This is a genomic window from Candidatus Babeliales bacterium (assembly GCA_019749895.1).
In the GTDB taxonomy this organism is placed as follows: Bacteria; Babelota; Babeliae; order Babelales; family RVW-14; genus AaIE-18.
The window spans coordinates 115,343-206,987 of sequence record JAIEPG010000008.1 but is presented as its reverse complement, the minus strand read 5'-3'; the positions used below and the strand labels follow the sequence as shown (position 1 = coordinate 206,987).

Sequence of the window (91,645 nt, the reverse complement as noted above, 5' to 3'; positions counted from 1 at the left end):
TGATGAATAACTTGCAGACTGTTTTTTGCACCGTCTGTACCCATAAAAAAATCTTTAAGTGTTTTGTTGAGCGAAACTGAGCCTTGCGAGCCGCCCAAAATTAATAACGTTTTGCGGTGCGCATCAAAGCCAAGATTTTGTAGCAACATATTTTTATCAAATAAACTGTCATCGCGGTCTGCTGGCGTGTAGCGCAGTGGATAGCTGTGCATCTGGCACTTTTTTGCCGGCAGGCTGGGGTGTGCGCTGGCAAAAGGCAGGGCGATGGTGGTTGCAAAGGGCGCTAAAAATTTTACCGCCAAGCCAGGTTCGGCGTTCAGCTCGTAAAGTTCGATTGGTCGGCATTGCAGCCAGGCGGCCAAACAAACGGGCAGCGAAACGAGGCCGCCGGTTGAGATAACTTTTTCTGGTTTGAGTTTGTATAAAAACATAAAGCTTTTAATAAAACTAGCGCATAACTGCCCAACTAACATTGGAATTTTAAAAAGCTGGGTCATGCCAGAGCCCGAGCGTTTGCCCAGCGATAATGAAATGGTTGAAAAGTTTTGGTGCGGCATTTCGCTGAGTGCGTCGTTAAACCATTGGCGCTGTTGCGTGACGTTGGTCAACAAAACAACAGAGCCCTGCGGGCATTGCTCAAGCCAGCGCTTGCCCAGAACTAAACAGGGAATAACGTGGCCACCCGAGCCCCCGCCAACAACACAGAGTGTTTTTTTATTTGATGTCATACTTTGCTTGTTTTAAATGTTGTTCAATAATACTGTCGTTTGGTGCCAACTCAAGCGCTCGTTTAAATACTCCCATGGCTTCTTGGTTTTTGCCAAGTTTTAACAACACATAACCTTTGGTATCTAAATAGTCGTGCCGGTCTGGTGTTTTTGCCAGCGCTTTGTTGGCAAATTTTAACGCTTGCTCAAGCTTCTCATTTTGTTCTGCATAAATGTATGCTAAAAGGTTGTAGGCTGAAGGATAAACCGGTTCGTGGTTAATTGCCTGTAAAAGTCTTTCGCGTGCTTTGGTAGCGTTTTTGTTTATAAAATGAACATGGCCAATTTGAAAGAGCACTTGCGATTTAAATTGATTGTGTTGTGCGAGTTTGTAAACACGTTCGTAGGCTTGTAGTGCTTGTTCATGTTGTTCAGCTTCAAGGTGCAAATCAGCCAGTGCTGCATTTAAGCGCAGGTTGTCGGTGTGCATGCGCACCAGGTCTTGTAGTGCATCAACCAGCAGGGAGGTAGGTACATTTGTTTTGCGCAATAACAAGAATGTATGCAAGGTAACTTGGCTCATTGGGTCTTTGGCAACCAAGCCTGCCATAAATGAAACAGCGTCATGTGGTCGTTGGTCGGCCAGTAAAATTTCTACTTTGAGCAGCTGCGCTTGTTTAAAGCCTTCTTCTTGAGTGAGCGCTTGGTTGATGGCGGTTACGGCACGGTCATATTTTTTTGCTCTAAAATGTAAGAGCGCCAGATCAAAAAAGTATTTTGGACTGTTATCTTTCATGCGGCTCATGTACTCAGCTGCTTCGTCAAATTTTTCTTCAGTAAAAAGTAGTTGAACCAGCTGTTTTTCTACTTGTTCGTCGCCACCTGTTAAATCGAGAAAGTGTTTATAGCCCTTGATTGCTTCTTTGGTGTTGCCAAGCTGTTCCATCAGCATAGCTTTTACCAGCCAGCCGCGGTCAAATTGTGGGAACATTTTTATGCTGGCTTCAATAGTTCTGAGTGCATCGGGATATTTTTTTTGATCCAAATAAATTTTTGATTGCAAAAAAAGAAAGAGAAAGTGTTTTGGTGCGAGTGCTTGGTTTTTTATGCACTTCTCAAGAAAAGCCAGTGCTTTGGTTGTATTATTTTTTTTAATGTACGACATCGCGGTAAAGTAAGCAATTTGTGGGTTGTCGGGAAATTTTTTGAGTAGTTCTTGAAAGAGCTCTTCTGCTTTATCTTCTTGGCCGGTAAAGGCGTAGGTTTGTGCCAAAATTAAGGCGTGCTCATGCTGGTTTTTAAAAAGTTCTTTAAACTCTTTTCCTTTCTTTTCATACAGCTGCTTAATCACATCAAACTGGCTAGTGTCGGCTAGCAGTTGAATAAATGGATCGTACACAAACGGCGAATGTTTCTTTGCTAAAATTGAGCGAAAGCTTTGTAGTGCGCGCTGCGCATTGCCTTTGCCGTACTGGTAATTTGCTGCCAAAAATTGTGTGTACTGGTCTGCCTTGGTGCTTGACGTGTCGTGCGTTAATTCAATGCTTGCATGAGTGGTTGTGCATTGTACGAGCAGTAGGCACATTATCTTTGTAATTTTGAAGAGCCCGCATAGCCCGTTCGTCCTGAGCTTGTCGAAGGATAGGGCGAAGCGGGGTATTGTTATTTGCCACTCAGTGCCCGACCCTTCGACAGGCTCAGGGCGAACGGGCACAAAAAAATAGCCAATGTAAGAACGAATACATACTTTTTTAATTATCAAGTTGGCGTCTCGAATGATTTGAATGGCATTCTTAAAGCCTATCATACCTAACTCCTTTTTGTTTTTTTGCAATGAACAAGAAATTTTTGTAGCGATGCGCGCAGCTCAGTATCTTCAACTTTTTCAAGATGCGCATGCTCATCGTTATTCAAAGCGTAGCGCTTTGGATCGAGTTCTTGCAAGGAGTCAGTCTCCTGATCGGATTTTTTTGTTGGGATAGGTTTTTTGCTCTTCAAAATACGAAAACGAATTTCTTTAACCCGCTCTTGTTGCAAGACGGTGTTTATCTTTCGCTTGAGCATGGGCGCAAGCATCATAAGTTCTTGGGCCCACGCGGGGTGGGTAACGCCAAGATAAATGCAGTCGTTGGTTACGCATTCAAGACTAACGTTTTCTTTCATGGGGCCAATAATGCGCTCCCATTCTTGAAAAAGCGTTATCTTCCAGCGGTGCTCTTGATTGATACAATCAACGACCAATTTTTTTATTGCTATTGCCACAAGATCCTCACTATAATTCTTTTGTTTGTGGATAAAGGTATACAAAATATTTACAAGAAATAGAAGCTTTCTGATAAAATAATGGTCTGTTTGTTTAAAGTATTATTTTTTTTCAAAGGATAGTTCGATGTTGATACTTCGCGCCATAGTTTTTGCTTTGATTTTTACTCACGTTTCGCCCGCACTTTTTGCAACGCTTACGCTTGAGCGTGCTTTGTCATATTGCTCGCAAGCTGTTGGTGGTTTGCCGCTGGGTGGGCGTGACAAGTTTGCGCAAGAAGTTTTTACGCGTGAGCGATTAACTTCTTTGAATGAGCTGCTTGCAAAAGATGGTGAAATGCGCAGGATGCGTGCGCTTGATAATGAAAGAATAAGCGAAGCTGCAGAGTATTGTATTTGCGTGGTACTTGGCGTTCGTGAGTTGAGCGCTGCGCAAAAAGAGATGTTTAACGACATTGTTAAAGCGTGCCACGCAAAAATAGATAAGCGCGTTGCTGATGAAGCGAAGTCATCCCCAAAAAGAAGCAAGAAAATATCTAAAAAAACGTCTAAAAAAAGTTCTAAGAAATCACCTGACCGTGTTCAACATAATCAGCGGCTTAAAACAAAAGCGATTGAAGAATTGGCGGTTCGCATTATCAGTACTTTTTTGGTGCGGCATTGGAATTTAAAAAGTTTTGGTTCTGTTGCAAGCAGCTCAACAGGAAGCTTGCCTGATGATAACGAATGTTATAGTTATGTAAGTGACGATGATTCAGATTACTAGTATTTTTTACTTTTAAAAGGAGAGAGTAATGAAGATGATTAAGTATATGTTTTTTGCAGCATGCGTGGGAGTGGTTCATTTCTCTTGTGTGGAAGCAAAAATTGATAGAAAGATGGTTGCTGGTTTTTTGAGTGGCATAGAGGGGGGTTGTCTTCTTGATGGCAGGTTTGCAAGCGAGATTTTTAATGAAGAAAATCTTCTTTTTCTGAATAATGAAATTGAAACACATTTTTGTGTTGGTGCGATGCGGCTTAGACGCGAGCGAAGCAAGGCTTGGATAGAAAAACTACTTAAAACATTTATTGAAAAGGTTTTAGGCGTTCGTGCATTGAATGAGGCTCAACAGGCTCTTTTTGATACATCGTGTCGTTATGTTGGGCTTAGGAATGAAAAGACTTCAAAAGATCAGGATGAGGCTAATATCGTTAAAATCATTCAAGGCTTCTTTATAAATCACTGGCGTAGCCAGGGACAGCTTGAGAGCAGGTACTATGCAGACATTTTTGATGCTGTTTCTGAACATAAAAGTTGGCTAATTGTAAAAAACGCGATCACCCTTTTTCCTGTAGAGCTTGATAGAGTACTTGATGCTCTTGTAAAAAAATACCCAAGTGCTAGAGTTTATGCGGGGCAGGTTAGGTCTTTTATCGAAAGTTTTATGATGGACATTACGGCTGACAGTCGCTGGCCGCACCCTGATTGTTCGTACCAAGATTGTGAAGATGCTTTGGGGAACGTTCTTGATGTGCTTTCTGGTAAGCATGGTGCTGCTGTCTATGCATTTTCTTCTGTGCTTGCTTGTTTGACCAAGAAGCTTGTTGAAAATGGTTGTATCGAAGACTCTTGTGGTGTTTTAGCTGATGATTAATTAAAAAAAGGAATACTCGTGCAAAATTCGTGGCTTGTTTTACTTCCGCCGGTTATGGTGGTCTTTTTGGCAGCAACAACCCGTCGTGTGATACTTTCTTTGTTGAGTGGTATTTTTACGGCCTTGTTACTTTTAAATGATTTTTCCATAACTAAAGCGGTGCCACAATTGTTTGTACGTGTGTGGCAGCGGACCGAGCTGGGGACCATTACCTCCTGGCAATCGTTTTGGTCAACCTGGTATTTGTTTATTTGCCTGTTTTTATTAATTTTGGGCATCTTAATTGTGGTTATTAACGCTTCAGGCGGGGCTTATGCCTACGCTGACTTTGTGAGTAAGCGGTTAAAAGACCCCAAGCATGCTGAAGGCTCTTCACTGCTGCTTTCGCTCTTTTTCTTTGTTGATGACTATTTTAGCTGTTTAACGGTTGGGTCGGTGATGCAGGCCATTACCGACCGCTTTAAAATTCCGCGCGTTAAGCTGGCCGTGCTGGTTAACTCAATGGCTGTGCCGTTGGTGGTGATTGTGCCGGTTTCTAGCTGGGTAGCGCAAATTACTATGCAGTTGCGCCAGTCTGGCGTGGCACCTGCAACCGGTGCTGGTGTGCTGGTGTTGGGCGATCCATTTTTTATTTATGCGCACGTGATTCCGTTTATTTTTTACTCATTTATTTTGGTTGCGTCTGTTGTCTTTCTGGTCAGCTGTCGCAAGTCGTTTGGCTTGGTCCGTGCGCATGAAAAGATTGCGCTTGAAAGTGGCAACTTGTTTGGCGGCAAAATGCCGGTTACGCGTCGTACCCGAAACCTTGATCATGAATCAATGAAAAAAAGTTCAGTGCTCGACTTTGTCTTGCCAATTGGCGTGCTGTTTGTTTCGGTATTTGTGGGCATTTTGTATTTTGGTAATTATGTAGGAATGCGCGGTAGCAACTCGTTACTGCAGGCTCTGCAGCACACGCAAATTGCGCCAGCGTTGTTTGTGGGCGCGGTGGTGGCACTGGCTACCAGCTTGGTGCTTTACCTTGCTCGTGGTAAGTTTTATTTGAGTGAGTTGCCGGGCTTATTTGTTGACGGCATTAAGCTGATGGGCCCAACCGTTTTTGTATTGATTTTAATTTGGACGTTGAGCAACTTGATGACCAACGATTTGGCTACCGGCCAATACTTGGCACATGTGCTTATTGGGCATATCAAAGTGAGTTTCTTGCCCGTGATGTTTTTTATTACTGCTGCGTTAACCGCCTCAACCATGGGCTCTGCGTGGGGCAGCATTGGTATTTTGGTGCCAATTGCTATTCCCATGATGACCAATCTTTTGGCCGCTTCCGGGCCGGTTGATGTCGCTGCGTTGCCAATTTTGTATCCGCTGATTGGCGCTATTATTTCTGGCGCTGTCGTGGGCAACCACATTTCCCCGATTTCTGACACCATGCTCATGTCGTCGTCAAGCGCGGGCGCGTATCATCTTGATGTGGTGCGTGCGCAGTTTGAGCTTACCTTCCCAACCATTGTTTCAACGGCTCTGGCATTTTTAATTGCTGGGTTGATGGTGCAAAGCCATTCATGGCTTGTTGGGGCTGCCGTGTCGCTTGGTGTTGGCTTGATAAGCAACGTGCTGTTGCTTACGTTGTTAAGCAAGAAGCGGTAGGTTTTTACGGTTTTGTACGCTTAACGATCCGTTCAAGAACTGGATAGTAGTGCACAATTTTGCCGCTGAGAATTTCGGCAACTTCTTCTTTGTAAAGATGGGAAGTATTGTTGCGGTAATCAACCATTTCCATGAGAAGATTGGCTTCTTTTTCAGAAATAAGATTTATTTGGCAGCTTGAACGAATTACCGGTTTGGGTGCATAGATATCAGGAATGCTAGCGAATTTGTATTCACTATAATCTTTTAAATACTTCCAAAGACTTTCGATTGTGTACTCAAAGCGTTGAATGGTAGAATCACGCAATCCCAGTTCAATATTGTGGGCCATTTCTGGGTCGTATTTTTGTGTGGCAGTTTCTTTGATTTTTGCCAAAATATCGATTGCTGTTTCTAACGTTGTAAGAGCGTTGCAAAGATTTTTGTATTTTACTGCTATTTTTGCCATAAAATTCTATCGTTCATAATTTCATTTTTTAGATCTGGAGAGGCGTCTTGCAGATCTACGAGATCAACAAAAACAGGAACGTTTGAATCTTCAATGTCTGATGCTATTTTAAATAACATAGAAATATCGATCTTTTTTTCACAATCGATTGCCAAATCGATATCGGCACCTTCTCGATGGGTATTGCGTGCTCGAGAGCCGAAAAGATATACCGAGCATCCCGGAATATGTTTGTTTATAATCTCAAGTAATTTTTCTTGATAGGTCTCGGTTGCTGGCGCCATGCCCAATCTCCATGTTCAATAACTCTTATTTGTTAATAAGCTAACAGCAAAAATGTTTTTGGGCAAATTCTTGATTTTTTCTCTCTTCTCAAGACTATCTTGGTAACAGTGTTATTATTACCATTAATTGGGAGGGTTGTGCGATGCTTACTTTTTTTTTAACAACGCTTTTGTTGCTAGGAGACATAATGCCGCTACATGCCGAAAATAAAAATACTGAAACTGCCACTTTTGCCGGTGGCTGCTTTTGGTGCATGGTGCCACCATTTAAAAAACTAGGGAATCTTGCTATTGTTGCTGGATACATGGACGGTACCGGCGACAACCCAACCTACGAAGATTATGCCCAAAAAGGCTACGTTGAGGTGGTGCAAATTACTTTTGATCCAACAGAAATTTCGTATCAACAGTTGCTTGATACCTACTGGCAACAGATAGATCCAACTGATTCTGGTGGTCAATTTGGCGACCGTGGCCCGCATTATCACACCGTTATTTTTTATCATTCTGATGAGCAAAAGAAGCTGGCTCAGGCGTCAAAAAAAGCCCTGCAAGAATCTGGTCGGTTTGAGAAACCAATTGCTACTGAAATAAAAGAAGCTACGCAGTTTTTTGTGGCAGAAAAATATCATCAAAATTATTATGAAAAAAACCCAGAACATTACAAAGCGTATCGTGCAGCTTCGGGCCGTGATCAATTTTTGAAAAAGGTATGGTCGCAGGATAGTAAGCCGGCTGAAACAAAAAACAAAGAGCCAGAAAACAACAAATATCAAAAGCCATCTGACGAAGAACTGCGCAAAAAGCTGTCATCTGAACAGTATAATGTTACGCAAATGTGTTCAACTGAAACGCCTTTTAAAAACGAATATTTCAATAATAAGCGTGCCGGCATTTATGTTGACCGAGTTTCAGGTGAGCCGCTGTTTAGTTCGCATGACAAATACGATTCCGGCACTGGCTGGCCAAGTTTTGTAAAGCCACTAGAGTCTGAAAATATTGTTACTAAGCAAGAAAGTGGTTGGTTGAGCCGTTGGTTTGGTGGTAGGACTGAAGTGCGCAGTAAGCATGGCGATTCTCACCTTGGGCATGTTTTTAACGATGGTCCAGCGCCAACAGGCTTGCGCTATTGCCTAAACTCGGCAGCGCTTAGGTTTATTCCGGTCGAAGATTTAGAACGAGAAGGTTATGGGCAGTATAAGAAATTGTTTGAGTAAATAAAAAGAGCCCACAACGTTTAACGCTGTGGGCTCTTTTTATTTAAATCTTAGATTAGTTTTTTATTGGCTGTCGCTTTGTTCTGCACGAGCACGTTCCATTTTTTCTTCAAGTTCTTTAAGAAGAACCGGATATTTTTCATGCAGCTCAGCAAGTAAGGGCAAACGACAGGTGAGGATATCGGGATGTTCTGTCAAAGAACCGTGTAGAGAGCAAGAATCTTGGTTATGGACAATGGGAACATGAGCATTGAAAAAATAAGATATGGGATCTTTTCTCATGTTTTTATCTAACAAGAGCAATAGGGGGTTATTTTCGATGCTTTCAAGTAATAAATAAGCATGGATATCTGCGTTAAACTCAATATTGAATGCTCGTAAAGTTTTATAATCATGAGGAGGTATGGTGTTTGTCTTTATAAACCCTAAGAGGTCAGGATTATTACTGTATTGCTGGTGGTGACCAAGCTCATGAGCAATGGCGAAAGGTACGCAAAGAAGGCTGCCTCTGTGAGTAAAAAAAGTTATGTCCATTCTTATAAAAGATCTGTTAGGGGTTGCTTGGTACTCAAAAACGAAACCTACGAGAGGATCTGCCACCGTGAGGGGGGTCTTGGTTGTGATCATTTGGTGAAGTTGCTGGAGGAATGGATAGCTTATAACTTCGTAGAGGACGCTATAACCATTTAAAGGAACCTCATAATCGTAGGTATGGTAATTTTTTGTTATGGGGGATTCATCTAGCAAAGCGTCAGTTTTGAATGAGCGAGTTTTTGAAGGATAGCCTCTAAGATTTATTGATTCGCAGATTTCTAATTCACTTATTTTGTCAATTAAACAACACTCAATGCGTGTGTTGTCGTGGATAGTACAACATTGCTGTAGATCGCCAGGTCTTTGGTGGCAGACGTCAAACCTGTGTTTCCGGCCATATCGTGCCAGTCCCGCAATTTCTTTGCCGGCTTCAGAAAGTTCTGGTATTTCATCTTTTTGATCGTCAAAAGGGCAGTTATTTTGTGGCAAAAAAGGTGCGGTGATGCACATGATGACAAGAGCCCACTGACCAAACGTTTTAGGTGCTAGTGTTGCCGAGGAAGTTGGATAATATTCAGATGAAGTTGGATGGTATTCAGGAAGAGCTTTTTCACATTCGCTGAGCTCTTTCTTAAAGCTTTCAATGTCTACAGGTTTTCCTGTCTCAAAGTAGTGTTTTGCGTACTTCTTTTTTACGAGAGCTTGTCGATTTTTTATTGTATTTGATTGTCGTGCTTCATGAGCTTCAAGAGCATACGTGGTGATTTTATTGCCAAGCCATTTGAAAAAAGGTGTTTCAGCCAAATAGTCGGCCAAGCGTGTAGGCAAGCCGCTATCGTGATATTCGATTGCTGGCTCGACAGGGACGGACGAGGCGACACCGGAATAAGAGCTGCTGGATGAGCTACTTGACGAGCAGCTACTTGAAGCAGCAGCATAAACGTTTGCGTGTCCTGCGGCAAGGCACAGGAAAAGTGAAAATGCGATTGATTGCTTAAAAAGTTTCATAACCTAACCTCTCATTTTTTCATCAGTTGCTCGAACTTGAGCTTGCGGCTCCAGAGCTTGCGCTTGCTTCTTGCTTAGAGAGAGCTGCTGCCATTTTTTCTTTGAGTTCTTGTACGAGAAAAGGATACTTTTCGTGCAGCTCTGCGAAAAGAGCCATACGGCAGGTTATGCTGTCTGGGTGAAGCAAAAATGATTCTGATACGTCGGGGCATTGGGCCAGACCAATCATCAGATAGCCCTTCTTGTCGAGAAATTCAGGATAAAATCGCGCATCGTAAAATAAAAGAAGGTTCCTGCTTATTTTGTTTGGCTCAACCAGTAAATAGGAATGAAGATCTGCGTTAAATTCATTATTAAATGCTCTGAGGTCGTGACTGGTAAATTTTGTGGATGTTGTTCTCATTTTTAAAAAATATTCAGCAAGTGGTTGATTGTTGGTCCGTTGCTGATGATGTCCAAGTTCATGAGCCATAGTGAGTGGGAGCATAAGAAAGCCAGCTTTTTTTTCAAAGTAATCTCTACTTAATTCGACCACTTTTCCAGGGTAATAAGCCGCTTCATCACATCCAGATCTTATTAGACTAAGCTCAGCAGTTTCTGTTGTGGTCAGCGCGCTGAGCATATCTTGAAACAGTCGATATTCGGTGAAGTAAAATTCGCCATGATAACCATTAGCTTCTTTCTCATCTTTATCATAAGGTGGTGTTATCGGTGAAAAATCTTCTAGGCCTTCAATATCAAGAACGTGGATTTTTTTGGGATAACCGCGAAGGCGAAGGTCCTGGCAAATTTCAATGGCATCTTTGCTGCTTATTAAACAACATTCAATACGTGTATTGTCGTGGATAGTACAGCATTGCCGTAGATCGCCAGGTCTTTCATGGCAGACGTCAAACCTGTGTTTCCGGCCATATCGTGCCAGTCCCGCAATTTCTTTGCCGGCTTCAGAAAGTTCTGGTATTTCATCTTTTTGATCGTCAAAAGGGCAGTTATTTTGTGGCAAAAAAGGTGCGGTGATGCACATGATGACAAGAGCCCACTGACCAAACGTTTTAGGTGCTAGTGTTGCCGAGGAAGTTGGATAATATTCAGATGAAGTTGGATGGTATTCAGGAAGAGCTTTTTCACATTCGCCAAGCTCTTTCCTAAAGCTTTCAATGTCTCCAGGTTTTCCTGTTTTAATATATTGTTTTGCATACTGCTTTCTTACGAGAGCTCGTCGATATTTTTTGGCATTTTCTTTTCGAGCTTCATGTGCTTCAAGAGCATACGTGGTGATTTTATTGCCAAGCCATTTGAAAAAAGGTGTTTCAGCTAGGTAGTCGGCTAAGCGGGTAGGTAAGCCGCTGTCGTGATATTTAATCGCTGGCTCAACAAGCACTGACGAGGCTGCAGCATAAACGTTTGCGTGTCCTGCGCTTAAGCACAGGAAGAGTGAAAATACTATTGATTGTTTAAAAAGCTTCATATCATAACCTTTCATTTTGTCGTTAGTTGCTCGAACTTGAGTTTGCAGGGTTTGCGCTTGTTGCTTGTGCTGCACGGGCTTTTTCTTCGAGTGATTTTACGAGAGGATGATAATGTTCGTCTAATTCCGCCAAAACCGAAAGTCGGCAGTACAGGCTGGGATGTTTGGTTAGGGAGGTAGTTGGTTTGCAACGAGCGTCTGAATATGGATAGATGGTTGCTTCATATTTAAAATGGGCAGCTAGCAATCCTACGCCTGGGGTTGAGCCATCCATGACAAGGTATCCAAGAATGTCTGCATTGTCTTCTCGATTGAATCGTCTTACTAGTTCTGAAGAGATGATAACATTGGCCTCTGATAGTGCTTTTGGGATACGGTAGAATAAATCATAATTATTGCCGAATTGTTGATGGTGTCCGACCTCATGTGCCAAAAGGTGACTTAATTCGGTAGGGGAGCATAAGTAATAGTACCAGCTGACGTGTACCGTGTTCGGGTCGGTTGCATACAGGCTTGCAGAGGTGTTGTAGTAATATGCTTCATATTCTGCAGGGGGGCGGGCAAGGTAAAGTGTTGGGGATATGGGGGATTTTGTCGTGTATTTGGTGATAATCTTTTTAAGAGAACGGTGAATAGGGTGGGTGCCGTTACGGACAGCATCGTAGGCGGAACGAGAATGTATAATATCAAAAAGGCCGGATTGACCATAAAGTTCTTCCATGGTGTGGGTCTTGGTTGGGTAGCCCCTGAGATGTATAGATTCACATATTTCTTGGTTGCCTGCCTGCATTATGAAACAACATTCAATGTGTGTGTTGTCATGAACGGTGCAACATTGTTGGCCTGATAGTCTTTCAAGACAGACGTCAAATTTTTCAATACGATGTTTAGCAAGAGAAGTAAGAGTTTCTTCAAGGGTTAAAGGACCTGCGGCTTGGAGTTGCTCGGTTATTGTAATTTGCGGCAAAAACGGGGCTGTGATGCACATGATGACAAGTGCCCATTGACCGAACGTTTTAGGTGCTAGTGTTGCCGATGAAGTTGGATAATATTCAGATGAAGTTGGATGGTATTCAGGAAGAGTTGTTTTGCATTCGCCAAGCTCTTTCTCAAGGCTTTCAACGTCTACAGGTTTTCCTGTCTCAAAGTAGTGTTTTGCGTACTTCTTTTTTACGAGAGCTTGTCGATGTTTTATTGTATTTGATTGTTGTGCTTCATGAGCTTCAAGAGCATACGTGGTGATTTTATTTCCCAGCCATTTGAAAAAAGAAGTTTCAGCCAAATAGTCGGCCAAGCGAGTTGGCAGGCCGCTATCGTGATATTCGATTGCAGGCTCAACAGGCACTGACGAAGCAGCCGCATAAACGTTTTCATGTCCTGCGCTTAAGCACAGGAAAAGTGAAAATGCGATTGATTGCTTAAAAAGTTTCATAACCTAACCTCTCATTTTTTCATCAGTTGCTCGAACTTGAGCTTGCGGCCCCAGAGCTTGCGCTTGCTTTTTGCTCAGTGAAAGCTGCTGCCATTTTTTCTTTCAGTTCTTTTACAAGAACAGGATATTTTTCATGAAGCTCAACAAGTAGGGGCAAACGGCAGGTTGAGAGATCTGGGTGGTCAGTAAATTGCACATCAAAAAAGAACCGAGTCATATCACATGTGTCAAAATTAAGGACTCCAGTGGTGGAAAAGAAGAAGTTCCATGGTATAGCATTTTCATGTGCCATCCCAAGTAAAGCGTGGTTTTCAATTTCTTCTGTCATCAAATACGAATAAATATCTGCATTAAATTCATCGTTAAATAATCGAATTGTTTGGACATTGGAGGGGCTTCCTTTTCCAAATAAAACATCAATGGCTGAGGGCAATTCATAGAGGCGTTTCTTGAAAGACGGGTTGTTGGTTGCTTGGTGATGGTGTCCCAGCTCGTGAGCCATTAAACTTGGTAGCATGAGTTGCTGTCCTTTGGTTCTAAAGGCGCGATGATCAATTTTAACGGCGTTGCCGTTATTTTGGCTATAATGTGAACCGATGTAGTTCCATCCTGTCTTAAGTAAAAGTTCAAGCGTAACAGGAGCCTCTGTTGTTAACGTTTTTGTCAAATTATTGAAAAGCTCATTGTTACTAATTCTGTAGTAATCTTTTTGATATTCTTCGTAAGCTGGCAGCTCCGTAGGAGTTGTGTTTGTTACCCCTTTCATGTCAAAAATATGAATGTCTGATGGATAACCACGCAACGTAATGTTGCTGCACACCTCTATATCACTTTTTTCATCAATCAAGCAGCAGGTGATGAGAGCATTATGATGAACGGTACAGCATTGTTTTAAGTCGCAGCTTTGTTCGTGGCAGACGTCAAACCTGTGTATTCGACCACTTTGTGCTAGGGCTGCTAGTTCTTTGCCGGCTTCAGAAAGTTCTGGTATTGCATTGTCATGATCATCAAAGGGGCCGTTATTTTGTGGCAAAAATGGTGCAGTGATGCACATGATGACAAGAGCCCACTGACCGAACGTTTTAGGTGCCAGTGTTGCCGAGGAAGTTGGATAATATTCAGATGAAGTTGGGTGAAATTCAGGAAGAGCTTTTTCACATTCGCGAAGCTCTTTCTCAAGGCTTTCTTTGTCTACAGGCTTACCTTCTTTTATGAGCTGCCTTTTTATTGCGTTGATTTTTTGTGCTTCATGTGCTTCAAGCGTGATTTTGCCAAGCCAGGTAAAAAAACGCGTTTCAGCCAGGTAGTCGGCAAGATGCTTTGGCCAGGTGTTGTGCTCGGAAGGTGAAGCGGAGTCGCTTGAATTATCCCTGCTTGAAGCAGCGGCGCTGGACGATGATGCCTCAGAAGAAGCTGCGTGGCTTGAGCTGCTGGCAGCCGCGTAAACATTTGCATGTCCTGCGCTCAGGCACAGGAAAAGTGAAAGTGCGATTGATTGCTTAAAAAGTTTCATATTTTAACCTCTCATTTTGTCGTTAGTTGCTCGAACTTGAGCTTGCAGGGCTTGCGCTTGCGGCTTGTGCAGCACGAGCACGCTCCATTTGTTCTTCAAGTTCTTTAACAAGTACTGGATATTTTTCATGCAGCTCTGCCAACAGTGGTATGCGGCAGGTAAGTTCGTCTGGGTGTTCTGTTAAAGAATGTGGCAGTGAGCAGTGGTCGGTGTTGTCAATGATACCGAGTTTTAGGCTTTTTGCGTAGAGAACAAGAAATTGTAACGGATGGGCTTTGAGGAGAAAAAAATCTATCAAAGCCGCATTCTCTGTTAACAAGTAAGAATGGATATCTGCATTAAATTCTATATTAAATGCCCTAACGCTTTTTTCGCTTATGTGGTATGGAAAAATAATAGAACTGACAGTCGTTGTTATGCCTTGCGATAAAAAATAGTCTTTGTTACGAAGAACAAGATCAATTCTTTTACTAAAAGAAAGAGATACAATGTTTGTAGCTCGCATTAAGACAGGGTTATTGCCATGTTGTTGATGGTGTCCAAGTTCGTGAGCCAGGACATTGGGTATCAAAGTGCTTTCTAGATTGTTTAAGAACATTTCTTGAGTGAACATCACCATTTTAAACTGTGGAAAGTATGCTGCTGACGATCCTTCCACACCATTAAGCCCGTAGCTGGTTGTTATTATAAGCCCAGGCGTTATCGAGGTGTTTGTTGTTAATTTTTCTGCAAAATGATTGAATAGTGGATAATCAATAACAAGGCTAGAATGTTCTAAATCTGCGGGGTCAAAAGGTGGCAGTGCAGGTGTTGGCTTTTCATATTCAAATCTGTGAATTTTTGATGGATGTCCAACAAGATAGATTGTTTTGCAAATTTCTAATCCGCTTCTTGTGTCAATTAAACAGCATTCAATACGCGTGTTGTCGTGAATTGTGCAACATTGTCTCAGGTCGTTAGGTCTTTCGTGGCAAACATCAAATCTTTCTAAGCGGTCATCTTTGGCAAGTTCAACAAGTTGTTCGTGCAGTTCCATTCCGTACTCCTCTTGCGATGGGTAGCTGGTGGTATTTGGTACAACTTGTGCAAAAAGTTGCATTGCGCACAGTAAAAAATTTTGCCACGGGGCGAGTGGTTCTTCAAGATTGCTACGTCCTTCAAAGGTTATGAATTTCCCGGGTTCACCAAAGTCGGGTATTTTGTCAGCAGGAAATGCGGATACTATTGATTTGATTATGGCATCCTTGAGATCCTTGAGGTTGCGGTGTGATTTTTTATTTTCTATAACTTTGGTAATTAATTGAGATAATTCTGAATCTTCCAATGTTATGAGTTGTGCCTTGATGTTGTTAGTCGTAGTAGTTTTTTCTTTGTAGTATTTGAAAAAAGAGTAAAAAATATGGGCAGTGGCAAAAATAATCATCGTCAAAGAAAGATATTTTATCGGCTCCATTGGCGACGCTGCCGCGGCTCCCATACTAGTTGCTGCCCAGAATAATGCGGTACGTCCTAAGGAGTTTTTGTTTTGTTCAAAACAATCATGGGCGTATTTGGCTAATTCTTTTGGGTCTTGGGTGTCGAGTTTTGGATCTATTGATGAAAAAGCTTTTTTAATTTTCTTGTCTTTCCAGTTCTGTTGAAGCCCTTTTTTAGTATTTTCTTTTCGAGCATCAAATGCTTCTTGGGCCAATCGAGTAATATAATTTCCCAGCCATTGAAAAAAACGTGTTTCTGCCAAATAGTCAGCCACGCGAGTTGGCAGGCCACTGTCGTGGAATTCAACAATTGGTTCCGTTTGCTGGCTTGAAGAAGCTGGCCACGCCTCGCTTGAAGAAGCTGCCGCGCTGGATGGAGCTTGACGTGAAGAGCTTGCTCCACTCGAAGAGGCTGCTCCGTACATGCCTTGCTGAAAGCTTAAACTGACAGCAAGTACAAAAACTAAATATTTTTTAAAATTCTTCATAATGATAACCTCCGGAATATAACCTCGCAATGAAATAATCTCTCAAAAGCCCAAAATGGGGCCATTCTTATCCATTTCTTAAAGTTTAATAAATTTAAGAAATATTGTCAAATTGGCAAATAAATACCAGGAAAACATGAAAAAGGCCCATAAACATTAAATTTATGGGCCTTTAGCTTAATTATCAGATAATGGGATAGGCTTACTTGCGCTTACGCTCACCAGCCTTCAAATAACGCTTTCTCAAGCGAATTGATTGCGGTGTTACTTCAATAAGCTCATCGTCGTTAATCCAGTCCAACGCTGTTTCAAGCGTTACAACCTTTGGTGGAGCAAGCTTAACCGCGTCATCAGTACCTGAAGCACGCATGTTGGTAAGCTTTTTACCTTTGGTTGGGTTAACTTCAAGATCGTTATCGCGGCTGTGTTCACCAACAATCATGCCTTCATAGCATTCTTGTGTAGGTTTAACAAACAAGATACCGCGTGGTTGTAAGCCGTCGAGCGCGTAGGCGGTAATTTTACCAGCTTCCATAGAAACCATGGCGCCTTTTGAGCGACGATCAAGATCGCCAGCATAAGGCCCGTAGCTGTGGAAACGATGGCTCATAAGACCGGTACCGCGTGTGTCGGTAACAAATTCACTACGGAAACCAATCAAGGTTCTAGCAGGAATTTTGAACTCAAGTTTAACTTTGTTGGTGCCGTAATGGGTCATGTTTTCCAAGAGTCCTTTACGTTTACCAAGGTTTTCCATGAGTACGCCTTGATGATCTTCTTCAATGTCTAACGTCAACAACTCAAACGGTTCATGACGTGCACCATCGATAGTCTTATAAATAACTTCTGGTGCTGAAACTTGCAGTTCAAAACCTTCGCGACGCATTTCTTCAATCAAAATACCAAGATGCAACTGACCACGGCCAGAAACCTTGAAGGTATCGCCGCTTGAAGTTTGTTCAATACGCAACGCAAGGTTGGTTTTAATTTCTTTTTCTAAACGATCCCAAATTTGGCGAGAAGTAAGCAATGAGCCTTCTCTGCCCGCAAATGGTGAGTCGTTAACCGAAATGTAAATAGAAAGCGTAGGTTCATCGATATCAACATATGGCAATGGTGCAGGGTTGGTTACATCGCACAGTGTTGAACCGATGGTAATTTCTTCTGCAAAACCGGTAACCGCAACAATATCGCCAAAGCGAGCGCTTTCTGTTTCTTTACGTACCAAGCCTTCGAACAGATAAATTTTTGTTACTTTCATTGGCGTGCTAACTTTGTCGCCTTTGCAGATAACAATTTGTTGTCCAAGTGCAAGGTTGCCACTGAAAATACGGCCAATACCAATTCTGCCCATATAATCTGAATGGTCCAAGTTGGTAATGAGTAATTGTAGTGTTTCTGCTTTTGCTACTGGTGCCGGAATGTTTTCGATGATTGCATCGAACAACGGTTGCATGGTGCCGCTTGTTACATTTGGCGTGGTTGACATGAAGCCGTTACGGGATGATCCGTAGATAATTGGGAATATCAATTGGTCTTCATGTGTTACCAAATCTAAAAACAGATCGTGAATAAGTGCTTCTGTTCTTTCGATGTCGGCATCTTTACGATCGATTTTGTTAATAACAACAATGGGCTTTAAATTAAGTTGTAGCGCCTTTTGCAATACAAAACGAGTACCTGGAAGAGGACCTTCTGCAGCATCAACGAGCAGCAAAAAGCCCTCGACCATTTGTAATGTTCGTTCTACTTCACCACCAAAATCCATGTGACCTGGTGTATCAACAATGTTGATTTTGCAGTTTGGAAGTTGGATAGAAGTGTTTTTAGCAAGAATGGTAATCCCACGCTCACGCTCAATATCACCGGAGTCCATGACGCGCTCAGCATGTTCAACAGCTGTGCCAGACTGAGTAAGCATTTGGTCGACCAAGGTAGTTTTACCATGATCCACGTGGGCTATGATAGCAATATTTCTAATATCGGTACGAGTTTGCTGAGTATTCATGGATATCCATTTTCATTTGTTAAATGTGGTGAATTGCACAGAACGGTAACAACGCCATGCTACGAGCAGTTTTAATTGAGCTTGAAAGCTTGCGTTGATGGAAGAAACAGTTGCCAGAAACACGTGAAGGGAGAATTTTGTGACGTTCAGTCAAAAATACTCTCAAGAGTCCGGTGTTCTTAAAATCGAGCAAACGTTCTTGCTCTGGTTTTGAGCAGAAACGGCAATGTTTTGAGGTGGAATATGATTGCTTACGTGACTTTTTTTTAACAAGACGTGAGCTAATACGAAGACTAAATCTTTTTGACATAATGAAATTCCTTAAATCTGGTTACTTACTTTGATGGTCTCATATCGACATTAAAGTCGTCGGCGCCGAATTCATCGCTGTTTGCTTCTACGCTGTCCAGCAAGTTTTCGATTTTGTTTTCTTTGAGGAAAGAATCGAGGTTGCCAGTTTTTGCAGCATCGAGTGAATCTGGACGATGGTATTCTGTTGGCGCGTCAGCATCGAGACGTACGCTTACGTGTCTGATGACCGTTTCGCTGTACTTGATTTGCAAGAGATTTTTGATGTCAGTAATGGTTTGGAAAATATGAGCTTTTGGAGCTTCATAGCGTGCCAAAACATAAACGCCATAGCTATGGCTCTTGATTGGATAAGCAAGCTGAAACTTGCCCCATTTGTCAAAGTTGGTCAATTGACCAGCGGACTTAGTCACGATTTTTTCAATGTTACTTTCAATGGTTGAAAGTTCGTCATCGGTAATCTCAGTTGGCGCGAGCATGAGTGTTTCGTAACGAATCATCATAATAAAGGTTCTCCCGAAAAGTGGTTGGTTAAACAATAAAACGTTCAACATGGGGGAGATAGCAATGCATAACGCGCATTGCTAACGGTACCCAAGAATTTCAATAGAAAGTATATTCTAACAAAAGAAAGGCCTTTCTTCAAGGCCCAAAAGATATTTTACAGCGCTTGATAGCGATAAATTACCTTGCCGATAATACGGAAGGAGTCTTTACCGCGAACAAGGGCAATAGGAGCTTTTTTATGGTTGACTGATTCAAAAACCACAAATTCTTCCATGTAATTAACTTGTGCAATTTCACGAACTGGGTTTTCGTCGCCATATTCAACCGCTACTAAGTCGCCTGAATTGGTCCATTGGCCTGGTGAAATCACTAAGAAATCGCCCTTTGAAAAACGTGGTGCAAGGCTGTTGTCTTTGATATGAAGACAAAACATTGAATCATCGTTATTGCCCAAAACCGGTACAAATTGGTCATTATAACCGGTAGCGTGTTGCGTAATTTGATTGTTGTACGCTGATGGTTGTGCAGGTATTTGCCCAACAACAGGAACAATTTGAATATTCAGATCGATTTTTTCTGCGCTGCTTGGCAGTTGTACATCGGCATTTACTTCATTGGTACGATCTTTTTTATAATCAAAAAGATCCGTTGGAAGCAACTCAAATGCTGCAGCCAGCTTTTTAAGCGCGTCTTCGTTCCAACGACGTGTTCCATTTTTAATGTGGGTCAGATAACTTTCTGACATTCCTGTTTTTTCAGCAAGAACTTTGGTCGTCCAACGACGTTCTCTAAGTAGTTCTTTAACGCGTAGTCTTGTAGATAACATGATAGTTCCCCCTACAATTGTAATACTAAAGTCCCTAAATTTAATTGCTATTAGATACAAATGTCCTAATCTTTGTAACTTGGATGTCTTATAATTCTACCAAAAGCTTTCAAATAGTCAAACGGGGTATATATGCGGTTTTTTTGTCCAAAAGAGCCGCTTTATGCTTTAAAAACAGGTTTTTTATGAGGTTTGGTTGTAAGGCTTTCCGGACTAATGGACATTAGATTGAAAAGTATTTTCAGTACAGAGCTTTCTTTTGTCAAAAACTTGCTAAACAATAAAAAAGGGGAGGTTTTTTAGCCTCCCCCTCAAATTTGGGCTTTTTTGATAAAAGTGCTGGTTTATTAGTTTATTGCGTAAAAAGGTGGTTTTTCTGGGTCTTGATCAAAGGTTAGAATGCCATCTTTTTCGAACGTAAAGTTCTCAAAGCCATTAATCCCTAGTGCTTGTAATTCAAAAGGGATTTGCGGTAGCCAGCGGCCAATAATGCTGCTGCGCATTTCCATATGGTTTGGGCTTGTAGTTTGGTATCCCAAGAGCCAGTTCATAAAGTCCATAAGCAAGGTAAGCCACCAGTCGTTGTCTTGCTCATTTTCTGGAATTAAAAATTCAAGGTTAACGGCGCGGTTTGGGTTTATGTCTATTTTTTGCCCGCCGAGCAGTTCTTGCAGGGGGTCGCCAGCTGACCAGCCATTAATAACGTAATGTACGGTGTCCATGTCCATAGGAAACTCTATTTCTTCAGTTGGTGTTACCAGTGTGTAAACAATATCGATATAATAATCATGAGTGGCTGGTTGGTTGTCGTGAATATCTGAGGTAGTTTGTATTTCTGTGATGATGTTAATAATTTCAGTTGTTGCTGCATCTTGGTTTGCTATCTCGTTTGTTTCTGGGATTTGAACTTCTTCAATTACTTGAGTTTCTGTTGGTGCTGTTTCTTGAACTACTTCTTGCGCTATTTGAGTTTGGACCAGAGAAATTTCTTCTTCAATTGATGCTTGTTGGGCAGGGAGTGCTTCTGCAAGTTCTTGCTCGATACTTTGTATCTCTTCGTTAACGGTGCTTATAGTTTCTTGTGTTGTTGGTGCTTCTGGTTCAACGGGTGCTACTGCTGCTTCAAGAATTTGTAACTCTTGTGCGATTGCTACTTCTTCTATGCCTGGCACTTCTTGCTCGAGTGTTTCTGTTTGTGTGATTGCTTGGATTGTTGGCGTAGCGAGCTCTTGAGTAATTTCTGGTGCTGGTTGTTCAACTGGCTCTGTTTCAAGCTCTGGTTCGCGTGTGGCTGTTGGTAACAGGTGCAAGCTTTTTAATAAGCTTGCTGTTTGTTCTATTTGTTGGTGTGCAATATAAAATGCTTGCCTAAAGTTTTTTATGTTGTTGTTAAATTTGTTGAATGCGTCTGTTATATCTCGAGAGTCGATTTCTCGCTTGCATTCTGTTGTTTCAATAGACGTTTTTGATTCGTTCAATAGTTGGCTTGCAATTGCAGCAACGTGTCCGCCGTAGCTGTGGGCAATGATAGAAATTTTATCATAGCCACTTGCTTTGAGCATGATAACCAATGTTGCAAGTTCTTTTGCCGCATTGATTTTTTCTATATCAAACAATCCACCAAATGGTTGTTCCCAGTAGTAGGGATAGATATCTGCATTACCGTTTGTTGCCTGTTCAACATTGCTATAAAACGTTGAACCGGGCAGCATCCAGGTATTTGAGGCGGCAAAAGCGCCGTGCGTGAGTACTATTGCATTTTTAGCGCACAGGCTGCTTGCAGCTGAAAAAGCAATAAGACTAAAAAGTAAAAGCTTTTTCATAAAAATCTCCTTTAAGCAACGGCCATGGCAATTTGAATAGCTATCTTGGCAGCATCTACTACTGCCGTCTGAACTTGGTCATCTCCGGCGGCGGCACAAAAGCACGCGCCAAAACGTTTTCCCCAACCTGGGCGTTGATCTTTTGGTAGTGCTTCCATGGTAGCATGTTGGTTTTTTACAATTGTGGCAATGCTATTGAGTCCTTGGACCATATCAGATTTGGCATTTGGGTTGTCTGCTAATGCTTGGGTTCCTGCTGATTGTATTTTTCCCATATCGATAGCGCGACTGCGAGCGCTTGGTGTTACTTGTCTGTATTGGTGGTTAAAGTCAGTATCATCATGATCTTCATGATGAACAATTTTAATGTTTTTTGCGCCATTTTTTGCGTATTCTTCACACAATCCTTGAACACTTGCCAAAGAAGTGTCATGTTTTCCTTGTGCTACTTCATGAACAACTAAATTAGGATTTTGACGTTCTTGTATGCGTAGTTGATGCAAAACTGCTAGAGAGTCTACTTCGCCATCACCTGTTTCTACTGATGGATCGTGAACAAAAATAACAACCCCTTTTCCTGCGCTGTCTGGTTGTGGCACAAGAGCTGAGCCTGCTGCAGAATAAACATGCGCACATGTTGCGCCTACCAAAAGTGCAGACGCGACAATAACTTTTATCTTCTTCATAAAATCCCCTTCTCCCCCCGGTCCCACCCGGAAAAAATAAATTCATAAAAGACATTCTACATTGTTTAATTATAGAGAAAGGGAATTTCCGAATACAAGGAAATTTCAAAATTGGTTATTTTTGATTGAGCGTTCGCAGCATTCTGAGATAATCTTTGGCGCTTTCCCAAACCATGCAGGAAAGAAAATTAATCATAGGCTCTTGGTTGTCTCTGTTGCCGGCTTTAACGCTCGTTAAATAATCAGCCCGAACAACTGGAGGAATAATGGTTATTGGGTAGCCGGCTTGTACCAACAAAAGATTGGCAAGCAGGCGAGCGGTGCGTCCGTTGCCATCAACAAAAGGATGGATGGTAACCAACTGGTTGTGCACTATTGCAGCATATTCAATTGGATGTTTGAGTTTCAATGTTTCTTGCTGATTTACCAAATTGTGCACAAGCGAGGCAATTTTTTGGGGTGCGGGAAATTCAAAATCTGAGCCGGTAACCAAAACAGGAACAAAGCGGTAGACGCCGGCTTGTGAGCTGTCGATTTTTTCAAAAAAAAGCTTATGCAAGGTGGTAATGTTTTCTTCGCTAAAACCGTGCTGGTTTACCAACGTTAGCAAGTGGTCGTATGCTTGTGCGTGTCCTACCGCTTCATAATGCTCGCGCAGTGTTTTACCGCCAATGGTAATACCATCTTCCAAAATAATTTTTGTTTCTGTTTCGGTCAATGAATTGCCTTCAAGAGCGTTGCTGGTGTAGGTAAGGCTGATTCTGAAATATTCTTTGAGCTGGTTGCGCTGAAAGTCGTTAAGGGGCGGGTAGCCAGCGATCTCTTTTTGCAGATCGTTTGCTACTCCAATTTTGTTTGAATACATAACGGTTCTTAGAACATTTTAAGAATCAAAGAAATAAGAATCCACAATGATTCGCATGCAAAAACGCCAGCGCAAAATGGCATATAGCGTTGTTTATTTTTAACAAATTTGGTACACAGGCCGCCAAGAATAAGCCCGAAAGAAATATGGTTTGGCATAATTATGCCGCCCAACGTCATGGTTGGGTTGACGCGGATTTGTCTCAAGAAAAGCCCGTACAAAAAGCCCATGCCTACAACATACGGATTAAAGTTGAGTGTTTGAATGAGTAGTGCTTTGGTTCTGCCGCGGTGAGCAAAGAGATCTTGTGAGCCAATGCCCAGCTTGGTAAACAATAGATATAAAATGGCGCCAACTGAAAGTGCCGTGACCAGTAGGCCTAACCATTGTGCGCCATGGAGCCGGCGCTGGTTGCTGCCAGCAAGTTGTCCCGATTTATAGTCAAACAGATAATCTGAAGCCGTTGCCGCGCAAATTGAAAAGAACATACAAATGACCGTAATTTGGATTGGGTTTGGTTTGAACAGCAGGAGCATGGGAATTAAAACAAATGTTGCAAAACGACCAAATTGAATCAGCCCAATCTCCCCGCCAATAAAACAAATCTCGTACGTTGCAATAACTGTTGAAAGTAAAAAAACTGCTTGTGAGAGCACACTAAAGTCTAGGTACCATAAGAGTGCTACCGAGCCGGTCAGAGCTGCTACCGTTTCGAGCTGGAACAAATTGATTTTTTTAAAAACCGGGTCATTGGCTATGTTTGGTTGGCGGCTTACTAAGCCAAGAGCTTTTTTAAGGCTGGTAAATGCCAGGCTTGCAACGTGAGCAATATTTGAAGCGTAAAGCTTAAAGCGGTTTACAATGATTGCGGGGTTTTTGGCCAGGCCGGCAAAAAAGTCAGTCAAGACCAGGCCGGAACAGAAAGCGGTAGTAAAGGTTATAAACTCAAAGGGCGTAAATAGATTTACTGAAAAATAGTTGGCATGGTTGTTGAGTGGATGCAAAACGTAGTAGCGTGAAATAATGCCTACCAAAAGCGGCACAGCTACGCCAAGGCCGGCCGTAAAACCAATTGACCACAAGGTTGGCCAAACTGACAAGGCAAAGACATTGCCAAAAACTGACGGAAAGAATTCTATAGTTTTGGGTATAAATCCCTTGAGCGCAAAGATACCATCTCGGGCTATACAAAGCAGGGTGGTGCCGGCAACGCCCCAACCAAGGCTTTTTGCTTGGCTTGCGTTGCTGTCTGAATCTACCACGCTGCAGGTAAGCTGGCTGACAGGAAATGAAAGTTTTTCTTGGGTGATCATGGGCTTTATAAAAAAACGGCCTAACATAATGCCAAAGCTGCCGGCTGCCAAGCAGCACAGGGCAATGAACAGGCAAAACTGCAGTGGGCTTGCAAGCCACGCGTTTAAAATGTGCTCATCCAAAAAATAAAGCATAGGCAGGGTAAAGCCAATCCCTGTGGCAATGGTACCACCAACTGCACCTACGGCTTGAGTAAAAATCAGTTCTTGTTTAACCTTGTCTGGACTTAGAGAGCCGGGACGCAGTTTAAAGAGTATTCTACCCACCAAAACCAGGGTAGGCGCCATCCACGGGCCAACCATGGTGGCGATTGATATGTACGACAAGGTTGCCGCACTAATGAGGGTAAAAAAAATACCTAAAATTAAGCTAAAAATGTTCATAGTGCCTACAATGTACTCAAGGTTAGGGTGCTCTGTCAATAACAGCTCTGGGTCAACCTTTTAAAAAGGCTGGCTGTAAAATTAGTTTGAAATGCTTAAAAAGTGCCTTAAAACCAACGTTTTTTACAAATTGAATTGTTGCTTTTCTTGTTGAAATGATTTACAATTAGAAATTGAAGGGGTATGTCTATGCGAGGGGCATACCTAGAATTTACCATAAACCTCGTCAAAAAGGGCCTTTGTAGGATATGAAGCATGAAGTATTTAACTAAAAAATATATCTTATACCTTGTTTTTACCGGCTTTGCGGCAGTAATTGCCGTCAGGGCGGGCTATCGCCTACTCAAGGAAGATGGCGAATCTGTTCGCACGCCCCTGCCATATCATCTTGAAAAAATGCGTATTCGTGAACTTACCGAAGGGGTTGATCCATTGGTTGGCGGCAAAGTTAGTACTTTTGATTTTGGTGAGCTCATCAGATTGATTGATCATTGTTCTGCGGTTAAGCGTGATTTTGTGGCTCGTTTTGATTATATGAGTCCAAAAAAATTGGATGTTGAGTATGTCTCTGGTTTGTTGCAAAGCTTGCTTTTTGAGCGGGTAAAGCTTCGAGATTATATTTGGGAAATTAAGGGTGGGTCGCGCGCGGCTATGCCCGTTAAAAAATATCGTGCGTTGATGTATTACATGGAAGTTCTTGATTTTAATATTGCTGATATGAAAGAACTTTTACGTGGGCATAGGCTTGCCAGTGAACAGTAACTAAGCATTAAAAAAGGGGCGGTACCAACAAGTACCGCCCCTTTTTAGACTAGATCAGTTTTGGCATGAGGACGTGACTTAGAACTTCTTTTACGTCATCGACCAGGAATATATTCATACCTTCTGCTATCTTTTTTAACGTTACCAAATCTTTTTGATTAAGCTTTGGTAAAATTACGTTGCACAGCCCATGTTGTTTTGCCGCCAAGATTTTTTCTTTAAGTCCACCAATTGGCAGTACCTTACCTTGCAAGTTTAGCTCACCAGTCATAGCAAAATCGCCGTTAATCTCGCGTCCTGTTAAAACAGAAAGCACGGAAGATAACAATGATATACCTGCTGAAGGGCCGTCTTTTGGAATAGCGCCAGCTGGCAAGTGGATGTGCAAGTCATAGCCGGTAAACATTTTGTCTTCAATGCCAAAATCTTGTGCGTGTGATTTTGCGTATGTCAAAGCTGCTTGAGCCGATTCTTTCATAACATCACCCAGTTGTCCGGTGAGCAAGAGCTTGCCGCTGCCGGGCATTAAAGCTGCTTCAACTTGCAAAATTTCGCCGCCAAATGGTGTCCATGCAAGGCCGTTGGTAACACCAATTTTGTGCGATCGAATTAATTGTTCCGGTTGAATCTTTTCAGGTCCAAGATATTTGGCAATGTTTTCTTTGGTAAATACTAATTTCTTATTTTTTTCAACCAAGTGGCGTGCATATTTTGAGCAGAGTTTTTGAATGTAACGGTCTAAATCCCGTACGCCAGATTCTTGTGTGTAATGTCGAATTACGTAATCAATCATTTCCGTGCTTAATACAAAGCCCTTTTCTTCAAGGCCTGAGTTTTTGATTGCTTTTTGAACAAGATGTTTTTCTGCAATCTCGCATTTTTCATCGTTGGTGTAGCCTGAAAGCTGAATAATTTCCATGCGGTCGCGCAGTGGGCCTGGGATGGCGCTTAAATCATTGGCAGTGGTAACAAACATGCATTGTGACAGATCAAAATGTACGCCAAGGTAGTTGTCATAAAATGTTTTGTTTTGTTCTGGGTCCAATACTTCAAGCAAAGCAGCTGATGGATCGCCACGATTGGACATCCCAATTTTGTCAATTTCGTCGATAATAATGAGCGGATTCATACTTTCTGCTTTTTTTATTGCTTGAACAAAGCGACCAGGCAGTGCCCCAACATAGGTTCTGCGGTGTCCACGAATTTCTGATTCGTCGTAAACGCCACCAAGTGAAATGCGGTAGTACGTGCGGCCTAAGCAATTTGCAATTGCTTTGCCCAGCGATGTTTTACCAACGCCTGGAGGTCCTGCAAAACAAATGATAGGAACGTTACAATCTTTTTTAAGCGATTTGATGGAAAGAAAGTCTAAAATACGATCTTTAATTTCATCAAGGCCGTAGTGATATTGATCTAAAACGTCTTGGGCGTGATTAATATCTAAATTATCGGTGGTGTAGGTGCCCCATGGCATAGACAATACCCATTCAAGATGTGTTCTAATAACCGTTGCCTCCATGGACTCTGGAGCAGTTTTTGTTAAGCGGTTAAATTGCTTAATGCATTCAATACGAGCTTCTTCGGTCAGTGGTAGCTCGTGAATTTTTCGTTGCAAATCTGAAAGATCCGTTTCGCTTTCTTCGCCAAGTTCTTTTTGAATGGCTTTCATTTGTTCACGCAAGTAATATTCTTTTTGTGACCGATTTATAGATTCTTGCGTTTGATGATAAATTTTTTCTTTCACGCCATTCAGCTCGTATTCTTTGGTAAGATAGTCGTGAATGCCGCTCAGCAGTTGATTGAGTGTTTTTTTCTCAAGTAACGCTTGAGCTTCTTGTACGGTCAAGTTGAGATGTGAAAGAATAAAGTCAGCGATGCGCATTGGATCTTGTATTTGTGAAAGAATAACTTGAAAGTCTGGACCAAATACGCGTCCGGATGATGCAATTTTTTCAACCAAAACAAGCAGTTGTCTGATTTGTTGGTCTGACAGCTCCACATCAAACTCTGCTTCATGAGGGTTTATTGTTTGTATGCGGGCTTCAAGGGTTTCGTTGGTTGACAAAATTTCTTCAACATGAGCTTTAACCAGCCCTTGCGTCAAAATTTTAATGCCCCCTTCTGGCAATTGCATAACGCGCATAATATTGCCAACGGTTCCAACTTTATAAAGATCACTGATGCTGATTGGATTTTGATAATCGTTAGGTTGTTGATGTGCTGCCAAAAGTAATATTTTGCGCGAACCTTCCATTGCCTCTTCAATTCCTGCGATAATTTTTTCGTCCAGAATGAGCAATGGCACAACCATCTGTGGAAAAACGACTACATCTACGGTCGGAATTACCGGCAATATAAGCGGAATTTCGTCCAATAAATAATCGTTGATATGTTCTTTCATGTCCTTCCTCCCCAAAATCTGAATAGTCTAAGCGAGCTGCGCTACAAAAATGCGTAGAGGCATTCTTGTAGGAGAAACAGGCATGTCCTGTGCCTGTTCACATACCAAGAATAAAAGATTTTCTTTCAGCAAAACAAGAGTCTTGGTAATATGACAAACAAGCCTGTGGTTTACGACTCAGTTTGTTTTTTGAAAAAAATAATTATGTGTCTCTCTTTGAGACACTTGAGCTCCTTTTTAACGTGAAGGTTGGTTGGATGGCCATCTTAAGAATGCAGGATATCAAAAAAGATTTTTGGCAGGGTGATAAGGTTTTGCACGTTTTGCGTGGCGTTTCGTATCAATTTGAGCAAGGCAAGACCTATGCGTTGGTTGGCGCTTCGGGTAGTGGCAAATCTACCTTACTGCATATCTTGGGGGGCTTAGATATTCCTGATCAAGGGAATATATTTTTTGAAGGTCAAGATATTTTTAAGCTTGCTGACAAAGATCAATTTCATAATCAGCATCTTGGCTTTGTTTTTCAATTTCATTATTTAATCAAAGAGCTGACCGTTTTAGAAAATATTATGCTGATGGGTATGATCAAGGGTAGCAGTCAGCAAGAGTGCCAAAGTCGTGCGCATGAGTTACTTGAAGCGGTTGATTTGATCGACAAAATAACGAGCTATCCTGAGCAACTTTCTGGTGGGCAGCAACAGCGTGTGGCTGTAGCACGTGCACTGTTTAATAAGCCAGCATTTTTACTGGCCGACGAACCAACGGGTAATTTGGATGCTCAAAGTGCTCAACGTTTGGTTGAATTGTTGCTTGATGCTGTGCGTAGCTGGGGCATGGGTTTGGTTTTGTGCTCGCATGACCAGGCGGTCTATGAAAAAATGGAAACCGTTTTGTTTATGCACGATGGTGTTTTAACTCAACAATAAAAAAGGTAGACAGTGAATCTTCATCTCAATAAGCGTGCGATTGTGAATAAAACGGTACAAGTTGGCGTTGCGACATTAATTAGTCGCTTCTTGGCAATTTTTCGCGAGTTTTTACAAGTGAGTTTTCTGGGCATTGGCGGTATTTCAGATGCGTTTATCACCGCGTTTAGAATTCCCAATTTTTTTAGGCATATGTTTGCTGAAGGTGCTCTGAATGCTTCGTTTGTGCCAATCTTTGTGCGTGTGGTAAAAGAGAAGCGTGAGCATGCCGATGGTCTCATGAGTTTATGCTTTCTTTTTTTACAGGGTATTTTACTAGTTTTTTATCTGTTTATCTTTTTTAAGACTGATGCGGTGATGGCGGTAATTGCGCCGGGCTTTTCTTCGTTTCAAGTTGCTTATGCCGTTAAGTTTTTGCGCATTATGTTTCCCTTCATTTTTTTAGTTTCGGCCAGTGCCTTATTTGGTGGCGCGCTTAATGCGGTTAATCATTTTGCGGTGCCGGCTTTTGGTCCTGCGCTCTGGAATGTGTTTTATGTTATTACACTTGGCTTGTGCTTGTTATACCAACTCAGCCCATTGTATTTGTGTGCGGGTGTTATTATTGCCGGTGTTTTGCAACTGGCCATGACAGCTGTTGCCTACTTCATGCATAACTTTAAGTTTGGCACAATAACGGCTGATTCTTGGTATCATTTTAAACAAATTATTCTCAAATTTATTCCGTACTTGATGGGTGTGAGCATTGTAGAAATTAACTTGTTTGTTGGTGGCAGCATCGCTTCGTTTTTACCAACCGGTTCTGTTTCGCTCTTGTACTATGGCAGTCGATTCATGAATATCCCGTTGGGTGTTTTTGCGGTTGCTCTTTCAAATATCTTATTGCCCCATTTTTCACGTGTCGTCCTTTTTGCGCCCAAACGCATGAGTTTTTATTTACTTGAAGTTCTTAAGTTTGTTTCGTGGGTTATTGTCCCGGTAACACTCTTTTTTGCATTTGTTTCATACAACTTGTTTGACACGCTCTTTTTGCTCCGTAAAAGTGCCGATCCTGCACAGCTTGAGATTGCGGCTCAAATTTTAGTTATTTATCTTGGCGGGCTTTTGTTTTTTTGTATTAATAAAATACTCATGAGTATGCTGTATTCGCTCAAAGATACGCGCTCAACCATGGTAGTTACCGGCCTTGGTGCTGGTGTTAACGTGGTGGGCGATTTGATTGGTATGTACTTTTTTGGTGTTCACGGCATTGCAGCAGCGGCTTCGGTTGCTGGTTTGGTTATGACCGTTGGCTGTATTTATTTGTTGGTTACCAAGCATAATATTAAGTTTTATGCAGCTTCTTACGGTACATTTTTAATCTCATTGTGTGGACAAGTTGGGTGTGCAACTGGCTTGTTTCTGATTGGCTTTCATGGTGCTTTAACACTGGCTGGCGCTGTAGGTATTACCTTTTTTGCTTCGCGCGTTGGCTTTTGGTTGTTATCACTTTCTTTGGCTGGATTACTGTTTTTGTTCATGATGGCCACCAAGCGTTTGTTTGGTTTGAAACTTTATTTTCTTGGCAAGTAAACACACGAGCTATTCATTGCTTTTTTTTGATCTCAAAGATAAGCTTCTGAAGTGAGTTTTAAGGAATTAGAGTAACTTCTTGGGAGAGGAGACTTTTTGTGAAAACTAAACGTTTACTGAGTGTTTTTATTACCTTTTCGTTAGGTAGTGTTTCGGTATTTTCTTCGGTTCATGATAGTAATATTGAGCGTTCATCAATTGCCAAATTTTTTTCTGCAACGCCAACGCGCTCGGTTTCGGGTGTTCAAGACGATGACATGAGTAAGCCCATTACTTTTGCCAAAACATCTGGCGATGGTTTTGGGACGTTCTTTTTGGGAACTGACCAGGCAGGCAAAGAAGATAGTGCCATAATTAGCACCAGTGTGGTAAAAAATACCGATGGAACTTCAAAAATTGTTGTTACGCCGTTGGCCGGCCTTGTTTATGATGCTACCGGTAAAACGGTAGACAGCCCTTTTAAAGATCAAGTAATTGCACAAATGAAGTTGGTGGGCCCTTCAAATAATCAAATGTTGGCCGTGGTTAATGATGATGATGCTAATCCAAATGTTTATGTGATGGTAAGCCCGCGCGATGGTTTGCGCGTGGTAAGTAATGCTACCCCAACCGTTGTGCCAATCAAAGATACCAACTTAGAAAATATTGATAAAACGCCCTTGGCAGTTGAAGGTACCGATGCGTTGGGCCTTTCAGACCGTTATTTCTTTGCTGCGGTAAAAGCAAAAACTGCAGGGAAGGACCCTGGTATTGCGTTGTTTCAGGTTAAAGATAGTGTGCTGACGCAAGTTGATCCGCAAAAAGACACGGTAATTAAAGCGCAAGCAATTGTGCTAGCTCCGGAAAGTGATATGGTTGATGGCAACGGTATTAACAAAGTTGCAGGCCTGTCATTTTATGCTGATGCTAATGCTGCAAATAAAATGGCTAACGCAACCGAACCAACAAAGTATGATCTTCATTGGGACCAACAATTGCAACGTTTGTATGTTGCGGTTGATAAATCTAAACGCAATGCTACTGATAAAGACGGCGGTATCGTTGGTATTTTGGTTGGTGGTTTTGACGACAATAATAAAGCTTTTGTAAAACCATTGGTACCAAATCCACGCTCCGGCATGTTTACTGATGACCAACAAATTGTTGGCTTTCATCGTTCAGATGCTCAAGCTGACGATTATGCGGTGAGCGTTCCGCGCGTACGCACCATGCACACCAGCACTGGTAAAGATTATGTAATTATTAATGGCGGTGTTGCGTTAGATGGTGATACTGACAATCTTAAAACGTTAGTGCACGCGCTTCCGGTGTTGCCAGCTACTCATGATTACGCTGGTCAGTTGGCACGAGTAAACGGTGCCAATGCCTACACGCGCGCAGGGCTAGATATGGCCGAAACAACGGTAGAAGCGTTACAAACAAATCAAGGTGATGATGCGGCAACGGTTGGCCAAGACCTAACAAAAATTGGCGGTGCTGATACTGACGTTGCGATCAACGAGATGATCGTTGTTGGTGACAGCGTTTTTGTTGCGGTTGGCGGCGGTGACCGTCCAAACCAAAAAGAAAATGGTATTTTCCAAAGTACCGCGTTGTTTGATAGGGATGGTAATATCAGAAAATGGACTGAGTGGCAGCGCGTTGCAGGAACCACGGATGCGGCTTTTGGTTTTGATATCAACAGCACAAACGGTAACTTTCAATATTTAACGTCTTCCGATGGCGATCCGACAAAACCGCTGACAACAATCAAAGGAACTGCCTGGGGTACCAGTGCGCAAGTGACCGATGGCACAAGTCGCGAGTTGACCGACATTTTGCAAAAAAACTTTCCAGATGGTGTGTACAGTGTTGTTAACTTTGACGAGCATACGCCAGGCTTTCTTGATGGTGAGTTTTCTATGATGGTTGCGGTTGGTGTTGACAAAGTGGCGCTGATTGAAACGGGAAAAACTGATGGGGGCGCGTTTACGCCGACCGATAAATTTGTTGAAGGTACCAATGTTTTTGTTTTTAATGATCAAGCGCTTAAAGACATAGCACCAATTGTTACTGCTGATTTATTGCGCAGTACTGACAAAGAAGCGGGCTATTTGTACGTTGGTGGTTATCACGGTGTTGCTCGTTTGCAAGATGGTGGTGGCAATGGCTTTGATAGTGATGCCGGGCTTAAAGAGCTTGCAGCTGGCGCATTTCCTGGCATGGGCTTTTCATTTAAAGAGCTTGGTGATTTTGAAAATGTAGTTAAAGTTGCGTGTGATGGTGATGATCATGTTGATGTGCTCAGTCTTGAAGTGTTAAATGCGCTTTTGGATCAAGATTTAATGGGTGCCAATGCTATTGCGCAACCATTTGGTACCGATTTGGTGGTAACGCCTGACTTGCGTATTTTTGCAACAACGCAAGGGCTTTTCAAGACCGATGACGGTATGACTATTACGCAAATTCCTGAAGTTACAACCCTGCCAATTGGTCTTGCGTATATTTCTGAAACAAAAGGAGCTCCTTCAACAAAAGGCAACTTGTATGTCTTGGCTGTTGATCGTGATGATGACAGCGGCGTGCTTCACTTGTTTAATGTTGATGGCACTGATGTGACGTTAATAAAAAATACGGCGGTTGACCTGCGTGCTTTTAGAGAAAGCTTTACAACTGAGGGCGCCTTTTTCTTTAATCAACAACAGCGCGATGTAAACCAATCTGATTTACTACGCTTTGGCACGCGCGACCAAGCAAGTGCGTCGCTGACCAGTGCGCTTGGTATTGATACAAAAACCAATACCTACATTGGCAAACCGGTGCGTGACACAGCAACGGGCGGTTTTGTGGTACCTGGTCAATTTGGTGTGCGTGTTAACGAATAATTGATAATCAAAAAGAGGATTATTGCACATGAAAAGAAGAATATATGCTCTCGGGCTTTTCATCGCGGTGTTAAGCGTGCATAAAGTACAGGCCTTTGCGCCGGTAAACTTTTTCCGGTCGTACGATTATGCACTGCGCTTTCCCTACATAAAAAATAGAACTGCCAGTTTTGGTGTTTTTAATGCCGAATATGGCGCACGTTGCACTGGTTTGAACAACGACGATGATCGCCGCAATGTTTTAGCAATTCACAACGATACAGAGTCGGCAATTAGTATGACCCGCAACCCCACCTCTTCGGTTGAAATGGCCATGGGGGCGCCGTTGAAGGGTTTGTACGATACCTTTGACGATGTTGATTTGCAAGGGCACCAACAATTGCGTGGTAAATTTAGTGGGCTTGATTTTACGTTGTTTGCAAGTTATGTGCTACCGCTCAAAGCTGAAGATGGAATGTTGGCAATTAGCGCGCACCTTCCCATTGTGTGGCGTGAAATTAGAGCAAAAAAAACGCTTATTACTGATTTGACACAAGTTGGTCCACTAACGCCACAAGGCGCTAATATCAAAACTTATTTGACTGATGATTTAGTTAAAAATGTTAAAGAGTTTGGTGGCTTGAATCTTGCCACCTGGGACAAAAGTGGGATTGGCGATTTGGATATTTTGCTTGAATGGAGCAATCGCTACAAACAAGATAAAGAATATCTAAAATTGGTTATGTTGTATGCCAAACTTGGCTTGAGCTTTCCTACCGCGCGTGAGCGTGACCAAGACCAAGCATTTAGCATGCCGCTTGGCAATGACGGCGCCTGGGGTATTCCGCTGGGTATTGCTATGGAACTTGGTTTTGTGCACAACGTGCGTGTTGGTATTGATGTCGATTTTTTACTGTTGTTTGATACAAAAAAAGAATATCGCATGAAAACTGATAAAAATCAGACTGACTTTTTGCTGCTCAACAAGGGTTTAGCAACTAAAGAATATGGGTTTACTTGGCAGTTTCATTTGTTTATTCAAGGCTTGCGCATTTGGGAAGGTTTGTCGGTCAAAGGTGCTTACCAATTTGTAAAGCATGATGATGATCGTTTAATTCCGCATAACAATGTCTTTGATTTTTCAGTAGTTAACACTGCTAACAATTTGAAAGAATGGAACGTGCATAATCTTATTTTTACGGCTAATTATGATTTCTTTCATGATTGCAAAGATTGTGCAGTCAATTCTCAATTAAGTTTTTTCTATAAACTACCGGTTGATGGAAAAAATATTATCGACAACCATTCGGTTGGCGGCCAATTTTCTCTGCTATTTTAAACGCGAGCCCAGCAAGTGCTGGGCTCTTTTATTTCTTCTTCACTTCTCCACAATCTTTGGGTTAGACTGGTTTGCGTAACGTTTGTGACTTGAAAGGGAGATCATGAAGAAGTATAGTCTGTTAGTGTTTTTTCTTATCAGCTTTCCAGCTGTTCAGGCATTTGCGCCAGTCAATTTTTTGTCGCCCTACGATCCGCTGTGGCAGCCGTACCATACGCATGTGTGTGGTTTTGATTTCAGCCTTGGTATTGAATCTGGCAGCAAAGGCTCGAGTAGTGATATTAAAGGTAATCGGCAAACATTGCTTGGTGTGTACAACCCAACCCAGTCAATTATTCCTATGCTTGAAAACCCGCAGGGCAGTGTTGCTTCTGCAGGAGCTTCTGCAATTTTGATGGGTTTTATGACCGCTGGTGGTCCGTTTACCGACGACGGTACGCGTGGCAATGTACGCATGTTTGCAACGTTTAAAGAAACCAATATTAATTTAACGGGTGGTTATACGTTTAATATTTCCGGTCTTCCTGGCTATTTTACTATCAATCTTTATCTGCCAATCAAAGATATGCGAGTAAGCGATTTTATGTTTCAAGATCTTACGCAATCTAATTTTATGTCAGAGCTTGCTATGCAAGCGTTTATTCGTGATCTTGCAAACCAAGCGCAGCAACTGGGCGGTTTGAGCCTTGATAATTGGCACGAGTCGGGCCTTGGCGATGTTGTGTTGTTGTTGGAATGGTCAAAAAAAATAATGCCTTCGTATGGCAAATTAAAAGTTATCACACCATACCTGCGGTTTGGAGTGAGCATGCCAACCGGTGAGTCTGTTGATATTAACAAGATGTTGAGCATGCCGCTTGGTAATGGCGGGCAGGTGGGCTTGCCACTTGCTGCCGGTTTTGATTTTGAGTTTGCTGGGCACTTGCGTGCTGGTGTGTATGCAGAAGTTATGTACTTTTTTGATCACACGCACGAACGACGTTTAAAAACAGCCATAACGCAAACAGAGCCCTTGTTGCTCAATGTTGGCAATGCCACCAAAAATTTTGGTTCAACCTGGATCTTTGAAGCGTATGCCGAAGCATTTAAAATTTGGCGAGGCTTTTCTGTAAAGCTTGCCTGGCAGTATGTTCATCATGATGATGATAAATTATTTACCAAAGACCCAGCGTTTTCTAACGATATTATCAATACTGCTAATAGCTTAAAAGACTGGACCATGCATAATCTGATGTTGCAAGGTACGTACGATTTTTCAAAAGAATTTGATCAAACATGGCTAACGCCTTACATCGGAATTTTTTATAAATTTGGTGTTGGCGGTCAAGGAATTATCGACAACAATACTGTTGGAGGTATGTTGGGCGTGGGCTTTTAGCATCTTCTTCACAATTGAGAATCACCCTGGTTAAACTTTGGTTCATGATCTGAATAAAAGCTTGGAGAAAGGATGAGGAAAATGAAGAATCGTAAGCTATTGCTGAGTCTTTTGCCATGGTCACTCGTGTTGGTTCTATGCTTTTCCGCTCAAGCTCATACTAAAAAAATTACACTTCCTGAAGTAATTTTACACAATGCATTTGTGGAGCAAGAGCAGGAAGTGCCCAGCGCCGTTTTTGGCAACGTTCAGCTGCCGGTTTTGGCGCCGCGTCCAAAAGCAACCATGCCCGAAGTTGTTGTGGCAGATATCGTGGCTGAGCAAGAACAAGAAGTTCCCAGCGCAGTGTTTAGTGATATTCAGTTGCCAGTAGCGGTAGCTAAACCTAAGCCTGCGGCTTTGCAGCTTGTTGACCAGGTTTTTAGTGAGCAAGAGCAAGAAGTTCCTGGTGCCGTTTTTGATAGCGTTCAGTTGCCAGCACCAACGCCACGCCCAAAGCCTGCCATGCCAGAAGTTGTTGTGCTAGATTCATATGTTGAGCAAGAGCAAGAAATGCCTAGTGCGGTGTTTGACAGTGTTCAACTTCCCGTGCCGGTACCTAAACCAAAACCAATTGCGAACAACAAAATAAGTAAGCCCGCTGTAGTGGTTCAAGCATCGGCAGAGCAAGAACAAGAAATGCCTGGAGCGGTTTTTGACAGTGTGCAGTTGCCCACACCGGTGCCTGTACCGGTTGCCAAACCAAAACCGGCGGTTAACAAAATTAGTGCACCAACAGTTGTTGTGCCAGCAGAGCAAGAACAAGAGTTGCCTAGTTCGGTAGTAACCAGTTTGCAATTGCCAAAACCTGAGCCAGTAGCACCGCCAAAACCACCAAGTCATAAACCGTCAGCAACGCAAGCCCCAAAGCCTGTTGCCAAGCCGGTGGTAAAACCAGGTGCAAAGCCAAGCGTTAAACCAGCAAAGCCTGTTGTTTATAAGCCGCTGCCGTCGTTTACCGTTGGGGCCAATGAATTTGAAGAAGCATCGCATGTTGTGGTGAGCGATTTAGCAAGCTCTCATGAAAAGCCGGCGGTAACTGGTGTTGCTTCTGCGGTTGACTATGAAGTTGCTATGCCAGAAGTTGTAGTTAATGATTTGTCGGTTGATTATGAAGGCAATGTTGTTGGCGGTCAGGCAAGCGTTGGCGACCAAGCATTTGAGTTTTCAATTATCGATAATCAAGTTGCTATTCCTGAAGCTATTTTTTACGATTTCTTTGATGTCAGCAGACCTACTGATCAGCAACAAATAAGTAAACCAAAACCTAAACAACAACGACCAAAACCTAAACCTGCACAATCGGTTGTTGTTGCCAAACCAACTGTTGAAAGTGCACAAACAATTACCATTAATCGTGATCAGTTGCGTGAAGAAATTCGTGTGGTGCTGCAAGAGTTTTTACAACAAGCATTGGCAAGTTTGGGTGAGCAAACCAGCGATGGAACGCGCTTAGTTCTTAAACCAGTGCTCATGCAGCAAACTGCTGTAGCACAAGAGCGTGCGACTGAAATGGTTACGCCGCAAGATTTTGATTATGAGTCAACGTATTTTGAGCAAGCGCCAACAGAGCGTGCTGCCTCAACGCCAATGGCAATAGCTGCCGTTGATGTTGGACCAACTGTTTTTGGCGGAACTGATCGCTTCTTTTTAGGTTTTGCAAGCGACGAGAGTACGCTGGTGCGTGCATCGCTTGGTACCTCGACAGAGGGCCAAAAGATTGTGCAAACAACACCAATGGTTTCAGAGGCTGGTGGATTTTTGTTTAATGGCTCTGCTTTTGATGTTGCAACTAATCCGTTAAAAGATGCGGGTACCGCGCACTTGGCACTTGCAGGCAGTGATAAAAAATTAGTGGTGGTGCCGATTGGTGATCCTGCAATTTTTGATCCAATGGCGGGGTTGGATGCTCTTGCTGTTGCAAAAAATCAGCATGGTGCTTCAGTTTATTTGTTGCCAGTTGACGATGGCTCACGGGTGATTACGCATAGTGATCTTACCGGTGGCGACGCTGAGTTTATCAAAGACGCCGCTGGTGTTTCAATTAACCAACAAATTGTTGCACTTGCCGCTTCACAGCCAGATCAGCTTGATAAAGCATTAATTTTTGCAGCAGTTGCTGATGGGGCTTTAACTGCAGAGCTTAAAGATGCAAGTACTGCTATTCTTGTGAATATGGATTCGCTAAAAACGTGGGCATCAGATACCGTTGTTGATACTGGTATGACTAAGTTAATTTACGATGGTGCCACAGACGTTTCTGTTATTGATGGTGTCAATCGTGGCATTGCTGTGCTCAAATTTGCGCGGGATGGTGCAGGCAATGCGCTTGAAGCGCTACAAGTTGTTACGCACGATGCTACCAAGCTGAGCAGTGCGCGCAAGCTGCGTGTTGATGCTGAAAGTGATGGCTCAATTCGCAAAATTGGTGTCACTGAAAAACCTGCGCAAACGCTTGCGTTTTATGCGCCGGGCGATCAAGAGCCAATAACGCGTGCGCTCATTGGCGCTGATGTTGATATGTTTTGGGATGAGCCGTTGCAGCGTTTGTATGTTGGCTTGTCTGATGTAACGCGCGGGCACGAGATTGGCGCAGTAACAGACAAATCTGGCGGTGTGTGCTCGGTGATGGTTGGTCAGGTTGATGACGCCAATCAAAAAATTACGCTCTATCCTGTTATTAAAAACCCAAGTGCATATCTTTTTGCTGATGATCGTGACCCCGATCATGCTCCAGGCACTCCGGCGGATACGGGCAACTTTAACAAATATATACTCGGTTTTTACGAAAAAAATACTAAAGCTGAGGATTTGTTTGCCAGTGCGCGTGCGGTGCGTACCATGCACACAAGTACGGGCAAAAGTTATTTAATTGTGAATGGCGGTGTTGGTTCGCGTACTAATAATCCGCGTAACGTGAGTACGCAGGTTTATGCGGTGCCGTTGGCCGACGACGGTTGGGTTGGAGCTTTTGATAAAACCAGTAGTGCTGTTAAACCAATTGACTTTGCGCCAACGTTTGAAATGGTTCGAACGAATGTTGAAGTTGCAGTTGCAGAAGTTGATGGGTTGGTTTCTGGCAATCGCAAAACAGCAACAACAGCAATAAAAAATCAAAATCCACCAGACACTGCCAACGCAATTGCTTCGACAGTTTTGGAAGAAGTTTATAAGTTCGATAAACGTGTTACTGCAGCAAATGCTGTGCAAGTACGTGTGGCCGATCTTGGTATTACCAATCCGGTTACTGTTGCTGCAAACAAGGTTGTTGGAACAAGTGCGGGTGGCATAGCTGGGGCAATTCTTGCAGATAGAATTCGCGATGTTTCGGCAAAAACAACTCTTAATGCAGCGGCGAAAAAAGCTAAAAAAGGGACGGCGCATACAAAAGATGGCGGCGCTGCCGGAGCGATTCATGCAGGCGCAGGCTGGGCGTTGCACCAAGCGTACGAAGGAACGTTCAGAAATGATTTTTTGCAAGAAGTTAAAACTATGCATTTGAATTCGCAAGAACGCAACATTGTTGGTGCTGACCCTCAATTGCTTTCGTTTGATTTACAACTAACGCTTACCGACATTCAAGTTCACGGTGATACCATTTATGTTTCTGTTGCTGGCGATCGCGATGTTGAGCATCGTGGCGAGGCGGGCATTTTTGCCAGCAAGGCATTGTTCGACGATACGGGCATGATTCGTGCCTGGACGCCATGGCAGCGCGTAATGGGCCGACCAGACAAAGTGTATGGTTTTGATTTTGATGATCAAACAAGTAACTTTTGGTTTGTGACAGAAGATGCTGACAAAAAAATAAACACGGTGCGCGTGACGGAGTGGGGCAAGGGCGACAATGCTTTGCACAGTGACACACAAACCATGGATGCACCACTTTCTGCAGTGCTTGACGCTGCATTTGCCGATGTTGGCGGCGTGCTAGGCCTGCACGATTTTTCACCAGACACGTACGGATTTAAAGAGCGTGATCCAAATTCAGCAACTCAAGAGTTGCGCTACGAACAGTTTGGCATGATGGTTGCCACTGGCCATGGCCGTGTTGCGCTCATTGAAACTGGTCGTTTTGCTAATAACGTTTTTGCGCCAACAGCGCCTTTTATCAGTGATCCAAATAGTGAAGTGTCGGTAAGAATTTTTAGTGCCAGTGATGCTGATGGTGCCAGTGTTGCTCTTGGCCAGCTTGGTGCTATAACCTGCGCTGAAGTGGCTCAACTGCCGTTGAGTGATGCTGCGGCCAACACCGGCCGCTTGTTTGTTGGTGGCCAACATGGTGTTGCGGTATTTACGCAAGGCTTTACCGGCAAAGGTTGGGATACGCGTGCAAGCCTTGGTTTGAGTAAATTTTCAAATAGCGCGGGCACGGCAACGTTTCCTCGTGGCAAGAATTGGCGCTTCTTACAATTGTTGAGTTTGGATACTACTACTGGCAAGACAACAAATATTTTTAAAAATGTGCGGCGCATTGTTTCTGACCAAAATAAGTTTTTATACATTTTGACGCGTGACGCTCTTTATCGCATTGATATGACCAAGGTCGAAACGAGTGGTCGCAGTATTTTTGAACAAGATGCAGTAACCAGATCGCAGGCACATATCAAAGAATCAAACTTGGTAAAAGTTGCTAGTATTTCTGAGTCGACTGATGGCGCAGGAACAAAATTATTTGATTCCGAACTTGATGAATTTTTTGATGTCATGGTGCTCAAGCGCGATGCGCGTGGGTCGGTAGCGCCGATTAACCTTGCCAATAATCAAACAACGTTGCTGCTGGCAACCACACGTGGTTTGTATGCAAACACGCCTGCTACCTTGACTGATAACTATAAAAACAAAATGCCAATGACTATCGAAACAATTGCCTGGGCATTACAAAAAGATCTTGGTCCAACACTCATGTTTGAGTTTTATGCAAAATCGCGTGGCAACCGCATGGTGCAAGATGTTAATCAGCCTGATGCGACTAAAAAAGTTAATGTGTTTACCGCCGAAGGCAATTTGTATACCTTTGCTTTGGACAAAAATAAAGAGTTTTTAGCGCGCTATCGCTTTAATGTGAATGATGGCGCTATCAAGCAAATTAAAGAACCATACGTAGATAGTGCCGGTATGAAAACCGATTATTTTTTTAAAGTTGGTTCTTTTGAAGAGCCGGTAACCGATGCAGAGTTTTTGGGGCCGCTAGATTTGTATGCGCGCACCAAGCATTTTGGTGGCGATAATTTTGTTAATTCAATACCGGTGCGTCCAGAGTCCAGCAAGTTTATAAAAGATCCAATAACAGGCGAATTTACAGAAATTGACTTTGATCTCAGCTTAAGCTTGCCGTTGCAGCAAGCACGACTGGTACAAGATTCGGCATCGGGTGCGGTGTATGTGCCGGGCGAGTTTGGTGTGCGCGTGAATGAATAAGGATGAGCATGATGAAGAAATTGTTTTTTGTACCAACGTTGTTTGCCTACTCTTTTGTAAGCGCTGTTATTAAAGATGTTCCCACCGTTTCAGACGTGCCGCTGACCAGTGTTTATTTTGATAAAACGGCGTATGCATTTGTTGATGACCAAGCCATGCTTTTTTTGGGTGCTGGTGCGCCGCTAACTGCTTCCAGTACGACTGCTGCACAAAATGAAACTAATTTTGCGCTGGCGCGCTTGGTAGAGCATGCTGACTCAACAGCAAAAATAGAGCCTTTAGCGCCAGTAATGGTAACGTTGAATAGCGTGAAAGATCAAGCAAACCCTTTGCTTGGAAAAAAAGTAAAACAGTTGGCGCTGTACAAAAAAGCCTATCCGGTTGTGGTACCAGAAACGCAAGAAGGTACGGCACCTGCTACAAGTAACCAATTTTTTGTAGTGACTGATGTTGTTCATGGCAGCAAAATGTTAGGTATAAAAGATAATGCAACGCTCAAAGACGCTGCTGGCAAAGATGTTGCTACGGTTTTGGCAGGTGTTGCCGGCGGGCAAGAGTATGTTTTTGCGGTGGTTCCTGATGCTACCGCTGCCAGTTTTGGTGCGGTCGCTGGCGTTAATCGTGGTGTTGCGGTAACAAAACAATTTTCAGAAAAGCAAGAAGCCGGAACGGTGTCATTTTTCAAACAACTTGATCCACTAAATTTTAATGCGACTGATGTTACGCCAGCTGCTTTTATTACGCTAACATCGGCAGAGGGTTTGGTTGCTCTGGCCGAAGGTGGCGGTGATACGTTCATTGACGCTGCGTTGGTTGGTGATGATGCTTCGGTCTGGTGGGACGACACGCTGGAGCGTTTGTACGTTGGTTTTTCTGACATGAGCCGCAATGACGATAACAAAGAAGGCGGCGTGATGGGCCTTGTGATGGGCCTGGTAGACACAACGGCAAATGGCGGCAAAGGCAGTGCGTTTACGTTGAATCCAATTGTTTTTGAACCAACCAAAGATCATTTTTATAAAAATTCGAATTTAGCGCATGATAACGACGCGGCAGCTTATAATGTTATTGCGCAGCGTGCGGCAGCAAATGCGATTCTGACCACAGCAGCAGACGTAAAAAAGGCGGTAACCCCGGTTGGTGTGGGTACAGGTACTTTTGTTGTGCGAGATACTGATGGTACAGCGCTGAACTATGCTGCATTGCCAGCTGCTTCTTTTTTAAAAAAATCGGTTGATGCAGTTGTTGCTGCTGCTCCTGTTGGTGGGACAGCAGCTGCTGCAAATCTTGCTATTAATAACAAAGTTACTCAAGAAGTAACCATCAATAGAACGGCGGCAAAGACCGCCGTAAAGCAAGAAAGCGTTAACACGCTTGATGTGCCACTTGGTTTTTATTTTGATGCTAAAACACCGCGAACCTCACCGCCTCCGCGCAACGTGCGCACGGCACAAAATAATAGCGATGACGAAATTACACTTTCAGTTGGTTCAATCAGAACCATGCACACCAGTGCCGGCAAGCCGTATTTAATTTTTAACGGCGTTGTGGGTAACGATCCTTTCGCTGTTGGTGGTTTTTTGTTTGGCGGCAGTATTCAAGACCGCGTGTACGCCATTCCGTTGATTGGCGATATTCTTAACGAACAGCCAGAAACAAAAGGCTCGGTAGCCAAAGTTAATGCGCAGGGCGTGACTGACTACACAAACAATATGTACAATGTGCCAACCAAGATTGCCGAAATGCCGCTCAAAGCGCACCCTGCAGTTACCGTTGGCGGGAAAGAACCAGTGCCGGGCGCTTTTATTGAAGATATTTTTGTGCAGGGCGAGTCGGTGTTTATGGCCATGGCCGGCTTTAATAATAAAAGCATTGGCATGTTTCAGTCGACTGCCATTTTGAACGAGCTTGGTTTTATTGTTGACTGGACACCAGCAAAGCGCGTGATGGGTTCGGTTCAAAAAGCGTATGGCGCGGGGTTGGACACAACCACCGGACAATTTTACTTTTTAGGCACGCACAACGACAACGACCCAACCATGGCAATGATTCCCAACACCGGCCAAATAACCACCTGGGGCAAGGGCGATGTTGCGCTGCACGGCGGTAGCGAGGCTGGTTTGCTCAGCACCATTTTGGGTGAAAATTTTTCTTCAGGCAGCGGTGGCGTGCATCAACTTTTTAATTTTGACGAAAATACACCAAGTTTTTATCGCGGTCGCTTTTCAATGATGGTTGCAATTGGTTCGCGCGAGATTGGGCTGATTGAAACAGGTTCTTTTGTTGATGGTCAGTTTGCGCCAACGGCTGCTTTTGCAAAAAATACGAATGTTGATGTGGTGAGCGACCAGCTTTTAAGTGCGATCTCTCCGCTCAGTTGTGCTGCCATAACGCAGCAGTTTAATCGCATGGCCTCACCAAACGCTGACCGACCTGACGCAGATCCTGCCACGGGCCAATCATTGCTATTTGTTGGTGGCTATCGTGGCGTGGTGCGCGCAGTTGTAACTGATCCCGCAAACGAAGGTGCGGGTTTGCTTGATGTTTCTGCTGGTGTTTGGGATCAAACAAATCTTACTGATATCAAAGGGCCGGTGATACGCGTTGCTACGTTGCCTGACCAAATTTATGATGATGCTGGTACGCGCAGAGTACGCAATGGCGCGTTGTACGTGCTGACTAACACAACGCTGTATCGCAGAAATCTTGATGGCACACCAAACGGCAGCTTACCAATTACGCGTGCGGCAGATTTAGTGGTGGCGCGTGATCGTAATAATCGCGATATTATTTTTGTTGCAACGTCACTGGGTCTTTTTCAGTCGATTAATCTTGGACCATTGCAGGCAGTTGCTGGCGCGGGTAACCAAGAAATTCAATTGCAGTATCTTTCTGGCAACCGCAACGGCGTGCCAAGCGTGCCGGGTAATTTATATGTTATTGCGCGTGGCCAGCGGGTGTTAGATCCGTTGGTTGTTGAGCAAAATGAAAAAGACGAAATAGTGCCGCCAACTGATATCGTAACGCAGATCTATCGCTTTGCGGTGCTTGAAGATGCAACGGTTGCTGGTGGTATTAAAGTGGGCATGATCGACAAGCGCGGTGCTAATGTAACCAAGCAAGTTAGTGGGCCACTGGTGCAGTACGACGACTTGCGTAGTAACTTTGCAACTGATGGTGCGCTGCTGTTTAATACCAATCCAAAAGATTTAGTAGCTACCGACTTTGTGCGTGTTACGTCAGTTTCTGCTACTACAACACAAGACAGCGTTGCCAACGACACTTCGATTACTGATGCACTTGATCTTGATATTGAGAAAAATTTTAACGTTGGCATTATAGTTCGTGATAGTGCTTCTGGCGCCTGGGTTGTGCCGGGTGATTGGGGAGTGCGCGTTAACGAATAATAACCAGCGAGTGACACAATGATTAAACAAATAGTGCGTACTGCATTGATCGCATTTTGCTTTGTTTCTCAAGGACTTGTCTATTCTTTTTCTGTCAAAATGGATCGTGTGCTGCTTGGCAGCAGAGATCGCTTTTCAAATATTTCTTGTGCTGCATTTTCGCCTGTCAATAATCTTTTTGTTGTGGGAATGCGGGAAAGTGCGACACTGCGCTTTTTTGATGCGCAAACTGGCAAGCCATGCAGGTCTTTGGTGCCGGAGCTACCACCTGGTTGTGGTGTTTATAAAATCAAATTTTCGCCAAATGGTCGTTATCTTGCCTGTATTCATGATCGAGCTCGTTTTGTGAGCCCCGAAGATGCTGAGCTGGAAGAGGCTATGGAAGATTTGAGTTTGGAATTTTCTTCATCTTCGTTCAAATATTCACTGACTATCTATAAGTTTGATGATGATTCTCAAGCGTACCAAATTTCCCATCATTTTGATTACAACGATGATGTTGCGTCGTGTATTGATTTTTCAGCCGATAGCAAAATTATTGGGTTGGCTTATCCAAATTCTTCAGTTTTTTTATGGGATATGCAGGCATTTGAGGGCAAAGAAAGCAAATGTTTGAATGCTCCTCAATTTACTAATTTAGTGCACGAAGGCAGAGCTCTTTTTATTTGCCGTGATAGCGGCTTGCGTCATTTTTCGTTTCAAAAGTCGTTGTCTGGCGTTTCTTTTGTTACCGCGTGTTGTGCTTCAGAAGAGTATGCGTGTGTGCGATCTTTTGAATGGGAAATTGGACAGCCTCGCAGTAGTTCTCTCAAAGAAAAATTTGTAGGATTGGTTCCTTGTCTTTCAAGTGATCGAGTACCGTGTATTTTGTCAACAAGGTATGATCGGCTTTTGTATGGTTTGCTTCATGGTTCAGTAAGTTTGGTAAAACTTGCCGGGTTGGAAACTTATACCATTGATCGGCTTCAAAATCATCAAAGCCTAATATTTTTTATGGATTTTTTTAGCGAGCCAAATTTGATAATTGCTGCTTGTTATGATTCTGAAAAGGCACGTAGTTCGTATCTTTCTATTGCTTCGAGTGAAATTCCAAATAAATCGGTGACTGTTCATTTGCCAGAGGGAATGGTTCTTAGTGGAAATATTTGTTGGAATTTTGTAGATCATGTAATGTGTAAGACGCTGACTTTTTTAGCACTTTTTGAAGGTAACTATGAATTGGTAACGCTTACTTTTTTACCAACAGGTCTTTTGCGTGGTCTGCAGCAGCGTGAAATGACGGGGCGCTATAGGCCGCAGCACAACCTTGTTCCATTTGATTATTATCTTTCTTTCGACGGTCGTGTGGAAACTGTGATGCGTGAATCGGGTGGGTCAAGTTCCAGTTCGCAATCAACATAAAAAAAGGATACTTATGATTTTACAAGAAACAGTGCAAGAGGCAACTCAACGCCTTGTCAAGGCCTATGATCCGCTAGAAATTTACCTTTATGGCAAATATGCTTGGGGAACTCCTGATGAGGATGATGACCTTAATTTTTTGATTGTGATTCAGTCATCTGATAAAAAGGTTTATCAAAGAGGCGATAAAGCCTTTGATGCTTTGTTGAGTTTAGGTATACCAACAAATGTTGTTGTTTTTACAAAACAAGAATTTGATACATTCTGTCAGGATGCAACTTCATTGACGTATGAAGTAAAAAATAGAGGGAAGCAAGTATATGCCAGGAGTTAAAGATTGGCTTAGAAAGGCATCGAACGATTTAAAAGCTTCTAAAAAATTGTCTGATGATGACGAAACGTTTGATTGTTCAGTCTATCATACTCATCAATGTGCAGAAAAAGCTTTGAAAGCTTTTATTGTTCTCGCTCAACTTCCTATTCCCAAAACGCACGATCTTGGATTGCTTTTGGTGCGTTGCGTAGCTCTTGATTCAGATCTTATGTTTCTCAATGAAGAAAGTAAAAATTTGAATTCTTATGGTCAAGATTCACGATATCCAAATGATTATTTTTATGTTGATAGAAAAAGTGCTGAAGAAGCTATAATAATGGCGGAAAAAGTATTAACAACAGTGAAGAGGAAAATTTGCAGAACTAGCTGAAGCTAGTTACTTCCAGTTCGCAATCATTATAAAAAAAGGTATTATGCCAGTTACAGTATGGCCTTTTTTTACGGATGATGTGCATGGTTTTACGCGTATTTTTTGCAACTGGCTTTTTAAGCTTTTGTTTATTTTTGGGTGCTGGTTTTTTCTTTCTTGAAAATCATTGGGTTGATTGTTCGTTGCTTGAGCAGGAGGCAAAGGCGTGCCCTTCGGTTGTTTTGGACGATCAAGGCAATGAGCTGGCACGCTTTGAGCTTGACCGGCGCGAGCTGATTTCTTACCCACAAATTCCTGATGTTGTTGTAAAAGCGTTTGTAGCAGCTGAAGACCATCAATTTTTTAACCATGTTGGTTTTTCAATAAAAGGTATTATTCGCTCTGCACTGGTAAATTTATACAATGGCCGTGTGGTGCAGGGTGCTAGCACCATAACTCAGCAGGTAGCACGCTTGTTGTATCTTTCGCACGAGCGCACGTGGTGGCGCAAAATCAAAGAACTGTTTGTAGCGCTGCAGCTTGAGCGGCAGCTGAGCAAAGAACAAATTTTAGAACTTTATTTAAACAATATGTATTTTGGACGTGGCATTTATGGCGTACAAGCTGCATGCAAACGTTTTTGGAACAAATCGGTTGACCAGGTGGTGCTGCACGAGGCGGCAATGTTGGCAGCCGTTGCAAAGTCGGCACGTTTTTATTCGCCGCTCAACGCACCGCTGACTGCGCGCAGGCGCCGCAATGTGGTGCTGCGCAGCATGTGCACGCTGGGCTTTATTGGCAAGCACGAGTTTGAAGAAGCCCGTGAAACGCCGTTGGAAATTGAAGATTACATTCCGGGAAACCCAATCCGTTTGTATATTCAAGAGTGGGTGCGGGCGTGGGCTGAAAATAAATGGGGCAAAGACGCGCTGTATTCAAAAGGCTTGCGCATAAAAACGACTATCAACGTTGCCATGCAGCAGGCGGCAGAAGATGCCTTTGCGCCAAAAATAAAAAAAATGCGCGAAGAAATGGGCGAAGTTTTAAATGGCGGCATGGTGTGTGTGCATGCTTCAACTGGTGCAATTAAAGCATTTGTTGGTGGGTATGATTTTAAAAAATCACAATTCAATCGTGCTTTTCAAGCGTATCGGCAAACGGGTTCTTCGTTTAAACCAATTTTATATTCTTTGGCCATGACATCCGGATTTGAAATGGACAATGTGTTTATTGACGAGCCAATTGAGCTTGTTTCAGATCAGGGAAAAATTTGGAAGCCGCGCAATTGGAACCGTAAATTTGAAGGTTCTATGACGCTGGTGCGCGCACTTGCTTTTTCGAACAACATTATTGCGGTTAAATTGTTGATGCAAATTGGCGCGCCAAAAATTGCGGCCTGGGCGCGGCACTTTGGTATTGTGCGTGATTTAACGCCGTATCCATCGTTGGCTCTTGGTACTGCGCATGCATCGGTTGAAGAAAACGTTGCAGCATTTAATGTTTTTGCCAACAATGGGGTGTACGTTAAGCCTCATCTGGTTGAGTGGGTTAAAGATGAGTGGGGCCGTAAAATGTGGGAGCATGAGCCGGTAGAGCAACGTGTTCTTGATACCAAAACTAATTCAAAAATGGTTAAAGCATTAACATACCGTCTAATTTTTTCTAAACCGGTGTACGAAAAAAAAGGATGGTTACAAAGTGAAGCGATTGGAAAAACCGGTTCAACTAACGAAGCCATGACAACGTGGTTTGTTGGTTCAACGCCAGAATATACTACCGCCATTTATGTTGGCCGTGATGACAATAAGCCCATGGGCAAGTATGTTTACGCCAGCTCAACTGCTTTTCCAATTTGGCTTAATTTTTGTAAACAATTGCCGTGCACCAAGAAAAATTTTTATTATGATCCGGATCTCAAACCGGTTAGTATCAATTGGCTTACGGGCCGCCAAACAACTCAAAGCGATCCGGCAATGGTAACTATTTTGCAGTAAAAGTAAGTGCTTAACATTTGTGTTTGTATCAATGCACAGCGTGTGCTATAATCTGGCCGCACGACAAATAACACTTTATAAATCTGGCTTTTTGGCATTTTTAACATCAAAGAACAATCATGAATGCAGTGCTTAAATTATTTAATCTTACGTTGGTTTTGTGTGCAGTGTGTTTTTTAGACCTAAAAAGTGCTGCAGTGCCTTTTGCCGATATTCAACAATCATTTTTTATGCAGAAGCAGTCGGTTGTTGATAAAGAAAAGCAAGAGCAATGGATTACCATTTTTGTGCACGGGACCTACGGCTCTGCGTTGAGTTTGGTAAGTTTTTTTCGGTTGTTAAATGACAATACCAAAAATTCTTTGTATCGCCGGCTTCAAAAACAATTACGTGCCAGTGAGGTGCTGTACTCGGGCCGCTTTATGGCGCAGCGCGGTTTGCGCGCTGTTGATTGCTCAATAAATCTTGAAGACAATAAATCGATTGTGGTGCCAATTGTGAGTGCGTATCGCGCTTTTGCCCAGCATGCAAATCCGGCACGGCACGAAACATTTTATACCTTTGGTTGGAATGGGCTTTTAAGCCAAGCAGAGCGGCGCCTGGAAGCGGTGCGGTTTTATAATGAACTGAGCAGTTTGTTAAAAAGCTATCAAGATCGTGATATTAATCCCAAAATTCGTCTCATTGCTCACAGCCATGGTGGTAATGTGTGTGCAAATTTAGCGGCAATTTATACCGTTTTACGTAACAAAAAAGCGAGTTCTCAGTACGAAGTGCTCAAAGAATGTGTTGAGTTGTTAGACAATTTGGACACGGTCAAGAAAGAAAAAAAGAACAAAAAATTGTACAAGCGGCCAACCAATAAAACCTTGCATGTTGATGAGTTAATCATTTATGGAACGCCAATTCAAGATGAGACTGAGCCGTTTTTCTTTTCACCATTTTTTGGCAAAGTTTTCAATTTTTATTCTGATAATGATACCATTCAAGCCGCAGATTTTGTTTCAACCAAAGGTCGCAGAAGCAGGCAACGCATTATGAAGCCTCGCTTAGAAAGCTTAAAAAATAAGATAATGCAGGCGCGCGTTATGGTTGAGCGTGATGTTCATGCCAAGCCGGTTTTTTCTACTAAAAACTTTAATATCTGGGCAGCTTTGCGTGGCGGTAGTCTTTTGACCGCGTATCCGTACGATCCAACGCATGCAGATTTTTGGTATGCAGAGTGGGAAAAGAAAGAAACGTTTTTTGATCCCTTGCCAATAGTTGTGTTTACGCCGTTGCTGCTTCAGGCTTTGTCTCAGTGCGAGCATGGTCATGATGTTGCACTTAATATTTCTAGCACCACTGACCAGGCTTTGTTTTCATGCTTTGATTGCGCGCACAAGAAACGAGCATCTTCTTATTCGTTTTCATTAAATGCTCTCAAAAAAATTCGTGACCATTTTAAAGCGTCAAAGAGTGACTGGGCAGAGCTGCGCTTTCAGTTGCAGTTGGCTTTTGAAAAAGTTAGATAAAAAGGTACAAAAAAAGAGCCTGTGTTTTTTAACACAGGCTCTTTTTTTAACGTTAAATAGTTATTGTCTTTCTAGCCAGTTGACCAGCTCTTGCTTCAACACTTTTGGAATCTCAGAACCGCCACCTTGCAAGAAGCTGTCGCTACCGCCACCTTTAAGATTAAACGTTGTTTGCAAGAATTGTGCAAATTGTTTGAGGTCAATTTTATGTGGGCATTCTTTACTTACATAACCAAAGAAGGTAAAGCGACCGGTAGCTTTTGAAACTAAGAAGTAAAAGCCTGGTTTATCTTTGCTTAAGTCTGTGCAAATTTGCTTCATATCATCAGCTGAGGCATCGTCCAACTCAAGATACAAAAATTGTACCTTGCCAGCTTGTTCAATATCGTTGTGCCATGCTGGTATAAATGCTTTGTACAATTGTTTTTTAAGCTGCTTAACCTGCGTTTGTGTTGCCTGCAAGGTAGCTTGTTGTTTTTGTACTGCATCAAGAACATCTTCTTGTTTAACTTTAAACAGCTCGCTGAGTTGCTTAACACTGTCGAAGGTTTGTTGAAACATCTCAACAGCGCCGGGGCCGGTAATTGCCACAATGCGGCGTGTGCCAGTTGCTAGTGCGGTATCGCTGACTATTTTAAAGCAGCCAATAATGCCGGTAGAGCTTGCGTGTGTGCCACCGCACAACTCGGCTGAAAAGCCGGGGATTTCAACAATACGTACTTTTTCTGGGTTATATTTTTCACCAAAGAACGAGATGACGCCTCTGCTTTGTGCGTCTTTGAGCGACGTCCACATGATGTTTGTTTTAATATCGGCTTGAATCTTTTGGTTGATCAAGTCTTCAACTTGTTTAATTTCTTGCTTGGTCATTGCTTGGTGGTGTGCATAGTCAAAGCGTAAGTGCTTGTCGTTAACCACCGAGCCTGCTTGTTTAACGTGGCCGCCCAAAATTTGTTGCAATGCTGCTTGTAACATGTGTGTTGCGGTGTGGTTTTTAACGGTTTTTTCGCGGATAGCTGCTTCAACTATTGAATGCGCTGTGTCGCCAACATTAATTGCTTGTGCAGGTTTACCGTCAACGGTGGTTGTGGGAATTTTGACCAAAATGGCGGGGTTAAACGTTTCGCCAGATTTTTTTAAATCAACAACAGTAAACGTTTGGTTGTTGATGGTAATGCGACCGTGGTCGTTTACTTGGCCGCCGCATTCAACATAAAATGGCGATTCTTTGGTGCTGAGCCAGATATGATCGTCGGTAGCACTCACAAATTGAATAGGGCTTTCATTTTCAAGAACTTCATAACCAACAAACTTGGTTGGCATGTTATCAAGAGAAACTTCTTCAGCTCCGCCTGCTTTCATCTTTTTACCTGAAAGTTCTTTTTGTTTAGCCATTTCTTGTTCAAAGCCTTCAAAGTCAACCGTAAAGCCATCTTCTTGGCCCATGAGCATGGTGAGCTCGGGCGGGAAGCCGTACGTGTCGTACAACTTAAACGTTTGATCGCCAGAAATAACACTGACGCCTTGTTGTTTGTTAACTTCAATATATTTTTGCAAAATACCTTGGCCATTAATTAAGTTTTGGGCAAAGCGTTCTATTTCGCTGTCCAAGACTGAGCATATCAGCTTTTTGTTTACTTCAAGTTCTGGATAAATATCTTTCATGGTCGCAATAAAATCTAACGCCAAGTTTGAAAACAAATTTTTGTCGTCAGAAATTTTTTGTGCAAACAGAGCAGCGCGACGAATAATTTTGCGCAAAACATAACCGCGGCCATCGTTTGAAGGTGCGCAGCCGTCTGCAATTAAGAGCGAAGATGAGCGGATATGGTCGGCAATTACATGAAAGTTTGCGCGCATTTTTTCGTCAGCTTGTTGGTATGAAACGCCGGTGCGTTTTTCAATACTTGCGGTCAAAAGTACAAACTGGTCGGTTTCAAAAACGCTGTTAACGCCTTGCGCTACCATGCACAGCCGTTCAAGGCCCATGCCCGTGTCTACACCAGTTTGCGCCAACTCTTTTAAGCTGCCGTCCTCTTGGCGATTGTATTGCATGAATACGTTGTTCCAGATTTCAATGAAGCGAGAACAGTCGCAACTTGGTCGGCAGGTTGCACTGCGGCAACCTTGGTCAGCTCCGCGATCTAAATAAATTTCGGTGCAGGGACCGCATGGACCGGTATCGCCCATCGCCCAGAAGTTGTCTTTCATGCCAAGTCTGACCAAATGGTCTTCAGGAATATTGAGAACTTTGTTCCAAATGTTGTACGATTCATCGTCCTTTTCATAAACAGAAACGTACAAATCTTTTTTTTGTAGGCCCATTTCGACTGTCAAAAATTCCCATGCAAATTGCATAGCTTCTTGTTTGAAGTAGTCGCCAAATGAAAAGTTACCCATCATTTCAAAAAAGGTCAGATGGCGTGTGGTAAAACCAACTTGGTCCAAATCGTTGTGTTTACCGCCTGCGCGTACGCACTTTTGAATGCTGGTGGCTCGTTTGTATGAGCGTTTTTCTTTACCCAAAAAGACATCTTTAAATTGGTTCATGCCCGCATTGGTAAAGAGCAGCGTTGGGTCTTCGGCTGGAATGAGTGATGAGCTGGCAACAACGGTATGGTTGTACTTTTGGAAAAAGTCGAAAAATTTTTTACGGATTTGCAGAGAATTCATAATAGCGCCTCATTCTTCTTAAAAACCAGGTCTTTAAATGCGAGATAAGGCCCATTCTATCACGATTTTTTGGGCGAGTAAATGTGAGGTGTTGGCCTGCAGGTTCTTGCTGTTGCCATTTGTAACAATTGTTGCTTATTGAATTTCAAAAAAAGTATAATCAAAATAATAATCGCATTCGGGGGGAATGAAGATGAAGAACAACGGAATACTTATTTATTGTGCGTTAGTGATGTTTATGGGCCTTGGTGCGTCGTTTTACTGCGCCCAAAGATTTCTTAATGGTGTGAGCAGCACTGAACAGTTGTGCTTGGCAGTAGCTGCTCCTTCAGCGCGGTGGTCTTTGCTCCAGCGATCTCTGTATCTTAAAAACAGTTCTATGCTCAAATTTTTGCTTAAAAAAGGTGTTGATGTTAACGAGCCAGATGCGCAAGGTCGCACTGCGTTGCATTATGCTGCCTCGCTTGGTTTTGTTGTGGGTGTTGAGTTGTTGTGTGCGCATGGAGCTACTGTGTGGTGCCAGGATAACAAGGGTTATACGCCGTTACATTGTGCCGTAGGCAAAGGGCGAGCTGCTTGGGTAGCCCAAGCGCAGTATGCAAAAATTGTTGATTGCTTAACTAAAAATGCATCGTGTGATTTGCAAGATTTTAAAGGTCGCACGCCGTTGCACTATGCTGCCATGCATGGACATGATCTTTTGGTTGCGCAGTTGTTGGCAAAAGATGTGCAGGTTGATTGCCAAGATAAGTTTGGTAGAACGCCCTTGCACTATGCCGCGGGGGCGGTAACGGGGTATCGTTCAGCTTCAAAAGATTATGATAACGTTGTTGATTTGTTGCTCAGGGCTGGTGCTCAACTAGAAAAAATAGATAACAGCGGTAAAGCGCCTTTGCATTATGCTGCTGCGTCGGGTGCTTCGTGTATTGTTTCTTTATTAACCAAGCAAGGAGCAGTTCTTGATTGTTGCGATCATGATGGTGCAACGCCGCTGCATTACGCTGCCGGAAAAGATACCTTGCGCTTTAAGCCTCGCCAATATTTTCCGCATGTGCGTTATCGGGCCCAAATGCGGGCTTATGGCCGGCAGTATGAACGTGCGTTGCGTGAACATAGCCTTATTATTGCTCATTTAGGCTCATTGGGCGCTTCTGGGCAGCTTTTGGACCAATATGGTAAAACGGCGCTTGATTATGCTCGCTCCAGCAGCCACGAAAGGCTCTTCTTTTTTCTGGAAAATTCAAATAGAAAATAGCTTGTCTTGGTTTGCAAAAACCTCTCTCTGGCGGCATTTTAATGCTCTTTTGACCCTCAAAAACAGGGCTTTTTAGGCCTTTTACACCAACGAATAAAAAGAGTATTCTTATCAGTATAAAGGGCTGAAAAGCCTTTTGTATTCGTAGTAATAGTATTATTTGTCTGTGCTCTTTTTATGGGGGGATTTCCATGAAGCACACAAAATTCTTTTCGGCTTTTGCCGTGGTAGCCATGCTTTCGCTTGGTTTGTCAGTTCAGGCAGCATCATATGTGCCACAAGTTGTTGAAGTTGATGGGGTTTCACGTCCGCATCCGGAACGTGCGCTTGATACTGACGGTGTTCTTGAACAGCTTGCTCTTCCAGCGTCAGTTGCTAAACCGATTGCCGTTGTTGCAGCAGTAGTTGTTACAACGTTAGGTTTGCATGGTGTATGGTGGGTTGGCAACGATGTTATCGATAAGTTTACTCGTTGGAAAAAAGTCTGCACAGATACTTCTGGTGCTGCTACAACGTGCAGTGATGCATTTGATCCTTTGAGATGGACTGGCGAGAAATTAACGAGTGCCAAAGAGTTGGCAGTGAATTATGGTCCATATACCCCAGGAATTATAGCACTGCCGATTTTTAGGTACATTGAAAAAGCTATTTATAAAAAAACAGTTCTTGGTTTGTATGAGCGTGCGAATGCTCTTTTTGCTGGCGTTGCTGATACCGTTGCTAGTGATAATCTTGCAGAGCGTAGCTTTGATAACGAAGCAACGGTGATGGCTCAAGTACAAGCAAAGTTTAGAACGGCACCTCAGCCACTAACCGAAGCTCATACTACTTTTGCTCGACAAGCTAAAGAATTGGAAGATGCGTTACTTATTATTAAGCAAGCGCTTAAAAAAGCGAGCAACGATGAAGAAGTTGCAGCTTGTGTTGATTTAAAGAGATCTATTGAGCTTCTTTACGTTGTTATGAACAGACGCATTGACGCAGTGATTGCTGCAACTAACGCTGAAGCTGAACGTGTAGAGCGTGCGCGTGCAGATGCACAAGCTCGTGCGGAAGCAGCTCGCAGAGCAGCAGGTTTGCGCGTTTAGTTTGACAGACTATTAGTGATTTAAAAAAAGCCGGGTGAAAGCCCGGCTTTTTTAATGCACTTGCCAGAAAATTGAAATAACGGTACCTTTGTTTATCTGAAAACAAAAATCAAAATCATCGATTTTAAGAAGGATATTTTCTATGTCGAGCGCGCCGGTTACCCTAGACAAAATCACCGCCTTGTGTAAACGAAGAGGGTTTGTGTTTCAAGCTGCTGAAATTTATTCTGGCTTGAACGGTGTGTATGATTTTGGTCCTTTAGGCGTTCAACTTAAACAGAATATCAAGGCTGCCTGGCTTAAAAACATGACAAGCTGGCCAGAAGAAGTACTGTTGCTTGATGGTTCCATTTTGGGGCCTGAATCTGTGTGGCAGGCATCGGGACATCTTGAAAATTTCAGCGACCCAATGGTTGACTGCTTGAACTGCAAAAAGCGCTTTCGGTCAGACGAAGAGGGCTTTGATATTGCGCGTCCTTGTCCTTCCTGTGGCGTTAAAAACTGGACTGACGTTCGACAATTCCAATTAATGTTCGAAACTAATCTTGGTGCGGTTGCGGCAAGCAAAGCTTATTTGCGCCCAGAAACTGCTCAAGCAATCTTTATCAATTTCAAAAATGTTTTTACCAGTAATCGCGTCAAAATACCTTTTGGTATTGCGCAAATTGGTAAAGCGTTTCGTAATGAAATTACCCCAAAACAATTTTTGTTCCGCATGCGTGAGTTTGAGCAAATGGAGATCGAATTTTTTTGCAAGGGTGAGCAAGCTGATGCGTTTTTTGAAACCTGGCTTGAGCGCCGTAAAGCTTTTTATGAGCAAATTGGCTTGAACAAAGACAAAATTCGTTTGCGTCCGCATGCAGCAGACGAACTCTCACATTATTCTAAATGTTGTACCGATGTTGAATACAACTTCCCATTCGGCTGGAAAGAGCTTGAAGGTATTGCAAACCGCACTGACTTTGACCTTTCGCGCCATTCACAATTTTCTGGCAAAGAGCTGGCGGTATTTGATGAAGAAACAAAAACATCATATGTTCCGCACGTTGTTGAGTGCTCAGTTGGTGTTGACCGTCTTTTCTTAACGTTGTTGTTTGACGCGTATCATGAAGATGAAGTTGACGGCGAAGTGCGTACTGTGTTACGCTTTCATCCCGCTGTGGCACCAGTTACGGCTGCAATTTTGCCGTTGACCAACAAATTAAAAGAGCAGACAAGCAAAATCTACCTTGATTTGAAAAAGAACGGCTATCGCGTACAGCTTGATGAATCAGGTTCTATTGGTAAGCGTTATCGCCGTCAAGACGAAATTGGAACGCCGGTTTGTTTTACTTTTGACTTTGATAGTCTTGAAGATGGTAAAGTTACCGCGCGTGATCGCGATACACTGCAACAAGAGCGTATAGCTATTGATAAGCTGCAAGAGTATCTTGATCAAAAATTAAAGGGATAGCGCTTCATAAAGCATGCTTGTCAGACATATTTGAAACAAAAGGAGAGTAGTAGTAATGAAGTGGATCAAACGAATTTATGATTGGATGGGTAGTAAAGTTGAACATCCTCATGCCAACTGGTGGTTGTTTGGTCTCTTTTTTATTGAATCTTCATTTTTCTTTATTCCTGTAGACCCATTACTCATTCTTTTTTGTGTGCATAATCGCAAGCGTTCATTTTTTTACGCAAGCGTTGCAACTGTTGCTTCGGTGCTGGGTGGCATGTTTGGTTATTTAATTGGCTCAACATTGTGGGATAGTATTGGTTTTAAATTAGTTTCGTGGATTATTTCTGAAGCAACATTTAATCATGTTGTTGCACAATATTCCTTGTATGAGTCATGGGCTGTATTTATAGCCGGCTTTACCCCCATTCCTTACAAAGCAGTGACAATTTCTGCTGGTTTTTGTAAATTACCGTTTATGCCCTTTGTGGGGTATTCTATTCTTGCGCGCGGGGCACGATTCTTTTTAGTTGCGGGTGCCATTCGTAAGTGGGGGGTAGCAATTAAGAGATTTATTGATGACTATTTTAATTACCTCGTGGTAGCATTCACCATTTTGCTCATTTTGAGCTGTAGCGTCTTTAAAGGAGCCATATGATTGAGTTAAGTATGCCTGAGTTGAAAAGAATTGAATCTGTTGTGCGCAATAATGAAGGATACTTGTCTTTTGCTCAAGGAGCCTTACGTTTGCGTGGTGGTATTGATGCATCTATAAAAGAATATGCTCAACAAATTTTGCAGACTGACAAAGCTGATTATTATCAAGATGCTTTGGGTATTTTGCCATTACGCAAAAAAATTGCGGAAATGTTGGCAAGTGAGTATCAAAGCCCAATTGGCATTGATAATGTGATGATTACTCATGGGGGTAGTGGTGCTTTGACGTGTTTAGCATTGACACTTTTAAGTGCTGGTGACGAAGTTATTTTACTTGAACCGTCCTATCCCGTTTATGAAAGCATTGTAAAATTTTCCAAAGCAGTGCCGGTATTTGTGCCTGCGTTTGAAATGAAAAAGATTCAAGGTGAGCAGCAATGGGTGCTTGATGTGAGCGTTATTGAACAGGCCATTACACCACACACCAAAATGTTGATACTTTCAAACCCATCAAATCCCTGTGGTACGGTGTTGTCTCGTGAAGAGCTTGAGCAGTTGAGAAGAATTGCCGAGCTTCATAATATTTATTTAGTTGTTGACGAAGTGTACGATGACTTTATTTTTGAAGGACAATTTTATTCAAGCACACCGCTTATTCCACAGTCTGATCGTGTTTTGCGTGTTGGTTCTTTTTCAAAAAGTCTTGGTATGAGTGGTTGGCGTGTTGGTTTTCTTGTAGCGCCATTTCGTTTAATTAAGTCAATTTCTGTGATGCAAGGTTGTGCATTCAATTGTCCCAGTGTTATTGGGCAATATGCCGCGCTTTATGGCCTTGAGCACAAAAATGATATTATTCCACGCTCATTTGATCAGGTAAAAAAAAGTCGCGATCTTGCCTGTGCTTTTTTTGATTTACTGCAAGAGCAAGGCATTGTGAGTTACGTTAAGCCAACGGCGGGTTTTTACTTATTTTTCAAAACCCAACAAGAAGATAGTTTTGAGTTGGTAATGAACATTTTGCAAGAAGCAAAAATTGCTATGGCGCCAGGTTGTGACTTTGGGCAAACGGCAAAACCGTTTGTACGGTTTTGTTACGCGCGCGATCCTGAAGTAGTAGTTGAGGGTATTAAGCGTTTGCAAGATTATTTTATACGAAAAAATATTTCTCAAAGTGTTCAAATGATGAGTAATTCTTTGTAAGAACTCAAAAAAAAGGATGAGTACTATGAAGCAATATTTATTTCTGATGCTCTTGATTTTCGCTCATTTGCAAGCAGCCCCCCGCGATCCGCGTGATATCAATCCTCTTTTTGAAAAGCCAATACCAAATCGTGAGTCAACGATTATGGGTTTTGTTGAGCGTCCTGGTACATTTAAGCAAATGTATGCTCTTTTGGATGAGTTAAAGCTTGATATCAAATTGGGGAAAAATAATTTAATTGGTGGAAACGATGGTAAATATACGTTGTTTTTGCCAACTGACGATGCCTTAATTCGCTTTGGTATGCTTGGTTTGCTTAGGACCGATGATGCAGTCAAAAAAAATCTCCTTGAAAAATTTGTTGAGTATCATATTGTTCCAGACAATGTTTCTCGACGAGCGTTGAAAGAAGGGCCTCGTCGTTATTTAAATACGCTGACGAAAAAAAATCTTTTGCTCAAAGACATTCCCAAGCCGCTTTACTCTGTTGAATTAGTTAACGGCAGAGTCTATGTTATTGATGAGGTTTTAATTAATCCCGAACTTAAAGAATATTTACGAGTTCCTGCGGTTGCAAGTCAAGCAGGTAGATAGTTGATTGCGGTTCTTGATATTTGAGAGGCATTTGACCAAAAAGTCTTTTTTGCTACACTCTTCGATACGTTTTTGTTGTAGATAAAGGCTTTTTTTAGAAAGTAGCATCCTATGAATGTCTCCAAAAGATTGAGCTTAACTGTTGTTTTGCTTAGTACTCTTGTTGCTGGTACTATGCATGCAGCAGGTCGCCCTCGCGAAAAAATTAAACCCTTAACATCTGTTCAACAAGCTCAAGTGGCAGCATTGTTGTTGCGCTTTCCTTTTGCTGTGGCAGCTCTTTATCATGTACAAAGTGATCCAAAGCTAGCGCAAAAAAATAGAGCAATTGCCAGTGCGCTTGGCTTGGTGAATGGCGCTTTTGATTTGTATAGCAACAGAAAGAATGAGCGTTGTCTTTATACCTATCCTTGGGCGGCGTATGATGCTTATACCTTGGTCGATTGGCTGTATTCATTAATAAAAGACAATCAAGAAAAGCACGAAGAACAAGCCGAAATACTTGCCCATGATATTGGAGCTATTATTGACCAAGAAGATATCAAGAGTACTAGTAAAATTGCTTACTTAACTACTGTTGTAGAATTCATATGTAGTTTGACAGTGATTGGTGGTGAGCATGACAAAGCAGAAGATCGATTGTTACGTGAATGGTTTAGAGGGGTTTCTTCTCTTTCTCGTTGTGGTACTGAGTTTTTTGTTGCTGATAAAAAATCGATTAAGCCTATTTTATTTGCTTTGGCTGCTGTAGTAAATTTTTATTCTGTTGGTAATGATTTTACTAAGTTTGCAGTAGCCGCTGATCAAGCTTTTAAAAAAAATTCTCGGAAGAGGTATTGGGATTATGACGATGATTATAACTATGATTATGATCGTGGTTATGGTCGCCATGGTGGTTTTGACTTTCCAAAGCCTTACACCCAAGAAGAGCGTCTTCAAGACCTTGAGGCATTAGGTTTGGCTGCAGGTGCGACTGAGGCACAAATTAAAAAGGCATATCGAGTGCGGGCATTGAAGCTTCATCCCGACAGAAATAAAGCGCCGGAGGCTGCAGAGCAGTTTAAAGAAATGAAAGCTGCGTATGATCGACTTGTACCGCCAGTAAAACAAGAACAAAGATACGAATAAATAAAGATATAATTTAAGCAAGAAGGGGCTGCATAAAAATATGCAGCCCCTTCTTGCTTAAATTATTTACCAATAAATTGTTATGCGATTATTTTTGCATAATCAATACTGCCAATCAAATCGTGCGGGTTGAGATTCTTTTTTGTTTCCTGATCAAATACGGTAACCGTTCCGTTTTTAACCAACCACAACTTATTACCCAGCGTTAACGCAATCTGTGGGTCGTGTGTAATGAGCAACGCGGTCATGTTGTGCTGATGCATAAAACGATGAGCACATGACAACAAGGTGGTTGCACTTTGTGGGTCCAGTGCTGCGGTTGGCTCGTCCAAAAGCAGCAGGCGTGGCTGTGTGAGTGTTGCCATGATAAATGCAATCAGTTGGCGTTGCCCGCCAGAAAGTGATTTCATGAGCGTTTGCAATAGTGGTTTCAGATCAACGCCGTAATTTTTGTGAATGGTATCAATAACTTCTGGCGTTACTATGTTAAGCGCACCTGCCAACGTTGCTGATGCTTTTGCAAAAAGTGCCAGCGCAAGATTTTGTGCCACTGTCATGGTGCCAACGGTATTATGTTCAGGGTTTTGCAAAAGTCGGCCCATCCAGCGTGCTCGTGTTTTTTCATCGGTTGTTGTAATGTTTGCGTTATCAAGTGTGATGGTGCCGTCAGTCGGTGCTTGTGCGCCGGCGATTAGATCGAACAAGGTTGTTTTACCAGACCCGTTGGTGCCCACAATCACAATAAAATCACCGCGTTCAATAGTTGCATGTACGTTTGTCAGCACTGTTTTTGTGCCGTGTTTTTTACTGATATTTTTTAGTGTGATCATGCTAGTTCCTTTCTGCCATCATTTTTTTTCCCGTCAACAATGTGACAATAAACAGTGCGGTAATCAGTTTGTTCCAGTTTGGGTTGAGCTGCAGTTCAAAGGTGAGTGCAATAACCAGCTGGTACATAATTGCGCCGGCTATCAGTGCTGCGTTAACGCGCGTGCTCAGCATGTCGGCCAGCATGAGCCCTGCCAGTGTGACAATAATAGTGCCTACGCTGGACCAAATTGAGAAAAAGCCAACGTATTGCACCAACAGCGAGCCAGCAAGGCCGGTCAGCATGTTAGCAAGTACCAGGCCTATAGTGAGAAAGAGAGAAGGGCTTTTAGCAAAAGCTTGCACCACGCGTGGGTTGTGTCCCGTTGCCTGCAATAAAAAACCAACTTGCGTTGTCAAAAGCCATCTGATGATTAGCACGCAACACAGTGCGAAAAGTGTTAAAAACAACAGCTTGTAGTCAGTAATAAATGCGCACCGTTTAAAAATAGTTTGGTGTGCTGCAAGTGAAATATTGGCTCCCGCCAACAAAAGGTTGACTGAAAATAGTGCGGTGGTAACAATAATGCCGCTCATCAAAACTTGCAGGCGCAGTTGTGTGTGCAGCAGCGCAGTCATAAGACCGGCAACACCGGCTGCCAACATTGCCAACGGTATAGCAATCAGTGGGCTTGCGCCGTTGCTCAAGAGTAGGGCGGTCAGTGCGCCGCCAAGCCCAAAGCTTCCTTCAAGCGTCATGTCGTCAACTTTCAGCACGCGCGAACTTAAAAACATGCCGAGCACGGGCAGTGAAAAAATAAGACCGCATTCAATGCTGGTTATTAATAACGTTAGTTCATTCATCGCACACCTCGATAATTTGGGCATTGTTGCTCAGCTCTTGTGGGATTGTTATGGCGCACGCTTGAGCAGTATTTTTGTTAATAAAAATTGTCTTACACGCTGGTGTAATGGCAGAGGTTTGTGATGGCTTTTGATGCTCAACCAAAATTTTGTGTGCAAGGTCGCCTGCCGTTATACCGCTGGTGTGGTAGTCAACGCCGCGCGCAGCAAGTGCTCCTCGTTTTACGAGCAAGTTGTCGCTGACAAACAAGGGGATTTTTTTGGTTCGTGCCATTTGCGCAATAAAGTCGATAGTGCTTGCAACCGTGTTGTCGATTGGCGCAAGCAGAACGTCTGCTTTGCTGCATGCCGAGGCCGTGGCGGCAGGAATTTCTGATTCGTTGGTAACGCAGCACATGATTGGCGTAAGCCCCAGCTTGGCTAATTCGTGTTCCATTTTTGCAACCATGCTGGTGGCATTAATCTCGCCCTTGTTAAAAATGAGTGCCACTTTTTGTGCCCCCGGTGCTAGTTGATGCACGAGTGCACATTGTTGTGCAACGTCAATGCTGTCGGTCACGCCGCAGATATTTTTCTGCTCAGTACCACACAGTCCTGCTGCGTGCGGGTCTGTTACTGCGGCAAAGATCACTGGCAGTTGTGTGTTGATGGCAGCCATTGCTTGTGCAGCCGGCGTTGCAATTGCCAGCACCAAATTAATCGCGTTGTTCTGGTTAAAACTTTGCGCAATCAAATGTGCGGTACTGGTGGAGCCTTGCGCATTTTGTTCAACAAATGCTACATCGCCAAGAGTCTTGAGCGCTTGTTGTTTAAAGCCTTCGCGAACAGCATCAAGGGCTGGATGCGAGGCAGTTTGTATAATGCCAATGGTAAAGTGATGTTTGGTTTTGTGCCGCATGCTTTTGAGCGCAATTACGAGAGCGCACAGCGCCAGCGTTCCAGTAATTACAACGGTCATTTTGCGAATATTCATGATAGGTCCTTTGGTAAAAATAATAAAAAGACGGCAAAAAAATCCCCAGCTTTTTGGGCTGGGGATTACGTAGTCAAATTTACGAGTATTAATCAGTAATTAGTACGCATACAATAAGTCCCCAGCGTTTGTATAAAAACGATAGCAATATGAGGACGTAAAATATGCGCAGCAGAAAGATAGAACCCCGTCTAGGGCCCCCGTGGAATTTTTTTGACAGAGTGTGGTGGTCAAAACACCTATTTTAGTTTGCATATTGTAATTATAGCATACTTTCAGGTAAAAACAAGGGCTTTCTTGGGCCTAAACCTGGCATTAGTCACTAAAAAAAGAGGCCATACCTGCTGGTACAGCCTCTTTTAGAGAAAAATAATATTCAAAAGATAAGTCGTAAAAATGGCTTAATTAAGCGTTTTTTTCTGCTGTTAGAGCACATGCCTTTGCAATGTTAGTCTCAAATTCAAGATCAGCATTTTTTCAACAACGGTTTTTTACGCAAACAGTTCAGCTAACGTTCTTGTCATTATCACACGAGACTGTGCGGTTTCTAGTCCTTTTACCGCCTCATCAAAAAGTGCATAGACACAAGCATCTTTGAATAAAGCTTCATTAGGTTTTACTTCGCCCCATTTGTGGGCATGACGGGCATAGGCTTTTATAATTTCTTCCGGGGTTTCTTTGTGAAGAGCGTCTACACAGCGTGCATATTCTTCTTGGCAGGGTGCGTAGTGCTCTGGCTCTATCACAAGACTGTTATTTAGTTTTTCGCATTCGAGTAAAGCTTGAGCATGTTTTGCTTCAGCTTCTAGCCTTTGGCCATAAGCCTGCGCAGCTTGAGTAGCAGTTTTTTCGTTGAGGTCTAGCGCACAGAGCGTTTGTACATTTTTTGGCAAAATATCAAGAAGCGAACCTTGTGAAACAGCTTCATCAAGTCTGAGCTTACGAGCAATATTTGGCGCGCGCTTAACAAATTCATGACGAACGTTATTAAGCTTTATTTGTCTTAGTTCTTCGCATACCTCACTGATTTTGTTGCCATCAAATTCAAGATCGGCAGGATTGGCATTGATTGGGTTGGAGATGCCCCCTTGTTTCAAAACTTTGTAAAGCATTTCTAGCGGCGCGCCAAAAATGGCGGCAGTAGTCACTGCGCAGATTGCTGGCATAGTGCAACGGGCATTGTTTGTAGCCAGGGTAGCAATAAGTGCTGCAGCGGCAAATAATCTAGTAAGTTTCATAAGAACGTCCCCTAAAAAAATCCCCAACTACAAGTAACGTTGAACAATAAATAATTATACTATCACGCAATCATTGTCTTCATGCCGCAGATCAACTTTTCCTTTTTTGCATGTTTTAGCAAGTCGCTTGCAGTCTTTTGACCAATTCAAGTCTGATGGTGGGCAGTGTTTGTCTAAGTTTGGGCACACCCGTTGTATACAATCTTTTTGTACATCTTCGATTACTTTTTTGTCGGCGCCGCACAGCATGACTGGATGAGTGTTTTTGTTCGGATCAAATGATAGTATGTCTTTGCATTGTGCGTAATCATGTTTTTCACGGTTTAGTTTGTATTGATTTTTTACCCACTTATCAAACTTCGCACTTTTTTCTTTTGTGATTTCAGCGTTCTTTTTGCCTTTGTTGATGCGGCTTATTTCTGTATTGATAAATGCATAAAACGTAGGAAAGACTTCTTGCGTGTTGTTTTTAGTCTTTGTAGTCTCTGTGTGAGTTTTATTTTTTGCAGGAAAAAATGGATTGATTGCGTGGTAATTACGCAGTTGATTGAGCGCTTTGTTGTAGGTAGTTTGGCAGAAGTCTTCAAAGTGTGGTTGCGGTGATGTTTCTTGCGCCTTTCCTTTTTTTAGCGCTTTCTCATGTTGCTTTACCGCACTTGTGTATTTTTTGAGACCTTTTTTATATGTCTCTTCATATGCCTGCACAAGCTCATTATGATTCATGTTTTTAGCAAGATTGAGTGCGCAGAGATCTTTTGCTTCTTCAGGTAGCAGGTCAGAAGCAAACTCGCGTTCTTCAAGGTCGTTACACATGGTAAGCACTTGGGTGTTGTTTGCATGCAAAGTATCTTTCATGAATTGGTTGTACCATTCAAGAGCTTGAGCAAATGGCAAAGAAAGAATTATAGCGCCAACAGCAAGTGTTGTGCTTGAAGTGCCATGAACATGATTGGTTGTTAATGTGGCACAAAGTGCTACAACAGCAATAATGCGACTGAGCTTCATAAGAATGTCCCCTAGAAAGTCCCCCTGAAAAATTAATTCGTATGATTAGCTTACCAGGTCGCGTTTTTGCCGTCAAAAGGCTAAATAATAGACAAATAGAAAAGGGGCTTTGCGTTGCCGCAAGGCCCCTTTTTGCTTAAATAAGCTACTTTTTACGCTATTTTGCGCAGTTCTACTTCAAAAAGAAGGGTTGAATTTGGCGGGATTACGTTGCCAGCGCCATTTTTGCCGTATGCCAAATGTGGCGGGATTGAAACAAGGCGTTTTTCGCCAACCTTCATATCCAACAGGGTTTGGTCCCAGCCAGCAATAACTTGGCCAATACCAACAACAAATCTGAACTCTTCGCCGCGGTCAACGCTGCTATCAAATTTTTTGCCTTTTTCGTAAGTAGGGCCATTGCCATTATTTTTGTCCAGCCAGCCGGTATAATGAACAATAACTTCTTGGCCTCTGGTTGGCTTTGCGGCGTTATCGGCTGCTTTTTCTATAATTTCGTACGATAGTCCTGAGTCTAGTTTTACCACGGGGCTTTCCTTTGTGTTTGATTCTGTTGTGTTTTGTGTTTTATTTTCTTTGTCGCAGCCAACGCATTCAGGGCCTTTGTTGCTGCAGCTTGATAATGTTGTACAACATAAGCCTACCGCAAGTAATTTTTTGAACAACTTATTTTTCATAATCTGGCTCCTTTTAGTATTATTTTTGATAATGTAACACAAGGTCGGTCAAAAGACGTACGCCAACGCCGGTTGCGAATTTTTTGTTCAAGTAGCTGACGTTGTCGACATCTTTTGCTGTTCCTGCGATATCTAAATGTGCCCATGGCGTATTTTCAACAAAGTTTGCAAGGAAATGAGCAGCGATGCTTGCTCCCGCTCCAAAGCCACCGGTAGCAATGTGTTTGAAGTCTGCATGGTCTGATTCTATACCTTTTTTGTAGTCATTGGTCATTGGCAGCTCCCACAGGCGTTCACCAGAAATTCGTGCTGCGTTGAAGAGGTGATCTTTAAGATTTTGGTTAGTACTCATTATACCAGAAAAATGGTGTCCAAGGGCAATTATGCAGGCGCCGGTTAATGTTGCAACGTCAATAATAGCATCTGGTTTATAAATTTTTTCTGCGTAGCTTAAACCGTCTGCCAAAATATTGCGGCCTTCAGCGTCGGTATTCAAAATTTCGCCGTGCTTGCCGTTAAAGAACGTAATAATGTCTTGTGGGCGGTATGCTTCGCTACCCGTTTTGTTTTCTACTGCTGGGGCAATTGCTATCACATTAACGTTTGGTTTAAGTTGAGCGATGGTGAACACCGTGCCAAGCACTGCTGCAGCGCCGCACATATCATACTTCATCCCCAACATATTCTCAAAGGATTTTAGGTTAACACCGCCGGTGTCAAATACAACGCCTTTACCTACCAATGCAATCGTTGGTGCATCTGGATCTGTTGCGTGATATTCAACAATAATAAAGCGACATTCTGACGATGAACCTTTGCCAACGGCTACCACGCCATTTAGGCCCAGTTCTTCAGCTTGTGCACGGTCAAACACGGTGCAAATGCAGTCATATTGTTTTGAGAGTGCTTGTGCTTGTTCTGCCAAAAAGATTGGAGTAACTACGTTTGGTGGGCCGTCTGACCAGGTGCGAATAGTGTTGGTCATAGAGCCAATAACATTGCCTTGCCACACGGCATCGGCAATATCGTCGTTTGCGTCTGCAGTAACCAGCGTAAGTGTATGGTCAACATGTTTGTAGTCGCTTTTAAATTCGGTGTATTGATAGTCGGTTAATAATGCTGCAATAGTTGTTTGTTTTGCAATATCTGCAGCTGGTAGCGATGAGTTTGTTGGTATACGTAGCATTGCTGCTGGAATTTTTTTTGCTTTCAGCTCATTAACAATTTTTCCTGTTGCGCGGCGTATTTCTTCCATGCCGACTTCATTGTTTTGGTCGGTGCCGGTGCCTGCAAATATAAAATGATGAAGCGCGTTATTGACAGGTGCCGAAATGCAATGAAAGTCTCCAGCTTTTCCTTTAAATTCTAGATCGTTAAGAAGTGTGACAATATCTTTGCTCAGTGCTGCTTCTAGATTCAAAGTTTGCTGTGTTGCCAAAAGATCGTTGTCCATTTGGAAGTTTTCTTTGAGCATAAAACAGGTTGCTTGGTGGGGTGTTTGTGCTGTGTTGTTTGTTACGTCAACACTGATAGCAAATGCTACATTTGATGCTATGCAAAAGAACATGCCTAGCAATAAAAGACGTGCATTCATACGTTTTCCTCTCTCCTAAAAAAGGTTAAATAATAGTGCGTTGTTCAGGAGCGTAACGTCTTTTAATGTTATGATCAAGAAATATTTTGTGTCGTCACATGCGTGTTTTTTTGTGTTATAACTAGCCAAAGAGGAGTAAGTTTTTGTACAAAAAAAGGAGAAAAAAGTAATGAGAAAAATAACGAGCATATTGTTTTTTTTTGTTGTCGTTGGCTCTGTGTCTGCTCAGATTGAGCAGGCATTACCAAGTACGCTTATGAGTAAGTTACATAAAAAATTCTTAAACTATCGAACTGGGATAAAAGCTGATATTTCTTGGCTTATTGCCGATTTAAAGTTTAAAGATGGTAAAGTAAAAATTTGTGAATTTGGCGAAGGAACGCGCTCCCGCTACAAAGGGCATGATGCTATGCATGGTAAGGGAACAATGTGGAAGTTTTTTTGGGACTATCTCAAGCAGTTTAACCTACCGCCTTACTACATTGGCCCCGCTATTTTTAGTGTTGATGATCGTCGAGAAATTCGTTTCGAACAGTTATCGGAGCTGGGTGGTAAGACTATGTATCGCACTGCTGATCTTGCGCATGTGGCACCATTTAAAAGTCATAAAAGAAAAAATAATTGCCTAACTTTGGCAGATCATACAGGGCTTTTAATGTTTAGGCATATCGACGCGTCTGGTGCTTCAATTTTAGATTTTAAAAACAGGAATCGCGATTTACTTGTTTTAAACGCTGCTGTAGCGCCTTTTGTTAATAGTAAATATTTAACGAATATCTTATTTTTAGAAGAGGAATTTGCGCCGTACAAACCAAAATTTGTTTTGTGTAGTAAAGAATATTCTTCAGACCTAGCAGAAAAAATTCATAAAAAATTGGATTGCCAGCGTTATGTTATCAAACCGCTGTATGAGTTTAAAGGCCGCGGTATTATTATGGCAGACCAAGAAGATTTAGACACCGTGTTGCAGTGCATGCTTGATAAAAATAGTCTGCAGGAAGAAAAAAATAAAAAAATGTATGCGAGTGATCGAGAACTTTTTGATTTTTGGCATAAGAGTAAAAAGCAGCATTTTTTAGTTGAAGAGTATTGCCCATCAAATATTATGACCATAAAAGATTCTGTGTATGACCCAACTATGCGGCTGGTTTTTACGCTGCATTATGATCAGGGTCAGGTACACATAACCTATTTAGATGCTTTTTGGAAAATTCCAACAAGGTCTCTTGATCGTACCAATTGTAGCTTAACGCAGCGTTGCAAATCAAAGGGCACTATTCCTGCCATGGTAAGTGACGACGATTATCGAGCGGTAAAGGCTCAGTTTGATGCTTTTATGCCGTCGTTATATAAAAAAATGATTGACTTAATTAATGGTGATGTAACGCTTTAAAAAAAGAGAGGCCCCATCACAAGAATATGACGGGGCCTCTCTTTTTTTTAGCTTATATTGTCTGATGTCAAAATTTCTTTTTGATATTCGGTTTCAAGTTCGTTTACTATTTTTTCTTGTTCACGTGCAACTTTAGGACCATAGTATTTGGTTAACATTTTCCAATAAACGTGAGGCAAGACTGGTTTTAAAATAGTATAAATCTCTGTTAAGTCGTTTATGTTTACTTGTAAGCCGAGCGATTCGTAGTGATTTGGTGCGTGTTTTGAAATATGCTTTTCACGGAATGTTCCCTTTTCTATCAGTGATTTTACTGGACGCTTCCAATAAGCATTAATAAATTTGGTGTAAATTTTACCTTCATGATAATGCTGGGTAAAAATAATGCGCATAGTTGCATCGTATGGCTTACTATTGACGGTAATAGGTTTTGAACTTACATATTCTTCAACAAGAAAATGTGGGTTGCGATCATGTTTCCAATAACTGGTAGTGAGTGGGTTATAGGGATTATAGGAATATGTTTCGCTTATTTTTTCTGGTTTGTAATCTTCCAAAATTAATTTCAATGTTGCATCAAGGTCTTTGGATTTTACCATCAAGATGCCGTTTCCTTTTCCTGAATTAATGGGTTTAATAACGTAATGTTTGCTGCCTATTTGGCTTATAATATTGTCTGCAAGTGTTGGGGTGTAGATCTTTGGATAGATAACGCGCTTTGGTCGATAATTGGCAAGATTTGGTTCATCGAAAAGATCGTCTGTTGCTTTTTTATTTGTTACAAAATTTTTGGCAGCTGTGTTAACAACTAAAAATTGTGGATATTGTTTTCTGAATTTTTCAACAGCTTGTGTATCGCGTTCGCGAGTGACAATAATACCTTTGTAGCTATAAATTTTTTGTGGGGTGTCGCTGTTGGTTCGTTTTCTTGCCAGAGCTTTAAAGAAAATATTACCTTTGATTTGGTTGAGTGATGGAGCTAGATAACCGCCGAGTGTTTGTAATACCCGTGCACCAATGTACGGTAGTCTGCCATAATAATATCCTGCATACCACATAGGCAGTTTAAATTGTTTAAGATAGTACCAAAAATCTTCCCATACTCTTCCTATGCCCAAGGTGTGGTCAAGAACCTTAAAGCCTGAGATGCCCCCATCGCCATATTCAAGAATTTTTACTTGATGGTCATCTGTATATTTGATGTCGATAATCATAAATGATATGTCTGCAGGAATAGAATTTTCTGGCGTATCATTATCAAATAGTTGATTTGGTAGAAGGCTTTGCTTAACATATCTTTTTGGAATTTCTTCCAAGAAGTTATTAACGCTTACGCAATACTCAAAAGGAGAAAAATCTACTTTGGCCCCTGCTTGGTGTGTTATGCAACACAACGATAACAAGAGGGCTCTGTAGTGCATTTTTTTCATATCATATTTCCTTTCTAAAAAACAGATGATCTATTTTCTCTTTTTTATAGGTACATGGTATGAAATGTTATGAAAGAGGGTCAATGATCTTAAAATAATAAATGAAGAATGTTATTTTGGCAGAGTCTTGATTTAAAAAATCATTTTTTGTTACGATAGCAATGCTTCTGTCTGACTAAATTGAATAATGTTCAAGAAGTCTTTGGGGAGGGTAGAGAATGAAAAAGATGGTATGGGTAGTTTTTATTTTTTTCTGTACTGGAGGACTTTTTGGTCATGAAGTATCAGTACGAAAAAATCTTTTAAAAGTACGTCCCGAGCTTTGCGTTTTTTTAAAAACTGGCGTGCCTGTTGTGTTAGTTGATGCACCTGAGTACGCTAAAGCGGCCTGTTTGCAGGGAGTAGTTTCTTTATATCATGCGGCAGACATTTCCGATGTAGTTGTTGCAGTAAATCTTGCCTACAGTTTGCATTTTGCTTCTTTGTTAGAACAAGATGATGAGCAAACAGCGCAGCGACATGTTTTGTATGAGTTACTTTCTAAGCATTATGCCTTAAGTTATTTAAGTTCGTTTTCTAGCCAAGAGCAAGAGCGATATCAAGAAATAATTGGTAATGAATCTTCACTTGAAAAACGGCTTGTTATTGATTTTAAAAATCTTGTTAACAATAATGCAGGCGCTCCAGAAAAAGCTCAGCTGATTGGTGCATATCTTTTTGAGCATTATGACTATGCGCCTGAGTTTGAAGCTCCTATTAAAATGGCAGTGCAGCAGGCTGTTGACGTACTGCCATTGGCCATTCCCGCTCAGATTCTTATGACGCAAGGTGGCGATGATCGTTTGTTTGTTTCGCCGCAAACGGGTTTAAATAAATATTACACATCGCCATTACCTACAACTGATGTGATAATGCGCTCCAGTTGTACCAGTAGTTGTCCAACAATGCATGCGTACAAGCGCACTGAGTTGATGCGTCGTGGACTTTTGAAGAAGGCGTTATCGTCAAATCTTGAACAATGTTTCGATCAGGCGATGCAAAACTTACGTGCGCGGCTTAAAAATTATTTCCATGTTGAGAACAGTTGTGCGGTTACTACGCCCTCGGGTTCAGACGCCGAAATGATTATTACGCTTTTGGCGCTGGTGCGTCATCCGTTCTGGCAAGCTGGTATGTACACTGGTAATAAGCCCTTAGTAACTACTATATTAACGGCTTCTGGTGAAGTTGGTAGCTTGTCGTATCTTGGTGCAACCTGTACTCATTTGTCCAGTTACTTGCCCAGTGGTGGGTGCACGCATGCTGGAACAAGTCTTGCGGGGGTTCCTTTACAAGTGGTGCAGGGAATTCAAATTGGTGCTCGTAATAAGATTGATGGCAGTGTTAGCTTATTAGCCGATGTTGAGAAACAAATTGAAGATTTGTTGGCACGTGTTATTGGTGAAGAAAACCAAATTGCAGTTGTGCATTTGGTTCATTTTTCTAAAACGGGTCTTTCAGTACCATCGTTTGATTTTGTTAAACGCATGAAAAATATTTATGGCAAAAAGCTGGTCGTAATTGTTGATGCCGCGCAATCGCGGTGTGACGATAATCTGATTCGTACTTATTTGGACGAACAGTTTAATGTTTTTATTACCGGCTCAAAATTTTTTGCCGGTCCGCCATTTTCTGGCTTAGTGTTACTTGCTCGTGATGATGCGCAAGAGTTTATGAGTGTTGGTAACGCTGCACAGGTACCCGTAAGTTTTGGTGATTATTTTACCAGTTACGATGCTGATGTTGATTTGCAAGCTTTGCGTGCAGCTTTTGCCAAGCGTAGTAATTATGGTTTGTGGTTACGGTTGGAAGCGGTGTGTGCTGAAATGGAGCGTTTTTCATTACTTGAGAGTGCATTGCGGGACCAAGTAATTGTGCAATGGGTAGCGGGTGTCAAGTCGCTGGTACGCAGTAATAACTATCTGCGTTTGCTTGAGGAAAAAATATCAGATAACAAATCTTGTGATGTGCCTTTACTTGGTCAAAGCAACTCGGTTATTTCGTTATTGGTTGTGCTGGATGATGGTACGCTGCTTGATTTTAGTGCTTTACAGTCTGTTCATTACTGGCTAACACAAGACATTTCAGCTGCCTTGCCTGCAAGTGCTACTGCAGACGAAATTGATCTTTGTCGGCAAAAATTTCTTATTGGTCAGCCGGTTAAGTTAACAAGCGTTGGTAACGAATGTGCTGCGCTGCGCATTGCGTTAAGCTCTGCTATGATTTGTGCTATGGCACAAACACCGAATATTGATAATGTTTGTGCCATACTTGAAGATGATGAACGAATTATGCACAAGCTTACAATAATTGCGCGGTATTATCCTTTTTTGCAGGAATCTCTTGGTCAGTTTGGAAAGAAGTAAAAGCTTTGGGTAAAAATTCAGCAAGTGTTTGCTCGGCAGTTGTATAAAGATCTTCGGTAATAATTTTCAAATCAAGGCCAAATTCTGCCATAAACTGGCGGCATATGCCACAAGGGTAAGTATGTTTGTTGTGTGATGCAACGATAGCAATTGCTTCAAAAGATCGTTGGCCTTCCGATAGCGCTTTTACAAAAGCAGTACGCTCAGCACATATTGCTGCTCCGTACGACGCATTTTCTACGTTGCAGCCGGTATAAATAGAACCATCTTTTGCCAATAATGCTGCACCAACGTGAAAGTTAGAGTAGGGTGCGTAGGCCTTGTGCTGTGCTTCTTTTGCTTTGTTCAAAAGTGTGCGGTGATTAATCATTTTTTTAGCCATAGTTTTAGTGCTTTTAAAGACTGTTGATTTTGACAAGGTTTTTTTAATACCATGCAATGGTAATAGTTGTCAATCATAAAAAGGAGCATGTCATGGTTTTTTTTCTAGCTCTCGTTCTGTCGCTTTTCTTTTCCAGTAATTTTTGTGCAAAATTGCCTAAGCGTATGCATCATGCTTTGCCTGTTCATATGCAAGCGCTCCTTGATGACACACTAGTAACTAACGTTGATGCTAAAGTTAGAAATGGTCTTAAAGCAGATATTTCTTTTTTGGGCATTGATATGAAGTATCGTGATGGTGTGCTTAAGGTATGCGAATTTGTTGAAGGAAAAAACGCTTCAGCATTAACTAGTGAAGCCATGGTCAATGGTGTTGCGACAAAGCTAACAGCTCCTTACTGGATTTTCTTTTGGCATTATTTAAGTCAGTTTGATTTGCCTGTGTGGTATATTGGCAAAAATCCTGCAAAAAATGTTATTTGTGATCATAGTGTTACGTTGTCAGAAAAGCTTTATTGGGATGACTTTTTGCGCATGGGTGGTCGCTATGCTTCTAGTATTCCCAACTTAAAAAAAGATGTTGTTTTTCTTGAGTGTCTTCTTACTCAAGAGCAACTACGTGATATAAAAGTTGATCAATTTTCTGGTTATCAAGGTTTAGTAATTTATGGTTATCGTGATGATCGTTTTTCTGAAAATAATCTAGCCATTGCAGCTTTTAAAAAGCAGTACCCACAATTTCTTGTTCTTGATGCTGCCACAACTCCCTTTGCAACGAGTAAAAAACGAGCACGAGAATTGTTTGAAGGCAAGGTGCTAGAACAATTTAGACCTCGTTGGGGTTTGCACAAGAAAAAGTATACCAAAGAGTTAGTCAGCGATATTTTAAAAAGTTTAAAGAGTGAATATGTGGTGATAAAGCCGCTTAATTCTGGTCGCAGTAATGGTGTTATTATTACTCATCGCGAAGAGCTTGACGCAACATTGAAGAATATTTTTAGTTCCAAACGTTATGCATTTAATCATCGACCAAAAGAATCGAGTACGTACGAATATTGGAAGGGTGATACGAATAAATTTTTTATTGCAGAAGAGTTTTGCCAATCAAAAACTATAGAAGTTTATGACCAACCTTACGATCCAACTATGCGTATGTTTTGTATTATGCGTTATGATAATGGCAAAATTTATACAACCATTCTGCCTGGTTTTTGGAAGGTCCCGCCAAAATCTTTAACAGAAGAGGGAACCTTTACTGAAAAGCATAAAACGGTTCCAACTCGCAACAACAAGCTGAGAGGTATTCAAATTGATCCAACTGATGTGAAAGGTGCTCGTACCTTGCTTAAAAAAATGTTGCCACAAGCTTATTTAAAAATGTTGCAGCAGCGGGTATAAATTATCTTGCTAAATAATCTTGTTTGGTTGTTTCGTAATTTTTGAGTATCTCAGTATAGATTTTTGGCCCTGCTGCGTTCATGATTTGCTCCATCATGGCAAAATCTTCAGGATCTATTTGGAGGCCACAAAACTCAGCAGGGAGTCCGAGTGTGACATGTTTTAATACAAGATCGCCAACTTTGTTGAGTGGTATTTGCGGCGTTTTCCAGCCGCCACCCAACAGCGTAAATGAAATACTATTGCGTTCGTGACTTATGATAAAAGCTAAGCGTAGTGTTGGATTATACTCGTTGCCGTTTATTGTTAACGTTTGTGATTGCATAAACTCTTCAACAATAAACGAATCGCTTTTGTTGTTCTGCCAATAATCAATATTTTTTTGACCTGTTCTTTTATGTTTTTGTTTTGGCTCAAAAAGAAGCTTAAGTGTTGCGTCAAGATCATCTTTTGATACAATAGTCACCCCTCCGCTCCATGTGCCGTCAGTTGGTTTTATAACATACATGTCTCGCTCAAATTCTTCAATAATTTCAGTTGCTAAGTCTGGCGTATAGATTTTTTTATAAACTTTCCACTGAGGTTTAAACTCTTGAGTTTCGGTATTTAAAAAGAGGCGTGCCATGAGATCTTTGTCGCCAGTAAACCATTGAGCACTATCATTGAGCCACAAAAAATTTGGATAATGTTGTTTAACGTTTTCTACAATTTCATAAGCTTGTTTAAAGCTTGTGCCAATACCAGGATTATAAATAATAAGTCCGCTATAATTGCTGATAGCAGATATATCTGCAATGTTTTTTTTGCTGCGCTCTATAAACAATGGATCCTGAACCAGATCGTCCAAACTTTTGTGATACGTGTAGCCTTCTTCAAAAAAACTATCAAAATCTAGAGCATTTGTTTTGCATGTTGGTCCCACAAACCAAATAGGGATATCAAATTGTTTTGTGTAAGCCCAAAACGCTTTCCAAAAAGGACAATATGCATCATATTTTTTTCCGTCAACAAGAACGTTGTACACGCTTGGAGATACGCCAGGTACTGGATTGAGTTCGCAAATTTTTAGTTTGCCCTTATTGTATTTTATGTCGGCACAAAAATAGGCAATGCTTGCTTTGATTGGTGAATTAATGTTGATTGGGACGGTGTACGTTCTTTTTAAAATTGATGCGATTGCTGCTTTGTCAAAGTAATTATCAGGATTTTTTGATTCTGTGACGTAATATTGTTCTAGTAATGGATTGCTTGGATGGTTGCCAGGATCAAAAAGCTCTTGTGCGTTGCATAGGTTTGTCTTTGTACATAAAATCAAAAATAATAAATTTATAAGTTTCATGATTTATGTTCCTTTCGTGCTTTGAGCATACCCAAATGCATGCGTGGCAACAGGTAGCCGAGTGATTTTTTTACTTGTGCCATGTCGCGGGGGCTGATTGGTATGCCAACATAAAAGGGCCCTTGAAAGGGAATGGTAACGTTTTTTTCAATTAACGAAGCATAAGGATCGTCAACTGATTTAAGTGGTATTTTCCAAAATCCACCAAACACGGTCAGAGAGATAACCCCCTTGTTGTTGGTAAGTCCAAACACAATGCGCATGGTTGGTTGGTAGCGCTTTTTGTTGCGTGTAATGAGGTGCGATGTAGCAAATTCTTCTACAATAAAGGCATCGCTTTTATCTCGTTTCCAATGGCTTAAAGAACGATGAGCGCTTGCTGGAATGGTATTATGATCTTGTAAAATGAGCTTAAGTCGTTCATCAAGATCTTCTTTTTTTATAATATTTACGCCGCGACTCTGCATAGATTTGAGCGGCTTAATAACTACAATATCACCAGGGAGATCGTGAGAAATTTTTTGTGCAAGATCAGGATAGTATTTTTTGGGATAAACACGCCAGGCGGGTTTAAATTCTTGTAGCCCGTTTTGCTCAAGGAGCTTTGCTGTTTCATGTTTTGCGGTATAAGAACGTGAGGCATCGTTGAGAAACAAAAAGTTGGGGTATTTTTTTTGAAAGTTTTTGCGATGTTGATAAGATTCGCCTGCGGGGCGGCGGTAAATGATAATGCCTGCGTGGTCTTGAATTGATGGATTATTTGGCAGTTGTTTTTTTGCCTGTTCCTGAAAGAGTAATTTTTTTTCTAAATCTTTTAAGCTGCGTGCACGCTTGCCGCCCAACGCTTTGAATGAGTGGTAGGTCATGCGGTTTTTTTCAGCAATCCACCCTACAAACCAAACCGGAATAGTAAATTTGCTCAAGTAGGGCCACAACACGTTCCAGTACGGCGATACCATTGTTTCTTGTTTGCCGCGAACAAAAACTTGTGAGTCGGTAAGTCCTGCATGCGTGCTGGTGCCAAGCTCACAAATTTTTATAGCGCCGTTGTTGCATTTAAAATCGATAAAAAGAAAGCTAATATCTGGTGCAAGATACGCTTGATTTTTTATGGTGAGATCAAATGTTTCGCATAATAGTGTATCGATGTTTTTGTTGTAGGCAGGAGCGCTTGAAATAGTGCCGGAACAAAGAAAAAATATTGTTAAAGCGATAATATATTGCTTCACAAAAGCCTTCCGATTTAAAACTATGTCAGAGATTGATGGTTAAAATTTTAAGATAGCAGTAGTTTTTGAAAAAAGAAGACATTTGTTGGTAACAAAAAAAAGAGGGAGTTGGTGATGCATACAAAACAGATAGTAGCATGGACTTTTGTAAGTTTGATAACAGTTCTTTCAGTGCGTGCAGACCGAGAAGATTTTATTGAGCAGGCGTGTGAGCTGTTGCGTGAGTATATTGCTGGTAACGAAAAAAAAGAGACGCCAGTGGTGGTGCCATTTGGTCCTGCTGCTTTGCAAAAAAAAATTGATCTGGCCATAGGTTTGCAGGGAAAAACTGAAGGACAATTACTTGATTTAATGACCAAATATTTAAAATATAGTGTTAGGACAAACCATAAAAAATTTTGTAATCAAACATTCTCTGGGTCTTCAGATGCTGCCGTGCTGGGTGAGGTTATAGCAGCGCTTTCAAATACGTCGATGTATACGTACGAAGCAGCACCAGTGGCAACATTGATTGAGGCAACGCTCTTAAACAAATTATGTTCGTTGGTGGGCTTTGAAAATGGTGAGGGTACGTTTGTTACCGGCGGCAGTAATGCAAACTTAGTAGCACTTTTGGCGGCGCGTAATGCCTTTTTGCCACGCGTTAAAGCAGAAGGGCTGTATCGCAATCGTGATGAGCTTGTGCTATTTGTTTCAGACCAAGCACATTACTCATTTCAAAAAGCTGCGCATGTGCTGGGGCTTGGAGAAAATAATGTAGTGCAAGTTGCTTCCAATGAGCAGGGCCGCATGCGGGTAGATGCGCTTGAAAACGCTATTCAAAAAACTTTAAATGATGGCAAAATTCCTTTTTTTGTTGCAGCAACAATTGGTACTACGGTGCTTGGCGCAATCGACTCACTTGTAGATATTGTGCCTATTGTACGCCAATACAATCTGTGGCTGCACGTTGATGCTGCCTTTGGTGGAGCTAATCTTTTGTCGGTATCGCGGCGTACCTTGCTTGCTGGTATTGAGCAAGCGCATTCAGTAGCGTGGGATTTTCATAAAGTTTTGTCGGTGCCGTTAATGTGTTCTGCTATTTTGTTTAATAAAGAAGGTATTTTGCAAGATCTTAACAAAGTGAACGGGACTGAATATATATTCCATGAAGGTACCGATAACTTTGATCTTGGTCATTTTTCGTTGCAATGCGGCAGGCGTGTTGATGCACTTAAATTGTGGTTAGACTGGCAAGCTCATGGTGACCGTGGCTATGAGCAAAAAATTGATTCATTAGTCAATTTGGCAGCATATGCGCGTCGTATTATTCAGGCAGAGCCTCTTTTGTATCTGATTTGCATGCCAGACTGGTTGCCGGTTTGTTTTCAGTATGTTCCAACTTATTTTTCTTTCGACAGTCAGCAAGACAGAAAAGATATAGATTTTTTTAATGTTGCCTTGCGCAAGCGATTAGTTCAGCGAGGGCGCTGGATGATTAACTATTCGTGGGTTAAAGAGCGCATTGTATTGAGACTTACCATGGTTAACCCGACATTGACCAGTAACGATGTTGATGATTTCTTTAACGAAGTTATGACGATTGGCAAAGAACTTGAAAAAGATTACTTAAATTCTTTTGGTAGAAGAGATAGTTCTAGTTTTGAGCGTCGCCACCAAAAGTTGATACGTAAGGCTTTGCTTGCAGTTGAAGAGTAATAATAACTTTAACGATTAAAAGATTTAAGGTACCCTGCCAGCGTAGATAGTTGTAGGTTTTTTTGAAAGGTTTGTATGGTTGCTGCTAGATTTTTATCGCTTTTTTTAGTAACGCTGGCTTTTTTCCCTTCGTGTTCTTTTTTTACCCATGAGAAGCACGATCTTGTGGCTGTTGATAGTTGTTCCACGGTTGTTGTTGACAAGGCCGGAAATCTTAATAAAGATCTGCTTGATTTGCTTGAGTTTATGAATGTTAAGCATGATGGTTCGTTAGTTGATGTTGTGGCAAAAACACAGGCCCAATGGTTGCGACAGGTGGGCAAAGAGCGTTGGGAAATGTCCGAACTTTTAGTAGCAAGACAGAATGAATTTTTATCTATTTTAGAGAGGCTTGGTTTTATTGCAGAGCAGCAACCCACTAAAAAAAGCTATGATTATGCATTACTTTTGGGAGCTACATTGTCTAGAGTACGGCTTCGCTTGGGCCATCTTGTTAAGTTGTGGAATCAGGGAATTCGTTTTGATAAACTGGTATTTCTTAGTGGCCAGCGTGCTTTAGAAAAAGATTTTGAGGGAGAAGATGCTTTATTGAGCCTTACTAACATAGATTTACCGATCAGAAAAGATTGGCAGTTTTTCGGCAGTCTTCCTAAAACTGAGATGGAGATGATGCGTTTTGTTTATGACCAGGCTGAAATTCCGGAACTTATGAGAGCTGTGTCAGTTACGTTTGTTGACAGTCCAATGAGGCAGCGTGTTGATGGCACGTGGGTTCGCCCAACAACGCTTGATACCATTAATGATTGGCTTGTCATGAGCCCGCAACATGGTTCGTGTTTGGTGTTGTCAAACCAGCCGTACGTTCTCTATCAACATTCAGTAGTACAAACGGCCTTGCCACAGGAATTTTATGTAGAAACCGTTGGGCGAGCGGTTGATGAAGAAGATAACAATAACGCAGTTTATTTAGATACTGTTGCTCGTTGGCTTTACCAAGAAAAAATACGTTTGGAACAAAAGAAAAACAACTAAGGAGTTTTTATGTCTGCACCATTGGTAACAAAATTTTCAGAAAAATGTGTTAAAGCAACCAATAATCAGATTAATGCAGAACTTACCGCTGGTTATGTGTACCACGCTTTGTCTATTTATTTTAGCCGACACGATGTAGCACTGCCCAACGTTGCAGCATTTTTTAAACGTTCAAGTGTTGAAGAACAAGAACACGCCGGCAAGTTGATTGACTATATTAGTCAACGTGGCGGGCATGTTATTTTGAGTGATATTCAAGCGCCAAAAGTTACGAGCGTGAGTTTGTTGCAAGCGTTTGAAAAAGCCCTTGCTCTTGAAAAAGAGGTACACAAAAAAATTATTGCTTTGCGTGAGCTTTCAGACAAAGAGGGAGAGTACCACTTTACCGCGTATTTGGAAGAAGAATTTTTAACTGAGCAAGTTCGTGCAGAGCATGATTTGGTGAGTTTTATAACCACCATCAAGCGCATGGGAACAGGCCTTGGCGAAATTTTGTTTGATCGTGAATTAGTAATAAAATAGTTGTTTTGAAAAAAGGAGATGGAGATGAGTAGGGAAGACGGAAACAAGGGCCAGTATCTTATTGAGCCTAGTTTTGAGATAAGCGAATTTATTGAGAAAATTAATAAATTATCGTATGACAATTTTCCAATTGATCAAATACTCAGACTTTTACAAAAAGAGGCTCCAACAATAGCAATGTTGGAGCCTTATATTTTTTTTTCTAATGCACGTTACACGCGTAATTTAATTCACAAAACATCAGACTTTGATCTTTTATTGTTGTGCTGGGGGCCAGGCCAGCACAGTCCGGTGCATGGGCACGAGGGGCAAAAATGTTGGATGAAGGTACTTGATGGTAAGCTTGAGTTTACCGATTATCAAGAAGAGCCACCCGGGGCTGAGCGTCTTTTGCGCAAGCAGGCCGTTAATATTGGTGAGCATGGCTATGTTGACGGGCCCGCTGGTATTCATGCCGTTGGGAATACTTTTGATATCCCTGCAATCTCGTTACATTTATATGCCCTTCCATTTGAGCAATGTGATATTTACGATCTTGATTTGAATGAAAAACATAAAGTTTCGCTTACGTATCACACGATTCACGGGAAAGTAGTAGCACCTGAAGTTTTACGTTAGTTGTTTTTTTAAGAAGGAGATGAGATGAAGAATTTGATGAAATTTTTTATGGTTGCTTGTTTTGTAACGGTTCAAGTTGAGGCACAGCTTGTGTTGCAAAATAGCGACGAACAAGAGTTGGTTCAGTTTGTTAAAAATCTTGAGCAAAAGGGCCTTTCTGAACAAGAAGTTGTGCAACACATCAATGAGCTTATGTTTGCTCATAGTAGTTCTCAAAAAATGCGTGCAACATTTTTTAGTGCTGGTTTTGTTGCTACGGCGCTTGTTTTGCTTGCTTTTTGGAAAGGTTCTGATCTCTTTGATACCTGGAAAAAAGAATATTTAGCAAAACATGTAACGGGATTGTCACAAGATAAGCAGCTTGAAGATAACATGAAAACGTTAGAAAGAGTTTTGTGCTGTACCTTTGCGCTTTCATCTGCTTTTGGATTAGGGGTTACGGCCGAGTGTTTATCAATAGTATGGGATCGTTATTGTAATGAAACAGACGATTTCTCAACCGCGCTTTAAACAAGAGGGGGAGGGATTATGGTAGTAGGTCGAAGAATAGTTTTTATTTTTTGTTTTTTGACAGGTTTTAATGCTCACACAGCGCACGATGCGCCGTCAATACAGGGAGAGGTTATGAACGTTGTGCAACAGGTTTTAACGGTAACAAGCTCAGCTTTTAAGGCTGGTGAGCCAATTCCGCCGCAGTATTCGTGTGATGGAGATAATAGATCGCCACAGCTTTTGTGGGACAATGCGCCACAAGAAACACAAAGTTTTGTCCTTTTTTGCGATGATCCCGATGCTCCGGGAAAAACGTGGGTGCACTGGGTAGCTTACAATATTCCTGCCAATTCAACCGGACTTGCAGAAAATATTGAGCAAGGCAAAGAAGAGTTTGCTAATGGTATGCGGCAGGGCAAGTCTGACTTTGGTAAAATTGGGTACGGTGGGCCATGTCCACCATCTGGCGTGCATCGCTATTTTTTTAAAGTATATGCGCTTTCAAAAAAACTTGATCTAGCTCCAGGTGCTACAAAAAAAGTTGTTGAAATGGCTATGCAAGGTTTAGTTATTGGCGCTGGGCAATTGATGGGAACTTACGCACGTTCTCGTGACTAGGGCTGCAAGAAGTCTCTTTTTTTAATAATTATTGAGCGTTCAAGGCTCTTTTTCTTATGCTTACCAAGCTGCGTATGAGCTTTAAAGTAAAGAAAGGGAGCCTGTGAACGCATATTTTTTGATTGATAGTTTTAAACAAAAACTCAGTCTGTTAAAAGTCAGATTCGAAAGCCCGTGGTGGCAGGTTATCATTGACCAAAAGGTCTATTTAGGGCTTGCACTTTTTGGTGAAATTATTGCTGCCATTTTTCGGCCAATGGCTATTTTAATGATTGGTTGGATTTTCTCGATTCAGCGCTATGATTATTTTGCTTATTTATTTTTGGTGTGGGTTGGGGTTTATCTTATTCAATTGGTTTCCCGCTTGTTTAACAGCGTCTTGCAGTTACGTTGTATTCACAGCGTGCACTATCGAGCGCATCAGTTTTTTTTACAAGTTGATCCCATTTATCATACGCGTCGTTCAAGTGGTACCATTTTGGGCAAAATTGATCGTGCTTCAAAAGGTTACGAAGATTTGCTTGATGCGGTGATTACCGAAATTTTACAAATTGCGGTAGGTGTTGTTACGGTTGTTATCTCACTTTCGTGCTACTTGTGGTTGCTGGGTCTTTGTGCGGGGCTCTTGCTGGGTATTATTATGATTGTGGGCGCAGTAACAGCCAAGTTAATGATTATTCCGTACGAAAAAAAACTAATTCGTGCGTCTGACAAATCAAAGTCGGTTGGTGTTGAGAATTTAGCACAAAACAATTTAATTAGAACTTGTTTTGCTTCAAATGAAGTTGATGATCGTTTGCGTGATAAAGACAAGCGCTTGATGCACAAGGAAGGTAAATTATGGTTTATGTACAATTGTATTTATGCGTTTATAAAAATTCTTTATGTGAGTAGTATTTTTGTTATTGGTACGTGGTTGTTGTGGGTGGCAAAAAGTGGTCAACTTGAGATTTCAATGGCTATTTCGTTGCTGTTGATGTACCTGCGAGGTACACATGAAATTGTTAAAATTGAAAAGCCAATTCGCAAAATTTTAACGTATACAACGAGAATTAATGATCTCTTTGTTTACATTCGTGAGTTTGGTAAGCAAACGTATCCCGTTTTGCAAAAACTTGAAAGATATTGTCGCGTTAATATGGTATTAGCACCAAGAGAGTTGTTTTCACTTCAAGCAAAAGATATTTATTTTGATTATGATGCAACAACAAAAATTTTTGAAGGGCATACGCTTTTGCTTGAAGTTTCTGCAAAGCAAATCAACAAACTTTATGGCGTTATTGGGCCTTCAGGTATTGGGAAAAGCACCTTGTTGTCATTACTTGGAGGGCAACTGCGTCCAACATTTGGAAAGATTTTTGTTGATAATGTTGATATTTATCAAGTTGACGATATTGCGCGCCGCCGCTTGATTGCCTTGCAAGGTCAAGTTGCAACAAATATTCGTGGCACGTTGAAGCACAATGTTCTGTTTGGGCTTCCTGCCGATATTCAAATTTATAGTGATGATCAGTTGAGGGAAGTTTTAGAAAAAGTTGGCTTGTGGGCTTTGTTTGAAAAAAAACAAGGGTTAGCAACCTTTGTTGGGGAAGGTGGCTTTACGCTTTCTGGTGGGCAGCGCCAGCGACTTAATTTTGCTAATTTATATTTGCGTGCCATGTACTTTCAGCCGCATCTTATTTTGATCGACGAACCAACGAGTAGTCTTGATGAGATGAGTGAAAGGGCGATTACTGCGATGATTTCGCAGTTGGCAACTAAAGCGGTTACTATTGTTATTGCGCATCGGCTTAAAACGCTTGACGATGCCGTGGGCCTGCTCGACTTCTCGCTGCTTGCGGATGAAAAGGAACTTCGTTTCCATCCGCATGAGCAGCTTGAAAAGCGTTCTGCTTATTATCGTGGTCTTTTGGCTGGCCATGAGCCGTTTGACAATTAAGCACTGGCAGGAATTAAAAATTGTTCAGCGAGCCTTTCAGGCTCTTCAACATTAATGTGTGCCCATGAAGTTGAGCGGTGGAGCTGTTGTAACTGTTTTACTTTAATTTTGACTGCTTCATAAAATGCTTCGTAATTGTCTTCAACGGCTCTGGTCATGTGGTTGCTTAATTGCGTAAATTCGCTTGGCGTGTACTCAAATTTTGTTGTTTTAAAATCTAACTCATTTTGTACATAAATAACCATTGGAACCGATGGATCGTTGTAATCCATAAAAATTGAGACGCGTTGTTCGCTAAGAACTGAATAGTCGATGCGCGGAAATTTGTAGCCATTTTTTTGTGCATACTCCATTGCTTTTCTTAGTGCGCCACCTTTTTCTGAGCTTGCAGAAGCATCACAGAAAATATAAATATCTACATCACGGCGAAGCATAGGAGGTAGTGGCAAGTTAAAACCAATGCCACCGTCCATGAGTGTTAAGCGCTTTTTTGTACGCATTGCTTGGTTGCGCATGCCGTAGGTAAAGTTGCGTACCTTTGCAGCGGTAACGCGCCAGCCGCCAAAATCCATTATTTGGGTAATTTTATCAAGAGCAAATTTCAATGTTTTTCCTGGAATTTTATCTTTAAAAATTCTTACTAAATCACGTGCATTTACCGAAAACGCTGAACCAAAAATGCCCATTAAATAGCCAAGTGTTTGTTCTGCGTCAACTGAGGTTGTTACGCCATTTTCAAATTTGCTATTAAACGTTTTAGTAGGAATAAATGCGCCTAGTTCATGGCTGCCAATTTCAAACGGTGAGTATTCAAACCAAACATAATCATTGTTAAACGAACCTACTGAAGTAAAAATAGGCAACGGAAAATTGCCAGTTTCTAAGTTTGGTGCGAGTTCTGAAAGATAAACTTTACGCCCGCCCGGAGTTAGGTTACTCAAAAAGCTGTTGGCAAGTAACATGCCCCACATGTCGATAAGGCTGGTGTCTTGAGAATTTTTTACTTTTTTATAGAGCGTTTTGTACGAAGCTTCCATGCTGAGCGGGGTAGTAAGTAAATGGTTAGAAGCTTGTTCTTGCAACAAAGCGCGAAAATTTCTTAATGGAACATTTTGTGCCAGCCAGTTTCCCAAAAACCAGGTAGAACCTGAAAGAGTGGACATGTACATTACTGAATCGAGCATGTTAATATTTTGTAACCCTTGCGTAAGGCCCAGAGAGGCAATCATGGCGCGATAGCCGCCGCCGCTGGCAACAACGCTGATGTTGGGAAGGTGTTTGTATGAAAGAGTTTCGTTAACAATGCGCTCAACACTGGCCTTTACTTTTGGTAGTCTTTTTTTGATGGCGCTAATTTCTTCAACGGGCAAACTTTTACCTTCGCGCACGCGCACCAGCTCTCTACTTGTTGGGAAATCTTGGTTCTCTTCTCGTTCCAGTGCTTCAAGATCGGTAATGTCATTAATTAATTCGATACTTTTGTGATTACTTGGTGGTAGTGCTTCAATTACAAAATCTCTGAGTATTTGTTCTTGTTGGTCGACTGTTGGCTCTTGTCCTTGGCATGTGTTGAGCAATAGTTGAAACGAAAAAATTGTTGCAAGAGAGAGAACTACTCTTTTTGTTGTCTTCATAAAAAATCTCCTTTTTTAGATTTTATTAAACAAAGTCAAGGCGTCGTTTGAGACGGCGAATGCTGATGAAAGCAAACGTAAGTGTTACGCATAGAGTTACTGGTGCGCATATATAAAATGGTAGTGAGTTAGCAGGGTCCAGAACGCAGGCGCGTAAGCCTTCGGTTACGTATAAAAATGGGTTAAGCAGGCAAAAATAAGAAAAATTAGGAGACAGTTTGTTGATGGCTTTCCAGGTAAATTGAGAACCACCAAAAAACCAAAGCGGAAACAGAATGCGTGGCCAAATAATGCTCATGCCTTCCATGCCCGATACAATGCTTGACATAAGCAGGCTTAAAAATGCGGTAAAGAAATTTGCTAGGACAAAAAAAGGGATAAATTTGATCAGCGATAAGTGAATGAAGTCTAAACGGCTGAGCAAGACCAGTTTTGCGACTAAAAAGATAACGCTGGAAAGAAGCGCGTTTAGAAAAGCATAACTGCAGGTCTTTTGGAGCAAAACGAGCCATGAAGGAATAGGTAAAGCCAATTCATAAGCGATGACTTGATTGCCATACATATCGGCAACAAAATTTGCTGTATGAACAAAAATGAGAAACACGCCGTAAAGAGCGACGCCACCAATAGCAAAACAGGGACCATAACTTTCCGGCATGCCCAATGACGAAAAAACATATGTTGTTACGAATGTAGTACTTCCGGCCCAAATAGTAACATCAAATATTTTGCGTAATAGCATTCTCTGCAAAATGAGTAGATCTTTTTTGAACAAAAGCCAAAAAATTTTAGCGTACGCTTGTATTTTTTTCATAAAAATTTTCTCAGTTACTTAAATGTTATTACACAAAATCAAGGCGCCGTTTGAGTCTGGCAATGCTGATGAAGGCAAAAGCAAGCGTTGCAAAGAGCGCCACGGGGGCGCAAACATAAAATGGTAGTGAGTTAGTTGGGTCTAGCACGCAAGCTCGCAGGCCCTCGGTTATGTACAAAAATGGGTTGAGCAGGCAGAGGTAAGAAAACTTTGGCGAGAAGTTATGAACTGCCTGCCACGAAAATTGTGAACCACCAAAAAACCAAATGGGAAACAAAAAGCGTGGCCAAATAACATTTAAACTTCTCATGCCGGGCAAAAAGCTTGTTACGAGCAAACTTAAAAATGCTGAAAAAAAGTTGGTGAGTATAAAAAATGGTACAAGTTTAATCAGTGAAAGGTGGCTCAAGTCGAGGCGTCCTAGTAAAACAATTTTTGCAACGGGAAAAATGAATACGGTGAGGGTGCTGGTAAACAGTGCGTAAGTACATGCTTGTTGAATGAGTATAAGCCATGAGGGAAGAGGTAAAACCAAATGATTGCCAATAATTTGATCGCCTTCAAGGTCGGCCAAAAAATTTGCCGTATGGTCAAAAACGAAAAAAATACCATAACTTGCAACGCCGCCAATAGCAAAGCACGGGCCGTAATCTGACGATATGCCCAGTGATGAAAATATGTAGGTGGTGACAAAAATAGTGCTGGTGGCCCAAACTATGCCATCAAAAATATCACGCAGCAGCGTTTGGCGCATGATAAGCAGATCTTTTTGCATTAAATGCCAAAAAATTTTGGTGTACGATTTTATTTTATCCATGGTTTTTTTGTCTCGAGTCAAAAAAAATGCCGGTCACTACTGACCGGCATCATAACGTTGCAGATATTAAAAATCAAGCTTACACAAAATCAAGGCGCTTCTTGAGTCTTCTGGTTGCTACTACGCCACACAGTGTTGCAAAAACAAGCAGCATGCCAACGCACGGCCAGTAAGACAGTGAGCCTTCTTGCCCTAGCACTGCAGCACGAATGCCTTCCATTGCGTAAACAAACGGATTAGCCAAGCATGCATAAGCAAGCTTTGGCGACAGTTGATGCAAGATGCTCCAAGGATATTGCGAGCAGCCAAAAAACCACATTGGAAAAATAAAGCGCAACCATACTTTCATGATTTGTGACATGCTATCTACCATGCTTACCAACAACAAGCTAAAAAAGCTTGAAAAGATATGAACGGCAAAAAACATAACAACAAATTTAACGATCGAGAAATTTGCAAAGCTCAATTTATCAAGCAAAATAAGCTTACCCAGCGGCAACACAATGATGCTCAATATCGAAGCTTTACAAACATAACTTACCGATCGCTGTACAAAAACTAGCCATGAAGGCATTGGCAGCGTGAGTGGAAACGAGATTGTCTGGTTTCCTTCTAAATCGCCAACAAAAGCCGTTGCTGCAGCAAATGCTTGAAAAAGACTTACCGAAACAATTGACGCTACCGCAATAAAAGCACCAAAGCCTTTTGCAATACCAAGCAACGGAAATGCGTAGGTAGTGACCAAGACTGTTGGCCCAACCCATGCTACCGTGTTAATAAGCTGCTCAGCAACAATACCACGATATACGGTCATGTCGGCTCTTACCAGCTGCCATACCAAGCGCGCATATGAAAGCCAGCGATTTTCTTGTTTTGTAACCATAATAGTTCCTAATAATTTAACATAATTAGCGTGTTTCTTCGTGCATTAATTGCAAGAATACTTCTTCCAAATTGCTCTTTTGATACACTGATTTCAAGTTTTCTGGTGTATCAATCAACTTGATATTTCCTTTGTCCAAAACGCAAATGCGATCAGAAAGTACTTCTGCTTCATCCAAATAGTGTGTTGTCAAAATAACTGCAACGCCTTCATTTTTCAGATCGCGAATACTTTCCCACAGTTGGTGACGAATGTGCGGGTCTAGGCCCACAGTCGGTTCGTCCAAAATAACCAAAAGCGGATTGTGCATGAGCGCGCGGGCAATCATGGCGCGTTGTTTATAACCGCCCGACAATATTGAACATGAAGAATCGGCATATTGTACCAACTCATATTTTTTCATGAGTTCGTTTTTACGTTTTTCAATGGCATCTTCCGACATGCCGTAGTAGCGGCCAGCAAAGACCAAGTTTTGCTCAATCGTTAATGCTGGATCGAGGTTTGGTTTTTGTGGACAGTAGCCAATGATGCGTCGGTAGTTGGCAATGTCTGCGTAAATTGATTTTCCTTCAAACAATATCTCGCCCGAAGTTGCCGGGTGGCGCGTTGCCAAGATTGAAGAAAGGGTTGTTTTTCCGGCACCATTAACACCCAAAAGACCAATGATTTCACCTTTTTGAATATCAAGGCTAATACCTTTGAGGGCTTTAATAGTACGTTTTTTGTCCGGATATTCTTTGGTGACATTGAGAATGCGGACGAGGACGTTAGACGACATAATCGTTCCTTATATTTTTAAAGTGCGTGCAAAATTCGATGTGCATAAAAAATGAGCACAACAAATGCACCAACGTTGTTTTATTACAAAAAACTAAAATGAAATGAAAAATAAACGAAGCAGTATACAAATACATGCATATCTTGTTGTAAAACAAGAGCAACTGCTTGATAAAGAATGCGCCTTGCGGCTAGCGAGTGAAAATGGTTATCACCGCTCGGTCGCAGGCGGTAAAGATGGTTGTTACCATGGTCTTTTCCTCCCACTTGTGGTGGCTTTTGGATAATAAAGCTATATCTTTTATTTCTATCAAAAAAATAGTTACTCGTCAAAGAAATGTAATTTATTGATAAAAAAGGCTTATTTAAAGCTCTTAATTTATTTTATTCTGACTCAAATATTTTTATGGAGCCAAAAGTATCGTGAGTTCCATTGTTTGTGCGATATCAACAGGCATGTCCCCACAACTATTTTTAATGGTGAGGTCGGCGTTATGTTTAATAAGTAGTGCAGCTATTGCAATGTTTTGCTTGCGTGTTGCTATGTGTAGTGCTGTGTCGCCAGTTCGTTCTTCCTGTGCGTTAACATCAAGGGTTGTATTTTCTAGCAAGTATCTAGTAATTTCAAGCCCATCCGAGGCAATCGGACAGTGGGCGGCTAGTATTAACCTTTGACTATTGTCAGGAGAATAGAGGGGGTCAAATGGAGAGCCGTATAGTGGTTGTATCAGTCTTTGGAAATTGTTGAAATTACCCGTTATTAAGGCCGAATGTAAATCGTTTTTCCAGTTGCGTTTTTTTTCTTGGGTTCTAATTTCTTGTAATATTGCTGCTGCTGGCATTGCGGTGCTTGTAAGAGCAAGTGCCATAAACAATGAACTTACAATTTTTTTGTTCATGATTGTCCTTTGGTTATATTTTTAGTACTATTACTTATTGTTAATTGACTAGTCAGTTAATTCAATTTAGCATATATTGACTAGTCAGTCAACTGGGTTGTAATTTACTAAAAAATGATACTTTTTGAGGGTTTTTATGAAAAAAACAACTAAAGAGAAGATTCTTGAAGCGGCTAAAAGTCTTTTTCTTGAGCGTGGCTTTGCAGGTACTTCAATGGGCGATCTTGCCAAATTGGCTGAAATTAACCACAGTCTTATCTTTCATCATTTTGGTAGTAAAGAGCAATTGTGGCTTGCGGTAAAGCAAAATATTTCTCAGCAAGCAAGTCTTGCAACCCCTGTTTTGCCAAGTACCGATTTGCCTTTCCGTGATTTTCTAGCCTTGTTATTTAAGCAGAGTATGGCTTTTTACCGCAACAACCCTGAGATTGTTCGCATGATTAATTGGCAGCGGCTTGAAGGTCAAGAAGCTCGTAATATTGGCGTTACGCTTTCGGCTGAAATGCAGCAATGGATTGATGCGTTTACTCATTACCAAGAATGTGGTGATATTAATAAAAATAGTAAGCCAGTATTTATTGTAACGATGGTTTTATCAATTATTAGTTCAGCAGTTTTAGATCCAAATATTTTTATTAGTAGTGAAAAAGATCAACAGGATTATTTTGATTTTTGCTTGAATCTTTTAATTGAAGGGTGTAGAAACTAGGGATTAGTTTAATCGCAAAAGTTTTTTAGGAGTATGCATATGAAAAAATTAGCAACGGCTTTGTTGGTATGTCTTGGCGCAAACAGCATGGTTTTACCGGCGGCCAAAAAGTATTGGAAGAGCTTAGAGCCGGACAAAGTGACGGGTCGTACGAGCGAGAATATGACGATTTCTCAGGATGACCGCACAACGCTTACCGAATATATCAACTGGCTTGGTGGCACTACCGAGGTAACGCCAGACAAACAAGTAGCGTTTGTCGATCTGTATGATCGCCTGGCTGATCCACGTTCTGGTATTTTTAAAAATGATGATGCGCGAGAAAGAGTTGTTAACTATCTGCAAACACTGGCAGCTGAACGCGAAAAATCTGTGGCACAACCAACAAGAGCTCCAGGCATTTTACGACAACCAAAACCGACGCGGGCAAGTTCATCTGATGATGGATTGGCAGCCTGGTACGGTGGTGACGATGAAGCAGCTCAAAGATCAGAGCCGGACGAAGATGATGTGGTGAATGAGCTTCGTGAACACATTGAGAGATGCAAGCTTGCTGACGAAAAAGAAGCTCCTGTAGAAGGGGATAGTTGGGTTGATAGATATTATAAGCAGAGAATAAAAGACCTGGAGGAGCTGCATGGCGTTGTCTGGGATGAAATTGATACGAGTAAGCAAGCATTTCGAGAAGAGGGTATTGCGCGTTGTGGTCGTGATACGTGGCTAGGAATTGACTCAGAGCCGCAGCCATGGCCAGAAGATGATTTTTGTGGATTTGTACCAAAAAATCAGCCCCAAAAGACCGCACTCGAACGTGCCGAAGAAGCAGTCAAAAAAGCACAACGAGATGTTGAAGACGCAAGAAAATCTCTGAAAGAAGCTGAAGAAGAAGATGTTGATGCAGCTGCTCA

At 41.9% G+C, this 91,645-nt stretch carries 73 protein-coding genes (1 of these 73 only partly in view); 36 read left to right on the top strand and 37 right to left on the bottom strand.

Features of this window, described 5'->3' with window-relative positions:
* The 3 genes from K2W90_06400 to K2W90_06390 form a co-directional block, all read right to left on the bottom strand.
* Window positions 1-728 (bottom strand): UDP-N-acetylglucosamine--N-acetylmuramyl-(pentapeptide) pyrophosphoryl-undecaprenol N-acetylglucosamine transferase (locus tag K2W90_06400; protein ID MBY0353967.1); only part of this gene is annotated, 728 nt, incomplete at its 3' end.
* Window positions 715-2,514 carry a tetratricopeptide repeat protein gene (locus K2W90_06395; GenBank protein ID MBY0353966.1) on the bottom strand — a complete coding sequence of 600 codons (1,800 nt, stop codon included), beginning with the start codon at window positions 2,512-2,514 and terminating at the stop codon, window positions 715-717. The genes K2W90_06400 and K2W90_06395, both read right to left, overlap by 14 nt.
* 2 nt (window positions 2,515-2,516) lie before the next feature.
* Window positions 2,517-2,969 (bottom strand): DUF721 domain-containing protein, encoded by a 453-nt coding sequence (locus K2W90_06390; GenBank protein MBY0353965.1) that lies wholly within the window; start codon window positions 2,967-2,969, stop codon window positions 2,517-2,519.
* Window positions 2,970-3,096: 127 nt separating this feature from the next.
* On the opposite strand from K2W90_06390, the gene K2W90_06385 reads away from it, so the two are divergent.
* Genes K2W90_06385 through K2W90_06375 form a run of 3 tightly spaced genes read left to right on the top strand, consistent with a single transcriptional unit; the run spans window position 3,097 to window position 6,250 of the window.
* Window positions 3,097-3,735, top strand: coding sequence for a hypothetical protein (locus tag K2W90_06385; protein ID MBY0353964.1), 639 nt, complete (start codon window positions 3,097-3,099; stop codon window positions 3,733-3,735).
* Window positions 3,736-3,763: 28 nt separating this feature from the next.
* Window positions 3,764-4,603, top strand: coding sequence for a hypothetical protein (locus K2W90_06380; protein ID MBY0353963.1), 840 nt, complete (start codon window positions 3,764-3,766; stop codon window positions 4,601-4,603).
* Between the two features lie 18 nt (window positions 4,604-4,621).
* Complete coding sequence (locus tag K2W90_06375) at window positions 4,622-6,250, top strand: hypothetical protein (GenBank protein MBY0353962.1); 1,629 nt, start codon at window positions 4,622-4,624, stop codon at window positions 6,248-6,250.
* A gap of 4 nt (window positions 6,251-6,254) precedes the next feature.
* Here the strand turns inward: K2W90_06375 and K2W90_06370 are convergent, their stop codons facing one another.
* The gene (locus tag K2W90_06370) at window positions 6,255-6,698 is read right to left on the bottom strand and encodes a nucleotidyltransferase substrate binding protein (protein ID MBY0353961.1); all 444 of its coding nucleotides are present in this window, start codon (window positions 6,696-6,698) and stop codon (window positions 6,255-6,257) included.
* Window positions 6,686-6,982, bottom strand: a complete 297-nt coding sequence (locus K2W90_06365) for a nucleotidyltransferase domain-containing protein (protein MBY0353960.1) — start codon at window positions 6,980-6,982, stop codon at window positions 6,686-6,688. The genes K2W90_06370 and K2W90_06365 overlap by 13 nt, the downstream gene beginning before the upstream one ends.
* 143 nt (window positions 6,983-7,125) lie before the next feature.
* Between K2W90_06365 and msrB the strand changes: the two genes are divergently transcribed.
* Window positions 7,126-8,199, top strand: coding sequence for a peptide-methionine (R)-S-oxide reductase MsrB (gene msrB, locus K2W90_06360; GenBank protein ID MBY0353959.1), 1,074 nt, complete (start codon window positions 7,126-7,128; stop codon window positions 8,197-8,199).
* Between the two features lie 63 nt (window positions 8,200-8,262).
* Here the strand turns inward: msrB and K2W90_06355 are convergent, their stop codons facing one another.
* The 13 genes from K2W90_06355 to K2W90_06295 form a co-directional block, all read right to left on the bottom strand.
* Window positions 8,263-9,741: a hypothetical protein gene (locus tag K2W90_06355; GenBank protein ID MBY0353958.1), complete on the bottom strand. Its 1,479-nt coding sequence runs from the start codon at window positions 9,739-9,741 to the stop codon at window positions 8,263-8,265.
* 22 nt (window positions 9,742-9,763) lie between these two features.
* Window positions 9,764-11,284 carry a hypothetical protein gene (locus K2W90_06350; protein ID MBY0353957.1) on the bottom strand — a complete coding sequence of 507 codons (1,521 nt, stop codon included), beginning with the start codon at window positions 11,282-11,284 and terminating at the stop codon, window positions 9,764-9,766.
* Entirely contained in the window at window positions 11,232-12,641 is a 1,410-nt protein-coding gene (locus K2W90_06345; GenBank protein MBY0353956.1) for a hypothetical protein, read from the bottom strand. Before K2W90_06345 ends, K2W90_06350 begins: the two co-directional genes overlap by 53 nt.
* A gap of 22 nt (window positions 12,642-12,663) precedes the next feature.
* Window positions 12,664-14,154 carry a hypothetical protein gene (locus tag K2W90_06340; protein ID MBY0353955.1) on the bottom strand — a complete coding sequence of 497 codons (1,491 nt, stop codon included), beginning with the start codon at window positions 14,152-14,154 and terminating at the stop codon, window positions 12,664-12,666.
* Between the two features lie 22 nt (window positions 14,155-14,176).
* On the bottom strand, window positions 14,177-16,117 hold the full coding sequence (locus K2W90_06335) for a M48 family metalloprotease (GenBank protein MBY0353954.1): 1,941 nt from the start codon (window positions 16,115-16,117) through the stop codon (window positions 14,177-14,179).
* Between the two features lie 202 nt (window positions 16,118-16,319).
* Window positions 16,320-18,125, bottom strand: a complete 1,806-nt coding sequence (typA, locus tag K2W90_06330) for a translational GTPase TypA (GenBank protein ID MBY0353953.1) — start codon at window positions 18,123-18,125, stop codon at window positions 16,320-16,322.
* Window positions 18,126-18,144: 19 nt separating this feature from the next.
* Window positions 18,145-18,435 (bottom strand): 30S ribosomal protein S18, encoded by a 291-nt coding sequence (gene rpsR, locus K2W90_06325; GenBank protein ID MBY0353952.1) that lies wholly within the window; start codon window positions 18,433-18,435, stop codon window positions 18,145-18,147.
* A gap of 25 nt (window positions 18,436-18,460) precedes the next feature.
* Window positions 18,461-18,937 (bottom strand): 30S ribosomal protein S6, encoded by a 477-nt coding sequence (rpsF, locus tag K2W90_06320; protein ID MBY0353951.1) that lies wholly within the window; start codon window positions 18,935-18,937, stop codon window positions 18,461-18,463.
* Between the two features lie 158 nt (window positions 18,938-19,095).
* Window positions 19,096-19,767 (bottom strand): XRE family transcriptional regulator, encoded by a 672-nt coding sequence (locus K2W90_06315; GenBank protein ID MBY0353950.1) that lies wholly within the window; start codon window positions 19,765-19,767, stop codon window positions 19,096-19,098.
* Window positions 19,768-20,114: 347 nt separating this feature from the next.
* On the bottom strand, window positions 20,115-21,590 hold the full coding sequence (locus K2W90_06310; protein ID MBY0353949.1) for a hypothetical protein: 1,476 nt from the start codon (window positions 21,588-21,590) through the stop codon (window positions 20,115-20,117).
* Between the two features lie 11 nt (window positions 21,591-21,601).
* A complete protein-coding gene (locus tag K2W90_06305; protein ID MBY0353948.1) occupies window positions 21,602-22,276 on the bottom strand; it encodes a hypothetical protein in 675 nt (224 codons plus the stop codon).
* A 115-nt stretch (window positions 22,277-22,391) separates the two neighbouring features.
* On the bottom strand, window positions 22,392-23,141 hold the full coding sequence (locus tag K2W90_06300) for a Fic family protein (protein ID MBY0353947.1): 750 nt from the start codon (window positions 23,139-23,141) through the stop codon (window positions 22,392-22,394).
* Window positions 23,142-23,149: 8 nt separating this feature from the next.
* The gene (locus tag K2W90_06295; GenBank protein ID MBY0353946.1) at window positions 23,150-24,838 is read right to left on the bottom strand and encodes an OPT/YSL family transporter; all 1,689 of its coding nucleotides are present in this window, start codon (window positions 24,836-24,838) and stop codon (window positions 23,150-23,152) included.
* A gap of 255 nt (window positions 24,839-25,093) precedes the next feature.
* Between K2W90_06295 and K2W90_06290 the strand changes: the two genes are divergently transcribed.
* Window positions 25,094-25,600 carry a hypothetical protein gene (locus K2W90_06290; protein MBY0353945.1) on the top strand — a complete coding sequence of 169 codons (507 nt, stop codon included), beginning with the start codon at window positions 25,094-25,096 and terminating at the stop codon, window positions 25,598-25,600.
* A gap of 49 nt (window positions 25,601-25,649) precedes the next feature.
* On the opposite strand, the gene lon is transcribed toward K2W90_06290, so the two are convergent.
* A complete protein-coding gene (gene lon / locus K2W90_06285) occupies window positions 25,650-28,001 on the bottom strand; it encodes an endopeptidase La (protein MBY0353944.1) in 2,352 nt (783 codons plus the stop codon).
* A gap of 257 nt (window positions 28,002-28,258) precedes the next feature.
* Here lon and K2W90_06280 point away from each other — a divergent pair, with 257 nt between their 5' ends.
* The 12 genes from K2W90_06280 (at window position 28,259) to K2W90_06225 (ending at window position 50,518) form a co-directional block, all read left to right on the top strand.
* Window positions 28,259-28,927 carry an ABC transporter ATP-binding protein gene (locus K2W90_06280; GenBank protein ID MBY0353943.1) on the top strand — a complete coding sequence of 223 codons (669 nt, stop codon included), beginning with the start codon at window positions 28,259-28,261 and terminating at the stop codon, window positions 28,925-28,927.
* 12 nt (window positions 28,928-28,939) lie between these two features.
* Window positions 28,940-30,499, top strand: coding sequence for a murein biosynthesis integral membrane protein MurJ (gene murJ / locus K2W90_06275; protein MBY0353942.1), 1,560 nt, complete (start codon window positions 28,940-28,942; stop codon window positions 30,497-30,499).
* A 98-nt stretch (window positions 30,500-30,597) separates the two neighbouring features.
* Complete coding sequence (locus tag K2W90_06270; GenBank protein ID MBY0353941.1) at window positions 30,598-33,363, top strand: hypothetical protein; 2,766 nt, start codon at window positions 30,598-30,600, stop codon at window positions 33,361-33,363.
* 28 nt (window positions 33,364-33,391) lie between these two features.
* Window positions 33,392-34,681, top strand: coding sequence for a hypothetical protein (locus K2W90_06265; protein ID MBY0353940.1), 1,290 nt, complete (start codon window positions 33,392-33,394; stop codon window positions 34,679-34,681).
* 103 nt (window positions 34,682-34,784) lie between these two features.
* Entirely contained in the window at window positions 34,785-36,059 is a 1,275-nt protein-coding gene (locus tag K2W90_06260; protein MBY0353939.1) for a hypothetical protein, read from the top strand.
* 81 nt (window positions 36,060-36,140) lie between these two features.
* On the top strand, window positions 36,141-41,519 hold the full coding sequence (locus K2W90_06255; protein MBY0353938.1) for a hypothetical protein: 5,379 nt from the start codon (window positions 36,141-36,143) through the stop codon (window positions 41,517-41,519).
* Window positions 41,520-41,527: 8 nt separating this feature from the next.
* Window positions 41,528-44,926, top strand: coding sequence for a hypothetical protein (locus K2W90_06250; GenBank protein ID MBY0353937.1), 3,399 nt, complete (start codon window positions 41,528-41,530; stop codon window positions 44,924-44,926).
* Window positions 44,927-44,944: 18 nt separating this feature from the next.
* Window positions 44,945-46,327: a hypothetical protein gene (locus K2W90_06245; GenBank protein MBY0353936.1), complete on the top strand. Its 1,383-nt coding sequence runs from the start codon at window positions 44,945-44,947 to the stop codon at window positions 46,325-46,327.
* A gap of 13 nt (window positions 46,328-46,340) precedes the next feature.
* Window positions 46,341-46,661 carry a hypothetical protein gene (locus K2W90_06240; protein MBY0353935.1) on the top strand — a complete coding sequence of 107 codons (321 nt, stop codon included), beginning with the start codon at window positions 46,341-46,343 and terminating at the stop codon, window positions 46,659-46,661.
* Window positions 46,648-47,031, top strand: a complete 384-nt coding sequence (locus K2W90_06235) for a HEPN domain-containing protein (GenBank protein ID MBY0353934.1) — start codon at window positions 46,648-46,650, stop codon at window positions 47,029-47,031. Before K2W90_06240 ends, K2W90_06235 begins: the two co-directional genes overlap by 14 nt.
* Window positions 47,032-47,114: 83 nt before the next feature.
* Window positions 47,115-49,004 (top strand): PBP1A family penicillin-binding protein, encoded by a 1,890-nt coding sequence (locus K2W90_06230; protein ID MBY0353933.1) that lies wholly within the window; start codon window positions 47,115-47,117, stop codon window positions 49,002-49,004.
* Window positions 49,005-49,123: 119 nt separating this feature from the next.
* Entirely contained in the window at window positions 49,124-50,518 is a 1,395-nt protein-coding gene (locus K2W90_06225; protein ID MBY0353932.1) for a hypothetical protein, read from the top strand.
* A gap of 60 nt (window positions 50,519-50,578) precedes the next feature.
* On the opposite strand, the gene alaS is transcribed toward K2W90_06225, so the two are convergent.
* A complete protein-coding gene (gene alaS, locus K2W90_06220; GenBank protein ID MBY0353931.1) occupies window positions 50,579-53,191 on the bottom strand; it encodes an alanine--tRNA ligase in 2,613 nt (870 codons plus the stop codon).
* A gap of 193 nt (window positions 53,192-53,384) precedes the next feature.
* On the opposite strand from alaS, the gene K2W90_06215 reads away from it, so the two are divergent.
* The 7 genes from K2W90_06215 to K2W90_06185 all read left to right on the top strand — a co-directional run bounded on the left by K2W90_06215 (window position 53,385) and on the right by K2W90_06185 (window position 60,552).
* The gene (locus tag K2W90_06215; protein MBY0353930.1) at window positions 53,385-54,446 is read left to right on the top strand and encodes an ankyrin repeat domain-containing protein; all 1,062 of its coding nucleotides are present in this window, start codon (window positions 53,385-53,387) and stop codon (window positions 54,444-54,446) included.
* A gap of 191 nt (window positions 54,447-54,637) precedes the next feature.
* On the top strand, window positions 54,638-55,534 hold the full coding sequence (locus K2W90_06210; protein MBY0353929.1) for a hypothetical protein: 897 nt from the start codon (window positions 54,638-54,640) through the stop codon (window positions 55,532-55,534).
* Between the two features lie 142 nt (window positions 55,535-55,676).
* Window positions 55,677-56,987: a glycine--tRNA ligase gene (locus K2W90_06205; protein MBY0353928.1), complete on the top strand. Its 1,311-nt coding sequence runs from the start codon at window positions 55,677-55,679 to the stop codon at window positions 56,985-56,987.
* A 55-nt stretch (window positions 56,988-57,042) separates the two neighbouring features.
* The gene (locus tag K2W90_06200) at window positions 57,043-57,630 is read left to right on the top strand and encodes a VTT domain-containing protein (protein MBY0353927.1); all 588 of its coding nucleotides are present in this window, start codon (window positions 57,043-57,045) and stop codon (window positions 57,628-57,630) included.
* Complete coding sequence (locus K2W90_06195) at window positions 57,627-58,829, top strand: pyridoxal phosphate-dependent aminotransferase (protein MBY0353926.1); 1,203 nt, start codon at window positions 57,627-57,629, stop codon at window positions 58,827-58,829. Before K2W90_06200 ends, K2W90_06195 begins: the two co-directional genes overlap by 4 nt.
* A gap of 25 nt (window positions 58,830-58,854) precedes the next feature.
* Window positions 58,855-59,424 (top strand): fasciclin domain-containing protein, encoded by a 570-nt coding sequence (locus tag K2W90_06190; protein MBY0353925.1) that lies wholly within the window; start codon window positions 58,855-58,857, stop codon window positions 59,422-59,424.
* 111 nt (window positions 59,425-59,535) lie between these two features.
* Complete coding sequence (locus tag K2W90_06185; protein ID MBY0353924.1) at window positions 59,536-60,552, top strand: J domain-containing protein; 1,017 nt, start codon at window positions 59,536-59,538, stop codon at window positions 60,550-60,552.
* A gap of 80 nt (window positions 60,553-60,632) precedes the next feature.
* Here K2W90_06185 and K2W90_06180 read toward each other — a convergent pair whose 3' ends face one another.
* The 7 genes from K2W90_06180 to K2W90_06150 all read right to left on the bottom strand — a co-directional run bounded on the left by K2W90_06180 (window position 60,633) and on the right by K2W90_06150 (window position 67,710).
* Window positions 60,633-61,382, bottom strand: a complete 750-nt coding sequence (locus tag K2W90_06180) for an ATP-binding cassette domain-containing protein (protein ID MBY0353923.1) — start codon at window positions 61,380-61,382, stop codon at window positions 60,633-60,635.
* Window position 61,383: 1 nt separating this feature from the next.
* Entirely contained in the window at window positions 61,384-62,223 is an 840-nt protein-coding gene (locus tag K2W90_06175; protein ID MBY0353922.1) for a hypothetical protein, read from the bottom strand.
* Window positions 62,216-63,196, bottom strand: a complete 981-nt coding sequence (locus K2W90_06170; protein MBY0353921.1) for an ABC transporter substrate-binding protein — start codon at window positions 63,194-63,196, stop codon at window positions 62,216-62,218. Before K2W90_06170 ends, K2W90_06175 begins: the two co-directional genes overlap by 8 nt.
* Window positions 63,197-63,687: 491 nt before the next feature.
* Window positions 63,688-64,434: a hypothetical protein gene (locus K2W90_06165; protein MBY0353920.1), complete on the bottom strand. Its 747-nt coding sequence runs from the start codon at window positions 64,432-64,434 to the stop codon at window positions 63,688-63,690.
* A gap of 54 nt (window positions 64,435-64,488) precedes the next feature.
* The gene (locus K2W90_06160; GenBank protein ID MBY0353919.1) at window positions 64,489-65,439 is read right to left on the bottom strand and encodes a hypothetical protein; all 951 of its coding nucleotides are present in this window, start codon (window positions 65,437-65,439) and stop codon (window positions 64,489-64,491) included.
* Window positions 65,440-65,591: 152 nt separating this feature from the next.
* On the bottom strand, window positions 65,592-66,116 hold the full coding sequence (locus K2W90_06155) for an FKBP-type peptidyl-prolyl cis-trans isomerase (GenBank protein MBY0353918.1): 525 nt from the start codon (window positions 66,114-66,116) through the stop codon (window positions 65,592-65,594).
* Between the two features lie 19 nt (window positions 66,117-66,135).
* Entirely contained in the window at window positions 66,136-67,710 is a 1,575-nt protein-coding gene (locus tag K2W90_06150) for a leucyl aminopeptidase (GenBank protein ID MBY0353917.1), read from the bottom strand.
* A 169-nt stretch (window positions 67,711-67,879) separates the two neighbouring features.
* On the opposite strand from K2W90_06150, the gene K2W90_06145 reads away from it, so the two are divergent.
* Window positions 67,880-69,103, top strand: a complete 1,224-nt coding sequence (locus K2W90_06145) for a YheC/YheD family protein (GenBank protein MBY0353916.1) — start codon at window positions 67,880-67,882, stop codon at window positions 69,101-69,103.
* Window positions 69,104-69,150: 47 nt separating this feature from the next.
* Here K2W90_06145 and K2W90_06140 read toward each other — a convergent pair whose 3' ends face one another.
* Window positions 69,151-70,533 carry a hypothetical protein gene (locus K2W90_06140; protein MBY0353915.1) on the bottom strand — a complete coding sequence of 461 codons (1,383 nt, stop codon included), beginning with the start codon at window positions 70,531-70,533 and terminating at the stop codon, window positions 69,151-69,153.
* A gap of 218 nt (window positions 70,534-70,751) precedes the next feature.
* Here K2W90_06140 and K2W90_06135 point away from each other — a divergent pair, with 218 nt between their 5' ends.
* The gene (locus tag K2W90_06135; GenBank protein MBY0353914.1) at window positions 70,752-72,938 is read left to right on the top strand and encodes a hypothetical protein; all 2,187 of its coding nucleotides are present in this window, start codon (window positions 70,752-70,754) and stop codon (window positions 72,936-72,938) included.
* On the opposite strand, the gene K2W90_06130 is transcribed toward K2W90_06135, so the two are convergent.
* Window positions 72,874-73,320, bottom strand: coding sequence for a cytidine deaminase (locus K2W90_06130; GenBank protein ID MBY0353913.1), 447 nt, complete (start codon window positions 73,318-73,320; stop codon window positions 72,874-72,876). The genes K2W90_06135 and K2W90_06130 overlap by 65 nt on opposite strands.
* Window positions 73,321-73,412: 92 nt before the next feature.
* Here K2W90_06130 and K2W90_06125 point away from each other — a divergent pair, with 92 nt between their 5' ends.
* A complete protein-coding gene (locus K2W90_06125) occupies window positions 73,413-74,717 on the top strand; it encodes a hypothetical protein (GenBank protein MBY0353912.1) in 1,305 nt (434 codons plus the stop codon).
* A 1-nt stretch (window position 74,718) separates the two neighbouring features.
* On the opposite strand, the gene K2W90_06120 is transcribed toward K2W90_06125, so the two are convergent.
* Together K2W90_06120 and K2W90_06115 are read right to left on the bottom strand one after the other, a co-directional pair.
* On the bottom strand, window positions 74,719-76,056 hold the full coding sequence (locus K2W90_06120) for a hypothetical protein (GenBank protein MBY0353911.1): 1,338 nt from the start codon (window positions 76,054-76,056) through the stop codon (window positions 74,719-74,721).
* Window positions 76,053-77,285: a hypothetical protein gene (locus tag K2W90_06115; protein ID MBY0353910.1), complete on the bottom strand. Its 1,233-nt coding sequence runs from the start codon at window positions 77,283-77,285 to the stop codon at window positions 76,053-76,055. The genes K2W90_06120 and K2W90_06115 overlap by 4 nt, the downstream gene beginning before the upstream one ends.
* Before the next feature lie 114 nt (window positions 77,286-77,399).
* Here K2W90_06115 and K2W90_06110 point away from each other — a divergent pair, with 114 nt between their 5' ends.
* The 7 genes from K2W90_06110 to K2W90_06080 all read left to right on the top strand — a co-directional run bounded on the left by K2W90_06110 (window position 77,400) and on the right by K2W90_06080 (window position 84,204).
* Window positions 77,400-78,983, top strand: a complete 1,584-nt coding sequence (locus tag K2W90_06110; protein MBY0353909.1) for a hypothetical protein — start codon at window positions 77,400-77,402, stop codon at window positions 78,981-78,983.
* A gap of 75 nt (window positions 78,984-79,058) precedes the next feature.
* Window positions 79,059-80,015 (top strand): hypothetical protein, encoded by a 957-nt coding sequence (locus K2W90_06105; GenBank protein MBY0353908.1) that lies wholly within the window; start codon window positions 79,059-79,061, stop codon window positions 80,013-80,015.
* A 9-nt stretch (window positions 80,016-80,024) separates the two neighbouring features.
* Window positions 80,025-80,537, top strand: a complete 513-nt coding sequence (locus K2W90_06100; GenBank protein MBY0353907.1) for a ferritin — start codon at window positions 80,025-80,027, stop codon at window positions 80,535-80,537.
* A 24-nt stretch (window positions 80,538-80,561) separates the two neighbouring features.
* The gene (locus tag K2W90_06095) at window positions 80,562-81,155 is read left to right on the top strand and encodes a cysteine dioxygenase family protein (protein ID MBY0353906.1); all 594 of its coding nucleotides are present in this window, start codon (window positions 80,562-80,564) and stop codon (window positions 81,153-81,155) included.
* Between the two features lie 24 nt (window positions 81,156-81,179).
* Entirely contained in the window at window positions 81,180-81,665 is a 486-nt protein-coding gene (locus K2W90_06090; protein MBY0353905.1) for a hypothetical protein, read from the top strand.
* A gap of 18 nt (window positions 81,666-81,683) precedes the next feature.
* Window positions 81,684-82,265 carry a YbhB/YbcL family Raf kinase inhibitor-like protein gene (locus K2W90_06085; GenBank protein MBY0353904.1) on the top strand — a complete coding sequence of 194 codons (582 nt, stop codon included), beginning with the start codon at window positions 81,684-81,686 and terminating at the stop codon, window positions 82,263-82,265.
* 103 nt (window positions 82,266-82,368) lie between these two features.
* Window positions 82,369-84,204 carry an ABC transporter ATP-binding protein/permease gene (locus K2W90_06080; protein MBY0353903.1) on the top strand — a complete coding sequence of 612 codons (1,836 nt, stop codon included), beginning with the start codon at window positions 82,369-82,371 and terminating at the stop codon, window positions 84,202-84,204.
* On the opposite strand, the gene K2W90_06075 is transcribed toward K2W90_06080, so the two are convergent.
* The 6 genes from K2W90_06075 to K2W90_06050 form a co-directional block, all read right to left on the bottom strand.
* Window positions 84,201-85,838, bottom strand: a complete 1,638-nt coding sequence (locus K2W90_06075) for a hypothetical protein (GenBank protein ID MBY0353902.1) — start codon at window positions 85,836-85,838, stop codon at window positions 84,201-84,203. The genes K2W90_06080 and K2W90_06075 overlap by 4 nt on opposite strands.
* 25 nt (window positions 85,839-85,863) lie before the next feature.
* Window positions 85,864-86,652, bottom strand: a complete 789-nt coding sequence (locus tag K2W90_06070) for an ABC transporter permease (protein MBY0353901.1) — start codon at window positions 86,650-86,652, stop codon at window positions 85,864-85,866.
* Window positions 86,653-86,680: 28 nt separating this feature from the next.
* A complete protein-coding gene (locus K2W90_06065) occupies window positions 86,681-87,469 on the bottom strand; it encodes an ABC transporter permease (GenBank protein ID MBY0353900.1) in 789 nt (262 codons plus the stop codon).
* A gap of 79 nt (window positions 87,470-87,548) precedes the next feature.
* Window positions 87,549-88,352: an ABC transporter permease gene (locus K2W90_06060; GenBank protein MBY0353899.1), complete on the bottom strand. Its 804-nt coding sequence runs from the start codon at window positions 88,350-88,352 to the stop codon at window positions 87,549-87,551.
* A 25-nt stretch (window positions 88,353-88,377) separates the two neighbouring features.
* A complete protein-coding gene (locus tag K2W90_06055) occupies window positions 88,378-89,130 on the bottom strand; it encodes an ABC transporter ATP-binding protein (GenBank protein ID MBY0353898.1) in 753 nt (250 codons plus the stop codon).
* Window positions 89,131-89,533: 403 nt separating this feature from the next.
* Complete coding sequence (locus tag K2W90_06050; GenBank protein MBY0353897.1) at window positions 89,534-90,028, bottom strand: ankyrin repeat domain-containing protein; 495 nt, start codon at window positions 90,026-90,028, stop codon at window positions 89,534-89,536.
* A gap of 136 nt (window positions 90,029-90,164) precedes the next feature.
* Between K2W90_06050 and K2W90_06045 the strand changes: the two genes are divergently transcribed.
* Window positions 90,165-90,737, top strand: a complete 573-nt coding sequence (locus K2W90_06045) for a TetR/AcrR family transcriptional regulator (protein ID MBY0353896.1) — start codon at window positions 90,165-90,167, stop codon at window positions 90,735-90,737.
* A gap of 39 nt (window positions 90,738-90,776) precedes the next feature.
* A protein-coding gene (locus tag K2W90_06040) for a hypothetical protein (protein MBY0353895.1) crosses the window boundary here: on the top strand, window positions 90,777-91,645 show its 5' portion. It continues 742 nt past the right edge of the window; the window shows 869 of its 1,611 coding nt (coding positions 1-869); the start codon lies at window positions 90,777-90,779; its stop codon lies beyond the right edge, outside the window.

What these genes read in the sequence shown, in the direction of transcription:
- K2W90_06395 (MBY0353966.1), bottom strand. Translation starts at nt 2,514, where the DNA reads ATGATAGGCTTTAAGAATGCCATTCAAATCATTCGAGACGCCAACTTG.
- K2W90_06385 (MBY0353964.1), top strand. Translation starts at nt 3,097, where the DNA reads ATGTTGATACTTCGCGCCATAGTTTTTGCTTTGATTTTTACTCACGTT.
- K2W90_06380 (MBY0353963.1), top strand. Translation starts at nt 3,764, where the DNA reads ATGAAGATGATTAAGTATATGTTTTTTGCAGCATGCGTGGGAGTGGTT.
- K2W90_06370 (MBY0353961.1), bottom strand. Translation starts at nt 6,698, where the DNA reads ATGGCAAAAATAGCAGTAAAATACAAAAATCTTTGCAACGCTCTTACA.
- K2W90_06365 (MBY0353960.1), bottom strand. Translation starts at nt 6,982, where the DNA reads ATGGCGCCAGCAACCGAGACCTATCAAGAAAAATTACTTGAGATTATA.
- msrB (MBY0353959.1), top strand. Translation starts at nt 7,126, where the DNA reads ATGCTTACTTTTTTTTTAACAACGCTTTTGTTGCTAGGAGACATAATG.
- K2W90_06355 (MBY0353958.1), bottom strand. Translation starts at nt 9,741, where the DNA reads ATGAAACTTTTTAAGCAATCAATCGCATTTTCACTTTTCCTGTGCCTT.
- K2W90_06345 (MBY0353956.1), bottom strand. Translation starts at nt 12,641, where the DNA reads ATGAAACTTTTTAAGCAATCAATCGCATTTTCACTTTTCCTGTGCTTA.
- K2W90_06340 (MBY0353955.1), bottom strand. Translation starts at nt 14,154, where the DNA reads ATGAAACTTTTTAAGCAATCAATCGCACTTTCACTTTTCCTGTGCCTG.
- K2W90_06335 (MBY0353954.1), bottom strand. Translation starts at nt 16,117, where the DNA reads ATGAAGAATTTTAAAAAATATTTAGTTTTTGTACTTGCTGTCAGTTTA.
- typA (MBY0353953.1), bottom strand. Translation starts at nt 18,125, where the DNA reads ATGAATACTCAGCAAACTCGTACCGATATTAGAAATATTGCTATCATA.
- rpsR (MBY0353952.1), bottom strand. Translation starts at nt 18,435, where the DNA reads ATGTCAAAAAGATTTAGTCTTCGTATTAGCTCACGTCTTGTTAAAAAA.
- rpsF (MBY0353951.1), bottom strand. Translation starts at nt 18,937, where the DNA reads ATGATGATTCGTTACGAAACACTCATGCTCGCGCCAACTGAGATTACC.
- K2W90_06315 (MBY0353950.1), bottom strand. Translation starts at nt 19,767, where the DNA reads ATGTTATCTACAAGACTACGCGTTAAAGAACTACTTAGAGAACGTCGT.
- K2W90_06310 (MBY0353949.1), bottom strand. Translation starts at nt 21,590, where the DNA reads ATGAAAAAGCTTTTACTTTTTAGTCTTATTGCTTTTTCAGCTGCAAGC.
- K2W90_06305 (MBY0353948.1), bottom strand. Translation starts at nt 22,276, where the DNA reads ATGAAGAAGATAAAAGTTATTGTCGCGTCTGCACTTTTGGTAGGCGCA.
- K2W90_06300 (MBY0353947.1), bottom strand. Translation starts at nt 23,141, where the DNA reads ATGTATTCAAACAAAATTGGAGTAGCAAACGATCTGCAAAAAGAGATC.
- K2W90_06295 (MBY0353946.1), bottom strand. Translation starts at nt 24,838, where the DNA reads ATGAACATTTTTAGCTTAATTTTAGGTATTTTTTTTACCCTCATTAGT.
- K2W90_06290 (MBY0353945.1), top strand. Translation starts at nt 25,094, where the DNA reads ATGAAGTATTTAACTAAAAAATATATCTTATACCTTGTTTTTACCGGC.
- lon (MBY0353944.1), bottom strand. Translation starts at nt 28,001, where the DNA reads ATGAAAGAACATATCAACGATTATTTATTGGACGAAATTCCGCTTATA.
- K2W90_06280 (MBY0353943.1), top strand. Translation starts at nt 28,259, where the DNA reads ATGGCCATCTTAAGAATGCAGGATATCAAAAAAGATTTTTGGCAGGGT.
- K2W90_06265 (MBY0353940.1), top strand. Translation starts at nt 33,392, where the DNA reads ATGAAAAGAAGAATATATGCTCTCGGGCTTTTCATCGCGGTGTTAAGC.
- K2W90_06260 (MBY0353939.1), top strand. Translation starts at nt 34,785, where the DNA reads ATGAAGAAGTATAGTCTGTTAGTGTTTTTTCTTATCAGCTTTCCAGCT.
- K2W90_06255 (MBY0353938.1), top strand. Translation starts at nt 36,141, where the DNA reads ATGAAGAATCGTAAGCTATTGCTGAGTCTTTTGCCATGGTCACTCGTG.
- K2W90_06250 (MBY0353937.1), top strand. Translation starts at nt 41,528, where the DNA reads ATGATGAAGAAATTGTTTTTTGTACCAACGTTGTTTGCCTACTCTTTT.
- K2W90_06245 (MBY0353936.1), top strand. Translation starts at nt 44,945, where the DNA reads ATGATTAAACAAATAGTGCGTACTGCATTGATCGCATTTTGCTTTGTT.
- K2W90_06240 (MBY0353935.1), top strand. Translation starts at nt 46,341, where the DNA reads ATGATTTTACAAGAAACAGTGCAAGAGGCAACTCAACGCCTTGTCAAG.
- K2W90_06235 (MBY0353934.1), top strand. Translation starts at nt 46,648, where the DNA reads ATGCCAGGAGTTAAAGATTGGCTTAGAAAGGCATCGAACGATTTAAAA.
- K2W90_06230 (MBY0353933.1), top strand. Translation starts at nt 47,115, where the DNA reads ATGGTTTTACGCGTATTTTTTGCAACTGGCTTTTTAAGCTTTTGTTTA.
- K2W90_06225 (MBY0353932.1), top strand. Translation starts at nt 49,124, where the DNA reads ATGAATGCAGTGCTTAAATTATTTAATCTTACGTTGGTTTTGTGTGCA.
- alaS (MBY0353931.1), bottom strand. Translation starts at nt 53,191, where the DNA reads ATGAATTCTCTGCAAATCCGTAAAAAATTTTTCGACTTTTTCCAAAAG.
- K2W90_06215 (MBY0353930.1), top strand. Translation starts at nt 53,385, where the DNA reads ATGAAGAACAACGGAATACTTATTTATTGTGCGTTAGTGATGTTTATG.
- K2W90_06210 (MBY0353929.1), top strand. Translation starts at nt 54,638, where the DNA reads ATGAAGCACACAAAATTCTTTTCGGCTTTTGCCGTGGTAGCCATGCTT.
- K2W90_06205 (MBY0353928.1), top strand. Translation starts at nt 55,677, where the DNA reads ATGTCGAGCGCGCCGGTTACCCTAGACAAAATCACCGCCTTGTGTAAA.
- K2W90_06200 (MBY0353927.1), top strand. Translation starts at nt 57,043, where the DNA reads ATGAAGTGGATCAAACGAATTTATGATTGGATGGGTAGTAAAGTTGAA.
- K2W90_06195 (MBY0353926.1), top strand. Translation starts at nt 57,627, where the DNA reads ATGATTGAGTTAAGTATGCCTGAGTTGAAAAGAATTGAATCTGTTGTG.
- K2W90_06190 (MBY0353925.1), top strand. Translation starts at nt 58,855, where the DNA reads ATGAAGCAATATTTATTTCTGATGCTCTTGATTTTCGCTCATTTGCAA.
- K2W90_06185 (MBY0353924.1), top strand. Translation starts at nt 59,536, where the DNA reads ATGAATGTCTCCAAAAGATTGAGCTTAACTGTTGTTTTGCTTAGTACT.
- K2W90_06180 (MBY0353923.1), bottom strand. Translation starts at nt 61,382, where the DNA reads ATGATCACACTAAAAAATATCAGTAAAAAACACGGCACAAAAACAGTG.
- K2W90_06175 (MBY0353922.1), bottom strand. Translation starts at nt 62,223, where the DNA reads ATGAATGAACTAACGTTATTAATAACCAGCATTGAATGCGGTCTTATT.
- K2W90_06170 (MBY0353921.1), bottom strand. Translation starts at nt 63,196, where the DNA reads ATGAATATTCGCAAAATGACCGTTGTAATTACTGGAACGCTGGCGCTG.
- K2W90_06165 (MBY0353920.1), bottom strand. Translation starts at nt 64,434, where the DNA reads ATGAAACTTACTAGATTATTTGCCGCTGCAGCACTTATTGCTACCCTG.
- K2W90_06160 (MBY0353919.1), bottom strand. Translation starts at nt 65,439, where the DNA reads ATGAAGCTCAGTCGCATTATTGCTGTTGTAGCACTTTGTGCCACATTA.
- K2W90_06155 (MBY0353918.1), bottom strand. Translation starts at nt 66,116, where the DNA reads ATGAAAAATAAGTTGTTCAAAAAATTACTTGCGGTAGGCTTATGTTGT.
- K2W90_06150 (MBY0353917.1), bottom strand. Translation starts at nt 67,710, where the DNA reads ATGAATGCACGTCTTTTATTGCTAGGCATGTTCTTTTGCATAGCATCA.
- K2W90_06145 (MBY0353916.1), top strand. Translation starts at nt 67,880, where the DNA reads ATGAGAAAAATAACGAGCATATTGTTTTTTTTTGTTGTCGTTGGCTCT.
- K2W90_06140 (MBY0353915.1), bottom strand. Translation starts at nt 70,533, where the DNA reads ATGAAAAAAATGCACTACAGAGCCCTCTTGTTATCGTTGTGTTGCATA.
- K2W90_06135 (MBY0353914.1), top strand. Translation starts at nt 70,752, where the DNA reads ATGAAAAAGATGGTATGGGTAGTTTTTATTTTTTTCTGTACTGGAGGA.
- K2W90_06130 (MBY0353913.1), bottom strand. Translation starts at nt 73,320, where the DNA reads ATGGCTAAAAAAATGATTAATCACCGCACACTTTTGAACAAAGCAAAA.
- K2W90_06125 (MBY0353912.1), top strand. Translation starts at nt 73,413, where the DNA reads ATGGTTTTTTTTCTAGCTCTCGTTCTGTCGCTTTTCTTTTCCAGTAAT.
- K2W90_06120 (MBY0353911.1), bottom strand. Translation starts at nt 76,056, where the DNA reads ATGAAACTTATAAATTTATTATTTTTGATTTTATGTACAAAGACAAAC.
- K2W90_06110 (MBY0353909.1), top strand. Translation starts at nt 77,400, where the DNA reads ATGCATACAAAACAGATAGTAGCATGGACTTTTGTAAGTTTGATAACA.
- K2W90_06105 (MBY0353908.1), top strand. Translation starts at nt 79,059, where the DNA reads ATGGTTGCTGCTAGATTTTTATCGCTTTTTTTAGTAACGCTGGCTTTT.
- K2W90_06100 (MBY0353907.1), top strand. Translation starts at nt 80,025, where the DNA reads ATGTCTGCACCATTGGTAACAAAATTTTCAGAAAAATGTGTTAAAGCA.
- K2W90_06095 (MBY0353906.1), top strand. Translation starts at nt 80,562, where the DNA reads ATGAGTAGGGAAGACGGAAACAAGGGCCAGTATCTTATTGAGCCTAGT.
- K2W90_06090 (MBY0353905.1), top strand. Translation starts at nt 81,180, where the DNA reads ATGAAGAATTTGATGAAATTTTTTATGGTTGCTTGTTTTGTAACGGTT.
- K2W90_06085 (MBY0353904.1), top strand. Translation starts at nt 81,684, where the DNA reads ATGGTAGTAGGTCGAAGAATAGTTTTTATTTTTTGTTTTTTGACAGGT.
- K2W90_06075 (MBY0353902.1), bottom strand. Translation starts at nt 85,838, where the DNA reads ATGAAGACAACAAAAAGAGTAGTTCTCTCTCTTGCAACAATTTTTTCG.
- K2W90_06070 (MBY0353901.1), bottom strand. Translation starts at nt 86,652, where the DNA reads ATGAAAAAAATACAAGCGTACGCTAAAATTTTTTGGCTTTTGTTCAAA.
- K2W90_06065 (MBY0353900.1), bottom strand. Translation starts at nt 87,469, where the DNA reads ATGGATAAAATAAAATCGTACACCAAAATTTTTTGGCATTTAATGCAA.
- K2W90_06060 (MBY0353899.1), bottom strand. Translation starts at nt 88,352, where the DNA reads ATGGTTACAAAACAAGAAAATCGCTGGCTTTCATATGCGCGCTTGGTA.
- K2W90_06055 (MBY0353898.1), bottom strand. Translation starts at nt 89,130, where the DNA reads ATGTCGTCTAACGTCCTCGTCCGCATTCTCAATGTCACCAAAGAATAT.
- K2W90_06050 (MBY0353897.1), bottom strand. Translation starts at nt 90,028, where the DNA reads ATGAACAAAAAAATTGTAAGTTCATTGTTTATGGCACTTGCTCTTACA.
- K2W90_06045 (MBY0353896.1), top strand. Translation starts at nt 90,165, where the DNA reads ATGAAAAAAACAACTAAAGAGAAGATTCTTGAAGCGGCTAAAAGTCTT.